The sequence below is a fragment of the Xanthomonas cissicola genome, assembly GCF_008801575.1.
Classification (GTDB): domain Bacteria; phylum Pseudomonadota; class Gammaproteobacteria; order Xanthomonadales; family Xanthomonadaceae; genus Xanthomonas; species Xanthomonas cissicola.
This window is the reverse complement of the sequence record NZ_VZPL01000009.1, coordinates 1-108061: the sequence shown is the minus strand read 5'-3', so window position 1 is coordinate 108061 and position 108061 is coordinate 1. Positions and strand designations below refer to the sequence as shown.

92 protein-coding genes, 6 tRNA genes and 5 pseudogenes are annotated in these 108061 nt (G+C 63.8%); 72 read left to right on the top strand and 31 right to left on the bottom strand.

What is annotated here, in order from left to right; translation table 11 throughout:
• Window positions 1–148 precede the first annotated feature (148 nt).
• The 4 genes from F7R02_RS06200 to F7R02_RS06185 are packed head-to-tail and all read left to right on the top strand — an operon-like array spanning window position 149 to window position 3851.
• Entirely contained in the window at window positions 149–1114 is a 966-nt protein-coding gene (locus tag F7R02_RS06200) for an AAA family ATPase (protein WP_235857486.1), read from the top strand.
• A 51-nt stretch (window positions 1115–1165) separates the two neighbouring features.
• The gene (locus tag F7R02_RS06195; RefSeq protein WP_078590942.1) at window positions 1166–1354 is read left to right on the top strand and encodes a plasmid-related protein; all 189 of its coding nucleotides are present in this window, start codon (window positions 1166–1168) and stop codon (window positions 1352–1354) included.
• Window positions 1351–2937 carry an Eco57I restriction-modification methylase domain-containing protein gene (locus F7R02_RS06190; protein ID WP_078590938.1) on the top strand — a complete coding sequence of 529 codons (1587 nt, stop codon included), beginning with the start codon at window positions 1351–1353 and terminating at the stop codon, window positions 2935–2937. Before F7R02_RS06195 ends, F7R02_RS06190 begins: the two co-directional genes overlap by 4 nt.
• Window positions 2934–3851, top strand: a complete 918-nt coding sequence (locus F7R02_RS06185; protein ID WP_078590937.1) for a XamI family restriction endonuclease — start codon at window positions 2934–2936, stop codon at window positions 3849–3851. Before F7R02_RS06190 ends, F7R02_RS06185 begins: the two co-directional genes overlap by 4 nt.
• 249 nt (window positions 3852–4100) lie before the next feature.
• Here F7R02_RS06185 and F7R02_RS06180 read toward each other — a convergent pair whose 3' ends face one another.
• Together F7R02_RS06180 and F7R02_RS06175 are read right to left on the bottom strand one after the other, a co-directional pair.
• Window positions 4101–6545 carry a YbcC family protein gene (locus F7R02_RS06180; protein ID WP_078590936.1) on the bottom strand — a complete coding sequence of 815 codons (2445 nt, stop codon included), beginning with the start codon at window positions 6543–6545 and terminating at the stop codon, window positions 4101–4103.
• A 21-nt stretch (window positions 6546–6566) separates the two neighbouring features.
• A complete protein-coding gene (locus F7R02_RS06175; RefSeq protein WP_078590935.1) occupies window positions 6567–8138 on the bottom strand; it encodes a proton-conducting transporter transmembrane domain-containing protein in 1572 nt (523 codons plus the stop codon).
• A 109-nt stretch (window positions 8139–8247) separates the two neighbouring features.
• On the opposite strand from F7R02_RS06175, the gene F7R02_RS06170 reads away from it, so the two are divergent.
• Together F7R02_RS06170 and F7R02_RS06165 are read left to right on the top strand one after the other, a co-directional pair.
• Complete coding sequence (locus F7R02_RS06170) at window positions 8248–9138, top strand: LysR family transcriptional regulator (protein WP_005915744.1); 891 nt, start codon at window positions 8248–8250, stop codon at window positions 9136–9138.
• A 37-nt stretch (window positions 9139–9175) separates the two neighbouring features.
• Window positions 9176–9284: pseudogene (locus F7R02_RS06165) on the top strand (LysR family transcriptional regulator); the annotation flags it as partial.
• Between the two features lie 207 nt (window positions 9285–9491).
• On the opposite strand, the gene F7R02_RS06160 reads toward F7R02_RS06165, so the two are convergent.
• The 4 genes from F7R02_RS06160 to F7R02_RS06145 all read right to left on the bottom strand — a co-directional run bounded on the left by F7R02_RS06160 (window position 9492) and on the right by F7R02_RS06145 (window position 15261).
• A complete protein-coding gene (locus F7R02_RS06160; RefSeq protein ID WP_078590934.1) occupies window positions 9492–10106 on the bottom strand; it encodes a DUF8082 domain-containing protein in 615 nt (204 codons plus the stop codon).
• A gap of 44 nt (window positions 10107–10150) precedes the next feature.
• On the bottom strand, window positions 10151–11278 hold the full coding sequence (locus tag F7R02_RS06155) for a Cache 3/Cache 2 fusion domain-containing protein (RefSeq protein ID WP_078590933.1): 1128 nt from the start codon (window positions 11276–11278) through the stop codon (window positions 10151–10153).
• 256 nt (window positions 11279–11534) lie between these two features.
• On the bottom strand, window positions 11535–12176 hold the full coding sequence (locus F7R02_RS06150) for a response regulator (RefSeq protein ID WP_078590932.1): 642 nt from the start codon (window positions 12174–12176) through the stop codon (window positions 11535–11537).
• Entirely contained in the window at window positions 12169–15261 is a 3093-nt protein-coding gene (locus F7R02_RS06145; RefSeq protein WP_078590941.1) for a sensor histidine kinase, read from the bottom strand. The genes F7R02_RS06150 and F7R02_RS06145 overlap by 8 nt, the downstream gene beginning before the upstream one ends.
• 84 nt (window positions 15262–15345) lie before the next feature.
• Between F7R02_RS06145 and F7R02_RS26315 the strand changes: the two genes are divergently transcribed.
• From F7R02_RS26315 to F7R02_RS06110, 8 genes and pseudogenes are all read left to right on the top strand, one after another.
• Window positions 15346–15504, top strand: a complete 159-nt coding sequence (locus F7R02_RS26315; protein ID WP_155400523.1) for a hypothetical protein — start codon at window positions 15346–15348, stop codon at window positions 15502–15504.
• A 221-nt stretch (window positions 15505–15725) separates the two neighbouring features.
• Window positions 15726–16200, top strand: a pseudogene (locus F7R02_RS06140) (helix-turn-helix transcriptional regulator).
• Complete coding sequence (locus F7R02_RS06135) at window positions 16197–16853, top strand: hydrolase (RefSeq protein ID WP_003490352.1); 657 nt, start codon at window positions 16197–16199, stop codon at window positions 16851–16853. Before F7R02_RS06140 ends, F7R02_RS06135 begins: the two are co-directional and overlap by 4 nt.
• Window positions 16850–17284 (top strand): DoxX family protein, encoded by a 435-nt coding sequence (locus tag F7R02_RS06130; RefSeq protein ID WP_078590930.1) that lies wholly within the window; start codon window positions 16850–16852, stop codon window positions 17282–17284. Before F7R02_RS06135 ends, F7R02_RS06130 begins: the two co-directional genes overlap by 4 nt.
• Window positions 17285–17397: 113 nt before the next feature.
• Window positions 17398–19245, top strand: a pseudogene (locus F7R02_RS06125) (amidohydrolase).
• Between the two features lie 94 nt (window positions 19246–19339).
• Window positions 19340–20968: an MFS transporter gene (locus tag F7R02_RS06120; RefSeq protein WP_078590929.1), complete on the top strand. Its 1629-nt coding sequence runs from the start codon at window positions 19340–19342 to the stop codon at window positions 20966–20968.
• Between the two features lie 5 nt (window positions 20969–20973).
• On the top strand, window positions 20974–21204 hold the full coding sequence (locus F7R02_RS06115; protein WP_078567458.1) for a DUF1427 family protein: 231 nt from the start codon (window positions 20974–20976) through the stop codon (window positions 21202–21204).
• Window positions 21201–21359 (top strand): XapX domain-containing protein, encoded by a 159-nt coding sequence (locus F7R02_RS06110; protein ID WP_005922651.1) that lies wholly within the window; start codon window positions 21201–21203, stop codon window positions 21357–21359. Before F7R02_RS06115 ends, F7R02_RS06110 begins: the two co-directional genes overlap by 4 nt.
• Before the next feature lie 307 nt (window positions 21360–21666).
• Here the strand turns inward: F7R02_RS06110 and F7R02_RS06105 are convergent, their stop codons facing one another.
• Window positions 21667–22491 (bottom strand): alpha/beta fold hydrolase, encoded by an 825-nt coding sequence (locus tag F7R02_RS06105; protein ID WP_005915729.1) that lies wholly within the window; start codon window positions 22489–22491, stop codon window positions 21667–21669.
• A 782-nt stretch (window positions 22492–23273) separates the two neighbouring features.
• Window positions 23274–24608 carry an Nramp family divalent metal transporter gene (locus F7R02_RS06100; protein WP_003482841.1) on the bottom strand — a complete coding sequence of 445 codons (1335 nt, stop codon included), beginning with the start codon at window positions 24606–24608 and terminating at the stop codon, window positions 23274–23276.
• Between the two features lie 142 nt (window positions 24609–24750).
• Between F7R02_RS06100 and mntR the strand changes: the two genes are divergently transcribed.
• The 3 genes from mntR to orn all read left to right on the top strand — a co-directional run bounded on the left by mntR (window position 24751) and on the right by orn (window position 26386).
• A complete protein-coding gene (gene mntR, locus F7R02_RS06095; protein ID WP_003482839.1) occupies window positions 24751–25218 on the top strand; it encodes a manganese-binding transcriptional regulator MntR in 468 nt (155 codons plus the stop codon).
• Complete coding sequence (tadA, locus tag F7R02_RS06090; protein ID WP_015463158.1) at window positions 25215–25730, top strand: tRNA adenosine(34) deaminase TadA; 516 nt, start codon at window positions 25215–25217, stop codon at window positions 25728–25730. The genes mntR and tadA overlap by 4 nt, the downstream gene beginning before the upstream one ends.
• 71 nt (window positions 25731–25801) lie before the next feature.
• Entirely contained in the window at window positions 25802–26386 is a 585-nt protein-coding gene (gene orn / locus F7R02_RS06085; RefSeq protein WP_003482835.1) for an oligoribonuclease, read from the top strand.
• Window positions 26387–26598: 212 nt separating this feature from the next.
• Here orn and F7R02_RS06080 read toward each other — a convergent pair whose 3' ends face one another.
• Both F7R02_RS06080 and ppsA read right to left on the bottom strand, forming a co-directional pair.
• Window positions 26599–27591 (bottom strand): mechanosensitive ion channel family protein, encoded by a 993-nt coding sequence (locus F7R02_RS06080; RefSeq protein ID WP_005915721.1) that lies wholly within the window; start codon window positions 27589–27591, stop codon window positions 26599–26601.
• Entirely contained in the window at window positions 27591–29969 is a 2379-nt protein-coding gene (gene ppsA, locus F7R02_RS06075) for a phosphoenolpyruvate synthase (RefSeq protein WP_078590928.1), read from the bottom strand. Before ppsA ends, F7R02_RS06080 begins: the two co-directional genes overlap by 1 nt.
• A 142-nt stretch (window positions 29970–30111) precedes the next feature.
• Between ppsA and ppsR the strand changes: the two genes are divergently transcribed.
• From ppsR to F7R02_RS06060, 3 genes are all read left to right on the top strand, one after another.
• Window positions 30112–30933, top strand: coding sequence for a posphoenolpyruvate synthetase regulatory kinase/phosphorylase PpsR (ppsR, locus tag F7R02_RS06070; protein WP_003482830.1), 822 nt, complete (start codon window positions 30112–30114; stop codon window positions 30931–30933).
• Window positions 30934–31119: 186 nt separating this feature from the next.
• Window positions 31120–31629, top strand: a complete 510-nt coding sequence (locus F7R02_RS06065) for a DUF1249 domain-containing protein (protein WP_033483531.1) — start codon at window positions 31120–31122, stop codon at window positions 31627–31629.
• A 75-nt stretch (window positions 31630–31704) separates the two neighbouring features.
• Complete coding sequence (locus F7R02_RS06060; RefSeq protein ID WP_078590927.1) at window positions 31705–32193, top strand: NUDIX hydrolase; 489 nt, start codon at window positions 31705–31707, stop codon at window positions 32191–32193.
• 362 nt (window positions 32194–32555) lie between these two features.
• Here the strand turns inward: F7R02_RS06060 and F7R02_RS06055 are convergent, their stop codons facing one another.
• Window positions 32556–33314 (bottom strand): 3-hydroxybutyrate dehydrogenase, encoded by a 759-nt coding sequence (locus tag F7R02_RS06055; RefSeq protein ID WP_078564045.1) that lies wholly within the window; start codon window positions 33312–33314, stop codon window positions 32556–32558.
• A gap of 84 nt (window positions 33315–33398) precedes the next feature.
• On the opposite strand from F7R02_RS06055, the gene F7R02_RS06050 reads away from it, so the two are divergent.
• The 5 genes from F7R02_RS06050 to F7R02_RS06030 all read left to right on the top strand — a co-directional run bounded on the left by F7R02_RS06050 (window position 33399) and on the right by F7R02_RS06030 (window position 37213).
• Complete coding sequence (locus tag F7R02_RS06050) at window positions 33399–34061, top strand: CDP-alcohol phosphatidyltransferase family protein (protein ID WP_016849130.1); 663 nt, start codon at window positions 33399–33401, stop codon at window positions 34059–34061.
• Between the two features lie 54 nt (window positions 34062–34115).
• The gene (gene phaE / locus F7R02_RS06045; protein ID WP_078590926.1) at window positions 34116–35342 is read left to right on the top strand and encodes a class III poly(R)-hydroxyalkanoic acid synthase subunit PhaE; all 1227 of its coding nucleotides are present in this window, start codon (window positions 34116–34118) and stop codon (window positions 35340–35342) included.
• Window positions 35339–36415: a class III poly(R)-hydroxyalkanoic acid synthase subunit PhaC gene (locus tag F7R02_RS06040; protein WP_078590925.1), complete on the top strand. Its 1077-nt coding sequence runs from the start codon at window positions 35339–35341 to the stop codon at window positions 36413–36415. The genes phaE and F7R02_RS06040 overlap by 4 nt, the downstream gene beginning before the upstream one ends.
• Before the next feature lie 115 nt (window positions 36416–36530).
• Window positions 36531–36728 carry a PspC domain-containing protein gene (locus F7R02_RS06035; RefSeq protein ID WP_005915706.1) on the top strand — a complete coding sequence of 66 codons (198 nt, stop codon included), beginning with the start codon at window positions 36531–36533 and terminating at the stop codon, window positions 36726–36728.
• 8 nt (window positions 36729–36736) lie between these two features.
• The gene (locus F7R02_RS06030; RefSeq protein ID WP_167520979.1) at window positions 36737–37213 is read left to right on the top strand and encodes a hypothetical protein; all 477 of its coding nucleotides are present in this window, start codon (window positions 36737–36739) and stop codon (window positions 37211–37213) included.
• Here F7R02_RS06030 and F7R02_RS06025 read toward each other — a convergent pair.
• Window positions 37171–38382, bottom strand: a complete 1212-nt coding sequence (locus tag F7R02_RS06025) for an NAD(P)/FAD-dependent oxidoreductase (RefSeq protein WP_078590923.1) — start codon at window positions 38380–38382, stop codon at window positions 37171–37173. The two genes, F7R02_RS06030 and F7R02_RS06025, sit on opposite strands and share 43 nt — an antisense overlap.
• A 192-nt stretch (window positions 38383–38574) precedes the next feature.
• Between F7R02_RS06025 and F7R02_RS06020 the strand changes: the two genes are divergently transcribed.
• Both F7R02_RS06020 and F7R02_RS06015 read left to right on the top strand, forming a co-directional pair.
• Window positions 38575–38802, top strand: a complete 228-nt coding sequence (locus F7R02_RS06020) for a hypothetical protein (protein ID WP_003482809.1) — start codon at window positions 38575–38577, stop codon at window positions 38800–38802.
• Between the two features lie 102 nt (window positions 38803–38904).
• Window positions 38905–41265: a Tex family protein gene (locus tag F7R02_RS06015; protein WP_078590922.1), complete on the top strand. Its 2361-nt coding sequence runs from the start codon at window positions 38905–38907 to the stop codon at window positions 41263–41265.
• 636 nt (window positions 41266–41901) lie between these two features.
• On the opposite strand, the gene F7R02_RS06010 is transcribed toward F7R02_RS06015, so the two are convergent.
• Both F7R02_RS06010 and F7R02_RS06005 read right to left on the bottom strand, forming a co-directional pair.
• On the bottom strand, window positions 41902–45285 hold the full coding sequence (locus F7R02_RS06010; RefSeq protein ID WP_078590921.1) for a PAS domain S-box protein: 3384 nt from the start codon (window positions 45283–45285) through the stop codon (window positions 41902–41904).
• A 197-nt stretch (window positions 45286–45482) separates the two neighbouring features.
• Window positions 45483–45863, bottom strand: a complete 381-nt coding sequence (locus F7R02_RS06005) for a response regulator (protein WP_139371072.1) — start codon at window positions 45861–45863, stop codon at window positions 45483–45485.
• A 138-nt stretch (window positions 45864–46001) separates the two neighbouring features.
• On the opposite strand from F7R02_RS06005, the gene F7R02_RS06000 reads away from it, so the two are divergent.
• From F7R02_RS06000 to F7R02_RS05955, 10 genes are all read left to right on the top strand, one after another.
• Window positions 46002–46088, top strand: a tRNA-Leu gene (locus F7R02_RS06000).
• Between the two features lie 184 nt (window positions 46089–46272).
• Window positions 46273–47499 (top strand): tyrosine-type recombinase/integrase, encoded by a 1227-nt coding sequence (locus F7R02_RS05995; protein WP_078590920.1) that lies wholly within the window; start codon window positions 46273–46275, stop codon window positions 47497–47499.
• 97 nt (window positions 47500–47596) lie between these two features.
• A complete protein-coding gene (locus F7R02_RS05990; RefSeq protein ID WP_078561607.1) occupies window positions 47597–48505 on the top strand; it encodes a hypothetical protein in 909 nt (302 codons plus the stop codon).
• Window positions 48506–48615: 110 nt separating this feature from the next.
• The gene (locus F7R02_RS05985) at window positions 48616–48864 is read left to right on the top strand and encodes a helix-turn-helix transcriptional regulator (protein WP_078561606.1); all 249 of its coding nucleotides are present in this window, start codon (window positions 48616–48618) and stop codon (window positions 48862–48864) included.
• Window positions 48861–49163, top strand: a complete 303-nt coding sequence (locus F7R02_RS05980; protein WP_053054264.1) for a helix-turn-helix domain-containing protein — start codon at window positions 48861–48863, stop codon at window positions 49161–49163. Before F7R02_RS05985 ends, F7R02_RS05980 begins: the two co-directional genes overlap by 4 nt.
• Window positions 49150–49392: a hypothetical protein gene (locus F7R02_RS05975; protein WP_139371071.1), complete on the top strand. Its 243-nt coding sequence runs from the start codon at window positions 49150–49152 to the stop codon at window positions 49390–49392. The genes F7R02_RS05980 and F7R02_RS05975 overlap by 14 nt, the downstream gene beginning before the upstream one ends.
• Window positions 49393–49459: 67 nt before the next feature.
• Entirely contained in the window at window positions 49460–49879 is a 420-nt protein-coding gene (locus F7R02_RS05970; RefSeq protein WP_053054265.1) for a hypothetical protein, read from the top strand.
• 235 nt (window positions 49880–50114) lie between these two features.
• Window positions 50115–50681 (top strand): HGGxSTG domain-containing protein, encoded by a 567-nt coding sequence (locus F7R02_RS05965; RefSeq protein WP_053054266.1) that lies wholly within the window; start codon window positions 50115–50117, stop codon window positions 50679–50681.
• Window positions 50682–50777: 96 nt separating this feature from the next.
• A complete protein-coding gene (locus tag F7R02_RS05960) occupies window positions 50778–51275 on the top strand; it encodes a surface-adhesin E family protein (RefSeq protein ID WP_139371070.1) in 498 nt (165 codons plus the stop codon).
• 582 nt (window positions 51276–51857) lie between these two features.
• The gene (locus tag F7R02_RS05955) at window positions 51858–52034 is read left to right on the top strand and encodes a hypothetical protein (RefSeq protein WP_003482805.1); all 177 of its coding nucleotides are present in this window, start codon (window positions 51858–51860) and stop codon (window positions 52032–52034) included.
• 298 nt (window positions 52035–52332) lie between these two features.
• On the opposite strand, the gene F7R02_RS05950 is transcribed toward F7R02_RS05955, so the two are convergent.
• The 6 genes from F7R02_RS05950 to F7R02_RS05920 form a co-directional block, all read right to left on the bottom strand.
• Window positions 52333–52408 (bottom strand) — tRNA-Glu (locus tag F7R02_RS05950).
• Between the two features lie 47 nt (window positions 52409–52455).
• A tRNA-Ala gene (locus F7R02_RS05945) sits at window positions 52456–52531 on the bottom strand.
• Window positions 52532–53287: 756 nt separating this feature from the next.
• Window positions 53288–53363: transfer RNA gene (locus F7R02_RS05935), tRNA-Glu, on the bottom strand.
• A 47-nt stretch (window positions 53364–53410) separates the two neighbouring features.
• Window positions 53411–53486: transfer RNA gene (locus F7R02_RS05930), tRNA-Ala, on the bottom strand.
• Between the two features lie 90 nt (window positions 53487–53576).
• The gene (locus F7R02_RS05925; RefSeq protein ID WP_005915693.1) at window positions 53577–54038 is read right to left on the bottom strand and encodes a c-type cytochrome; all 462 of its coding nucleotides are present in this window, start codon (window positions 54036–54038) and stop codon (window positions 53577–53579) included.
• A gap of 8 nt (window positions 54039–54046) precedes the next feature.
• Window positions 54047–54439, bottom strand: a complete 393-nt coding sequence (locus F7R02_RS05920; protein ID WP_033479859.1) for a c-type cytochrome — start codon at window positions 54437–54439, stop codon at window positions 54047–54049.
• A 204-nt stretch (window positions 54440–54643) separates the two neighbouring features.
• On the opposite strand from F7R02_RS05920, the gene F7R02_RS05915 reads away from it, so the two are divergent.
• The 3 genes from F7R02_RS05915 to F7R02_RS05905 are packed head-to-tail and all read left to right on the top strand — an operon-like array spanning window position 54644 to window position 62366.
• Window positions 54644–55777: an efflux RND transporter periplasmic adaptor subunit gene (locus F7R02_RS05915; RefSeq protein WP_167520978.1), complete on the top strand. Its 1134-nt coding sequence runs from the start codon at window positions 54644–54646 to the stop codon at window positions 55775–55777.
• Window positions 55774–59283 (top strand): efflux RND transporter permease subunit, encoded by a 3510-nt coding sequence (locus F7R02_RS05910; protein WP_078590919.1) that lies wholly within the window; start codon window positions 55774–55776, stop codon window positions 59281–59283. The genes F7R02_RS05915 and F7R02_RS05910 overlap by 4 nt, the downstream gene beginning before the upstream one ends.
• A complete protein-coding gene (locus tag F7R02_RS05905; protein WP_078590918.1) occupies window positions 59280–62366 on the top strand; it encodes an efflux RND transporter permease subunit in 3087 nt (1028 codons plus the stop codon). The genes F7R02_RS05910 and F7R02_RS05905 overlap by 4 nt, the downstream gene beginning before the upstream one ends.
• Before the next feature lie 479 nt (window positions 62367–62845).
• Here F7R02_RS05905 and F7R02_RS05895 read toward each other — a convergent pair whose 3' ends face one another.
• The 5 genes from F7R02_RS05895 to zwf form a co-directional block, all read right to left on the bottom strand.
• The gene (locus F7R02_RS05895) at window positions 62846–63505 is read right to left on the bottom strand and encodes a bifunctional 4-hydroxy-2-oxoglutarate aldolase/2-dehydro-3-deoxy-phosphogluconate aldolase (RefSeq protein ID WP_078590916.1); all 660 of its coding nucleotides are present in this window, start codon (window positions 63503–63505) and stop codon (window positions 62846–62848) included.
• Window positions 63506–63558: 53 nt separating this feature from the next.
• Window positions 63559–65475 carry a phosphogluconate dehydratase gene (gene edd, locus F7R02_RS05890; protein ID WP_003482797.1) on the bottom strand — a complete coding sequence of 639 codons (1917 nt, stop codon included), beginning with the start codon at window positions 65473–65475 and terminating at the stop codon, window positions 63559–63561.
• 88 nt (window positions 65476–65563) lie between these two features.
• The gene (gene pgl / locus F7R02_RS05885; RefSeq protein WP_005916768.1) at window positions 65564–66283 is read right to left on the bottom strand and encodes a 6-phosphogluconolactonase; all 720 of its coding nucleotides are present in this window, start codon (window positions 66281–66283) and stop codon (window positions 65564–65566) included.
• Window positions 66280–67287 carry a glucokinase gene (gene glk, locus F7R02_RS05880; protein WP_005929801.1) on the bottom strand — a complete coding sequence of 336 codons (1008 nt, stop codon included), beginning with the start codon at window positions 67285–67287 and terminating at the stop codon, window positions 66280–66282. Before glk ends, pgl begins: the two co-directional genes overlap by 4 nt.
• Window positions 67284–68714: a glucose-6-phosphate dehydrogenase gene (gene zwf, locus F7R02_RS05875; RefSeq protein ID WP_005923374.1), complete on the bottom strand. Its 1431-nt coding sequence runs from the start codon at window positions 68712–68714 to the stop codon at window positions 67284–67286. The genes glk and zwf overlap by 4 nt, the downstream gene beginning before the upstream one ends.
• A 420-nt stretch (window positions 68715–69134) precedes the next feature.
• On the opposite strand from zwf, the gene F7R02_RS05870 reads away from it, so the two are divergent.
• Window positions 69135–70223, top strand: coding sequence for an ABC transporter ATP-binding protein (locus F7R02_RS05870; protein ID WP_003482793.1), 1089 nt, complete (start codon window positions 69135–69137; stop codon window positions 70221–70223).
• Window positions 70224–70353: 130 nt separating this feature from the next.
• On the opposite strand, the gene ygfZ is transcribed toward F7R02_RS05870, so the two are convergent.
• Window positions 70354–71226, bottom strand: coding sequence for a CAF17-like 4Fe-4S cluster assembly/insertion protein YgfZ (gene ygfZ / locus F7R02_RS05865; RefSeq protein WP_033483547.1), 873 nt, complete (start codon window positions 71224–71226; stop codon window positions 70354–70356).
• Between ygfZ and F7R02_RS27315 the strand changes: the two genes are divergently transcribed.
• The 10 genes from F7R02_RS27315 to lolD all read left to right on the top strand — a co-directional run bounded on the left by F7R02_RS27315 (window position 71128) and on the right by lolD (window position 77861).
• The gene (locus tag F7R02_RS27315) at window positions 71128–71436 is read left to right on the top strand and encodes a DUF1674 domain-containing protein (protein WP_014090240.1); all 309 of its coding nucleotides are present in this window, start codon (window positions 71128–71130) and stop codon (window positions 71434–71436) included. The genes ygfZ and F7R02_RS27315 overlap by 99 nt on opposite strands.
• A gap of 56 nt (window positions 71437–71492) precedes the next feature.
• Window positions 71493–71888, top strand: a complete 396-nt coding sequence (gene sdhC / locus F7R02_RS05855) for a succinate dehydrogenase, cytochrome b556 subunit (protein WP_007963517.1) — start codon at window positions 71493–71495, stop codon at window positions 71886–71888.
• On the top strand, window positions 71885–72271 hold the full coding sequence (gene sdhD / locus F7R02_RS05850) for a succinate dehydrogenase, hydrophobic membrane anchor protein (RefSeq protein WP_003482790.1): 387 nt from the start codon (window positions 71885–71887) through the stop codon (window positions 72269–72271). The genes sdhC and sdhD overlap by 4 nt, the downstream gene beginning before the upstream one ends.
• Window positions 72272–72304: 33 nt before the next feature.
• On the top strand, window positions 72305–74095 hold the full coding sequence (sdhA, locus tag F7R02_RS05845; RefSeq protein ID WP_078590915.1) for a succinate dehydrogenase flavoprotein subunit: 1791 nt from the start codon (window positions 72305–72307) through the stop codon (window positions 74093–74095).
• 9 nt (window positions 74096–74104) lie between these two features.
• The gene (locus F7R02_RS05840) at window positions 74105–74308 is read left to right on the top strand and encodes a hypothetical protein (RefSeq protein WP_078517679.1); all 204 of its coding nucleotides are present in this window, start codon (window positions 74105–74107) and stop codon (window positions 74306–74308) included.
• A gap of 16 nt (window positions 74309–74324) precedes the next feature.
• Window positions 74325–75107: a succinate dehydrogenase iron-sulfur subunit gene (locus F7R02_RS05835; protein ID WP_003482787.1), complete on the top strand. Its 783-nt coding sequence runs from the start codon at window positions 74325–74327 to the stop codon at window positions 75105–75107.
• A gap of 110 nt (window positions 75108–75217) precedes the next feature.
• Complete coding sequence (locus F7R02_RS05830; RefSeq protein ID WP_078590914.1) at window positions 75218–75466, top strand: FAD assembly factor SdhE; 249 nt, start codon at window positions 75218–75220, stop codon at window positions 75464–75466.
• Window positions 75417–75869, top strand: coding sequence for a YgfX family protein (locus F7R02_RS05825; RefSeq protein WP_029829028.1), 453 nt, complete (start codon window positions 75417–75419; stop codon window positions 75867–75869). Before F7R02_RS05830 ends, F7R02_RS05825 begins: the two co-directional genes overlap by 50 nt.
• Window positions 75870–75892: 23 nt before the next feature.
• A complete protein-coding gene (locus F7R02_RS05820) occupies window positions 75893–77134 on the top strand; it encodes a lipoprotein-releasing ABC transporter permease subunit (protein WP_005929777.1) in 1242 nt (413 codons plus the stop codon).
• 16 nt (window positions 77135–77150) lie between these two features.
• Window positions 77151–77861, top strand: coding sequence for a lipoprotein-releasing ABC transporter ATP-binding protein LolD (gene lolD / locus F7R02_RS05815; protein WP_003482779.1), 711 nt, complete (start codon window positions 77151–77153; stop codon window positions 77859–77861).
• 210 nt (window positions 77862–78071) lie between these two features.
• On the opposite strand, the gene F7R02_RS05810 is transcribed toward lolD, so the two are convergent.
• Window positions 78072–79136, bottom strand: a complete 1065-nt coding sequence (locus F7R02_RS05810) for an SDR family oxidoreductase (protein ID WP_005929774.1) — start codon at window positions 79134–79136, stop codon at window positions 78072–78074.
• Between the two features lie 300 nt (window positions 79137–79436).
• Here F7R02_RS05810 and F7R02_RS05805 point away from each other — a divergent pair, with 300 nt between their 5' ends.
• The 13 genes from F7R02_RS05805 to F7R02_RS05745 all read left to right on the top strand — a co-directional run bounded on the left by F7R02_RS05805 (window position 79437) and on the right by F7R02_RS05745 (window position 93897).
• Window positions 79437–81983: a DNA internalization-related competence protein ComEC/Rec2 gene (locus tag F7R02_RS05805; RefSeq protein WP_078517681.1), complete on the top strand. Its 2547-nt coding sequence runs from the start codon at window positions 79437–79439 to the stop codon at window positions 81981–81983.
• On the top strand, window positions 81874–82536 hold the full coding sequence (locus F7R02_RS05800; protein ID WP_078590913.1) for a MotA/TolQ/ExbB proton channel family protein: 663 nt from the start codon (window positions 81874–81876) through the stop codon (window positions 82534–82536). The genes F7R02_RS05805 and F7R02_RS05800 overlap by 110 nt, the downstream gene beginning before the upstream one ends.
• A 3-nt stretch (window positions 82537–82539) precedes the next feature.
• Window positions 82540–83004, top strand: coding sequence for an ExbD/TolR family protein (locus tag F7R02_RS05795; RefSeq protein ID WP_003490558.1), 465 nt, complete (start codon window positions 82540–82542; stop codon window positions 83002–83004).
• Window positions 83001–84770 (top strand): lipid A export permease/ATP-binding protein MsbA, encoded by a 1770-nt coding sequence (gene msbA / locus F7R02_RS05790; protein WP_078590911.1) that lies wholly within the window; start codon window positions 83001–83003, stop codon window positions 84768–84770. The genes F7R02_RS05795 and msbA overlap by 4 nt, the downstream gene beginning before the upstream one ends.
• A complete protein-coding gene (gene lpxK / locus F7R02_RS05785; RefSeq protein WP_033483553.1) occupies window positions 84767–85804 on the top strand; it encodes a tetraacyldisaccharide 4'-kinase in 1038 nt (345 codons plus the stop codon). Before msbA ends, lpxK begins: the two co-directional genes overlap by 4 nt.
• A gap of 292 nt (window positions 85805–86096) precedes the next feature.
• Entirely contained in the window at window positions 86097–86876 is a 780-nt protein-coding gene (gene kdsB / locus F7R02_RS05780) for a 3-deoxy-manno-octulosonate cytidylyltransferase (RefSeq protein WP_003490553.1), read from the top strand.
• A complete protein-coding gene (locus F7R02_RS05775) occupies window positions 86873–87337 on the top strand; it encodes a low molecular weight protein-tyrosine-phosphatase (protein WP_078590909.1) in 465 nt (154 codons plus the stop codon). The genes kdsB and F7R02_RS05775 overlap by 4 nt, the downstream gene beginning before the upstream one ends.
• Window positions 87338–87360: 23 nt before the next feature.
• The gene (locus tag F7R02_RS05770; RefSeq protein ID WP_167520976.1) at window positions 87361–88779 is read left to right on the top strand and encodes a hypothetical protein; all 1419 of its coding nucleotides are present in this window, start codon (window positions 87361–87363) and stop codon (window positions 88777–88779) included.
• Window positions 88776–90635: an excinuclease ABC subunit UvrC gene (gene uvrC / locus F7R02_RS05765; protein ID WP_005923353.1), complete on the top strand. Its 1860-nt coding sequence runs from the start codon at window positions 88776–88778 to the stop codon at window positions 90633–90635. Before F7R02_RS05770 ends, uvrC begins: the two co-directional genes overlap by 4 nt.
• Window positions 90632–91264, top strand: a complete 633-nt coding sequence (pgsA, locus tag F7R02_RS05760) for a CDP-diacylglycerol--glycerol-3-phosphate 3-phosphatidyltransferase (RefSeq protein ID WP_005916703.1) — start codon at window positions 90632–90634, stop codon at window positions 91262–91264. Before uvrC ends, pgsA begins: the two co-directional genes overlap by 4 nt.
• Before the next feature lie 36 nt (window positions 91265–91300).
• Window positions 91301–91376, top strand: a tRNA-Gly gene (locus F7R02_RS05755).
• A gap of 225 nt (window positions 91377–91601) precedes the next feature.
• Window positions 91602–93521 (top strand): tyrosine-type recombinase/integrase, encoded by a 1920-nt coding sequence (locus tag F7R02_RS05750; RefSeq protein WP_078590905.1) that lies wholly within the window; start codon window positions 91602–91604, stop codon window positions 93519–93521.
• A gap of 100 nt (window positions 93522–93621) precedes the next feature.
• Entirely contained in the window at window positions 93622–93897 is a 276-nt protein-coding gene (locus F7R02_RS05745; protein WP_425478561.1) for a hypothetical protein, read from the top strand.
• 214 nt (window positions 93898–94111) lie between these two features.
• Here F7R02_RS05745 and F7R02_RS05735 read toward each other — a convergent pair.
• Window positions 94112–94270, bottom strand: a pseudogene (locus F7R02_RS05735) (transposase); the annotation flags it as partial.
• 348 nt (window positions 94271–94618) lie between these two features.
• Here F7R02_RS05735 and F7R02_RS05730 point away from each other — a divergent pair.
• From F7R02_RS05730 to F7R02_RS05705, 7 genes are all read left to right on the top strand, one after another.
• Window positions 94619–96862: a type VI secretion system Vgr family protein gene (locus F7R02_RS05730; protein WP_078590903.1), complete on the top strand. Its 2244-nt coding sequence runs from the start codon at window positions 94619–94621 to the stop codon at window positions 96860–96862.
• Window positions 96863–96884: 22 nt separating this feature from the next.
• On the top strand, window positions 96885–98513 hold the full coding sequence (locus F7R02_RS05725) for a hypothetical protein (RefSeq protein ID WP_078590901.1): 1629 nt from the start codon (window positions 96885–96887) through the stop codon (window positions 98511–98513).
• Window positions 98510–98638, top strand: a complete 129-nt coding sequence (locus tag F7R02_RS27210) for a hypothetical protein (RefSeq protein ID WP_268874991.1) — start codon at window positions 98510–98512, stop codon at window positions 98636–98638. Before F7R02_RS05725 ends, F7R02_RS27210 begins: the two co-directional genes overlap by 4 nt.
• Before the next feature lie 18 nt (window positions 98639–98656).
• Window positions 98657–103249: an RHS repeat-associated core domain-containing protein gene (locus F7R02_RS05720; protein ID WP_078590898.1), complete on the top strand. Its 4593-nt coding sequence runs from the start codon at window positions 98657–98659 to the stop codon at window positions 103247–103249.
• Complete coding sequence (locus F7R02_RS05715; RefSeq protein ID WP_078590896.1) at window positions 103246–103728, top strand: SMI1/KNR4 family protein; 483 nt, start codon at window positions 103246–103248, stop codon at window positions 103726–103728. The genes F7R02_RS05720 and F7R02_RS05715 overlap by 4 nt, the downstream gene beginning before the upstream one ends.
• 65 nt (window positions 103729–103793) lie before the next feature.
• On the top strand, window positions 103794–104081 hold the full coding sequence (locus F7R02_RS05710; protein WP_078590894.1) for an ECs_2282 family putative zinc-binding protein: 288 nt from the start codon (window positions 103794–103796) through the stop codon (window positions 104079–104081).
• The gene (locus tag F7R02_RS05705) at window positions 104081–104551 is read left to right on the top strand and encodes a hypothetical protein (protein ID WP_139371069.1); all 471 of its coding nucleotides are present in this window, start codon (window positions 104081–104083) and stop codon (window positions 104549–104551) included. Before F7R02_RS05710 ends, F7R02_RS05705 begins: the two co-directional genes overlap by 1 nt.
• Before the next feature lie 276 nt (window positions 104552–104827).
• Here F7R02_RS05705 and F7R02_RS05700 read toward each other — a convergent pair.
• A protein-coding gene (locus F7R02_RS05700) for an IS5 family transposase (RefSeq protein WP_139371068.1) occupies window positions 104828–105633 on the bottom strand; the annotation gives its coding sequence in 2 pieces (ribosomal slippage) (window positions 104828–105303 and window positions 105303–105633; 807 coding nt in all).
• 66 nt (window positions 105634–105699) lie between these two features.
• On the opposite strand from F7R02_RS05700, the gene F7R02_RS05695 reads away from it, so the two are divergent.
• A complete protein-coding gene (locus tag F7R02_RS05695) occupies window positions 105700–105963 on the top strand; it encodes a hypothetical protein (RefSeq protein WP_139371067.1) in 264 nt (87 codons plus the stop codon).
• 23 nt (window positions 105964–105986) lie between these two features.
• Here the strand turns inward: F7R02_RS05695 and F7R02_RS05690 are convergent.
• Window positions 105987–107131 (bottom strand): IS3 family transposase gene (locus F7R02_RS05690; RefSeq protein WP_151210069.1). Its coding sequence is split into 2 segments (ribosomal slippage): window positions 105987–106894 and window positions 106894–107131, totalling 1146 coding nucleotides; the frame shifts between segments, so codons are not numbered across the junction.
• A 69-nt stretch (window positions 107132–107200) separates the two neighbouring features.
• A pseudogene (locus tag F7R02_RS05685) lies at window positions 107201–107961 on the bottom strand (IS481 family transposase); the annotation flags it as partial.
• Window positions 107962–108061 lie beyond the last annotated feature (100 nt).

Genomic DNA, 108061 nt, shown 5'->3' with positions numbered 1-108061 from the left:
AACGCGAACGAAACAACTCATCGGCAGGCAACTGCTCGGCGGCAGGACGGCGTGTACGCATGGGCGAAAACTGCCAGAAACCAGTTCGTAGAGTAACGAAAACTGGCAATTCCAGCACACCTAAAACGCAGGTTAAGCCTTGCAATGGATGCAGCCTGGGGGTTTTTCAGGGGCGACCAAGTACAGCGTTGTTATCAAAGCTGAGGCTGATTCATACAAGATGAAGCTAGTGCACCAAGACCACGATGAACATATTGAGACCGCTGCGCAACACCTGAGCTATGGAGAAAGAAATGCCTTTGCTCTTATACTGTTCATGTATCAGGTTTTGAGGGAAAAGCCTGGGCTGGCAGTCTTGGATGATCCTGTCTCAAGCTTTGACAAGACGAAGAAATTCGCTATTTTGAATGAGTTGTTTAGAGGTAAGGCGAGCCTTCGCGATACAACCGTCCTCATGCTGACCCATGATATCGAGCCTGCCATAGATGTTATTCGCGGCGTTAAACGGCTATTCCAGCACCCCAAGCCAACGGCATACTTCCTAGCGTCGAAGGCAGGCGTCGTGTCCGAGGTGGAGATTAAAGAGGAAAACATTCAAACCTTCGCGCAGATATGCAATGACAATATTCGTGAGCTAGCGGATGAGGTTATTAAGTGTATATATTTGAGAAGGCACTTTGAGATAATCAACGATCTCGGTATGGAATATAACTATTTGGCGAATCTTTTGCATGCGCGGGATGTGCCTATTCTAAAAACTGCCGTGGGCGATGTTGGAATGGATGCGCAGCAAGTTGCGGATGCTGAAGCAGGCATCAAGAAATTTATCCCGACTTTCAATTACGCGTCGGTGCTTGCCATAATTAAAGATAAGGCAGAAATGAAGCGTCGCTTCACCGATGCTATGGTTGGGTACGATAAGATTCAACTTTTCCGCATTTATAAGGAAGTGCACAGTTCCGCCAATGGGGAACAGGATGGCATTCTCCAAAAATTCGTGAATGAGTCTTTCCATATCGAGAATGAGTATGTGATGCAGCTAAATCCCCACAAGTTTGATAATGTGCCGGAATATGTTGTCCAGGAGTGTGATCGGCTGGTTTTAGCCAGCTGATTCTGACACGATGGATACACAACGTGTATCCATCGTGTTATCATGCGCGGCATGTCAATCAAAGATTCCGGGATGCGCATCAGGGTGGAGAAGGAGCTGCGCGACGCGTTCGTGCAGGCTTGTCGCGCCCAAGATCGGCACGCTTCTGATGTGCTGCGCGACTTCATGCGTACCTTCACGGAGAAGCAACTGCTAGGTCAGGCTGACCTGTTCGCCGGCCTAAAAGGAAAGCAAAAATGACCGTGCAGACGGAACAAGAGCTAGTAGCCCTGAGCCTAGCCCTTATCGGAGGACAAGGCGGCCTGTCTGCGCCCGAGCGTAAGCTCGTGAAGACTGCGCCGGCATTGGTGCTTAAACCTCGGGAAATCGAGTCGGTCCGCAAAGCGATCGCACGTGGCGCCGATCCGCTAGGCGAGGCCTTCTCGTCGATCCGTTCGGCGACCGAGCGTCGCGCGGCTGGTGCTGTCTATACGCCTGCACCAATCGTCCGTTCAATGATGACCTGGCTGGCGAGCCAAGGAACGCCTCACCGAATTGTCGATCCGGGGGCCGGTTCGGGTCGCTTCATCCTGGCCGCAGGCGAAGCCTTCCCTCAGGCGCAGCTCGTGGCCGTGGAGATGGACCCGTTGGCCGCCCTCATGTTACGCGCGAACTTGAGCGCCCGCGGCTGGACCGATCGTGCGACGGTGTTGGTCAAGGACTATCGGGAGACCAAACTACCGCGTTGCGCCGGCATGACCGCTTTCATAGGCAATCCGCCTTATGTACGACATCACGATATTGCCGAGGACTGGAAAGCTTGGTACGCCTCGACCTTTGCTTCCTTCGGCATTAAGGCTAGCGCGCTGGCCGGCTTGCATTTGCACTTCTTCCTGCAAACGCGGTTGCTTGCCAAAGCGGGCGATGTGGGCGCATTCATCACCTCTGCCGAGTGGATGGATGTGAACTATGGCTCGGCGCTACGACGACTCTTGCTCGATGAGCTGGGCGGGATCGCCCTGCATGTGCTTGAGCCGACCGTTGAAGCCTTTCCTGGCACGGCGACAACGGCAGCAATTACCTGCTTTCGTGTTGGCGTCACGGCCGAGCCGGTTCGCGTGCGCGCCGTCGACGAGCTGAAACGCCTCAACGGTTTGGCCAAAGGCACCGACATCCCACGCGAACGGCTGCATGCCGCGCCTCGCTGGTCAATCATCGTCCGGCCGTCCGAATCGGTTGCCGTTGGCGAGATCGAGCTTGGCGAGCTATTCCGTGTACATCGCGGCCAGGTCACCGGCGCAAACGATATCTGGATTGCTGGAGAGCATGCGAAAGGCCTGCCTGATCGCGTCAAACTGCCGGCGGTGACTAAGGCCAAAGACTTGATCCAGGCCGGTGCGCATTTGCACTCGGCTGAGGTTCTGCGCCGCGTCATCGATTTGCCGGCTGAGCTGGACGACTTCACCAACGAAGAGCGCCGGAGCATCGCCGCCTTTCTGGCTTGGGCCAAACTTAACGGAGCAGATCAGAGCTACATCGCGCGACATCGCAAAGCTTGGTGGTCGGTGGGCCTCAAGGCCCCAGCCCCTATCCTATGCACTTACATGGCTCGCCGACCGCCCCAGTTCACGCTCAACGCGTGTGACGCGCGACATATCAACATCGCTCACGGCCTCTATCCACGTCAACCGCTGGCCGACGGAGTAACCGCTCGTCTAGTGACGTGGCTCAACAGAAACATCAACACGGGAAGTGGTAGGACATATGCCGGTGGCTTAACTAAGTTCGAGCCTAAGGAAATCGAACGCCTGCGCATCCCAAGCTTGGAAGCTCTTCTTGCATGATAAGCGCACCGCCTCGATGGACTATTGATGAACTTGCCGAAGACTCTACCACCTCTGCCGCGTTGTTCCGGGCCGAGCGTTTAGCAGTCTCTGATTCCTGGGAAACACACTACAACCAAGCGCGTGGCAAGTTCGAGCAACTGTTCAAAAAACTGAGCGATCTCAACCCTGGCGCGATCACCAACGACAACCTCGCCGAAGCCTACAGCCTCGGCCTTGGTGAGGCGCTGAGGTATTTGGCCGGCCCGCCGATTTCTGACGACGACCTGCGAGTTATCGCCAATGTCGATTCGATCGCTCCAGGTGTTTTGAAGAAAAATCCCGAGACACTGCGTAAGGTGTTCGAGGTTATCGAGCGTGTGATCGACCCGCATCGGTTCCCATGGATGGAGGTAGGCGGTGCGCCGACTGACCAACAACGCGAAGCAGCCTTGTTGGCTTCTTCTGTCCTCTTGGCCGCGCAACGCATCGCCACTGAGCGACGCAATGAAGGGAAAGAAAACCAAGAGGCGAAGGTGAAGGACTATCTTCGCAGTCTTGGTTTCGCCGAGGTTCCGGCGGTGGCGATCAATACAATCGTCAAGGGGCCGCAGGCTATGCAGTTCTGCTCTGAATGTCAGCTCGGCGAGCGCAAGGCCGATGTCGTCGTGCGCTTACACGACACCCGCCTCATGGCAATCGAATGTAAGGTTTCGAACAGCGCGACCAATAGCGTCAAGCGACTAAACAACGACGCAGCAGTCAAGGCCGAATACTGGATCAAGCAGTTCGGTAGCGCGCAAGTCGTGCCCGCCGCTGTACTGGCTGGTGTCTTTAAGGTGCTGAATCTTGAACAGGCACAGGCACGCGGCCTCTCCTTGTTCTGGTCGCATGATCTTGAGAAGCTCGGTGCATTCATCGATTCGACACAGTGAAACTAGATCATGGTATTTCTCATGGAATCGACCATGCATCAATACTTCAAGTGTATGAATTTAAATGATTTTTTCTCTCAAACTATCATCGAGTGGGAGTGACAGCCGTTCTGTCCGACCCACGCTTTCGTCGATCGAAATCGCCGCATCGGTGATCTGATCGCGCGGCGTTTCTTTGAGGTTGGAAGTAGACCCCAGGTGCGTCCTCGCCTTTCACGAGCGAGGGCGCCAGTCGAGCTAGAACCTGTCTTACGCGAGGATGGGTGTGCGATCGCTCTGCGAATGCGCATCCCCGAAAGACGTCTCCCAGCGCAGGTTGCCGAGATAGCGGTGCGCCATGCGGCCCTCGTCGTCCAGGGCGAACAGATGCAGCCAACGGTTGTCGAACAGCGCGCGGACCTGCGGGTGACGTTCGAGGATGTTGGTGATCGCTTCGGGCGGCGCTTCGATCAGCACGGAGAGGCGCAGCGGCTCGTGGGTCAGGCGTTGGCCGTCATGCACCGATTGCCACGGCAATCCGGTGCGCAGGATCCCGCCGTTGCCCTCGACTACACCGATGCCGCCGGTGACGTTGTGCAGCAGCTTGTTGCCGGCGCCAAAACTCTCGGGCGCGACGGTCGATCCGTAGTACTGCAGGCTGATCCAGCTGGCGACGACGACCGGTGCGGTCAGGATCAACTCCAGCACGCCGAAGCCGTCGTCGTAGCGCCAGTCGTAGTCGTGGAGGAAGGCGCGCCCGGCCAGGTCGCGCCCGGCAGTGCGCGAGCGCGGTGCGGCGATGAAGGCCTGGCAGCCGGCAAGTGCCCATTCGGGGCGAATCTCGGCCCAGTCGCGGGCGCGATGTGCGATGTCCTGGCTGCGGTGCGCGCGGGGCAGGCGCGCGGCACGTTCCCCCCGCGCCAGCGCTCCGGCCGCGGCCAGCCACTGCGCCGCTTGAGCGAGATCTTCGGCATGCCCGGGCGAAGGGTGATCGGCGGTGTAGAGGGTGACCGCATCGGTCGTGGTGTCGTGCAGTGCGGCCAGGAATAACGTGTCGGCGGGAATGACGATGCCGCGTGCGGCAAGACCGGCGCGCACCTGGCTATCGTTGAGCAGCGACGCAAGCAGCCGCGCGTTCACTTCGCCGGAATAGCCGCCGCATGCGCCGCAGTGCAATGCGCTCGCATGGGGGTTGTTGACCACTTTCGCACCATGGCCGGCGAGTACCACCAGCCGCGCGAAGCCGCCGGTGAACGACATCGCCTTGATGATGCGCGTGGCCATGGTCAGCCGGGTCTCCAGGTCCAGCCCGTCGGCAGGGCGTGGCGCAGGCTCGTTCGGTGCGTGCTGGCGGGCCAGCGCCAGCCCGTCGCGCAGCAGCTTGGCGACGTAGATCGGGCCGGTGGCCTCGACGAAGGCGAACGAGGAAATGGCCGCCAGCTTGAAGCGGCCCCAGGCGCGTTTGGCACGTGCCGCGATCCGTGCGCTGAGGTCGGAGGCGGCTGCCGACGCCGTCGCGTCACCTGCGCAGGTGATCACGCCTGGAGCGAGCAGCACCGGCAGGCGCGCTTCGACCACGTCCGAGGCGAACCGGCGATGGCCGATGCCCAAGCCGAAAAACCCTGCAAACCCGAGGGTCTGGATGCCCGAATCGAGGCTTTCCAGCGCCCGGCGGAAGACTTCCGAGCGCACATCGATGCAGAACGCCATTTGCAGCTTCATACGGCCAGCTGCGACCTGGGCCGGCGATGGCGCGGCCAGCACGGCGTTGAGCTTTCGCTGCGCTGCACGTTCGGCCGCTTCCTGCAGGATGCTGTCGATGACATCGTCCGAGGTTGCAGCGACCGGCTCGGCGTAGGCGGCAACGGCCGTCCGCCAGCCAGGCACCAGCGCGCAGCCGCCGTTGCCCAGCAGCGCGGCCTCCCAGAGCATGCGGATGGCGAGCAGGTCGGTGACGCATGCATCGGTTGCGCCGCTCAACTCCGCCTGCCAGAGCCGATACCGGCCGAGCTGTCCCCAGCCGCCCAACGTGGTCAGCAAGCGGTGGAAATAACCGTCCAGCGCGTCCTGCGAAAGTCCCAGGCGAGCGACGCAGTCGACGATTGCGTCTTCGGCATTGGCTGGCGCATCCGCCACATACTGTGCGAAACCTACCAGGCCGGCGATTTCCGGAGTCAGATCGTGGGTCGCGATGATCCGCCAGGTGCTGTAGGCACCACCGGACCGGCCGACCGCCCAGAGCGCCTGGCCCTGGTCGAAATAGCCCGCTGCCCAGTGACCGATGCGTTCGTTGACGATGCCGGGCCAGTCGACCGCGGCTGTGTCGCGGGCCAGCTCGGCGACCGTGGGGATCGCCTGCGGGGCAGGGCGCGTGGCTGCGATGGCGTGTCTGAGCGCGGACAAGCTCGGCGGGCGCAGCGCGGCCGGCGCGTTCTGCAAGGCCGCCCGCAGATCGTCTTCGGTGATTTCGCCGGACTGGAGCCGTTCTGCGTACCAATGCCGCGGCATGGTGACGGCGATACCGGACGCGCGTCGCAGTCGCGCCGCCGCCATTTCCAGGGGCTCGCTGGCCTGGCCGAGGAAGGGGTTGACCGCAACGCTGGAGGCGAGCGGCCACAGCGGCGGGATGGCGCGTGCCGCACGTTGGGTGGCGGCGATGATCACATCGTGGGACAGGGACACAGACATGGCGGTGGTCGTCATGGTCATCAGCATGGGGGCCTAGCGTGAAGGGGTTCAGGAGGTCTTGCGAACGGACCAGCCGCCAAGCAGGCGATCGATCGTGGCGTTGGCGTACAGCCCATTGGAGAGGTGGACGCGGAGCCCGGCGGCAGCGGGGTGCGATGCCCAGAGCGGAAACAGCGCTTGCGCGACCGCCACCAGCCCGAAGCTCAGCACCGCGAGCGTCATCAGGGTCCACTCCATGCGTCCCGGTGCGGGCGTTGCCGGCAGCACGCCGGCGGTCAGCCATTCGGCGGTGGTCTGCAGCGCGAAGTAGCCGATCGCCGCGGCGCTGGCGTAGATCGCCGTCCTGCGGGTGAGGGGGCGCGGCGCGGCGTCGGCAAGGCCCTGGGCCAGCAGATAGGCGACCCCGAAGATCAGGATCGCGCCCAGCGCCAGCGCCTGCGGCGACTTGTGCTCGAAGCCGAAGGCGGACCCGAAGGCAGTGCCGATGCCGATATAGATCGCCAGTGCGATCAAAAATGCGCGGCCGACCGCCGACCCATCCGGAACGGCGACCGGCCCGGGCCGACGAATGGCCGCCACCTGCTCGACCGCGCCGCCGGAGGCCAGGAACGCGTGCGCCTTGTAGAGCGAGTGCGCCACGATGTGCAGCAGGGCCAGCGGGAACAGCGCCAGACCGCACTGGAGCATCATGAATCCCATCTGCGCGACCGTGGACCAGGCGAGCGAGGTCTTGACCGCCGGCTGGGTCAGCATCACCAGCGCGCCGAACAAGGCGGTGAACCCGCCCAGCATGGCCAGCACGGCGAGCACGCCGGGGGCGGCAAGCATCAGGTCGGCAAAGCGGATCAGCAGGAAGCCGCCGCCATTGACCACGCCGGCGTGCAGCAAGGCCGATACCGGCGTGGGCGCTTCCATCATCTCGGTGAGCCAGCCGTGGGTCGGGAACTGCGCCGATTTCAAGACCGCAGCAAGTGCAAGCAGAGCGGCCGCCGCGACCAGCGACCAGGAGTGCTGCCCGCGCGCGGCCATCGCGTTGATCGTCGCGATATCGGTCGTGCCCATGCTTTTCCAGATCAGCAGCGCGCCGCAGGTAAGGGCGATACCGCCGGTGGTGGAGAACACGCGCTTCTTGCGTGCGGCGCGCTGCGCTTCCACGCGCTCGGGATAGAACAGCAGCAGGCGATGCATCGCGATGCTGGTGGCAATCCAGGCGATGACGACCTGGATCAGATTGCCTGCCTGCACCAGCAGCAGCACCGCCGCCAGTGCCATGCATAGCCAGCCGGTGAAGTAGCCCTGGCGAGCCTCGCCGTCGAGATAGGTGCGTGCGTACCGCACCACGATCCAACCAACGAAGGTCACCAGCAAAAGCATCGTCACGCTGACCGCGTCGAGCCGCGCGGACAGGCCGATGTCGCCCCATCCGATCAGTGGGCTGTCGCCAGTGCCTCGCAACAGCACCAGCGCCAGCGATGCGATCGCGATGCAGAGCGCGCCGAGCGCGGCGCCTTCTGCGAGGAGGGGGATCTTGAGTGGACGGCGATCGCCGCGAACCAGGGCGACGACAGCGGCGGTCAGCAGCAGGAGTGGTGCGAACAGTGGGAGTAGATAGAGCGACAAGGCGATCCCCTAAGAACGAACGTGGTGGCGGGCCGCGCCACGATAACGACCGGTGGGGTTGAATAAAAATTCATTGTCATTGCAGGTTCGTTCGTTATTATCGAATGATATGGCCGCCTTGAACTACAACCATCTGCGCTACTTCTGGGCGGTCGCGCACGAGGGGAACCTCACCCGTACTGCCGAGCGTCTCAACCTCACCCAGTCGGCGCTTTCGGTGCAAATCCGCAAACTGGAGGAGCGCCTGGGCCACGCGCTGTTCGAACGCCGCGGGCGGCAACTGCATCTGACCGAGGCCGGGCAGATCGTGCTCGACCATGCCGATGCGATTTTTGCCACCGGCGATGAGTTGCTTGGCACGCTGCGGCAGACGGGTGCGGCGCGGCAGGCACTGCGGGTCGGTTCGCTTGCCACGCTGTCGCGCAACTTCCAGATGGAGTTCCTGCGGCCGCTGCTGGGCCGCACCGACATCGACCTCATCCTGCGATCGGGCAGCGCGGGTGAACTGCTGCGCGCGCTGGAGGCGCTCAATCTCGACGTGGTGCTGCTGAATCGGGCACCTGCCGGCGATGCGCTGTCCCCCTTCGTCACCCACCGGCTCGCGGAGTACCCGGTCAGCCTGGTGGGCACGCCGGATCGGCTGGGCCATGCGGCCAGCTTCGCCGACCGCCTTCGCAGCCACCCCATCATCCTGCCCACGGTGGATAGCAGCGTGCGCATCGGCTTCGACGCGTTGGCCGACCGCCTGGGCGTGCGGCCGCAGATCGTGGCGGAAGTGGAAGACATGGCGATGATGCGACTGCTTGCCCGCGAGGACATCGGCCTGGCGGTTCTGCCGCCGATCGTGGTCAAGGACGAGATCGCCGCTGGCGCACTGATGGAAGGCGATCAATTGCCGGACATCGTGGAGACCTTCCATGCGGTGACCATGTCGCGACGTTTCCCGAATCCTCTGCTCAAGCTTCTGCTTCAGCCCCCGACCAGGCCAGACAGTCCGTAATGCCACCCGGTTGTCCAAGCCGTGGCGCGCTGTAGACCCGCACGCGACGCGGCGCTTCTACCGGATCCAGCACCGGCAAACCTCTGTCGGGCAATCTGCAGCGCTTCGTCGCGCATTGCGATCTGCAAGAGCTGCGCGTTTGCTGATGGCCGACGTGCTGAGCCTGCGTCGGATCCCATGATCTATCGCCACGCTGGCCACTGGGCATGCTTCGCAGACCAGCAACGCATAGCCGATGTCCGGCCTGCGTCGACATGGTCTGAAGTTGCAAGGCATGGCCAGCGCCACTGACGCGCCGACAAAAAAGCCGCGCAGTGCGCGGCCTGATGCATGAGCCGAACTGAAGATGCTCCTCAGCGGACCTTGGCCAATGCCACGCGGGCGTCGGCCATGAACTTCTGTGCTTCCTGCGGCGTGGCCAGGTTGGCGGCGAGCTGGCTGAGCACCTGCTCAATGTCGCTGAAGGCATCCCAGGCTTCATCGCACAGCATGCCGGCGATTGGGCCGAGATAGTTCAGTGCGACCGCTTCCAGTGCATCGCGGACGCTGTCGTCGGGCCCGGCGCCAGTGGCAACCGGCGCCGCACTCGCGCTTGCGACAGCTGCGGCAGGTGCGGGTGTCGGCGCGACCGGCGCCCGCACCGGCGACGGTGCGCCGCCGAGATCCTGTTCAAAACCGCCCATCAACCACTGCCGCGAGTCGTCGCTCAACAGCGAGGGTTTGCCCAGGCCGGCACCGGGGTCGACCTGGAAGCGCGCCTTCGCCGCGTTGACCATGGTGAGGCGTTGTACCGCCTCATCATTACGCAGCATGCGGAACACCACTTCTTCGATCTGCCCGCTGTTGATGCGGACGATGCAGGAGTGGTTTTCCTCGGTGACGATGAACAGAAAGCCGGACGCCTTCTTCAATGCCAGCGCTTTGAGCTCGCGCAGGATCTCGATCAGCGGACGGAATTCAGTGGACATGGCGTCTTCCTTGCAGCATCAGGTACGGAATGGGTGACAGCGACTCAGCGTTTGCTGAGGCGCTCCATGGCCAACCGGACGCTGTTGGACAAGCGGGAAATGGCGCGCGCCAGGGTACCGATTTCATCTTTGAGGTTGACCTCTGCGATGGTGTGGTTCCACTTGCCCAGGCTCAGTTCTTCGGCCACGGTGGTCAAGTGCTGGATCGGGCGCAACACGCGGCTCCAGATCAGGGCCCACTGCAGGCCGAGCAACAAGGCGCAGACCAGCAGACCGATGCCGGCGATCCACAGCGACTGACGCACGATCACGCCATTGACGTCGCTTCTGGGATAGGCCGAGACCAGGGTGAAGCCCCAATCGGGTACCTGTTCCTTGGTGACGACCCAATCATCCGGGGTGTCCTTGACGATCCGCTCGATGGTGGCGGTATCGGTGGTGGCGCCGGTGGTGGACTGGAAGCGCAGCTTGTTCTTGCTGTCGAACACGGCAATGAAACCGGAGTCGAGCACGCGGCGGCTGCTGACCACGTTTTCCAGCGCCTGGGTGTCTGCCTTGTAACCGACGTACCACGCACCGATCACGCGCTTGTCGTTGCCGGCAAAGATCGGCTCGTAGCCGGTGACGTACGGGTTGCCGAGAATGTCGACCACGCCGTAGAAGCTTTCGCCGTTACGCAGCTTGGCGGCGGCCTGGCCGTTCGGATCGAGCACGGTGTCGATGGCGCGGCTGCCGTCGTCCTTCTTGGCGTTGGTGGAGATACGCACGAAGTCGTCGCCGGTACGCGAGAACAGCGTTGCGGTACCTTCGTGGATGGCGGTGACCTCGTCGACCAAGGTGAAGGCATTGGCCTGCGAGCGCTGGCCCAGCAGCAGGTCGTTGGCGCTACGATCGGCAACGCGGACGTCGCCGCCAATGCTGGGCGCGCCCTCCTTGTTGGCTTCCCTGCGCAGCTGGCGCATGGAGGAATTGACGCGGTCGAGCATCATCGCGCGGGTGACCGCGAACAAGGTCTGCAAGGACACCGACTGGCGCTCGATCGCGTCGCCGGTTTCGAACTTGACCCGGTTCGCTTCGGTAATGGCCAAAATGACCGTCAGTGCCACCACCACTACCAGCACCAAGGCCAGCACCGGCAACAGCAGGCGCACCCGCAAAGAGTGACGAAGCATCGCAATTCCCCTGAACGCGTTTAAATGATTGAGTCGAGTGCCGCCGCAGCGCAGTGCGACGGTTGGACGTAGCCGTTATCGGCTGCCGAACCAGATGCTAAAGCGGCCCCCATGCCGCTTGGCGGTGCATACGATAGCGTAAGCCGATCGGTTTGAGCGCGCGCGGCTATCGCGCGTGTCGCCTCGCGTTCAAGAATGGTCGACCGTATAGCAAAAGCCACCCCCTTGGTGGCGCGCAGGAGTGGCAAGGCGCCGCTCAGGTCTCCAGCGACAGGATCCCGCGCCGCAGCGCGACGGTGACCGCATGGGTGCGATCGCGCACGCCGAGCTTGCCCAGGATGTTCTTCATATGTGCCTTGACGGTTTCTTCGGAGATGCTCAAGGCACTGCCGATCTGCTTGTTGGAGCAGCCGGTAGCGACCAGGTTCAGCACTTCGGTCTCGCGGGCGGACAGGGCATCATCGAGCACATGGGCGGCGATATTTTCGGCCACCGAGGCCGGCACATGCCGGCGCTGGCCGCGGCGCACGTCGCGGATGGTGTCGACCAGCTCACGGCGCAACGCGCTCTTGAGCAGGTAACCGCAGGCGCCTGCCTGGACGGCGCGTACCGCGCGCACGTCGCCGGTGTAGGTGGTCAGCACGATGACCTTGGCGGCGGAGTCGACCTGGCGGATGCGCTGGATGGCTTCGACCCCGTCCACGCGCGGCATCTGCAGATCCATCAGCACCACGTCCGGGCGCAGGCGCGTGTAGCAGGCCACCGCCTGTTCGCCGTCTTCCGCTTCGCCGACCACGCGCATGTCGTGCTCGGCGGCGAGCATGGCACTGAGCCCATCGCGCAGCAGCGGATGGTCGTCTACCACCAGCACGTCGGTTGGTCGGACCATGTCAGCCATTGGAAGTCTCCGTGGATCGTGCGGTGTGAAATGGCCACCACCATCGCTTGGCGCGCAGGTAGGCGGCACGCGCGGGCAGGGTGATCTGGATTTCGGTGCCGCTGCCGGGACGCGACCACAGCTGCATCTTGGCGCCGATGCGCTGCGCGCGTTCTTGCATGCCGGTCAGGCCCCAATGCCCGGTGTGGGCGTGGCCGTGCAGCACATCCGGATCCAGGCCGCGGCCATCGTCGCGGATGCGCAGCGTGAAGTCACGAGAACCGTAACGCAGTTCCAGCGCGATGCCGGTGGCATTGGCGTGCCGGTCGGCATTGGCAAGCGCTTCGCGTCCGAGCTGGAACAGTTCGTCGGCCACCAGGTGACGCAAGCGCATGGGCCGGCCTTCGACAGCGACCTGCAGTGCGGCCGTTGGCGGCGGCATGGTGGCGTTACGCGCCCGCTGCAGGGCGGCGGCCAGGTCTTCGTGCAGGGACTGGCTGTCGCGCAAGCCGCTGACGCGATCGCGGCCTTCGGCCAGCGCGTTTTCGGCCAGATCCACCGCCTGTTCCAGCTCCAGCCGGCGCGGATCGTTCCAGGGGAGCGAGCGGCTGGCGGCATGCAGCCGCAGGATCAGCCCCTGGGTGCCCTGCAGCAAGGTGTCGTGCAATTCGCGGGCGATGCGTTCGCGTTCGCGGTAACGCTCTTCCAGACGCGCGCGCAGGCGTGCGGCCACCTGCTGGGTCCGCATGCGCCAGGCGATGCCGAGCGCCAGCAGCAACGCCAGCGCGCAGCAGGCCTTGAATTGCCAGGTTTGGATGAAGGCCGGCTCGATGACGAAGTCCAGGGTGTCGCCGCGCGCATTCCACAGGCCGTCGTTGTTGGCGGCCGCAATACGGAAGCGGTAACGCCCGGGCGCAAGGTTGGTATAGAAGGCCTCGTTGCGGTTGCCGGCGTCCTGCCAACGTGCATCCACCCCTTCCAGCCGGTAGCGGAACCGCACGCGCTCCGGGCGGGTAAGGCTGATCGCGTCGTAGCCGATGCGCAGACGATCGGTCCATTCGGGCAGGTGCAGGCCGTCCTGACGCGGGTAAGGCCGGTCGTTGGCGACCACGTCGGTGATGAAGACCTTCGGCGCGGTGGGGTTGCGGTAGGTCTGCTCGGGATCGAGCCAGGCCAGGCCCTGGTTGGTGGTGAACCAGAGCAGGCCATCGGCCGCGGCGATCGCGGTAGGCACCGGGCTGGCCTGCTGGGCGACGCCGGGCAGGCCATCCATGATGTCGTACAGGCGCAGCGTGGGGCTGACCACGCCGGTGCGCAGGCTGCGCAGCAGTGCCTGCCTGCCGATTTGCACGACGCCGCGATTGCCGTTCAACCAGAAGGTGTCGTGACGGTCGCGCACGATGCCGGTGATGCCCTGCAACACCGGATTCGCCTGATCGGCCACCTGCTGGAAGCGGCCATCGCTGCGGAGCACTGCCAGCCCGCTTTCGCCAGCCACCAGGGTGAGGGCCGCGCTGTGCCAAATGGCGGTGATCGGGCCGACCGACAAGCCGTTGTTGGCGGTGTAGTGCCGCACCTGCCCGCCGCGCAGCACGCTGAGCTCACCTGTGACGCTGCCTACCCACAGCGCGCCGTCCGGCGCGGCGAGCAGGACAGAACAGGGTTGGTCCAGCAAGCTGGCAATCGCCTGCCAGCGATGACCATCCCAGCGCTGCGGTCCGCTGGCATCGGGACACGCCCAGGGCGAGTCCTGGGCATCGACGGCAAACGCGCGGATCGATCCGGTGCGCACGTCCTGCGGTAGGGGCAAGGCGTGCGTGCGGCCTGCGTGCAGGCGCAGCAGGCGGTTGTCGCCGAGCAACCAGCCGTTGGCGCTGGCGGGCACCTGCAGGGCGCTGGCGGGCGCGCCGCGTTGCAGGGCCTGGATGCCGGTACGCGTCAAGGCCAGCTGACGCTCGTCGCGCAGGACCGCCAGCAACACCGGTGCGCCTGGCGTGGCGACGGTCGCGAAGATCGCCACGGCCGTGGGATGGCCCGGCAGCAATGCCGCCAGTGGCAGCAGGGCGCGATGCCGGAAGCGGTTGAGCCCCAGGTTGGTGCCGGCCCAGAGATTGCCTTCGTGGTCCTCCAGCAGCGGGCCGGCAGTGGAGGAGGTCAGACCCTGCAGCGGGCCATAGCGTTCGAGTACCGGCGTCGGCGATGTGGGCTGGGCGACACGGAACACCCCGCCTGCGACGTAGTCGCTGCCCCACAGCGCGCCGTCGCGCATGAAACGGATGCGATGGGCGAACAAGCCGGGAAACCACAGCCGGTGGCGAACCAGAGCAGGTAACACCGTGCCATGCGTATCGGTGAGCGCGAACACGCCGCGGTGCGGATCGGCGACCCAGACCGTGCCGTCCGGGTGCTCGGCCATGGTGGTGAAGTGCCCGACCTGCTGGCCGCTGGATTCGAAGCGTCGCGCACCCGGTTGCAGCGACAGGATGCGGCTGCCATCGCTCACCCACAGGATGCCGCGGCGATCGCGCAACAGCCATTGCGCGCTGGATTCCGGGTAGCCCCAGTCGGCACCGGCGCGGTGCCAGCGCCGTCCGTCGAACCAGCACAGCCCGCCATCGATGGCGGCCCACAGGCGGCCGCTGCCATCGCGCTCGATGCGGAACACCATCCCATCCGGCACATCCTTGCCAGGCACGAAATGAGTGAGATGGCCGTCGGCCAGGCGATCGATGCCGGCATTGAAATAGCCGATCCACGCGCCGTCGTCCGTGGTCAGCGACAGCGCGGTCATATTGTGCGATGCATAGGCTTCGCCCTCCGGCGCCGCCTGCCTGGTGAAGTGTTCGCCGTCGAACTTGAACAGCCCGAAGCCAGTCGCCAGCCACAGCGCGCCGCCATCGGCTTGCTGGATGTCCCAGATGTCGGCCGGCGCGCCGCGCTCGATGCTCCAGGCGGTGTGGTGGAACTGCAGCAGCCCGTCGCGGGTCGCGGCAATGCCGGCTGCGCAGGCGGGACGACAGAGCATCAGTAGCCACCACAGCGCCACGACCGCTGCCGCGCGCAAGCGCGACAAGCAAAGCGAACGGATGACGGGCTCATGCGGCATCGCATCATTGTCGGGCGTGATCGGGGGAAGCACCACCACCTCTTTCGAGGGACGCACGCGCAGGCCGAATTGGTTTAGCGACTGATGCACGCCGCGCGCGTGATGCGGGAACTGTCGGGCAGCGCGCAACGCCTCGACATGCTGCAGCTCGACTGCACCCCATTGCGGTTGCGTTTGCTTCCCGCTCGCCTCGATGCGCCGTTTCGTGGTGATCGCGACATTGAACAGCTGCGCGCTGTCTGATCAGCGCGATGTTCGGCGATGCGTTTGCGTTCTCTCGATTCCACTGGCACTGCATCGGCATGACGCAGCGCTCTATCAAACGCGCATCACATCCAAACTGCTGCCCATGGCGAACAGGTGCAAGCACTCCCCCGAAAGAGGGAACGATTCGCCTCACCATCAGGGGTAGGGCAGCAAAGCCGTCCCCGGCACCATACGGTCATTCCCCCCGGAGACGCCCCATGGCACCTCTGATTGCCGTTGCTTGCCCCGATACGCGTGCTGCAGGGCGCATGCACATACAGGCATCGCGTGTGCGCGCTGTTGCGCGCGCAATGCAGTACATCGACACGCATCTGTACGAACCTGTCAGCGTGGCGCATCTTGCGCAAGCGGCCTGCATGAGCCGCTTCCATTTCGCACGCGTTTTCCGCGATGCGGTCGGCGCCAGTCCAATGGAGTACCTGCGTCTTCGTCGGCTCGAACGTGCCCAGGCGATGTTGCGCGAGGGCGGCCACACCATCAGCCAGATCGCGACCGATCTGTGCTTCTTCGATCAAAGCCACTTCGTTCGCAGCTTTCGCAACGCCACCGGTTGCACGCCGGCACGTTTCGCCGCGCAGATGGCGATGGAGCCGTGCGGCGCATGCCCTCATGCCCTCGTCGCAGCGACGCGGCGGTGAATCGGTTTCGCTTTCCATGGAGCAACCTGCATGACCACTGCAACTGCCGTACCCGGCACATCCTTGCTATCGCCCGGCGATCACACCCTGATTCTGATCGACCATCAATCGCAGATGGCGTTCGCCACGCACACCATCGACATTTCGGCGCTGCGCAACAACGTGTCTTTGATTGCAAAGGGCGCCAAAGGGTTCAAGGTGCCGGTGATCCTGACGACCGTCGCAGAAAAGTCGTTCTCCGGCCCGTTGTTCCCCGAGTTGCCGGACATCTTTCCCGGCGAGCCGGTATTCGATCGCACCAGCATGAACGCCTGGGAAGACCAGGGGGTAATCGATCGCATCAACGCAATCGGCAAGCAGCGTCTGGTGATCGCCGGTCTATGGACCAGTGTGTGCATCGTCGGCCCGACACTGTCGGCGATCGAACAAGGGTTCGAGGTGTACGTCATCACCGATGCTTGCGGCGACGTGAGCGATGAAGCGCACGAACGTGCAGTCACGCGCATGGTGCAGGCCGGCGCTGCGCCCATGACCAGTGTGCAGTACCTGCTGGAATTGCAGCGCGACTGGGCACGTGGCGATACCTATGCGCTGACCACCGGCATCGCACGCGCGCATGCCGGTGGCTATGGCATCGGCATCCAGTACGCCAAGAGCATGTTCGCTGCGCAGGAAGGCGGGCATTGAACGTATCGGCACCACGTGGCACCGCCGGACTTTCATCAGCGTTGCTGATGCTGCGCATCGCTGGCGGCGGCTTCCTGCTGCCGCATGGATTGGGCAAGTTGCTGGGCTGGTTCGGTGGACCGGGCTTGACCGGATTTGCCGCTGAGTTGCATCAGTTCGGCTTTCCATCCGCTGCACCGTTGCCGCTGCTGCTGGCCCTGGTGCAGACCCTCTCCGGGCTGGCGGTCTTGCTGGCGGTGTGGACGCGTGCCAGCGCCGCACTGGCAGTGCTGTTCATCGCAACCACCGTGCTGGTTGCCGTGCCCAAGGGCTGGTTCTGGATGCACGGCGGAATGGAATACCCGCTGATGTGGATGTTGGTGTTGCTGGCACTCGCTGCAGCCGGTGGTGGCGACTGGTCGCTGGATCGCCTGCGTAGGCGTGTGGCATGAGCCGCATGCCAGGCAAGCACGATGCCGGACGGCGCTTGTGGATGCAGGGCGCCGCAGCCGGTCTTGCGTTGGGTGCATTGCCGGCTGCTTCGTCTGCATCAGGGAAGTCTTCAATGGTCGATCTCGTCGTTCGCAATGCGCGCATCACCACGCTCGATCCGCGCCAGCCCAACGCTACTGCCATCGCCGTTGCCGATGGGCGCATCGTGGCAGTCGGCGACGATGCGCAGATCATGGCCTTGGCAAAGGGCGCGCGCACCATCGATGCGCAGGGGCGACGTCTGCTGCCCGGCCTCAACGACAGCCACACGCACCTGATCCGTGGTGGTCTGAATTACAACCTGGAGCTGCGCTGGGATGGCGTGCGCTCGCTGGCCGATGCAATGGCGATGCTGAAGGCGCAGGTCGATCGCACGCCAGCGCCGCAGTGGGTGCGCGTGGTCGGCGGTTTCACTGCGTATCAATTCGCTGAAAAACGCCTGCCCACGCTTGAGGAGATCAACGCCATCGCGCCGGAAACGCCGGTGTTTCTGTTGCATCTGTACGATCGTGCCTTACTCAATCGCGCAGCGCTGCGAGCCTGCGGCTACGACAAGGCCACCCCGGATCCGCCGGGAGGGCGCATCGAGCGCGACAAGCTGGGCAACCCAACGGGTCTGCTGCTGGCCAAGCCCAACGCGTTGATTCTCTACGCAAGCCTCGCCTAAGGCCCGCGCCTGCCGCTGGAATACCAGGCCAACTCCACTCGCCATTTCATGCGCGAGCTCAACCGGCTCGGGGTCACCTCGGTGATCGATGCCGGCGGTGGTTTCCAGAACTATCCGGAGGATTACCAGGTCATCGAACAGCTGCATGCGGCCGATCAACTGAGCGTGCGTATTGCCTATAACCTGTTCACCCAGAACAAGGGCAGGGAGGTCGAAGACTTCCGCTGCTGGACCGAAGTACTGCCGTTACGCAAGGGCGATGACCTGCTGCGTCACAACGGCGCCGGCGAGATGCTGGTATTTTCCGCTGCAGACTTCGAACAATTCAGCGAGCCGCGCCCGGAGCTGCCGGCGGAGCTGGAACCCGAGCTGGAGCAAGTGGTGCGGCTGCTGGTGGAAAAGCGCTGGCCATTCCGTATCCATGCAACATACGACGAAAGCATCGCGCGCATTCTCGATGTCTACGAAAAGGTCAACGCCGACATCCCGTTCGATGGCCTGCACTGGTTCATCGACCATGCCGAAACGATTACCCCGCGCAATATCGAGCGCATTCGCGCCTTGAACGGCGGCATCGCCGTGCAACATCGCATGGCCTACCAGGGTGAGGCGTTCGTGCGGCGCTATGGCGTGCAGGCTGCAAGGCAGACGCCGCCAGTGCGACGCATGCTCGCAGCGGGAATTCCGGTCGGCGCAGGCACCGATGCCACCCGCGTGGCCAGCTACAACCCGTGGGTGGCGCTGTCGTGGCTGGTCACCGGCCGCACGGTGGGCGGTCTGGCCCTGTATGGCGACGAGAATCTGCTCGATCGCGAACAGACACTGCGGTTGTGGACGCAGGGCAGCGCCTGGTTTTCCGGTGACGAGACCAACAAGGGCACCCTGGCGGCGGGGCAGTTGGCCGACTTCATCGTGTTGTCCGACGATTACTTCCGCATCGACGACGCGGCCATCTCCGACATCACCAGCGTGCTGACCGTCCTGGGCGGGCGTGTCGTGCATGGCGAGGGCGACTTTGCCGCGCTCGCCCCCACGCTGCCGCCTGCCATGCCGGATTGGTCGCCGGTGAATCGGTTCGGCGGCTACCAGGTTGGAGGCGGGATGAGCGGGCTAGCCGCTGCGCCGCACGCGCATGCGCGCGGCCACGCGTGTCGAGCCCACGGCGCGCACGCGCATGCGGGGCTGCATGCTGTCCCCACCGATGATCTACGTCGCTTCTGGGGTGCCTTGGGATGCGCGTGCTTCGCGTTCTGATGGCGGTATCGCCGGTACATCTTCGTGCCTGCATGTTGCACGCGGCACACTTCTGCGTCGTTTGTTTCATCCCATTGTCTGGAGTCTTGCCGCGATGAGTGTTTCTGCCGCACCTGCCGAAGGTGGTGCGTGGGCGCCGCTGCGTGAGCCGGTTTTCCGCGCCTTGTGGCTGGCGATCCTGGGCAGCAACATCGGTACCTGGATCAATGATGTCGCCGCGTCCTGGGTGATGGCCGAACAGACCGGCTCGCCATTGATGGTGGCGGCGGTACAGTCGGCCACCACGTTGCCGGTGGTCTTATTGGCACTGGTCGCCGGCACGCTGGCCGACATCGTCGACCGTCGTCGCTACCTGCTGTTGACCCAGCTCTGGATGCTGCTGGTGGCCGGTACGCTCGCGTTATTGGCGCATCTGCAGTTGCTGGCGCCTTGGGTCTTGGTGGCGCTCACCTTTGCAATGGGCGTGGGCGCAGCAATGGCGATGCCGGCGCAGGCGGCGATCGTGTCGGAACTGGTGCCGCGCCCGATGCTGGCTTCGGCGGTGGCGCTCAATTCGATCGGCATGAACATCGCGCGATCGATCGGCCCGGCCGTGGGTGGGCTGATCGTGGCGCAATTCGGCCCGCCGTGGGCCTTTCTGCTCAACGGGTTGACCTTTGGCATGATGCTGTACGTGCTGTGGCGGTGGCGCCGCGATGTGCACACCTCGGCGCTGCCGCCGGAGAGCTTTGGCGCAGGCCTGCGCGCAGGGTTGCGCTACGCCGCGCGCGCCGGTCGCCTGCAGGCGGTGCTGATCAAGGCCGCCGGCTTTTTTGTGTTCGCCAGCGCGTTGACCGCGCTGCTGCCGTTGGTGGTCCGCCGCGACATGCAGCTGGGCGCCGGCAGCTACGGCGTTTTGCTGGGCTGCATCGGCGTCGGAGCGATCAGCGGCGCCTTGCTGTTGCCGCGCCTGCGTGCGCACTACGACCGCGATCTGTTGGTGTTCGTTGCCACCCTGGTGTGCGCCGCATCGCTGCTGGGGTTGGCGTTGTCGCGGCTGCTTGGCGTGTTGTGCGTGGTGATGGTGGTGAACGGCCTGGCCTGGATCACGGTGCTGTCGTCGTTGCAGATCGCCGCACAGACCGCCGTCCCTGCGTGGGTGCGTGCCCGTGCATTGTCGCTATATATCGTGGTGTTTTCCGCAGGCATGGCCAGTGGCTCGCTGTTATGGGGTGCGTTGGCCCAACGCACGTCGATTGCCACAGCACTGCAGATCGCCGCCGCCGGTGCAGTGATCGCCGCGCTAGTGGTCAAACGCGCGCGGATTGCCGGAACCGAACAGCTGGACCTCGCCCCCGGTGGGCATTGGCCTGCACCTGCGCAAGTCGATCGCGTCGAGCACGACCGCGGCCCGGTGCTGGTGACAGTGGAATACCGTATCGCTGCCGAGGCACGCGTCGCGTTCTTGCAGTTGATGACGCAACTGGGCAATGCGCGCCGCCGCGATGGCGCCGTGGTCTGGGGCATCGCCGAAGACGCTGCAACGCCGGGTGTGCAACTGGAATACTTCATCCTCGCTTCCTGGCTGGAGCATTTGCGGCAGCACGAACGCGTCACCGGCGACGACCGCCAATTACAGGAACAGATCCGCGCCCTGCATCACGGCGAGCGCGCGCCGGTGGTGCGCCACTTCGTCGGTGGCGGCGGTGCTGCGCTGCCGCCGCACGCGCACTCGGATATCTGATGCCCATGAACTGGAAGTTCATCAGCGGTGTCGCGTTGGGTGTGGCAATCGGCTTGGGCTGCCGCATGGCCGGCATTCCATCGCCTGCTCCGACGGCTTTCGTCGGCGCGCTGCTGGTGCTGGCAATGACGTGCGGCTATGCACTGGCCGACCGCTTTCTGGCCCAGCGTGCCGCCAAGAATCTGGGGCATTGCGGCGGGCCCGGCGGCCGCGTGGGCCGGCAGGGCGACGCATGAGCCTGGCAGTGCTCGGGGTACTGCTCGCATGGGCGATCGGCATCGGCTGCCGGTTGCTCGACTTGCCGCTGCCCGCTCCGCCACGTCTGACCGGTGCATTGCTCGTCGTGGCGATGAGCGGCGGGTTCCTGCTGGCTGACTGGGTGCTGCGCTGAAGCGGCACGGTGTCGGGGGCTCGCGGCGTGTCCTGCAAGCGGCAAGCGCGTGATGCCCTCAGCCAACCAAGATCTCGACCAAGTCTGCGAAGCGCAGCGAACAGCAACGACTGTCACCATCAGGCAGACATGGCCGGTGTGCGATCGGGATCTATCACTGGCAAGGTGCAGATATGAGCGCACCGTCGATGCGGCCCGACAACAAGCTGTCTGAGTGCGTGAGCTGTTCTTGTACGATCCCTAACGCCAGATCAAAAAAAAGGCCGGCTCTCTCGAGCCGGCCTCTCGCTGATCCATTCAACCTCGATCAGGCTTTTGCGAACGCCAACAGATCCTTGTTGAACTGGTCCGCATGGGTGACGGTCAGGCCGTGCGGCGCGCCGGCATAGATCTTCAACTCTGCATTCTTGATGATCTTGGCCGACATCTTGCCGGACGCATCGATCGGCACGATCTGATCGTCGTCGCCGTGTACCACCAGCGCCGGCACATCGATCTTCTTCAGGTCGGGCGTGTAATCGACTTCGGAAAATTCCCTGATGCAGTCGTACTGGCCCTTGTGCCCACCCAACATGCCTTGCAGCCAGAACGCATCGCGCATGCCCTGGGTGACCTTGTTGCCATCGCGGTTGGCGCCGAAGAACGGCGTGGTCAGGTCCTGGTAAAACTGCGACCGATCCTTGGCCACACCGTCGCGAATGCCGTCGAACACGCTCATCGGCAGGCCGCCCGGGTTGGTCGGGCTCTTGACCATCTGCGGCGGCACGGCGCCCACAAGCACCACCTTGGCCACGCGCTTGCTGCCATGCCGGCCGACGTAATGCGCCACTTCGCCACCGCCGGTGGAATGGCCCACCAGGATTGCGTCTTTCAGGTCCAGCGCCTCGATCACCGCAGCCAGATCGTCGGCGTAGGTATCCATATCGTTGCCGTCCCAGGTCTGCGATGAACGGCCGTGGCTGCGGCGGTCATGCGCAATCACGCGATAGCCGTGCTGGCCCATGAACAACATCTGCGCATCCCAGGCATCGGCGCTGAGCGGCCAGCCGTGCGAAAACACGACCGGTTGGCCCTTGCCCCAGTCCTTGTAGAAAATATTGGCCCCGTCGGGACGTTTGACGAAATTGGACATCTGCTTGACTCCGTGAGTGGACGAGTGGGGCGGCGAGGTGGATGGCATGCGCGTGGCCGCGGCAGCGCTGGCGAGATGTGGCAGCGATAACGCTGCCACGGCTGCCGTGCCGGAAATGAGAAAGTGGCGGCGCCCGGCATCGGCCGGATGCGCCTCGAACGGATCCATAAGAACTCCTGCGGGCGAGGGCATGCAGCCCGGCGGTCGCATGCGCGCGTTGGCGCGTCATGTCAGGCATGCCCAAGCAGCGCAAGGCCACTGCAGGCAACGGACAGACCGGTGCATGCGCCAAGTAGAGCGCGTGAGGCACAAGGCAGATTGCACGCGCGTGCGCAGTGCACCCACTAGCGCAGAATGTGATCGATTCGCGCGATGCGCAGCCGTAATGGAAGAAGCGTAAACATGCGCACAGCGCTTGCAGCTGCCTCAAGCAAGTCCGGCGCGGTACTTCGCTCTTCAATAAGGTCACCGACACTTGTCTGGTTCGGCGTGCGCGCTGCTTGCAGGACCGTTGGCGGCATGGACGCCGCCATCGAGCCTACACGGACGTACCTGCGGCGTGTCCCGCGAGCGGCGATGGCACCGCGCCCTGAACTCAGTCGAGTTCGCTGAAGAGACCTTGCTCACCCATCCTTGCAGGACACGTTTTGTAATCTCTCAAGCATCACCAACAGCGATGGTGCGGGTTGAAGGGAAGAAAGCGCGACATCGTCTTCCAGTTGTCCGGGCGATACGAAACAATTGATCGAACGCTGGCGCAATACCCGCGCCGATGCCGCATCTCAATGCAGCGCGGTATCCCACAGCAGCTTCAGATTGAGGCATACGATCACCGCAGCGATCACCCACGCGATGCGTACCAGCCATGCTGGCGCTACCAGCGCGCCCATCAACTGCCGATCGGACACGAAGCGCACCAGCGGAATCACCGCAAACGGCAGCTGCATCGACAACACCACCTGGCTGAGTACCAACAACCGCGCGGTACCGGCTTCGCCATACAGCCAGGTCACGATGACCACCGGCACGATCGCGATGCCGCGGGTGAGCAAGCGCCGTATCCATGGCGGCAGGCGTAATTGCAGGAAGCCTTCCATCACGATCTGCCCGGCCAGCGTTGCGGTCACGGTGGAGTTGATGCCCGAGGCGAGCAGCGCCACCGCAAACAGCGTCGAGGCCAGGCCGACGCCCAGCATCGGCGCCAGCAACGCATGCGCCTGTTCGATCTCCTGCACGTCGGTGCGGCCCTGCGCATGAAACACCGCCGCGGCCAGGATCAGGATCGAGGCATTGATGAACAGCGCGAACATCAACGCCACCGTGCTGTCGGTGACCGCCCAACGCAGCGCGGATTTCCGGCCGACATCGGTCCGTGGATACGCGCGCGTCTGCACGATCGACGAGTGCAGATACAGGTTATGCGGCATCACCGTCGCACCGATGATGCCGATCGCCAGATACAGCGCCTGCGGGTCGGTGACCACCTGCGCACGCGGAATGAAACCGCCCAGTACCGCCGCGATCGGTGGCGCGGCCAACGCGATCTGGATCCCGAAACACGCGAAGATGATCAGCAGCAGCGCGATCACGAAGGCTTCCAGCGCGCGGAAACCGCGGTTCATCAGCAACAACACCAGCACCACATCCACCGCGGTGATGATCGCGCCCATGGTGAGCGGAATCCCGAACAACAGCTTTAACGCAATCGCGGTACCGATGACCTCTGCCAGGTCGCAGGCGATGATGGCCAGCTCGCAGATGCCCCACAGCGCCAGATTGACGCCACGCGGGTAACGCGCGCGACAGGCCTGCGCCAGGTCCAGCCCGGTGGCGATACCCAGCCGCGCGGACAGGCCTTGCAGCACGATCGCCATCAGGTTCGACAACAGGATCACCGACAGCAGCAGGTAGCCGAACTGCGAGCCGCCGGCCAGATCGGTGGCCCAGTTGCCCGGGTCCATATAGCCCACCGACACCATGTAGCCCGGTCCCAGGAAGGCCAGTAGGCGGAACCACCAATGGCCGCTGTTGGGCACAGAGACGCTGGCTTGGTGGTCGCCCAGACCGCCGATGGCGGTGGCTGACGATGGCGCTGAGGCGGCGGTGTCGGCGGACATGCACTCGGGTCGAAACGGGTTAAGCGCATGATATAGCAGTTGCTATGCTGTTGAGCATTGGCAATTTCAATCGTATGGATCTGCTGTGTGCTTCAAACTATGCGTCCCGGCATCGACGCCGGCGACGATGACGAGGAACAGGGTGGGCAAGAGCGAAAAGGTGGAAGCGGCCGCGCCGGTCCTGATCGATGCGCAGGTGCACATGGAGAGCTTCCGTCAGGTGCGCGAAGCGCGCCGCGCCGAGCTGGTCGAAGACTACGTGGAGCTGATCTCGGATCTGCTGGTGGATGGCGGCGAGGCACGTCAGGTCGATATCGCTGCGCGCCTGGGCGTAGCGCAGCCCACCGTGGCCAAGATGCTCAAGCGGCTGGTGCGCGATGGTTGGGTCGTGCAGCGGCCCTACCGCGGGGTGTTCCTGACCCCGGCCGGTGAGGCGCTGGCCGCATCCAGCCGGCAGCGCCACCAGATCGTGGAGCGCTTCCTGCTTGCGCTGGGCATCGATGAAGCCACCGCGCGCCGCGACGCGGAGGGCATCGAACACCATGTCAGCGAAGCCACGGTTGCCGCGTTCGCCGCGTTCCTCGACCGCCAGGGCGGTTCGGCCACGTGAGCATGCCCACCGATGCGCCGACCGATACGCCGCACGCGGCGATCGACGTGCACTGGATGCAGCACGCCTTGCAATTGGCCGAGCGTGCCGAGCGCGACTATGACGAAATCCCGGTCGGCGCAGTGCTGGTCGATGCGCAAGGCAACGTGCTCGGCGAAGGCTGGAACTTCAATATCGCCAGCCACGATCCCAGCGCGCATGCCGAAATCGTGGCGATGCGCGAAGCCGGGCGCCGGCTGGCCAATCACCGCCTGATCGGCTGCACGCTCTACGTCACCCTGGAGCCGTGCGCGATGTGCGCGATGGCGATGATTCATGCGCGGATCGCGCGCGTGGTGTTCGCCGCCAGCGATCCCAAGACCGGCGCCTGTGGCAGCGTCTTCGACCTGCTGGCCGACCCGCGCCACAATCATCGCGTGCAGGTGTGCGGTGGCGTGCTGGCGGCCCAGGCGAGCTTGCGGCTGACCAATTACTTCAGGGCCAAGCGCGGCAAGCCGCCACTTGCGCCCTGAGCGACGTGGCCGCGGTATGATGCGCGCCCTCTTCAGCATCCGGCCGGCGACGGCCTCCACAGGACGGCGATATGGCAGAGAACCTTGCAGGCAACGACCGACTGATCTGGATCGATCTGGAAATGACCGGCCTGGATACCGATCGCGATTCCATCATCGAGATCGCCACCATCGTGACCGATGCGCAGTTGAACGTGCTTGCCGAGGGACCGGAACTGGCCATTGCGCATCCGCTGGAAACCCTGGAAGCGATGGACGAATGGAACCGCAATCAACATCGCCGTTCGGGTCTGTGGCAGCGCGTGATCGACAGTCAGGTGACCCACGCGCAGGCCGAAGCGCAGACGGTTGCATTCCTGAGCGAGTGGATCCGTGCCGGCGCCTCGCCGATGTGCGGCAACTCGATCTGCCAGGATCGCCGCTTCCTGCACCGCCAGATGTCGCGCCTGGAGCGCTATTTCCATTACCGCAACCTGGATGTGTCCACCATCAAGGAACTCGCGCGACGGTGGGCGCCGACGGTGGCCAACGGGTTCGCCAAGAGTTCGGCCCATACCGCCCTGAGCGATGTGCGCGATTCGATCGACGAGTTGCGCCACTATCGTCAGTTCATGGGTGCGCTTGGTGGCGATACCGCAGCGGGTGTGGAGAACTGAGAATCCGCAGGCATGTGTTGCGCACTGAAGTTCGAGCAGCAGGGTGGATCGTGTCGTCGGATGAAGTGTGCAGTGGGTGCACTTGAAGCACTCTCAGCATCGCTCTGCGCATCCCCGCACATACGAGCCTGAGCTATCCACACTCACAAAAAGGCCGCATCAATCGATGCGGCCTCTGGTTTTTTTACTGCGGTAATGCTGGGGACGCCGCATCAACGCGCCAGCGACGGCCCCTTGCTCAGGTCGCCATCGTCGGCGATGCCTTTCAGCAACAGGCCGGAGATCGGCTTGCCATCGGCATCGTGGTGATACACGTGCAGGTCGCGCTGCGGGTAGGGGATGTTGAGTCCGTTTTCCAGCAACTGGTTGCGGATCTGCTCCAGCGTGGTGCTCTTGGCGGCGCCGAAGTTGCCGTTGGTCGCATACGCGAACAACATCAGGTCGACCGTACTCTCGCCCAGGTTGGTCACCTGCACGAATGGTGCAGGCGACTCCAGGATGTTCGGGTTGTCCTTGGCGATCTGCAGCAACAACTGCTGCGCTTTCTTCAGATCGTCTTCATAGCCCACGCCGACCGTCACTTCCAGGCGGCGGTTGGGCAAGGTGCTGTAGTTGACGATGGGGGCAGTGGTAATCGTGCTGTTTGGCAGGGTGATCATGCGTTCATCGAACGAACGGATCCTGGTCTGGAAGATCCGGATCTCGTCGACGATGCCTTCCTGGCCGGCAATCAATACGTGGTCGCCATCGCGCATAGGCCGCAGCACGATGAGCATCACGCCAGCAGCGATGTTGGACAGCGAATCCTTCAGCGCAAGGCCGACCGCCAGGCCTGCTGCGCCGAGCACTGCGATCAGTGAGGTCGGTGGCACACCGATCTGACTCAACGCGCTGACGAAGACCAACACCAGCAACAACGCGTACATCACGTTGCGCAGGAAGTTGGTGAGCGTGATCTCGACGCGTGCGCGGGTAAGCGCGCGGTGCAACCATTGACTGAGTTGCCGGGCCAGCCACATGCCGACCACGACGATCAGCAGTGCCACCCCCCAATTGACCGCGTACTGCGCCCACGGGATGGCGGCCCAATTGAAGGCCGGCTCGCTGGTCGCGGCCGGCTTGGCGGCTGCCGCTCCTGCTGCCGCAACCGGTTTTGCAGCAGCTGCTCCTGCAGCTGCCGCCCACATTGCACCCATAGGTCCCATCAGCCCTCGCTCTTGAGCTTGGCCAGACGCAGCCAGGTGTCGACCACGGTATCGGGATTCAACGACACCGATTCGATTCCTTCCTGCATCAGCCACTCGGCCAGCTCCGGGTGGTCGGACGGCCCCTGGCCGCAGATACCCACGTACTTGCCCTTGGCGCGCGCCGACTTGATCGCCATCGACAGCAGCTTCTTCACCGCCGGGTTCCGCTCGTCGAACAGGTGCGCGACGATCGACGAATCGCGATCCAGGCCCAGGGTGAGCTGGGTCAGGTCGTTGGAGCCGATCGAGAAGCCGTCGAAGATCTCCAAGAACTCGTCGGCCAGCAGCGCGTTGGACGGCAGCTCGCACATCATGATGATCTTCAGCCCGTTCTCTCCTTGCTTGAGCCCGTTCTGCTCCAGCACTTCGATCACCTTGCGACCTTCTTCCAGCGTGCGCACGAACGGGATCATCACCCAGAGGTTGTCCAGGCCCATCTCGTTACGCACCTTCAGCACCGCCTTGCACTCCAGCGCGAACGCCTTGGTGAAGGAGGGATCGACATAACGGCTGGCGCCGCGGAAGCCGATCATCGGGTTTTCTTCATGCGGCTCGTAACGCGAACCGCCGATCAGGTTGGCGTATTCGTTGGACTTGAAGTCCGACAGACGGACGATCACCGTATTCGGCGCAACCGACGCGGTCAGCGTGGCGATACCTTCGGCCAGGCGATTGACGTAGAAGCTCACCGGATCGCCGTAACCGGCAATCTTGGCGTCGATCTTCTTGCAGACGTCGGCGTCCTGCTTGTCGTATTCCAGCAGCGCGTTCGGGTGGATGCCGATGTGCGCGGCGATGATCATCTCAAGACGCGCAAGACCAATGCCGGCATTGGGCAACTGGCCGAAGTCGAAGGCCCGCTCCGGGTTTGCCACGTTCATCATGATCTTGAGCGGGGCAGGTGGCATGTTGCCCAGATCGGTGGTGGTGCGCTCGAACGGCAGCAGGCCCTCGTAGATGAAGCCGGTGTCGCCTTCGGCGCAACTGACCGTCACTTCCTGGCCGTCGCTGAGCACGTCGGTGGCATTGCCCGAGCCCACCACCGCCGGCACGCCGAGCTCACGCGCGATGATCGCTGCATGGCAGGTGCGGCCGCCGCGGTTGGTGACGATGGCAGAGGCGCGCTTCATCACCGGCTCCCAATCGGGGTCGGTCATGTCGGCGATCAACACATCGCCAGGCTGGACGCGATTCATGTCGTCCAGCGAGCGCACCACGCGTGCCACGCCGCTACCGATCTTGGCACCGACGGCGCGGCCTTCGGCCAGGATCTTGGCGCCCTTGGCTTCCAGCGCAAACCGTTCGATCTGGGTCGCATGGCTGCGCGACTTCACCGTCTCCGGACGCGCCTGCACGATGAACAGCTTGCCGCTGACCCCGTCCTTGGCCCACTCGATGTCCATCGGGCGGCCGTAATGCTTTTCGATCACCAGTGCCTGCTTGGACAGTTCCTGCACGTCTTCGTCGCTGATCGAGAAGGTGCTGCGCATTTCCACCGGCGTGTCTTCGGTGCGCACCCGTTCGCCGGGCACATCCGAATAGACCATGCGAATGGCCTTGCTGCCGAGCGAGCGGCGTAGGATCGCCGGCTTGCCTGCAGTGAGCGTGGGCTTGTAGACATAGAACTCGTCGGGGTTGACCGCGCCCTGCACGACCATTTCGCCCAGGCCGAAGCTCGATGTGACGAACACCACGTCGCGGAAACCGGATTCGGTGTCCAGCGTGAACAACACGCCTGCCGCGCCTACGCCCGAGCGCACCATCAACTGCACGCCGGCCGACAGGAACACGTCTTCATGCTTGAAGCCGTGATGCACGCGATAGGCAATCGCACGATCGTTGTAGAGGCTGGCGAACACTTCCTTGACCTTGTGCACCACATCGTCGGCGCCGGTCACATTGAGGAAGGTCTCCTGCTGGCCTGCGAACGAGGCGTCCGGAAGGTCCTCGGCGGTTGCCGAGGAGCGCACGGCCACGGCAACGTCGCCGCCGCCGTTCTCGGCGCACAACTGGGCGTAGGCGCTGCGGATGTCGCGGTCCAGGTCCGGCTGCAGTGGGGCATCGATCACCCAGCCGCGGATTTCCTTGCCGGCCAGCGTGAGTGCATTGACGTCTTCGACATCCAGCGTTGCCAGCCTGTCGAAGATGCGCTTGGACAGATCGTTGTGCGCGATGAAGTCCTTGAAAGCTTCCGCGGTGGTCGCATATCCACCAGGAACCGAGACGCCCAACCCAGCCAGGTTGCCGATCATCTCGCCAAGCGAGGAATTTTTACCGCCCACGCGGGCCAGGTCGGCCAGGCGTAGCTCATGCAACCACAGGATATTCTCGTTCAAGCGCGATGCTCCGTAAGGCCATCGCCCGAGCGGGCTGAATGGCCGCGACCGTAGGAAGAAGCCGCTATGATGCAGTGCACAGCGGAACCTGCACAAGCATGAATCCGTAAGTTTTGGACACCAGTTCAAAGAGGTGGTCTTGATGTCAACAATTCGGCCGGTGTTTTACGTCTCCGATGGAACCGGTATCACCGCTGAAACGATTGGGCATAGCCTGCTCACGCAGTTCAGCGGTTTCAACTTCGTCACCGACCGTATGTCGTTCATCGATGATGCAGATAAGGCGCGCGATGCGGCCATGCGCGTGCGCGCCGCAGGCGAGCGGTACCAGGTGCGCCCGGTCGTGGTCAATTCATGCGTCGATCCACAATTGAGCATGATCCTGGCCGAAAGTGGCGCGCTGATGCTGGATGTGTTCGCACCCTTCATCGAGCCGCTGGAGCGCGAGCTCAATGCGCCGCGTCATTCGCGTGTGGGCCGCGCGCACGGCATGGTCGACTTCGAAACCTATCACCGCCGCATCAACGCAATGAACTTCGCGCTGAGTCATGACGATGGCATTGCGCTCAATTACGACGAGGCCGATGTGATCCTGGTGGCGGTGTCGCGCGCGGGAAAGACACCGACCTGCATCTATCTGGCCTTGCATTACGGCATTCGCGCCGCCAACTATCCGCTCACCGACGAAGATCTGGAAAACGAGCAGTTGCCCCCGCGGTTGCGTAATTACCGCAGCAAGTTGTTCGGCTTGACCATTGATCCTGAGCGGTTGCAGCAAATTCGTCAGGAGCGGCGCGCCAATTCGCGCTACAGCGCGGCAGAGACCTGCCGGCGCGAAGTGGCGATCGCCGAGCGCATGTTCCAGATGGAGCGCATTCCCTCGCTCAGCACCACCAATACCTCGATCGAAGAAATCTCCAGCAAGGTGTTGTCCACTCTGGGCTTGCAGCGCGAGATGTTTTGATCGGGGATCAGGCTTGGCAGCCGCCTCGCGGGTCTTGCGAGCGTGCGCATCGAATGAGAGCTAACGATGCCATTGCGCGGCGGCTGGGAGAGCAAAGCGGGCGGGGCAGTGCTCCACCAAGGTAGGCCTGTCGTTGGGCCCCCGTCAATGCTGCCCGTGCGGCGGCGCAGCGTGTAGGATCGGTCCATGGCGCAAGCACTGAGCAAACTCGAACGCATTCCCAAACTGAGCCGCTTCGGCTGGCTGATGGGCTTGTATGCAGAAAACTTCCAACATCTGACCCGGTTATTTGCCCCGGCCGATCTGGCGCCGGGCTCGTACGTGTCCTCGATCGGCGATGGCCTGAACCTGCGGCTGGACGTGATCGAATGCCACCGCTACACGGTGGAACTGCGCCTGACTTACGACCTGTGCGACCCGGTCACCGGCGAGCCGGACCCGTCGGCGTATGTACGGCTGTACCGCGATGCGCGCCAGGCCGAGACCACGCATTGCTATGTCGGTCGGCGCTGGCAGGACGTGATGGGCATGTTCCCGCCGCCGGCCGAGCTGATCAGCCACCGCATGCGCATGAATACGTTCCTGGGCAAGTGGCTGGAGTACCTGGCCGAACGCGGACACGGCGTTGCGACCCTGCACCTGGATACCGACCGCGTGGCACGGCCGCGCCCGAACCCGCAGGCCGCCGTCGGCTGAGCCGGCGTTGCCGCCGCGTGCGGCGCCGCGTGCCGCTTCAGTCATACTGATGCGCTTCGTGTCAGATCGCATGCCATGCCCTATACCCCGATTGTCGCCACGCTCGGCTACCTGTTGTCGCCGGACGGCACCCAGGTGCTAATGATCCATCGCAATGCCCGCCCCGGCGACCAGCATCTGGGCAAATACAACGGCCTGGGCGGCAAGATGGAGCCGGACGAAGACGTGCTGGCTTGCATGCGCCGCGAGATACGCGAGGAAGCCGGCGTCGACTGCGGCCGGATGCAGTTGCGCGGCACCATCAGCTGGCCGGGCTTCGGCAAGCAGGGCGAAGACTGGCTGGGCTTCGTGTTCCTGATCCACAGCTTCGAGGGCACACCGCACACCTCCAATCTGGAGGGGACGCTGGAGTGGATCGCGATCGAGCGGATGGATCAGGTGCCGATGTGGGAAGGCGACCGCAATTTCCTGCCGCTGGTATTTGATGGCGACCCGCGCCCGTTCCACGGCGTCATGCCGTATCGCGACGGGCGCATGCAGTCGTGGACATATTCGCGGATCTGATCGCTGCACGTGCACGGCACGTGGAGTGCGTGCCGCCGGCACTGCGCCGGCAGATATCTAGCCGGGCCCGACTGCTGTAGATCGACGTCCTCGGTGCGGGAGATAGATCGGCGCACCAGCGCTTGACGTCCGATCGGCGAGCCGTGCTGGCTAGCAGCGCAGCACCCAATGTCAGCCAGGCTCAACCGTGCGGCATTGAACATTGAGCGTCGGGGAGCCTCTCGGTTTTCCGCGGAACGGCAGGCCTCGCCCACTTCTCCACACCCCCTGTGGATGGACGCTGCGCAAGTCTGTGGACAAGTGCGCGGCCCCCTTATGCCATCTGGTACGCGTGGCGGCTGGTCAAAATTTCGCCAGCGTGATCATTGTGCCGTCCAGCCCCCATCGATGGCGAGGGCTTGCCCGGTGATATTGCGCGCGGCATGCGACATCAGAAACGCCACGGTGCCGGCCAGCTCGTCGTAGTCGATGAAGGCGCCCTTGGGCATCGGCTTGAGCATCACATCGCGCACCACGGCGTCCTCGGTGATGCCGCGGATGCGCGCCTGATCGGCAATCTGCCGTTCCACCAGCGGCGTACGCACATAGCTGGGGCACAGCGTGTTGATGGTGATGTCGCAATCGGCGGTTTCCAGCGCGATGACTTTGGCCAGGCCGACCAGGCCATGCTTGGCGGCCACATACGCACTTTTGTATGGGCTGGCCACCAGCGAGTGGATGCTGCCGATATTGACGATGCGGCCATAGCCGGCCGCGCGCATGCCGGGCAGCACGGCGCGACTGAGGCGTGCGGCGCCGGTGAGCATCACATCCACCAGCAGCGCCCACTGCTGCATCGGGAACTCCTCAAGTGCGGCCACATGCTGCAGGCCGGCGTTGTTCACCAGTACCTGCGGGGCGCGTGATGCATTGGCCAGTGCCTGCGCGATGCTGTCTGCATCGGTCACGTCCAACGCCAGCGCCTCCGCCGAGCCGCCTGCCTGGCGCAACGCATCCGCCGTGCGCTCGGCGGCCGCCAGCTGCACATCGCTGACGAGCAGATGATGGCCGTCGGCCGCTAGTTGGGTGGCGATACCGGCGCCAATGCCGCTGCCCGCGCCGGTGATCAGGATGCTGTGCATCGGATGTCCTCGTGAAGTCGTGCGCGGCCGGGAGCGGTCACGCGGATCGCCAGCCTAGCCGAGTGCAGCGAAACGGTCGCCTGCATGGCGCGCGCGCGTTACCCTTTGTGTCTTGCTCACCTTAGGTTCCGCATGAAACGCCATTTTTCGATGCTGCGCGATTTCCAACTCGCGGACTGGTTCACGCTTGCCAACGCGTTCTGCGGCACCGGCGCGGTGTTTGCGGCCATGCGGTTTCTGCAAGAGGGGCATCGCGGCGATCTGCTGCTTGGCATGGCATTGATCCCGCTGGCGTTCGTGTTCGATGCGCTGGATGGGCACGTGGCGCGCTGGCGCAAAGCGTCTTCCACGCTGGGCCGCGAACTGGATTCGTTGGCGGACGTGATCTCCTTCGGCGTGGCGCCGGCGGCGCTGGGCTATGCCTGCGGCATGCGCGGCGGTTGGGACTGGCTGGTGCTGAGCTATTTCGTCTGCTGCGGGGTCAGCCGGCTGGCGCGCTACAACGTCACTGCCGAAGAGATCGCTGGCGAGGCCGACAAGGTGCCGTACTTCGAAGGCACGCCCATTCCGACCAGCCTGGTACTGGTGATCCTGCTCGCGGTTGCCGCCAGCAGCGGGCATATCGGCGACACCTTGTGGTGGGGCCAATGGCAGCTGGGGCCTTGGCAGTTGCATCCGCTGGTGCTGCTGTTTGCGGTGTCCGGCTCGCTGATGATCAGCAAGACGCTGCGTATCCCCAAACCCTGAGCGGCACACCGCTACGCACGCGGTAGGATGGCTGGGTAGAGGTCACTGGATGGGATGATGGCAAGCAGCGGTTCGGACAACGGCAACTTCGACGACAAGGCGCGCCAATACTGGGCTGCCTGGGGAGATGCCATGCGCCACGGCCAGGCCGGCGCCGCTGCGCAACAACCACCGCCCACGTCCGGTAGCGACGCCCCGCAGGATTGGCGCAAGGCCGTGGATTGGTGGTCGCAATTGCTGCCCACCCAGGCCGCCCCACAGGCGCAGGAGGCCATCGACCGCTTTCGCACCCAGGCCGGCGACTGGTTTGGCACCATGCAGCAGGTGGCCGCGCAGTTTGCCGGGCGCGACACCTCGGCCAATGAAGTCGCCGATGCCTGGCGCCAGGCCGTACAAGGGCAGGGCGAGCAGCTGATGCAGTGGACGCTGGGTTCGCTGCGCGGCGGCAGCCCGGGCGGGTTCGACCCGTGGCTGCAGGACGCGGCGCAAGCGCTGCAAAAGTGGCGCGAGGAAAATGCGCCTTGGCTGGACATGCCGGCGTTCGGGTTGAACCGCAACCACCAGTCGCGCCTGCAGAAACTGGCACGCGCGCAGCAGGAGTTCCAGGCCCAGTCGGAGGCCTATGGCGAGCAACTCAAGGCGGCGATCGAGCAGGCGTTTGCGCGCTTCGCGTCCAGGCTGAGCGAGCACGAGAGCAGCGGCAGCCAGTTGACCAGCGCCCGCGCCCTGTTCGATCTATGGATCGAAGCGGCCGAAGAGTCCTATGCCGATGTTGCCTTGTCGGAGCAGTTCCGCAAGGTGTACGGCGGCTTTGCCAACGCGCACATGCGCCTGCGCGCTGCGCTGCAGGAAGAGGTCGAGCAACTCAGCGAACGCTTCGGCATGCCCACACGTTCGGAGATGGACGCCGCGCATCGCCGCATTGCCGAACTGGAACGCCTGGTCAGGCGGATGCTGCGTAACGCAGCCTCGCCGGCGAGCAAGCCCGCTGCAGCGGCGCAGCCTGCACCGGTGACACCGGCAGCGGGCAAGCGCGCGTCGTCCGCCGGGGCCAGCGCTGTCGCGCGGCCGGCCGGGGCAGAACGGGCAGTCAAGCAGGGTGCATCGAAGAAGGCGCCCGTCGACAAGACCGCGACGAAAAAGGCGGCTCCGAAAAAGGCGCCAGCCGTTTCTAAGCCGACGAAAACGACCTCGCCCAAGAAGCATGGTGGCGCGACATCCTCGCCCGAGCCTGCGGCCCGCAAACCTGCCGCAGCTAAAAAACGTGGAGCGCAGGCATGAAAGGTCCGTTGGGATTCAGCGCCGAAGACCTGATGCAGGAAACCCTGTCGATGCAACGCAAGTTGCGCGAAGGGCTCAAGCTGCTGCCGGGCGTGGACGATGTGGATTACGGCGTCACCGAGCGCGAAGAAATCTGGCGCGACGGCAAGGTGGTGCTATATCGCTTCATCGGCGAGCAGGCGCCGGTGGCCAAGACGCCGCTGCTGATCGTCTATGCATTGGTCAATCGCCCCTACATGGTCGATCTGCAGGCGGATCGCTCGCTGGTGAAAGGGCTATTGAGTCACGGCCAGGACGTCTACGTGCTGGATTGGGGCTACCCGGACCGCTCCGAGCGCTACCTCACCCTGGAAGATTATTTGCTGCGCTACATCGACGGCGCGGTGGATCATCTGCGCGCGCAGTCCGGGCTGGAAGCGGTGGATGTGCTCGGCATCTGTCAGGGCGGAACGTTCTCGTTGTGCTACGCCGCGCTGCAGCGCGACAAAGTGCGCAACCTGATCACCATGGTGACGCCGGTGGATTTCCATACTCCCGACAACATGCTGTCCAACTGGGCACGCATGGTCGATGTGGATCTGTTCGTGGACACCATGGGCAACGTGCCCGCGGATCTGATGAACGCCAGTTACCTGATGCTCAAGCCGTTCCGGCTCAACCTGCAGAAGTACGTGGGCCTGCTCGACATCCTCGACGACAAGCAGGCGCTGGAAGATTTTCTGCGCATGGAAAAGTGGATCTTCGATTCGCCCGACCTGGCGGGCGAGGCTTTCCGCGAATTCGTCACGGTGTTCTATCAGCGCAACGGGCTGGTCACCGGGCAGGTGAGCATCGGGGGGCAGGCAGTCGATCTGCAGGCGCTCGACATGCCGGTGCTGAATATCTACGCCGAACACGACCACCTGGTGCCGCCGGACGCTTCACGGGCGCTAGGAGGGCTGGTCGGCAGCGACGACTACAGCGAACTGAGTTTCCGTGGCGGGCATATCGGAATCTACGTCTCCGGGCGTGCGCAGCGCGAGGTTCCGGTGGCAATCCATCGCTGGCTGCAGGCACGTGGCGGCAATGCCTGAGATCGCTGCCTGCACGCCGTGCAGATGACGCTGCGCTGAGCAGGCCAGACGGCCGTCACGATCCGCAGCGGCCGCGTTTTCTAGACTGTTGGCTACGTTCTGCAGGAGTTTTGCCATGTCTACCACCACGCTGTCCCGCTCCCTCAACGACCGCATGATCGCCGGCGTCGTTGGCGGCATTGCGCGCCGTTTTGGCTGGAGCTCCACGCTGCTGCGCATTTTGTTTGTGATCGTGTCGATCGCCTCGGCCGCGTTTCCCGGCATCCTGGTCTATCTGATCCTGTGGCTGCTGATCCCCAACCAGGCCGATTGAAGCCGGTAATGCGCGGGCTGCCTGCATTGCAGGCGCTTGGCGCGGTATGGACGCTGCCCAATACCTTGATCGGGCTCGCGATCGGCGCGGCCGGGTGGAGTTTTGGTGCGCGTCCCGTCTGGTCGCCGCAGGAACGCGCCGTGGTCTTTCACGCCTGGCCATGGGGCCCGGGTGGCGCGATGACATTGGGCAACGTGATCCTGCTGAAAGGTGCATCGCTCGACCTGCAGTGCAGGACCTACGCGCACGCTGCAGGCCGTTGCCAGCATCCACCGGTGCGCTTGGGCGACCACGAACGCGCGCATGTCTATCAGTACATGCTGCTGGGGCCACTGTTTTTGCCCGTGTATTTTCTGTGCGGCGGCATCCACGTGCGCAACCCGCTGGAGCGGGCTGCCGATACGTATGCGATGCATGGCCATGGTTGGTGGCCGTGGGGGCCTCAGCCCAGGCGCGAGAAGCCGAACAATCCGGACAGCGCATGAGGCGTGCCCTCCAGTTGTGCGCGCAATAAGCCCGCACCAATGGCGCTATAGGTAATTCCGTTGCCGCCATAGGCCATCGCGAACGACACGCGCGGCCCGAGTTCGGCATGCGGCCCGAAGAACGGCAATCCATCGGCAGTCTCAGCGAAAGTGCCGGCCCATGCGAACGCTGGGCGCAGTCGCATATCGGGCATGGTCTTGCCAATTTTCTTCAGCAGCGTCTTGAGCTTGCTCTGCACGCGTGCGTCGCGGCGCGCGGGAAGGTCGATGTTGTCGTCTTCTCCGCCAGCGACCACGCGCCCGTCCGGTGTGCTGCGCACGTACAGATACGGGCGCGCGGTTTCCCACATCATGGTGTGCTTGAGCGCGCCCATATCGCTGTCGTGCAGGGGGTCGGTCACGAAGGCGTAGCTGCTGCGATTGCGCGCCACCGGCTGTGAGAGCCAGCGCTGGTTGCCATAGCCGGCCGCCAGGATCACGTGACGGGCACGCACGCTCACACCGTCTTCGGTGCGCAGGTCGACGTGCGGGTCGTGCGGTTCGATCGAGGCGATGGCGGTGCGGTCGTGGATGCGTGCGCCGTACTGCTCGCACTCGGAAAACAGGCGGTAGCAGAGGCGGTACGGGTCCACGCTGGCGGCCAGGCGGCTCAGGATCGCGCCATCCGAATGCACGCCGTAGTTGTGCCAGAGCGGCTCGCGTTCGATCCATTCCACCGGCAGTTTGTGCGCCTTGCGGGTCTCCAGCTCGTTGCGCAGGTCTTTTATGTCGCGCGAGCGGCTGGCGTAGTACAGGCTGTCCTGGCGCGTGAAGTCGGTGCCGCCGAGGGTATTGCACAAGCCCTGGAGGTCGAGGATGGCTTGCGCGCAGGCGCCATACGCCAGCGCCGCGGCGGACATGCCGTACTGCTTGGCCAGTTCGATCATCGGCGTATCGATTTCGTACTGCAGCAAGGCGGTGCTGGCCGAGGTGCTCCCCCAGCCGATGTAGCGCTGTTCGATCACTACGACTTCATGGCCGTGGCGCAGCAATTCGTGCGCGATCAGCGCGGCGGTGACGCCACCACCGACGATGGCGACCTCGCATTGGGTGTCTTGCTCCAGGCGCGGGTAGGCGCGCATCAACCCGTTGCGGATCGACCAGAACGGGTAGCCACTTTTGAGGTCCATGCGGTGTCGATCAGCGAGCAGGCGGATGGCGATTGACGGCCAAGCGGGGTGAAGCGGCCGTGAGGCGAGTCCGGCCTTGCCACCGTCACCAAACGGCAAACAGCCGGCGTTAACGTGCGTGGAAAGCTCCTCACGGCGCGCTGGGTATCCTCCCGCCACAACGCAGCAACAGCAGCAGAAGAGGGTGTGGGTATGTCGATTGTCCTGTACGTCGGTGGCAGTAAAGATGGCGACAAGGGCGTGGTGCCTTACGGTTTCAGCAAGTCGCGTGCGATGACCGATGCTGGCCCGGAGGTGTATGTCGAACGCATGGTGCCGCTGAAGGATATGGGCAAGGTGCGCGTGATGGCGCTGGAATCGCTGCAGGAAAGCATTCTGGTCGAACGTGCCGCCACCCATTACGCACGTCAGGTCAGCTGAGCGCGGCTGCATAGGTTTACGGCGACGTTGTCAACGGGTTTCCGTGGCGGGCCGGCACTGCGAAAATGCATTTTTCAGTGAAGCGGTTCACGCCGCGCCGTCATGCACGATAGCCAGCTTGCCCAGCAGATTGCTCGCACCATCGCCGATGAGATCGGTGCCCAACCCGCCCAGGCGCACGCCGCCATCGTCCTGCTCGACGAGGGCGCCAGCGTCCCCTTCATCGCCCGCTACCGCAAGGAAGTGACCGGCGGCCTGGACGATACGCAACTACGCAATCTGGAAACGCGCCTGACCTATCTGCGCGAGCTGGAAGAGCGCCGCGCGGCGATCCTGTCCAGCATTGGCGAGCAGGGCAAGCTCAGCGACGAATTGCGCAACGAGATCGTGGCGGCCGACACCAAGTCGCGGCTGGAAGACCTGTACCTGCCCTACAAGCCCAAGCGCCGCACCCGCGCACAGATCGCGCGCGAAGCCGGGCTGGAGCCATTGGCCGATGGCCTGTTGGCGGACCCGACGCAGTCCCCGGACGTGGCCGCGGCAGCCTTCATCGATGCCGAAAAGGGCGTTGCAGACAGCAAGGCGGCGCTGGAAGGCGCGCGCGCCATCCTGATGGAGCGCTGGGGTGAAGATGCCGCACTGGTCGGTGAGCTGCGCAGCTGGCTAGGTGACAACGGCGTGATCCGCGCACGGGTCGCCGAGGGCAAGGAAGAGGCCGGTGCCAAGTATCGCGATTACTTCGATCACGCCGAAACGCTGGCGAAGATTCCCTCGCACCGCCTGCTGGCGCTGTTTCGCGCACGCCGCGAGGAAATCCTGTACCTGGATCTGGATCCGGGCAGCGACGCCGAGGCCGGGCACCAGTACGCCGAAGGCCGCGTGGCGCGCAATGCCGGTATCTCCAACGAAGGCCGTCCGGCCGATCGCTGGTTGCTGGATGCGTGCCGGCTGACCTGGCGCGCCAAGCTGCATATGCACTTGCTGTTGGACCTGTTCAATCAGGCGCGCGAAAAGGCCGAGGCCGAGGCGATCGCGGTGTTTGGCGACAATCTCAAGGACCTGATGCTGGCGGCGCCGGCAGGCCCGCGCGTGGTGCTTGGGCTGGATCCGGGCATCCGTACCGGTTGCAAGATCGCCGTGGTCGATGCCACCGGCAAGCTGGTGGCCACCGAAACGATTTATCCGCACGAGCCGAAGCGGCAGTGGGATCAGTCGCTGCAGACCATCAAAAAATTGTGCATGCAGCACAACGTGGAGCTGATCGCGATCGGCAACGGCACCGCCAGCCGCGAGACCGACAAGCTGGCCGGTGAGGCGATTGCGCTGTGCGGCGCGGCCAAATTACAGAAGGTGGTGGTGAGCGAGGCGGGCGCATCGGTGTATTCGGCCTCGGAGTTCGCGGCCAAGGAATTTCCGAATCTGGATGTATCGCTGCGTGGTGCCGTGTCGATCGCGCGCCGTCTGCAGGATCCATTGGCCGAACTGGTGAAGATCGAGCCCAAGGCGATCGGCGTGGGCCAGTACCAGCACGATGTGGATCAATACCGGCTGGCCAAGGCATTGGAAGCGCGGGTGGAGGATTGCGTCAACGCGGTCGGTGTGTACGTCAATACCGCCTCGGCGGCGTTGTTGTCGCGCGTGTCCGGGTTGTCGGGCACGGTAGCGGAAAATATCGTGCGTCACCGCGACGACAATGGCCCGTTCAAGCGTCGCAAGGACTTGCTCAAGGTGCCGCGGCTGGGCGACAAGACCTTCGAGCAATGCGCCGGTTTCCTGCGCATTGCCGATGGCGACGAGCCGCTGGACGTGTCGGCGGTGCATCCGGAAGCGTATCCGGTGGTCGAGCGCATCGTGAGCAGCACCGGCAAGCCGATCAAGGCATTGCTGGGCGACGGCAGTTTTCTGCGTGGCCTGAAGCCGGAGATGTTCACAGACGACCAATTCGGTGTGCCGACGGTGCGCGACATCCTCAAGGAGCTGGAAAAACCCGGCCGCGATCCGCGGCCTGAGTTCAAGGCGGCGCAGTTCGCCGAGGGCATCGAGGACATCAAGCACCTCAAACCGGGCATGGTGCTCGAAGGTGTGGTCAGCAATGTGGCCGGGTTCGGTGCGTTCGTCGATATCGGCGTGCATCAGGATGGACTGGTGCACATCTCGGCGTTGTCGGAAACCTTCGTCAAGGATCCGCGCGATGTGGTCAAGGCCGGCGACATCGTCAAGGTCAAGGTGCTGGAAGTGGATGTGGCGCGAAAGCGCATCGCGCTGACCTGCCGTTTGTCCGATACGCCGCCAGCGGCGGATGGCTCTGCGCAACCGCGCGACGCTCGCGGCAGCGGTCCGGGGCAGGGCAGGCGCGATGGTGGTGGACGCGGTCAGGCGCAGGCCAACAGCAAACCGCGGATCACCGCACCGCCGGCAGACAATGCGCTGGCAGCGGCATTCGCGCGTGCCAAACGTAGCTAAGTCGCGCTTTTGATGGTTTGGTTGATCGGCGTGGTTCGGTGGCGTGGCATGGATCTAACGTCGTAATAGGCTGATCTGCGGTTTGGCTTAGATGTCTTAGCCGCAGATCATGATGAGATAGGTGTCGAGCCCCCCTAGTTGGTTTCTTTGGTAGCGGGTATGCCGCCCAAGGTCCTTGGGGGGATCTGCGGCTTGGCTGCAGGGCCCTTGCCCGCTCACCATCGCAGGACACGCTGCAAGTACGTCCTTGTAAGCTCCTTGGCGCATCCATGCCGCCAAGGGTCCCGCGACGGTGAGCGGGCAAGGACCAGTAGAGTTGGTCGGTATGCAGAGTTTTCAAAGCAGCTAACAACCAACGACGCGGTGTTCCTCGCTTTTCAACAGGCCCGGCAAACTGTCTGGTGCGGTGTCCTTGCCGCTTGCAGGACCGTTGGCGGCACGGATGCCGCCATCGAGCCCCCAAGGACGGGTTCACGGCGTGTCCTGCGAGCGGCGAGGGCACCGCGCATTCGGCCAAGCAAGCTTTTCACTCTCTCAGCGCTGTAGAAAGTGAACGTACCCGATGCCGCGAGGTTTCGTTGATTTGGTCGATCAACGACAAGGTGCTGGCCAGCCATGCTCTGGCGCTATCAGGCCTCATCTCGTACTGCGCGTCGGCAAGATCACGCGTTCGATCAGATCGACCAGGACGGGTGGTTCCACCGGCTTGCCCATGTGCGCATCGAAGCCGGCCACTACCGCGCGGTCGCGGTCTTCTTCGCGGACATAGGCGGTGAGGGCGACGGCCGGAATATGCCGTGGCAGATCGGCGCGGCCCGAACGCACCGTGCGGATCAGATCGTAGCCATCGCGCAACGGCATCGCGATATCGCTGACCAACACATCGAAGTGCGCGTTCGCCAGGCAGTGCTCGGCCGCGTCCACCGACCCGGCAGCCTGCACCTGCGCGCCGGCCAGCATCAGGAACTGCATCACCGCTTCGCGCGAATCCTGATCGTCGTCGACCAGCAGGACGCGCACACCAGCCAGGCGGTCGCGGCACTCGTCCGGCAGCGCGCCCACGTGGGTGGTATCTGCCGAGGCAGGGCGCAGGTCGCTGACCCCGTGCTGGAACGGCAACACGATGGTAAATAGCGCGCCCTGGCCTTCGCCCGCGCTGGAGGCGCCCAGGCTGCCGCCATGCAGGTCCACCAACTGACGCGAGATCGACAGGCCCAACCCCAGGCCGCCCACGCGCCGGGTAGTGCCTGCATCGGCCTGACGAAAGCGGTCGAACACATGCGGCAAAAAATCCGCCGCAATGCCGATCCCGGTGTCCTGTACGCACAGGCGCAGGCGCTCGTCTTCGACGTCCATCGTCACTCGCACCGTGCCGCCGGCAGGGGTGAACTTCAGCGCATTGCTGAGCAGGTTGGTCAGCACCTGCTGCAGTCGCCCGGCATCGCCGAAGAACCACAATTCGCCATCGCAAGGCGCATCTAGTTCCAGTGCGATCTTGCGCGTCAACGCCGTCGGCTGCATGAGTTCCAGCGCGCTGCGCACCAACCCTGCGATATCGAAATGCTCGGCCTGCAGGCGGATCTTGCCGGACAGGATCGCGCTCATATCCAGCAGGTCGTCGATGATCTGCGTCTGCGCGCGCGCACTGCGTTCGATGATCACCAGGCCCCGGCGCAGATTGGCCGGATCGGCGATGTCCGATTGCATCAACCGGGACCAGCCCAGGATCGCGTTGAGTGGCGTGCGCAACTCATGGCTGAGCGTTGCCAGGAATTCGTCCTTGACCCGGTTGGCATGCTCGGCCTGCGCGCGCGCGGCGGTTTCCGCCTGCAACGACAGCTTGAGCTTGGCATCCACCCGGGTGCGTTCGATCACGATGCCGGCCAGGTGCGAAGCCGAGCGCGCCATTGCCTGCTCGCGCAAGGACGGTAGGTGAGGGCGGTCGTAATAGATATTGAGCGTGCCCAATACCTGTCCGTTGCTGGCCAGGATCGGCGTGACGCAACACGCGGCGACGTCCATCGCCGCCGAGATCGCATGGTGGGCGCTGAAGCTTGCATCGGCCTGGATATCGCTGCAGATCACCTGACGACCCAGATGTGCAGACAGGGCGCAGGGCGGACCCTCCGGCCCGATTGGCGAGGGCTCGAAGTGCCCGCGGTACTCGATCGGAAAATGCGGTGCCGAGCCGAAACTCAATGTATGGCGGACCTCATCGCGCACCATGACCGAGCAGTACAGCGGGATTTCACCGCGCGCCTCCACGCTCAATGCGATCGCATCCAGCACCACCGGCAACGGCGCACCGGTGGTGATCAAACTCAGGATCGCACGGTCCGAAGCGGTGGCATCTTCGATGTGCTTGCGTTCGGAGATGTCGGTGAGCGAGCCGATGTGCCCCAGAAAACGTCCGTCGCTGGCGAAGTGCGGCGATGCGGTGTCGATGCACCATCGGTATTGCCCGTCGTGGCGGCGCACGCGGTATTCGGCGAGGAATTCGCCGCGTTGCTCGAGTGCCTGTTCGAAGGCATGCCGCACGCGTGCTGCATCGTCGGGATGCATCACATCCCACCAGCCCTGGTCTAGTGCCTGGTCTTCCCCCTGTCCGGTAAAGTTGTACCAGCGCGGATTCCAGTACACGCAATCGCCTTGCGCGTCGGCCATCCAGATCATCGCTGGCACCGTCTCGCAGAGCGCACGGAAGCGCACTTCGCTTTCGCGTAGTTGCTGCTCGAATGCGCGCCGGTCATGAATGTCGGTGTAGGTACCGATCCACTCGCTGATGCTGCCATCGTCGCCGCGCACCGGTAGCGCGCGCACCAGGTGCCAGCGCGATTGCCGATCGTGACGCAGCAGTTCGCACTCCACCTCGAGAGCGCGCTGGCCCTTCAGTGCCAGGCTCCAGGCCTGCTCGGACAGGCGCAGACCATCGGCAGTGTGCGCGAGATGCCAGGCGGCATCTTCGTTGTTGGAAGGATCCAGGCCGGTGTACTCGTACCAGCGCTGATTGAAGTAGTGCGGCCGTCCGTCCGGATCGGCGATGAAGATGATCTGCGGGAGCGTATTGGCGAGGCGGCGCAGGCGCGCTTCGTTGGCCGCGAGTTGCTGCTGCGCCTTGGCCCGTTGCATCGATTCCCAGCAGTGTGCCACAACCAATCGCACCAGTTCGATCTCCGCCGACAGCCAGCGCCGCGGTGCGCGTTGATGGACGCCGATCGCTGCCACCAATCGGTCGTGCTTGTGCAACGGAATGGCCAGCGAGGCGCGCAAGCCGGAGCGGCGGTACTGCTCGGCCACATAGTCCGGCGCACCCGGCGCCAGCGCATCGGTCGTGAACCAGGGGCGGTTTTCCAGCAGCGCATCGCGCAGGCCCCGTGCCGCCTCCAGTGGGAAATCGCCTTGCAGGCTCGGCATGTCCTGCACATGGTCGCTGATGACATGCATGGTGCTGCCATCGGCAGCGACCAGGCCGAATGCGCAACGGTTCGCCTGCAGATGCTCGCCGAGCAAGCGCACGCTGGTGTCGATGATCTGCCGCGGATCGGACACGTGCTGCAGTGCGTCTTCGAGCATCAATAAAAAACTGTCGCGGCCATCGCTGCGGCGTTGTTCGTCGACATCAGCCGTTGAAACAGCAACGCCGATGTAGAGCGCGCCCAACTGCTCGCCCGTTTGCAGCACTGGGCTGCATGACCAGCTCGCCAGATCCAGGGCGATTGTCGCTGCTGGCTCGCCATCGCCATCGGATGCACAGGTCAGCGCCGCAAGCGGCTGCCCGAAGGCCGCCGGATGGCGTGGCCCCAGTCGTGCAATGCAGGCATCGTTGTAGATGCAGCGGTCGTCGCGGCCCCATACGAGCAGCATCGGAACTTGCGCATGCAGGCAGATCGATAGTGCTGTGCGTAGCGCAGGGCTATCGCCCAGCAGCGCGTCCGCAGGATGCACTAACGCGGCTAGCAATGCTGCGGTTTCGCTCGTCTCCGGCAGCAAGCCGGCCAACGGCGACACGGCGATATCCATCCAGCGACCCGCCCGTCATTCTTCGATGGCAAATTCTAGTAGCAACCGGCCCGGCGCCGCTGATACCGCGCAAACGGCGATTCAGCTAATCGCTGCCCGTACACCCAAAACAGCGCGTCGGTGGCAGGATGAGGGGGTGTTAGAGACGGCATGCGTGCCGCACCGGGGCGGGCTGGCAGGTGCGCCCGTGCTGCTGCTCAGCCCTCAGCGCCGCGCGACTCGCGCGCTTTGGACAATGCGCCAACCAGTTCTTCGGACAGATACGGCTTGATCAGGATGACGCCACGTTCGAAACCGCTCGGGATGCTGCCGATGGCAACGCCGGTCGCCAGTACGAACGGGATACCGCGCTCCGACAACAGGCGTGCGACCGGTTCGCTGGTTTCGCCATTGCCCAAGCGATAGTCCAGCACTGCGATATCCGGTGCGTCGTCGTCGATCAGTTGCAAAGCATCGCGCACCTCGCCGACCGGGCCCATGACGACGGCACCCGCCTGAACAAGCTGCAGATCGAGCAGCATGGCATTCATGTCATCGTTTTCGACCACGAGTACCCGAACTCCACGCAACACCGACATTGCTTACTCCTTCACTAAGTCGGCCAGTATATCGGGACTGCCTGGACACAGCGCTGCAGACCCCGCTTGCACCTGAATTCGTCAGGCGCAAATTGACACTGTTCGTTTCAACAACAAATCGCTATACTGCGCGGCCACGCCGAAGTGGCGGAATCGGTAGACGCAGCGGACTCAAAATCCGCCGCCCTTAAAAGCGTGTGGGTTCGAGTCCCACCTTCGGCACCAGTGCATTGTTTCAGGATGTCCAGTAGCGTCCAGAAACTTCAATAAAACCCGCAACTTGGCGGGTTTTTTTGTGCCTGTTGGTCCAACTGCGTCCAGCGACATGCGTTGAAATCCGGCGGTAGGTGGCGGTAGCTTTGGCGGTAACAGCGGTGGTTGCCGCTCGCCAAGGCCGAAAGTTACCGCCATGCCGCTGACAGATACCGCCATCCGCAAGACCAAGCCCGGAGCTGTCCCGCTCAAACTGCGTGATGGCGGCGGCCTCTACCTGCTGATGCGGCCGGATGGCGCCCGCTGGTGGCGGTGGGACTACCGGCGCCCGGTGACGGGCAAGCGCAACACCCTGAGCCTGGGCACTTACCCGGATACCGGCCTTGCCGATGCGCGGGAGAAGCGCGACGCCGCGCGCAAGCTGCTGGCTGCTGGGGTGGACCCCGGCGAGCAACGGAAGCAGGCCAAGCAGGAGCGGGCGGCAGTGGTGATGGCTGCTGGCGAGACGTTCGAGGTCATGGCCCGCGAGTGGATGGCCCGCCAGACCGTCGCGCGCGTCACGGCGGAGAAGAATCGCTGGCTGCTGGAAACCTTCCTGTTTCCCGAGATCGGCAGCCGTAGCATTGGCGAGATCACGCCCCGCGAGCTGCTGGACGCCCTGCGCAAGATCGAAGCCACCGGCAAGCTGGAAACCGCCGCCCGCGCCAAGATCAAGGCCGGGCAGGTGTTCCGTTACGCCATGCTGGAAGGCAAGGCGGAGATCGATCCCACCGCCAGCCTGCGCGGCGCGCTCAAAGCCGCCAAGGCCCGCCATCATGCCGCTGTCACCGAGCCGGCCAAGATCGGCCAGCTACTGCGCGCCATCGAAGGTTTCAGCGGACAACCAGTGACCCATGCCGCGTTGAAGTTGGCCCCGCTGGTGTTCGTGCGCCCCGGCGAACTGCGCGCGGCCGAGTGGGCGGAAATCGACCTGGATGCCGCCATGTGGCGCATTCGGCCCGAGCGCATGAAGATGAAGGCGGCGCACCTGGTGCCCCTGTCAAGCCAAGCCGTGGCGATCCTGCGCGATCTGCATGCCCTGACCGGTGGCGGCCACCACGTGTTCCCTGGGCTGCGCCCCAATAGGCCCATGTCGGAAAACACTGTCAATGCAGCCCTGCGCGCGCTGGGCTATTCCGGCGACGAGATGACCGGCCACGGTTTCCGCAGCATGGCAGCAACAAGGCTCAACGAAATGGGCTGGAACGCCGATGCCATTGAACGGCAACTGGCGCACGCCGAAACCAACAAGGTGCGCGAGGCGTACACGCATGCAGCGCAGTACCTGCACGAGCGTGTCCGCATGATGCAGGCTTGGGCCGACTATCTGGACGGCCTGCGCTCGGTTGGCAACGTCGTACCGCTGTGGGCCAAAGCGGGCTGAGCTTTCACCGAACACCCGCACCTAGCCCGACGGGGCGAAAAGCCGGACACCCTGCCGGCCTGGTGTGGGGACTATTTCAGGGGCGCAAGGGTGCGCCATGCCGGAAATTCACGACCGAAAGAAACTGATCGACTACCTGTTGCGCCGCCAGTTCGGATCGCTCGCCCCGCCCCCGGTGCCCACGTTATCTGGCATGCGCGTGGATGCCATGCTTGATAAAGCAAGCTGGAAGCGCGATCTAGCGATGGCAGGCCGATCCAACGAAGCTACGCCGATGGAAAAGCAGCGCGCACGCTATGAGGCGATGAGTTTGGCAGAGCTTAATGTGCAGGTTGAAGCTGCGAAATCGAACGACTTGGAAAAGGCCAAGCAGCTTGTCGAGGAAGCCAAGCTATCACGCGAAAAGCGCTGGCCTCACTGGGCAAAAAAGGACCTGTGGAGCGAGGCAGAGTTGGCGGCACTGTGCTGCGGCTTCGTGCCCGATGAACGCGGTATGCCGAACGATCCCGGACGGGTCAATGGAAGCGACCAGCAAGCGATAGCGATATTGCGTGCAGGGGACGATATCCGCAGAGGCACTCTTTCTCAGAGGCTCGCATTCGTGCCAAGAGATGACGCCGACTCAGCGGCGCGGATGTATGGCACTGCTAGGCATTTCGTTCCCAGCGTTGCCGCAGAATGGGCAGCCCAGCAGTTCGACACCTTTCCTGCTTCGCTGCTCGCGGCTGTGCGGGAGCGTGCTCGCTCCAACGATGCCGATCTCGCTGCTATTGTGCCTGTGCCGGAGATCGCCCCCAAGGCAAACAAACCGCTTGATGAGCGCGAGCGCACGACGTTGCTATGCGTCATCGGTGCGCTTGCAAGGCATGCGAACTTGGATTTGTCGCAGCACATGAAGGCTGGCGACACGATAGCCGCCATTGTGCCGGAGTTGCAGCTGACCGGCCGAACCATTGGCGAGCATCTGAAAAAGGTCGGAGAAGCCATGGAAAAGCGAACGAAATAAAAGCAACTGCAATTGCACTGCTGAAGACTGCAATTGCAACTAGCAGGTAGGTTCAAAGCATAGTTTTCGAGTCCAACGTCGCCCATCCCGGAGCGGTGAAGGATATAGATATGCAGCTTGCACCACTGCCCGCAACGGGCTTCCTGCGACTTCCCCAAATCGTCGGCCGTGCTGCCGACACCAAGACCAACACCACGGCCATCCCGGCCCTGATCCCGGTCTCCCGGTCCACTTGGTGGGCCGGCGTGAGGTCCGGCCGCTATCCGCAGCCGGTCAAACTGGGCGAGCGCTGCACCGCCTGGCGGGTCGAGGACATTCGCGCGTTGATCGAGGCCACCGGCAAGGAGGTGGCTCCATGAGCCAGAACAACACGCATGCTCCGGCGGCTGAAAACGGGCCTGAGGCGAACATCGTTGATACTTCCGCATCTGCCCAGCGCGCGCGCCTGTTGGCCGCGTTGCGAAAGGGGCCAGTGACGACGCTGGACGCCCGGCGAGACTTGAACGTGTTCGTGCCCGGCGTCCGCGTATTCGAGTTGCGGCAGGAGGGGCACCCCATCGTGACTCGCCTGATTCGGTTGCTGGACGACCAAGGGCGGCCACATAGCCGCGTAGCGCAGTACGCGATGCAGGGGGAGGTGGCTGATGCGCTTCCCTGATAAACAACGCAGCCCGCACGAGGTGGGCCACGGCGCACACGCTGGCAGGCTGGGTGCGAGTCGAGACTACACGATGGAGGCGGCCTTGTATCTGGCGGCGGTGGCCATGGAAGCGGCGCAGGCCCAGCTTGAAGCATGGGCGCGCTTGACCGACGAGCCACACTGGGCCGTCGTGGATGCGGCCGATCTGTTGGATGCAGCACGCGCTGCGCTGGAGGGTTCCCGGTGAGCCGGCCTTGTTTCGACGGTGTTGGGAGCGTCCACCGCGCGCTTGGCGCCATACGGGGAGGCACGCGATGAGCGCCAGGAAACGGGAACGCTTCAAAGGCCGCAAGTCCGGCGGTGCATTTTTCCGGGTTAGTGTCGAAGTGCTGGAAAGTCCAGCGTTCTGCGGCCTCTCCATGAAGGCGCGTGCGCTTCTGCTGGATCTGGGCGCTCAATTCAATGGCTACAACAACGGAGATCAGAGCGCGGCGTGGTCTGTCATGCACAAGCGTGGCTGGAAGTCCAAGGACACGCTGCGCAAGGCGTTGTTGGAGCTGCTGGCCGCTGGATTGATTGAGCAGACCCGGCAAGGTGGCCTGCACTGGTGTTCACTTTTTGCTTTCACCTGGATGGGCATTGAGGAATGCGGCGGCAAGCTGGATGTAAAGCCCAACGTGGTCCCGTCAAACATGTGGCGAAAGTGCGTGCGACTGCTGCGCGTGGTGGCATGAAAACGCGATGCTCGCCCCGGTCATTGGGGCAGTGCGCCCCGGCTATCGGGTCAAGGAGCGCGCCAGTAGGTACGACTATCGGGGCAGTGTGGCCCGGTGGTCGGTCCTACAGGGCAGCTTTCACTCGCTTCGGTGCCCCGGCTATCGGGCACCTTCTAGATATCTACCAAGCGGTAGCTAGATCTATGGGCCACCACGGACCAATTACAGCGCGCCCCTTGCATGGAGGTGGGTGATGCACGACCGATACCTGAGCGGCGACAAGCTTCATCTGGCCAAACTGCAAAGGGAGCGGCGGGCCACAATGCGCCGCATCGACTACATGCCCGGCCGGAGGGCGCTGGCGGTGTTCGAGGCGCGGCAGGCGCAGGAGCGGCCCCGCAGCATTGAGGCAACCAATAGCGCGGTACTGGACGCCATCTTGATCGAGTGGGCCGAGCTGACCGGAGTAAAGTACAGCCAAGTAGGCCAGCCCAAAGCTACGGCCCCAACGCCGGAATTAACTGACCATTTCGCGCGGGCGCGTTTGACTTCGGCGCCACTGCCGGAATTAATGCTCCCATCGCGGGCGTGCGCGCATGCGTATGACTCCGGGCGAGCGGGAAACCAGAAGATCACCGCAAGGCCGTACCAGCGGGCCAACAAGTGCGGGGCAACTCGCCACCGCGACGGCCAGCCATGCCAGGCGAAGCCAGAGCCAGGCAAGCTCCGCTGCCGCTTCCATGGTGGGCGATCCACTGGCCCGAGAACCGATGAGGGCAAGGCGAAAGCACTTTCGAACTTGAAGCAGTACAAGGGCTAGCCGGGGAGGCGAAAGTCGCTAATATGGATTCGCGGAGCCTGTTGGCCTGCTCGGAATGGCGGATCATCGCGGATCATCGCGGATATGGGGGCGGCAATGTGGAAGGCGGTTTTTCTCATCATTGCTGGTTGGCTGCTGGCATCCGGCGTTGCCGAGGCTCAAACGGCAGTATTCAATTGCAAGAAGGAAGGCGAGCCAGTCACCTACAGTACAAAGCCCCTCCCACCCGGCTGGAGTTGCCGGGCGATCATTGTGAATGATCCAAGATGGATCAAAATTGCGGAAACCGCAGATGGAGATCCCGTCCAAGTCGACTCGAAGACGATATCCAGATCACCAGGCATCACGACTGCCTGGATTCAGCAGTGGGGTGTTCACCTCATCGCAAGAACTGGGCAAGGGACTCTGCAGCGAGTTGTGTCACGCATTGAGTTTGACTGCGCAAAGCGCACGGCAAAGCTGCTTATGAGCGTTGAGTACGCACTGGGCAACTCGAATGGCACGTCTTCTGCCCCATTACGCCCTGCTGCATTGCCTGTCGTCCCCGGAACCGTGCAAGAAATCGAACTGGACACGCTTTGCAGCAAGCGCTGAATAGCCCATCGCCCAGCAACGTCTGGTCGGCTAAAGAGGGTCAATCCCAACTTTCTTCCGGGAAGCGGGGGGCCATCTGCAGGCGGGAACGGCTGCCTGCAGATGGCCCAAGCGGCCACCTCGTGGCGGTAACTTTGGCGGTATCTTTCGGGCATCCTGCGCAGAATGGTTGATATCAATGGGTTTTCGTTGCCCACCTTCGCACCAAGTTGTTGCAGCACCAGCGAAAGCCCTTCTGGAGAAGTCCGGTGGGGCTTTTTGCTATGTGGCGTTTCGGCAGGGTATGGGGCTTGGTTGATCGCGGCGCGCGGACAGCGAGGCTGGCGACCGTCAGTGCGGTCCAGCTGAGCGCCAAGGCGGGGCGTGATCGGCGCGCGGTGCAGGATTGGCTGGCGCCGGGGGGGGGGGCGATTCGCTTGCAAGTGCGCCTGCGTGGCCCAGATGCCTGATTGCCCGCACGCCCACGCATCAGGCACACAACTGCCGTGCGCCATGCGGTGCGCAGGTCACGGATGACGTTGCAGGCACGCGACCATCACGCCGCTTGCGTACCTTGGGAGTTTCTTTTGAACAGGTGGCCCCATGGACTTCGATGCTTCGCAACAGCTACGCATCCTGCGCGACATCCACGACACCAAGCCGGTAGCCGACGAAGAGGGAAACTGGGCGGTACGCGCCGGCTATGCCACGCAAGCCGAAGATGGCGACATCGACCTGACGCACGAGGGCCGCAAGGCGCTGGATAGCGGGCAGACCTGAGGTGTTCGGCGGAGTGCACTGCATGGCTGGCTTCGAAATCGAACAGAGACTCTACTCATCTCATCGCAATAGCGTGCGATGGGGCCCTGTGCACTCTGAACGGATTGCGAGGTGGCGATGATTGGCTAGCGATGTAGCGGCTTGCGAGTGCGTAGATGAAGTGTTGCATGCGGGCTGCATCAGCGAGAAGCACTCGCACGACCACTGATCCCACTTCGCAATGGCCGCGACATACGTCGTAGACGCAGGTTAGGGACAGGCAAGAAAAAACCCCGGCAGTGCCGGGGCTTTAGATGATTGGCGTCCCCACGGGGATTCGAACCCCGGTGTCCACCGTGAAAGGGTGGTGTCCTAGGCCTCTAGACGATGGGGACGCGTATCAAAACCTCGTTATCCACTTGAGACGGCCTAATGTCTGAAATGGTGGAGCCAGGCGGGATCGAACCGCCGACCTCCTGCATGCCATGCAGGCGCTCTCCCAGCTGAGCTATGGCCCCGCGTTGCTGCGAGCCGGCAATCATAGCGACATCGCCACGCGATGGGAAGTGGCTGGGCAAAAATTTGCAGCAAGAGCGCATCTGCCAGGGCAACTGCAAGGCCGCCCGCGTCGGGTGCGGCGATTGAACGGCAGTGGCGCGCACCCGGAACGCTTCAAGCCGTCAGTCTTTGGTGTTCGCGGCGCAATGAATCGCTGTGACAGCGATATCGGCGCACTGGATGCGTCGATGCCAGTGTGCGCGTGATTCGACAGCTGTCGATTTGCGAGCAACGGCTCTGTCGGGCCGGGCGTCAGGTTCGCTGCATCTGGTTTACAAGCAACACCCGATCTTGCGTCCCTCGCTCGTCGTCATCGACGGCATGCGTGAGCGCGATCATCACGCACACTACGCTTTCGGCGTGGCGATCCTTAACGATGCCGCTGGCAACGTCGCGACGTGGCAACCGCGATGGCGGGCAGAGACATCTCCGGTAGCAAAAAAATCCGCGTGCGAACGCTCATCGGTTTGAGTAACACTGCAACTCGTCAAGCGCTGGGATCGAGCAGGCGTTGGCAGGGCGGTAATGGTCCGCCGAATGGCCGTGCGCGCGTACCGATGCGTGCACCAGGCGCTACGCTCGCCGCGGCATGGATTCAGCTCTTCTATCCGCTGCATGATGCCAATGAGCCAGGGCATGCCCAACGTTGCGCACAACTGGATTCGGCCCGCTGACAGGCAAAAAAAGCCCCGGCAGTGCCGGGGCTTTCAGATGATTGGCGTCCCCACGGGGATTCGAACCCCGGTGTCCACCGTGAAAGGGTGGTGTCCTAGGCCTCTAGACGATGGGGACGCATATCAAAACCTGAGTTGTCATTTCAGACGGCCTAATGTCTGAAGTGGTGGAGCCAGGCGGGATCGAACCGCCGACCTCCTGCATGCCATGCAGGCGCTCTCCCAGCTGAGCTATGGCCCCACGAAACTGAGAACGAAATGATAGCGGCCTGTTAATGTTCGCGCAAGCGCTTTTTCATTCCGAATGAGACGGTGTGGCGTCGCCTCTGACTCAGTTGACGCCGTGCAGATCGCGCAACTGGGTTTGCCGCGCGCCGAAGTACGCTGCCAGGTCGGCGATGTCCTGATCGCTCAGCGCGGTGGCCTGGGCGGTCATCAACGGATGCTGACGGTCGCCGCTACGGTAGGCCTGCAGCGCATGCGCAAGGTAGTCGCCGTATTGGCCGCCCAGTTTGGGATAGCTGGGATCGATCGGCGCATTGCCATCGGCACCGTGGCAGTCCACGCAGCTCTGGCCGGTCGCCTTGCCCTTGGCATGGGCGAGTTTGTCGCCGGCGTCGGCGCGGCCGGTAGGCAGACCTGCCGACGAGCCGGAGCCGTGTTCGCCGCTGGCGTGACCGGGATCGCCAGCGGAGTGATCGGTGGACTCAACCTGGGATTGGGAGCAGGCCGCCATCATCAGGGCAGCGACCAGGGCGATGGCTAGACGCGGAGCGTGCAGGGCGTTCGGCATGTGGGCGCTTACTTGAGGGTGGACAGAAAGGCGGAGATGTCGGCGATGTCCTGCTCGGAGAAGCTCTGCGCCTGTGCCTGCATGGTTGGATGTTTGCGCTTGCCCTGGCGATATTCGGTCAACGCCTGGGTCAGATACTGGCTGGTCTGGCCGCCAATCTTGGGCACGCGATAACTGGGGTAGGCGTTCTTATAGCCGGTGACGCCGTGGCAGCCCTGGCAGGTATAGGCGAGCAAGCGCCCATTTGACGGATTGCCGGTCGGCGCGGCAGGGGTTGCCGCCGCGGCGGCAGGCACCGGGGTGGCCGGAGCTGCGGGTGTGGCTTGCGGTGTTGCTGATGCGCCCCCAAACGGCAGGAAGACGACCAGAGCGAGACAAGCGGCGAGCGGCTGCGGGCGCATGGTTTCGTATCCGGAAGACTGATTGAGCGTCCGCACGTGGGGGCGTGGCGGAACCGGACCGAGTATGCCTGCGATTTGGCGCGGCGCAAACCGGGTGAATAGGCCAACTTGAATAGACCATGACCTTTGGCGCATTGGCGGCATGTGCATTTGGGTGGTCTACTTGCATACAACACCTGTTCACGCATCCACTAGGACACGACGATGTCGCCATTCTCCTTCTTGCCGGGTCGCAGCGGAACCTGCGCCGCTGCGTTGTTGATCACCACGAGCCTGCTGCTGGGCGGTTGCAAGGCAGGAGAGGGGAAGGCCAAGGCGGCCGAGGAAAAGAAGGCGGTGGATGCCGTGCCGGTGGAAATCGCCAAGGCCGCGCGCCGTGCGGTAGCCGCCAGTTACACCGGCACCGCTGCGCTGGAGCCGCGCGCCGAGGCGCAAGTGGTGGCCAAGACCTCGGGCGTTGCGCTGTCGGTGATGGTGGAAGAGGGGCAGAAGGTGTCGGCGGGCCAGGCGCTGGTGCGCCTGGATCCGGATCGCGCGCATCTGGCGGTGGCACAGAGCGAAGCGCAGCTGCGCAAGCTGGAAAACAGCTATCGCCGCGCCACGCAGTTGGTGGGGCAGCAGTTGGTCAGCGCCGCAGATGTGGACCAGCTCAAATTCGATGTCGAAAACAGCCGTGCGCAGCACCGGCTTGCAGCGTTGGAGCTCTCTTACACCACGGTGCAGGCGCCAATCTCCGGCGTGATCGCATCGCGCTCGATCAAGACCGGCAACTTCGTGCAGATCAACACGCCGATCTTCCGCATCGTCGACGATTCGCAGCTCGAGGCCACGCTCAACGTGCCCGAACGCGAACTGGCCACGCTCAAGTCGGGCCAGCCGGTGACCTTGCTGGCCGATGCGCTGCCTGGCCAGCAATTCGTCGGCAAGGTGGACCGCATCGCGCCGGTGGTGGATTCAGGCAGTGGCACGTTTCGTGTGGTCTGCGCGTTCGGCCAGGGGGCCGAAGCGTTGCAGCCGGGCATGTTCGGGCGCATCCGCATCGATTACGACCAACGCAAGGACGCGTTGGTGATTCCGCGCCTGGCGTTGTTGGACGATGGCGAACCGGCAGTCTTCGTGGTGCGCAACGGCAAGGTCAGCCGCGTGCCGGTGAAGCTGGGCTATGCCGAAGGGCCGTGGCTGGAAGTGCGGCAGGGCCTGAAGGAAGGCGATCAGGTGGTGACTGCCGGCAAGGTGGCGCTGCGCGACGGCACTGCGGTGCAAGTGATCGGCCAACCCGATCGCAAGCCGGTCGCGGCCAAGGCCGCTGCGCCCGCACATGCTGAGACGCACGCATGAGCCAGAACGGCAATCCGCATGGACCCGTGCATGATCCGCACGCGCCGCTGCCTGGCGGCGGTGGTCTGGTGGCCTTCGCCACGCGGCGGCGTGTGACCATCGCCATGATCACCGTGACCATGCTGCTGTTCGGGCTGATCGCGTTACGCAGCCTCAAGGTCAATCTGCTGCCCGATTTGAGCTATCCCACGCTCACGGTACGCACCGAATACACCGGCGCGGCGCCGGCGGAAATCGAAACGCTGGTGACCGAGCCGGTGGAAGAAGCCGTCGGCGTGGTCAAGAACCTGCGCAAGCTCAAGTCGATCTCGCGCACAGGGCAGAGCGATGTGGTGCTGGAGTTCGCCTGGGGCACCAATATGGACCAGGCCAGCCTGGAGGTGCGCGACAAGATGGAAGCCTTGTCGCTGCCGCTGGAAACCAAGCCGCCGGTGTTGCTGCGTTTCAATCCCTCTACCGAGCCGATCATGCGGCTGGCGTTGTCCCCCAAGCAGGCGCCGGCCTCCGATACCGATGCGATCCGCCAGCTCACCGGCTTGCGCCGCTATGCCGACGAAGACCTGAAAAAGAAGCTCGAACCGGTGGCCGGCGTGGCGGCGGTGAAGGTCGGCGGCGGGCTGGAAGACGAGATTCAGGTCGACATCGATCAACAGAAGCTGGCCCAGCTCAACCTGCCGATCGACAACGTGATCACCCGGCTCAAGGAGGAGAACGTCAACATCTCCGGCGGCCGGCTGGAAGAAGGTTCGCAGCGCTACCTGGTGCGCACGGTGAACCAGTTCGTGGATCTGGACGAGATCCGCAACATGCTGGTGACCACGCAGAGCAGCAGCGGCAGCGCGGCCGAAGCGGCGATGCAGCAGATGTATGCCATTGCGGCGTCCACTGGTTCGCAGGCGGCCCTGGCGGCAGCGGCTGAAGTACAGAGCACCTCCTCGTCGTCCAGCAGCAGCATCGCCGGCGGCATGCCGGTGCGGCTGAAGGATGTGGCGCAGGTGCGCCAGGGCTACAAGGAGCGCGAGGCGATCATCCGCCTGGGCGGCAAGGAAGCGGTGGAGCTGGCGATCTACAAGGAAGGCGATGCCAACACCGTGTCCACGGCGGCGGCGCTGCGCAAGCGCCTGGAGCAGCTCAAGGCGACCGTGCCGGGCGATGTGGAAATCACCACCATCGAGGACCAATCGCACTTCATCGAGCATGCGATCAGCGATGTCAAAAAAGATGCGGTAATCGGCGGTGTGCTGGCGATCCTGATCATCTTCCTGTTCCTGCGCGATGGCTGGAGCACGTTCGTCATCAGCCTGTCGTTGCCGGTGTCGATCATCACCACGTTCTTCTTCATGGGCCAGCTCGGACTGAGCCTCAACGTGATGTCGCTGGGCGGTCTGGCGTTGGCCACCGGCCTGGTGGTGGACGATTCGATCGTGGTACTGGAAAGCATTGCCAAGGCGCGCGAACGCGGCTTGAGCGTGCTGGACGCGGCCATTGCCGGCACCCGCGAAGTGAGCATGGCGGTGATGGCGTCCACGTTGACCACCATTGCGGTGTTCCTGCCGCTGGTGTTCGTCGAGGGCATCGCCGGGCAGTTGTTCCGCGATCAGGCATTGACAGTGGCGATCGCGATCGCCATCTCGCTGGTGGTGTCGATGACGCTGATTCCGATGCTGAGCTCGCTCAAGGGCGCACCGCCGATGGCGTTCCCGGACGAGCCGAGCCATCCGCAGTGGCAGCCCGAGCAGCGCTGGCTCAAGCCGGTGGCGGCCGGCCGGCGTGGTGCAGGTGCGAGCATGCGCTATGGCTTTTTCGGAGCGGCATGGGCCGTAGTGAAGGTGTGGCGCGGGTTGAGCCGCGTGGTGGGGCCGGTGATGCGCAAGGCCAGCGACTTGGCGATGGCGCCGTATGCTCGTGCCGAGCGTGGCTATCTGGGGATCTTGCCGGCGGCGCTGCGGCGTCCCTGGTTGGTGCTGGGACTGGCCGCGGCGGCGTTCATCGGGACGGCGTTGCTGGTGCCGATGCTGGGCGCGGATCTGATTCCGCAGCTGGCGCAGGATCGCTTCGAAATGACCGTCAAACTGCCTTCCGGCACGCCGCTGGCGCAGACCGATGCAGTGGTGCGCGAGTTGCAGCTGGCGCACGACAAGGACCCGGGCATCGCGTCGCTGTACGGCGTCAGCGGCAGCGGCACGCGGTTGGACGCCAACCCCACCGAGAGCGGCGAGAACATTGGCAAGCTCACCGTGGTGATGGCCGGCGGCGGTAGCCCGGCGGTGGAAGCGGCAGCGACCGAGCGGCTGCGCAGCAGCATGGTCGGGCACCCAGGCGCGCAGGTGGATTTCGCGCGACCGGCGTTGTTCAGTTTTTCGACGCCGCTGGAAGTGGAACTGCGCGGCCAGGACCTGGGCGAGCTGGAACGCGCCGGGCAGAAATTGGCGGCGATGTTGCGCGCCAACGGCCACTACGCCGACGTCAAATCGACGGTGGAAGAGGGCTTCCCGGAGATCCAGATCCGTTTCGATCAGGAGCGCGCTGGCGCTTTGGGGCTGACCACGCGCCAGATCGCCGATGTCATCGTCAAGAAGGTGCGCGGCGATGTGGCCACACGCTACAGCTTCCGCGATCGCAAGATCGATGTGCTGGTGCGTGCGCAGCACAGCGACCGCGCCAGTGTGGACGCGATCCGTCAGCTGATCGTCAACCCGGGGAGCAGCCGGCCGGTGCGCCTGGCGGCGGTTGCCGAGGTACTGGCGACGACGGGGCCGAGCGAGATCCATCGCGCCGACCAGACCCGCGTGGCAATCGTGTCGGCCAGCCTGAAGGACATCGACCTGGGCGGTGCGGTGCGCGAAGTGGAGACGATGGTGCGCAAGGACCCGCTTGCAGCCGGCGTAGGCATGCACATCGGTGGGCAGGGCGAGGAACTGGCGCAATCGGTGAAGTCGCTGTTGTTCGCGTTCGGGCTGGCGATCTTCCTGGTCTATCTGGTGATGGCTTCGCAGTTCGAGTCGCTGCTGCATCCGTTCGTCATTCTGTTCACCATTCCGCTGGCAATGGTCGGTGCGGTGCTGGCCCTGCTGATGACCGGCAAGCCGATCTCGGTGGTGGTGTTCATCGGCCTGATTTTGCTGGTGGGCCTGGTGACCAAGAACGCGATCATCCTGATCGACAAGGTCAATCAGCTGCGCGAAGACGGCGTGCCCAAGCGCGAGGCGCTGATCGAAGGTGCGCGCTCGCGCCTGCGGCCGATCATCATGACCACCTTGTGCACTTTGTTCGGCTTCCTGCCGCTGGCGGTGGCGATGGGCGAGGGCGCTGAAGTGCGCGCGCCGATGGCCATTACCGTGATCGGTGGATTGCTGGTCTCGACCTTGCTGACCCTGCTGGTGATACCGGTGGTGTACGACCTGCTGGATCGCCGCGCCGATGCGTATTACCTAGAGCGTGGCCGGCGCATGGCCGGGCAACGCGCGCAGGCGGCAGGCAACGCCGACGGGCTGGAGGCGCTATGAGCGTTGCCGCCTTCAGCATCCGTCGCCCGGTCACCACCATCATGTGCTTCGTGTCGCTGGTGGTGGTGGGCTTGATCGCGGCGTTCCGGCTGCCTTTGGAGGCGCTGCCGGATATTTCCGCGCCATTCCTGTTCGTGCAATTGCCCTACACCGGCTCCACGCCGGACGAGGTGGAACGCAACCTGGTGCGGCCGGCCGAGGAAGCGCTGGCGACGATGACCGGCATCAAGCGCATGCGCTCGACCGCCACCGCCGACGGCGCGAACATCTTCATCGAATTCTCCGACTGGGACCGCGATATCGCCATCGCCGCATCCGATGCGCGCGAGCGATTGGACGCGGTACGCGACGATTTCCCGGAGGATCTGCAGCGCTTCCAGGTCTTCAAATGGTCCAGCAGCGACGAGCCGGTGCTCAAGGTGCGCCTGGCCAGCCAGACCGATCTGACCGGCGCCTACGACATGCTCGATCGCGAGTTCAAGCGGCGCATCGAGCGCATCCCGGGCGTGGCCAAGGTGGAAATTTCCGGTGCGCCGCCGAACGAGGTCGAAATCGCGATCGCGCCGGATCGGCTCACCGCGCACGACCTCAGCCTCAACGACCTGAGCGAGCGCTTGGGCAAGCTCAATTTCTCGGTGTCTGCAGGCCAGATCGACGACAACGGCCAGCGCATCCGGGTGCAGCCAATCGGTGAACTGCGCGACCTGCAGGAATTGCGCGAGCTGGTGCTCAACGCCAAAGGCGTGCGGCTGGGCGACATTGCCGAGGTGCGGCTCAAGCCGACGCGCATGAATTACGGGCGGCGCCTGGATGGGCGCCCGGCCATCGGCCTGGATGTCTACAAGGAGCGAAGCGCCAATCTGGTGGAGGTGTCGAAGGCGGCGTTGAAAGAGGTTGAAGACATCCGCGCCCAACCGGCGCTGCGCGACGTGCAGGTCAAGGTGATCGACAACCAGGGCAAGGCGGTGACCTCGTCGCTGGCCGAACTGGCCGAAGCCGGCGCGGTGGGTCTGCTGTTATCGATCACGGTGTTGTTCTTCTTCCTGCGGCATTGGCCATCGACGTTGATGGTGACCTTGGCGATCCCGATCTGCTTCGCCATCACCTTGGGTTTCATGTATTTCGTCGGGGTCACGCTCAACATCCTGACGATGATGGGGTTGCTGCTGGCAGTGGGTATGTTGGTGGACAACGCCGTGGTGGTGGTAGAAAGCATCTACCAGGAACGCGAGCGCATGCCCGACCAACCGCAGCGTGCCGCGCTGCTGGGAACGCGCAGCGTGGCCATTGCGCTCAGCGCCGGCACCTTGTGCCACTGCATCGTGTTCGTGCCGAACCTGTTCGGCGAGACCAACAACATCAGCATTTTCATGGCGCAGATCGCCATCACCATCTCGGTGTCGTTGCTGGCGTCGTGGCTGGTGGCAATCAGCTTGATTCCGATGTTGTCGGCACGCATGAAAACGCCGCCGATGGTGACCTCCGAGCACGGCGTGATCGCGCGGCTGCAGCGTCGTTACGCCAAGTTGCTGGCATGGACGTTGGCGCATCGCGGCTGGAGCGTGGCCGGCATCATTCTGGTCAGTGCGATCAGCCTGGTACCGATGAAGCTGACCAAGATCGACATGTTCGGTGGCGACGGCGGCAACGAGGCCTTCATCCAATACCAGTGGAAAGGCTCGTACACGCGCGAGCAGCTGGGCGAAGAGATCGGCCGTGTCGAAAACTATCTGGAAGCCAATCGCGCCAAGTACCACATCACGCAGATCTACTCATGGTTCAGCGAGGTGGAAGGCAGCAATACGGTGGTGACCTTCGATGCGAGCAAGGTCAAGGACCTGCCGCCGCTGCTGGAAAAAATCCGCAAGGAGCTGCCGCGCTCTGCGCGTACCGATTACAGCATCGGCAACCAGGGCGATGGCGGCAATGGCAACCAAGGCGTGCAAGTGCAGTTGGTCGGCGATTCGACCGATGCACTGAAAGCGCTGGCCGACGATGTGATTCCGCTGCTGGCGCGGCGCAAGGAGTTGCGGGATGTGCATGTCGATACGGGCGACCGCACCAGCGAGCTGGCGATTCGCGTCGACCGCGAGCGCGCAGCTGCATTCGGGTTCAGTGCCGAGCAAGTGGCCAGCTTCGTCGGGTTGGCATTGCGCGGTACGCCGCTGCGCGAGTTCCGCCGCGGCGACAACGAGGTGCCGGTGTGGGTGCGGTTTGCCGGCGCCGAGCAGAGCAAGCCTGAAGATCTGGCCAGCTTCACCGTGCGCACCAAGGATGGCCGCAGCGTACCGTTGCTGAGTCTGGTGGAGGTGCAGATCCGTCCGGCCGCCACGCAGATCGGGCGCACCAATCGGCAGACCACGTTGACCATCAAGGCCAATCTCGCCGAGAAGGTCACCGTGCCGGAGGCGCGTGCGGCGATGGAGGCACCACTCAATGCGATGCGTTTCCCGGCCGGCTACAGCTACACCTTCGACGGCGGCGATTATCAGAACGACGGCGAGGCGATGGGCCAGATGGTGTTCAATCTGGTGATCGCGTTGGTGATGATCTACGTGGTGATGGCGGCGGTGTTCGAGTCGCTGCTGTTCCCGGCGGCGATCATGAGCGGGGTGCTGTTCTCGATCTTCGGGGTGTTCTGGCTGTTCTGGATCACCGGGACCTCGTTCGGCATCATGTCCTTCATCGGCATCCTGGTGCTGATGGGCGTGGTGGTGAACAACGGCATCGTGATGATCGAGCACATCAACAATCTGCGCCGCCGCGGGATGGGGCGCACGCAGGCCCTGGTCGAAGGCTCACGCGAGCGTTTGCGGCCCATCATGATGACGATGGGCACCGCGATCCTGGCGATGGTGCCGATTTCGCTGACCAGCACCACGATGTTCAGCGATGGCCCGCCGTACTTCCCGATGGCGCGCGCCATCGCCGGTGGCCTGGCGTTTTCGACGGTGGTGAGCCTGCTATTCCTGCCGACGATCTACGCGATCCTCGACGACATGAGCAGTGGTGCAGCTGCCCTGGTGCGGCGCGCGCGCGGTGTGCCGAAGACGAGGCCGTCGAGCGCTGCGTTGGAATCGTGAACGAGGTAAGGCGTTAAGCCCCTCTCCCCCTGGGAGAGCGGTTGGGGTGAGGGTACGGTTCCTTCCTTCGGCTCGTACGACGACCAAAGCACCTAACCGCCAATCAGCGGCCCCGGTAAGGGGCGACAGCGCGGCCGGGGATCGGCTCTTCGGCTCGACAGACATCCTGTCTGACTCGCCGTCGCGGCACATCCGTGTGCCGCTTTCCGCCGATCCCCGGCCACGCTGCCGCTTCGGTATGTCATCGCCGTGGCTTCGAGTAGATCGGTATGCCATCGCCTTGGCCTCGAGCAGAAAAGCTGCGTGGCCAAGATGCCTGGAAAGATTTTTTCTCGGGCCTACGAGCGAACACTGCAGTGATCGCCGTCGTGCAGGATTACTCGATCTTCATGCCGTCATCGGCGAATCAGCATATCTGTATCGACATGCAGATTCGAAGCCATCCAACGATCGACCTGCCGGATATGGCGCCCAGCCAATCAGCCCGCCCGCACCTGCCGCACGATCGCCGCCGCCTTGGCCGAACTTTCCTTGACCTTGTCCCATTGGCCCTGCGCCAGCCAGTCCTTGGGGACCATCCACGAACCGCCGATGCACAGCACATTCGGCTGCGACAGGAACTCGGCGGCGTTGGACTCGCTGATGCCGCCGGTGGGGCACAGTTTGAGCTCGGACAACGGGCCAGCCAGGCCCTTGAGCATCTGCAGACCGCCCACGGCGGTGGCCGGGAACAGCTTGCAGACGCGGAATCCCAGGCCCATCAACGTCAGTAGCTCGGTCGGGGTGGCTGCGCCAGGAACCGCCGGGATCGGCGCATCCGCCAGCAAGCGCGCCAGCGGCGAGGGCGTGCCCGGGGTCACAAGGAAGTCTGCACCGGCATCCACCGACTGACGCAGCTGCAATTCGCTCAGCACGGTGCCCGCGCCGATCACGATGTTGGGCAACTCGCGCTTGAGCATCGCCAGCGCGTCGATCGCAACCGGCGTGCGCAGGGTCAGCTCGATCGCGGGCAGGCCGCCTTCGAGCAGCGCATCGGCGACGCGGCGCGCCTGGTCCAATGTGTCCACGGTGACCACCGGCAGGATGCCGGCATCGCGCAGCAACTGTTCGGCGGTGTTCTGGGTCTGGGCAATCGTCATTGCAACTCCGGGTGACGGCGACCAACGGAGCGGTCGCAGAGAGGGAAGGGGGGTCAGGCGTCCTTGGACTCGTGCGGTGCCGCGGCGGCTGCGGCATCGGCACCGAGTTCGTACTCGGCGTCGTAGCTCCACAGCGCACCGTCCGGATGCGTCGGGCCGCATGAAATCGAGATCGCGCCCTGGTCGGCGGGGCCGACGACCTGGCGGTTGATGGCGAACAGATTGCGGCCCAGGTCGTTGCCGGCAACGGACGTATTGGGTGCAACCTCGCGCGATGCCCATTCTTCGGCCGAGACCAGCACTTCCAGGGTGCCGGCTTCGCCGTCCAGGCGCACGATGTCGCCTTCGCGTACGCGGCCGATCGGGCCGCCGCGCGCCGCTTCGGGCGTCAGGTGGATTGCGGCCGGGAACTTGCCCGAGGCACCGGACAGGCGACCGTCGGTGACCAATGCCACGCGCCGGCCCTGGTTCTGCAGCAGGCCCAGCAGCGGCGCCATCGAATGCAGCTCCGGCATGCCGTTTGCGCGCGGGCCCTGGTAGCGCAGCACCACCACGAAATCGTGCGGCAACACGCCGGCGGCGTGCAGTTTGTTGAGCACCTGCGGCGTATCGATCACCACCGCAGGTGCCTGGATGCTGCGGTGCTGCGGCTTGACTGCCGACAGCTTGATCAACGAGCGGCCGAGGTTGCCGCGCAGCAGGCGCAGCCCGCCTTGCGATTCGAAGGCATCGCCGACCGGACGCGCCACGCTGTCGTCGGCGGTGGTGGCGGTGCCCGGCACGTAGGTCACCTTGCCGTCCTGCAGGCGCGGCTCATTGATGTAGGCGCGCATGCCGCCTTCCACCACGGTCGGCAGGTCGTCGTGCATGTAGCCGGCGTCCATCAGTTCGCGGAACACGAATGCCGTGCCGCCCGCGGCCTGGAAGCGATTCACGTCGGCTTCGCCGTTCGGGTAGATGCGGGTCAGCAGGGGCACCGTCTGCGAGATCAGGTCCATGTCGTCCCAGGTCAGTACGATGCCGGCCGCACGCGCCACTGCGATCCAGTGGATGGTGTGGTTGGTCGAGCCACCGGTCGCCATCAACGCGACCACGGCATTAACGATGGCGCGCTCGTCGATCAGGCGGCCGAACGGACGGAAGTCCTCGCCCAGCGCGGAGATCGCCAACGCGCGCGCGGTGCCTTCCCGGGTCAATGCATCACGCAACGGCAGCTCCGGATTGACGAACGAGGCACCGGGCAGCTGCACGCCCATCGCTTCGAGCAATACCTGGTTGGAGTTGGCCGTGCCGTAGAAGGTGCAGGTGCCGGGCGAGTGGTAGGACGAGGCTTCGGCTTCGAGCAGCTCGGCGCGGGTGGCTTCGCCAGCGGCGTAGCGTTCGCGCACTTCGGCCTTCTGCTTGTTCGGGATGCCCGGCGTCATCGGGCCGGCCGGCATGAAGATCGCCGGCAAATGGCCGAACGCCAGCGCACCGATCAGCAGGCCCGGCACGATCTTGTCGCATACGCCCAGGTACACCACGCTGTCGAACATGTCGTGGCTCAGGCCGATGGCTGTCGCCTGGGCGATGTTGTCGCGCGAAAACAGCGACAGCTCCATGCCGGCGCGGCCCTGGGTCACGCCGTCGCACATCGCCGGCACGCCACCCGCCACCTGTGCGGTAGCACCGAGCGTGCGGGCAGTCTCGCGAATCAGCTGCGGGTAGTGCTCGAACGGCTGATGCGCCGACAACATGTCGTTATAGGCAGTGATGATGCCCAGGTTGGGCGTGGCCGCACCGCGCAGGCGCGATTTGTCGCCCGGCTCGGACGCAGCGAAGCCGTGCGCAAGATTGCCGCAGCTCAACCGGCTACGGAACGGGCCCTCACGCAGGGCGGCATCGAGACCGGCCAGATACGCCGCGCGCGAGGGAGCGCTGCGCTTGCGGATACGGTCGGTGACGGCTTGGATATTCGGATGCAGGCTCATTGGCTACCGGCTATGAGAAACGGGGGAAGAAAGCGTTTTTCTTAAATCCCCGCACAAGGATGTGCGGGCTCTTGCGAGGGACTCGCACTCAAGCGCACCAATGCACCCGCAACCGCGGACCGGGCTGCTGCAGCGCCACGCGGATCGGATACTCATTGATGTCGTCGCCGGCCAACGCGGCCTGCAGCACGTCCAGCTTCTGCTTGCCACGCAACAGCAGCAGGCGCGTTGGAATGCTGGCAAGCCCTGCGGGCGTCAGGGTGATGCGCAACGGCCATTGGTTCGAGCCCGGGCAGCCGGTGGCATCCAGCGATGCATACGGCTGCGGGCTGGCGAGCGCCTTGGGCAGGTCGGTGGCACCCGGGAACAACGACGCGGTGTGTCCGTCGCCGCCCATGCCCAGCACTGCCAGGCAGGCGGGTTCGGCATGCCTGGCCTGCAGGTTGGCGGTGTGCACGCATTCGGGCAGTTGCTTGCCCGGACGGACCAGCGGAATGAAGGTCGCGGCCGATGCGTGGGTCAGGAAGCTGTGATTGACCAGCCAGGCATTGCTGTCCTGATCCTGCGGCGACAACCAGCGTTCATCGACCAGGCCCACTTCTACCCGCGACCAGTCCAGCGGCCGGTGGGCGAGGGACTCGTATACCGGCGCCGGCGTAGTACCGCCGGACAACAGCATGCGTGCTTGGCCACGCCGGGAGATCTCCTGTTCCAGCAGGTCGGCCATTTCGCTGGCCACCGCCTCGGTCCATTCGGCCGGGTCGTCGTAGCGCACCAGGGTGATGCGCGGGTTGTCCTGCAGATTCATCGCTGCTCCCCGGGGTGCTGACGTTGTGCATCCACCGCGTAGGCGGCGGCGCCCAGCAGGCCGGCATGCGGGTGCATGACCGCCAGCGATGGCACCTTCGACATGATCGCGGAGAAACGGCCCTTGTGTTCGAAGCGCTGGCGAAAGCCGGAATGCTGCAGCGAATCCAGCACCTTGGGCACCAGCCCGCCGGTGAGGAACACGCCGTCCCAGGCGCCCTGCATCAGCACCATGTCGCCGGCGATCGCACCGAAGATGGCGCAGAACAGATCGATGGTGCGCGAGGACCGCGGGTCGCCCGCAGCCGCGCGTGCGGTGATGTCCTTGGGTTGCAGCGGGCCCGGATCGACCCCCGCGATCTCGCTCAACGCGCGATGGATATTGACCAGGCCCGGACCGCAGATCAGCCGCTCGTTGGAGACCCGGCCGAACTGCTCGGACAGGATTTCCAGGATGCGGATTTCTTCCGGCGTGCCGGGCGGGAAGCTGACATGGCCGCCTTCGGTTTCCAGCGGAAAGCAGCGCCCGTTGCGGATGATCAGGCCGCCCACGCCCAGGCCGGTGCCCGGGCCGATCACGCCATAGTTGCGCGCTTGATCGATCGGTGCCGGACGCCAGCTGGCGCCGCCTACCTGCACCACGTCCTGTGGACGCAGCAGGCTGATCGCCATCGCCTGCGCGGCAAAGTCGTTGATCAGATGCAAGGTACTGAAACCCAGCATGGTGGCGGTGCGCGAGCGCGAGATCACCCAGGGATGGTTGGTGATGCGTGCCTCGTCGCCGTCCACGCGGCCCGCCACGGCGAACACGCCCTGGGTGGCCTGCACGCCGATCTGGTCCAGGTAGTAGCGCGCCGCTTCGCCCAGCGAACCGAAGTCCACCACCGCAAATTCGCGCGAGGTGTCATCCAGCAACGGCACCGAGGCGTCGACATCGGCCAGCGCGAAACGCGCATTGGTACCGCCGATATCGGCAACCAGCACCGGCTTGGAAGGAGCGGTCATGCGTTGTTTCCCTGTGCGTCGGTGGCCGGGGGCAGGAAGTGGGCGGCCGATTCGGGACCCCAGCTGCCGGCCGGGTAGGGCTGCAGCGGCAGCGCGGCGTCTTTCCAGGCGTCGCTCACGCTGTCGATCCAGGACCACGCCGCCTTGACCTCGTCGTCGCGCACGAACAGCGCGGGGTTACCGTTGAAGGCGTCGACGAACAGACGTTCGTAGGCGATACGACGGTGCAGGCCAGTCGGCACCGACAGTTCCAGTTCCAGCGGCTGCAGTTCGATCGCGCCCCATTCCGGGCCAGCCAGGCTGCTCATCAGGCCGAGCTCGATGTTTTCCTGCGGCTGCAACTGGAAGGTCAGGCGGTTCGGCACCGCGTTCTGGCGGTCGGGGCGTTCGAACAGCCAGTGCGTCACCGGCTTGAGCGTCACCACGATGCGGGTGGAGCGCTCGGCCAGACGCTTGCCGGTGCACAGGTGGAACGGCACGCCGGCCCAGCGCCAGTTATCGATATGCGCGGTGACGGCGACAAAGGTTTCCACGTCGCTGCCTTCCGGCGGGTGGTAGGCCTGCGCCGGTTGGCCGTTGATGCTGCCGGCGGTGTAGCGACCGCGCACGCAGTCGTGCGCGGCGTGCTCGGCGGTCATCGGGCGCAGAGCGCGCAGCACCTTGACCTTCTCATCGCGGATGCGGTCGGCTTCCAGCGAGGCCGGCGGCTCCATTGCCACCAGGCACAACAGCTGCAGGATATGGCTCTGCACCATGTCGCGCAGGGCGCCGGAGCGGGCGTAGTAGGCATCGCGCCCGTCGACGCCTTCGCTTTCGGCGACCAGGATCTGCACCGACTCGATGTAGGTCCGGTTCCAGACCGCCTCCAGCAGCGTGTTGCCGAAGCGCAGCGCGATCAGGTTCTGCACCGCCGCCTTGCCCAAGTAATGGTCCAGGCGGAACACGCGGTCTTCGTCGATCAGCGCGCCGATCGACTGCAGGATGTCGCGGGCGCTGTCCGAGTCGTGGCCGATCGGTTTTTCCAGCATCAAGCGATGCGGTGCCGCCAGCGCGCCACCCAACGCCAGGCCCTGGCAGGTGCTGATGTACAGGCCCGGCGGGATCGCCAGATAGCTCACACACCGACGGCTGGCCAGTTCGCGGACCGCGTCGGCCACCGAATCGGCATTGCGCAGATCCACCGAGCGATAGTCGACCCGTTGTAGCAGCGTGTCGATCTGTTCGGCGGTCGCGATCGGCAGCGCTTCGGTCAGGCGCGGCCGCAGCACGTCGCGAAATGCATCGGTGTCGTGCGGCGACAGCGCCAGCGCACGGATGCGGAAGTCCTCCGGCAACAGACCGTCGATGAACAGACGCAGCAGGGAGGGAAAGAGATAGCGCTGGGCAAGATCGCCGGTGGCGCCGAACAGGATCAGGGTGTTGTGCATGGACCGCGTTTCAGATTCTGGAGACATCGTTATCAGCAGCTTGGCGGAAAGGCGCCGGTCGGCCGGCGGTCGGTATATCTGTTCCTGAGCGACACTTGCGTGCGCGCAGCGGGGGATGGACGCTGACACCCAATCCCGGATTGTTGCAGCAACTGGCGATCAGCGGTTAGCGCCATGGCGGCATAGCTGCACCTGCGTGATGGCATGCCATGCTGCGTGCGGCGAGCTGCACTGCAGGCAATGGCGTCATGACTGAGTGGTGGCATGCTCCTCCGGCGATCGATGTTGCCATGTGAAAACGATTACATGTCAGAATAAACCAATGCATTCGTTTGCAGGAAGTTCCTTGCAAGCGCATGCGGCGTCACCGCCATCGGGAGGGCCGAGGGCAGGGCGCACAACTTACGTTGAGGCCGAACGATGGCGAAAGTGCAGTTGGAAGGTGTCCGCAAGGTCTACGACAATGGCCAGGTGGCGGTGCAGGGCGCGAGTTTCGAAGTGGCCGATGGCGAGCTGATGGTGCTGGTGGGGCCGTCCGGCTGCGGCAAATCGACCCTGTTGCGCATGATCGCCGGGCTTGAAGACATCAGCGCCGGCACGCTGAAGATCGGCGAGCGCGTGGTCAACGACGTGGCGCCAAAGGATCGCGACATCGCCATGGTGTTCCAGAGCTACGCGCTGTATCCGCACATGACCGTGGCCGAGAACCTGGCGTTCGGGCTCAAGCTGCGTGGGCATCCGAAGCAGGTCATCGCCGAGCGCGTCAACAACGCCGCAGAGTTGTTGGGCCTGACCCCGATGCTGGACAAGCTGCCCAAGGCGATGTCCGGCGGTCAGCGTCAGCGCGTGGCGCTGGGCCGGGCGATGGTGCGTGAATCCTCGGTGTTCCTGCTCGACGAGCCGCTGTCCAACCTGGACGCCAAGTTGCGCCACAGCGTGCGCACCGAGATTGCGCAGCTGCACCGCAAGCTTGGCACCACCATGATCTACGTCACCCACGATCAGGTCGAAGCGATGACGCTTGGCCAGCGCATCGTGGTGCTCAAGGATGGCGTGATCCAGCAGATCGACAGCCCGATGGCACTGTACGACCGTCCGGCCAATCTGTTCGTCGCCGGTTTCCTCGGCAGCCCGGCGATGAACGTGCTGCTGGGGCGTTTGGACCCGCACGACGGCCTGCACCTGGTCATGGCCGATGGTTGGCGCGTCCCGCTGGGCGCGGCGCGGGTCGATGTGGGTTGGTTCGGCCAAGACGTGATCGTCGGCGTACGCCCGGAGCACTTGCAGCCGTCCGACGATGCGGTGCTGGGCTTCGATGCGCGTGTCGATGTGATCGAGCCGGTCGGCAACGAGATCTTCCTCAATCTCGACCGTGGCGGTCAGCCGCTGGTGATCCGTGTCCCGCCGCAGAGCTTGCCGGCGGTGGGCCAGCCGTTGCGCCTGGCATTGCGCAGCCAGGCCTTGCACTTTTTCGATCCAGCCACCGGGCAGCGGCTGGAGGCCGCGTAGGCCGACTGGTCAAACAGCGACGCCGCCAGACGGGCACGGCGGGCGTTCGGAATCGGTGGGTGTCGCTTTGTCACTGAGGTGCTGCATGACGTCGACGCCCGCCTGGCACGGCTCGCGACGGTTTTCGCTGCTAACGCTCCAGCCCCGTCGTAAGTGCGCGCGGCCGGGCGCCATGCCTGCCCGCCTGCAACGCGGTACCGGCGTCCAGCGTCAGCTCCAACGGCAATACCGCCAGCGCAAGGTTCCCGGCCACGCTCACCACTGTGCCGATCGCGCTACCGTCCAACGCGACGGCATCGCCTGCATCCACGGCAGCATCGGTTTCCAGCAACTGCAACGCGCGCTTGGCCTTGCCCAGGAAGTGCGTCCGCGCCACGATTTCCTGGCCCGGGTAGCAGCCTTTCTTGACGCTGTACGCCTGCAGGCGGTCCAGTGCCAACTGCTGCGGCGTCCATTGTTCGCGCTGGCCCTCGACCAGCCGGGCGAGCCCCAGTTGCAGATCGGTCGTCCGCCACTGCGCATCTGCACTCGGCAGTTCGATAGGCGTCGCCAATGCATCCGCGCTGTAGAGCAATAACGTGCGCGGCAGCGCGACGCTGCCCAGATCCAACTCGATACGCTGCGTTCCGATATCGGCTTGCGCAGCATGCGCATGCTCAGGCGCTGCGAAGCCGCCGTAAGCAAACAGCGTTGCAATACCGATTTTCAGCTTGCGGCGGAACACGAAACGGCTGAGTTGCGTGGCGATCTCGGCCGCGTTGCCGTCCGGCAACAGCATCAGTAAGTGTGCGTCGTCCTCACGCAGGAGTGCGAAGATGGCAATCACGCGCCCCTTCGCCGTCAGCCACGCGTTCCACTGCCACTGCCCAACCGCCAGCGCCTGTACGTCGTTGGCAAATTGGGCATGCGCAAACGCCACTGCATCCGTACCGGCCAGTCGGACGTATTGCATGTCGTGCAGGGAGCCAAAACCCTGCGGAATAAGATTCAGGTTGTCAGCCACGGAAGGGGAGGACTAAAATCGCCAAGTTGTGAGAGCACTATGATAGGCCATCCAACCCCCACCCCAGCGCAGGATTCCGAGACGCAGCCTTCTTCTCAGGAGCATATTCCCGAGAAAAAGCCACTGCCGAAGGAGATTGGTGGGCGCGACGGCCCCGAGCCAACGCGCTACGGCGACTGGGAAAAAAATGGACGCTGCATCGATTTTTGAGCAGCTTTTAGCCACAGCGGCCTAGCGCCGCCCAGCCGAGAAAACGAGCCCAGCGAATGGCGATCCGCGAACGTCCTCTCTCCCCGCATCTCCAGGTATACCGTTGGCAGATACAGATGGTGACCTCGATTCTCAATCGAGCCACCGGCATCGTACTGTCTGTCGGCGCACTGGGAATTGCCGCTGCCTTGCTCACATTGATGCTTGGCCCCGACCATTGGAATTGTTTCCGCGATCAGGCGGCAACCTGGTATGGGCAGGTCTTCCTGTTCGGCTGGACCTGGTCGTTCGCCTTCCACCTGTTCGGTGGCCTGCGCCACATGCTGCAGGACTTCGGGCAAGGCTACGCCGTGCGCTCGTTCATCAGCATGGGTTGGTTGTCGGTGGTTCTGAGCCTTGTGCTCACCGCTGCCATCTGGGCTTACGTACTGCTGTCCGGAGGTGCCGTATGAGCCGCTACCGTACCCCGCTGAAGAATGTGCGCGGCCTGGGTGCCGCCAAGACCGGTACCGAACATTTCGTGATCCAGCGCTTGACCGCGGCCGCATTGGTGCCGCTGTCGATCTGGTTCCTGATCTTCGTGCTGAGCCTGATCGGTGCCGATCACGCTGCCGCCAGCGCGGCAGTGGCCAAGCCGTGGAATGCGATTCTGCTTGTCGCCTTCCTCATCGCCTCGTTCTGGCATGCGCAGCTGGGCATGCAGGTGGTACTGGAAGACTACGTGCACGACTCGTTGCTCGCGCTGATTGCGCAGACCCTCGTGCGTTTTGTTGCCGTGCTGGGCGCCATCGTCAGCGTGTTTGCCGTGGCGCGTATCGCGCTGGGCATGAGCTGAGTCGTCAGCGACCAAACAGGAACCCATAATTCGATGTCCGCTTACAAGATCACAGAACACAAGTACGACATGGTCGTGGTGGGCGCCGGTGGCGCCGGCCTGCGCGCCACGTTCGGCCTGGCCCAGAAGTGCCTGCAGACGGTCTGCCTGACCAAGGTCTTCCCGACCCGTTCGCACACCGTGGCAGCGCAGGGCGGTATTTCCGCAGCGCTGGGCAACATGGGCGAAGACGATTGGCGTTATCACTTTTACGACACCATCAAGGGCTCCGATTGGCTGGGCGACCAGGACGCGATCGAGTACATGTGTCGCGAGGCGATTCCGGCCATCATCGAACTCGAACACTACGGCGTGCCGTTCTCGCGGACCGAAGAGGGCAAGATCTACCAGCGCCCGTTCGGCGGCATGACCACCAAGTATGGTGAAGGCCCGTCCGCGCAGCGTACCTGCGCCGCAGCCGATCGTACCGGCCATGCCATGCTGCATACCTTGTATCAGCAGTCGTTGGCGCACAACGCACGCTTCATGATCGAGTACTTCGCGCTCGATCTGATCTTCGACGAAGAAGGTGTTTGCCGTGGTGTGCTCGCACTGGACATGGCCGAAGGTTCGCTGCATCTGTTCCGCGCCCACGGCGTGGTGCTGGCGACCGGCGGTTACGGACGTGCCTACTTCAGCGCCACCTCCGCACACACCTGTACCGGTGATGGCGGCGGCCTGGTGATGCGTGCGGGCCTGCCTGTGCAGGACATGGAATTCGTGCAGTTCCATCCCACTGGCATCTACGGTGCGGGCTGCCTGATCACCGAAGGCGTGCGCGGCGAAGGCGGCATCCTGCGTAACAGCAATGGCGAGCGCTTCATGGAGCGCTACGCACCGCATTACAAGGACTTGGCTTCGCGCGACGTGGTGTCGCGTTCGATGACGGTGGAAATTCGCGAAGGCCGCGGTGTAGGCGAGCACAAGGATCACATCCTGCTCGACCTGACCCACCTTGGGCCGGAAGTGATCAACGAAAAGTTGCCCGGCATCGCCGAAAGCGCACACATCTTCGCCGGTGTGGACGTGACCAAGCAGCCGATCCCGGTGCTGCCGACGGTGCACTACAACATGGGCGGTATTCCGACCAACTTCTACGGAGAGGTCGTGCGCAAGCAGGGCGACGATGCGGATGCCGTGGTGCCGGGCCTGTATGCCATCGGCGAGGCGGCGTGCGTCTCGGTCCATGGTGCAAACCGTCTGGGCTCGAACTCATTGCTGGACCTGGTGGTGTTCGGCCGCGCGGTCGCCAACCGCTGTGCCGAAACGGTCAAGCCCAATCAGCCGCACAAGACCTTGCCGTCCGATGCCTGCGACAAGGCCTTGGGCCTGCTGGACAAGCTGCGTCACGCCAACGGCTCCACGCCGACGGCCGTGATCCGCGACAACATGCAGCGCACCATGCAGTCGGACGCCGCCGTGTTCCGCACCAGCAAGACGCTGAAAGAAGGCGTGGACAAGATGGCCGAGATCTTCGCCACCTTCGAGGACGTCAAGGTGTCGGACCGCTCGCTGGTGTGGAATTCGGACCTGATCGAGACCTATGAATTGAACAACCTGCTGCTCAACGCGGTGGCGACGATCAATTCGGCCGAACAGCGCAAGGAAAGCCGCGGCGCGCATTCGCACGAAGACTTCCCGGACCGCGACGACGTCAAATGGCAGAAGCACACGTTGGTGACCGTCGACGACAAGGGCAAGTGCGAGTTCGACTACCGCCCTGTGCACATGTACACGCTGAGCAAGGATGTGGACGTGGTCCCGCCGAAGCCGCGCGTTTACTGATCGATGCGCATGCAGCGACCCACCGTTGCCTTGTCATGGCTCGCCATCGCCTCTGCGCGTGGCAGCGAGCCGGTACAGCAGTTTGGTCGTCGCATGACCCTGGAGCAGCGCCGGCAGATGGCCGGCCGCTGCGCGACTGTTTCGGCAGTGGCATCCGTCATCTTTACCTTCATGCGCACGGTGCGGTTGTCGTCCGCACCGCGCATCGCCTGAGCCAACGAGAGCAGCTATGGCAGAGTTCACCCTCCCCAAGAATTCAAAGATCGGCAAGGGCAAGCATTACCCTGCAAAGGGCGCCAAGAACACGCGCACCTTCAAGGTCTACCGCTGGGATCCGGACGTCGACGCCAACCCGCGCACCGACAGTTACGAGATCGATCTGGATAAATGCGGCCCGATGGTCCTGGACGCGCTGATCAAGATCAAGAACGAGATCGACCCGACGCTGGCGTTCCGTCGCTCCTGCCGCGAGGGCATTTGCGGCTCGTGCGCGATGAACATCGACGGCACCAATACGCTGGCCTGCACCAAGGCGATTGCCGCGTGCGGCAAGTCCGAGGTGCCGATCTATCCGCTGCCGCACATGAGCGTGATCAAGGACCTGGTGCCGGACCTGACGCACTTCTATGCGCAGTACGCGTCGATCAAGCCGTGGATCCGCACCCAGACGCCGCCGCCGCCGGATCGCGAGCGCCTGCAGTCGCCGGAAGACCGCCGCAAGCTGGATGGCTTGTACGAGTGCATCCTGTGCGCCTGCTGCTCGACCAGCTGCCCGAGCTACTGGTGGAATGGCGAGCGGTATCTTGGCCCGGCCATCCTGCTGCAGGCCTACCGCTGGATTATCGATTCGCGCGACGAAGACACCGGTGCGCGTCTGGACGATCTGGAAGACCCGTTCAAGCTGTATCGCTGCCACACCATCATGAACTGTGCACGGACCTGCCCGAAGGGCTTGAATCCAGCGCTGGCGATCGCCGAAATCAAGAAGTTGATGATGGCGCGTCGCGCCTGATCGCACGGCATTGATTCCCCACCACGGGGATGTGGTTCGCAGCGGCACCGGCCCTTGGGTCAGGTGCCGCTGTCGTTTTCGGACCGCCATGCGGTGGGGTGGAGAGTGAGATGGACGAACAAACCCTGCTGAAAAAGTTGCGCTGGCGTTGCCGGCGCGGAATGCGCGAACTCGATCAATTGTTCGGGCGCTACCTGGATCAACGCTGGGCGCAGGCCCCCGACGCCGAGCGCGCGGTTTTCCTACAGCTACTGGATTGCGAAGACGATAAGTTGTGGCGCTGGTTCATGGGATACGAGGCCTGCCCCAATGCCGCCAACGCCGCACTCATCGCCGATATTCGCGCCCTGCCGGCTTGAGTGGCGACCCTCGCGCTGGCTGATCTGCGCATTGGGCGTGTTGGTGGCGCTCGCCGTGTGGGCGGTGTGGCGCAGCGGCGTACCGCTGTGGTTGGCCCTGTTGTTGTCTGCCTACGCGGTGCTTGCAGGCGGGCGAGCAGTGCGTCAGCTGTTGCGTTCGCCAGTGAGGCAATTGCTGGTGCCATGGACGCAAACGCCCGCCAGCATTGACGGTGTGGAGGTGGAAGAGCTGCAGGTACGCTGGCGCGGGCCGCTTGCGGTGGTGTCTTGGAAGCGGGCGGATGGCCGGCGCGAGCGCCTGCATTTCTGGCCGGACACCTTGCCGGCGCCGCAACGACGTGAACTGCGTCTGGCCGCTCAGGCCCACGCCATTTCGTCCGGGCGGCCGCTAGTGGCACCATAGCGTCCCTTTCCCGGTTGAACCGCATGTTCAAACCTATTCCGGTTGCCATCGGCTTGCGCTATCTGCGTGCCAAGCGGCGCAATGGCTTCATCTCGTTTATTTCGATGGCGTCGATCCTGGGCATCGCCCTGGGCGTAACCGTGCTGATCACCACGCTTGCAGTGATGAGCGGTTTCCAGAAGGAGATCCGCGACCGCCTGCTGCAGATGGCTGCCCACGCGACCGTCAGTGCAGAAGGCGCGCCGATGCGCGATTGGCAGCATGCAGTCGAGGTCGCCATGTCCGATCCGCGCGTGGCCGGTGCTGCGCCCTACATCGAAACCGAATCCTTATTGCAGGGCCCGCGCAAGCAGCCGGCCATCGTGCGCGGCGTGATTCCTGCCGAAGAAGGCAAGGTGTCGGTGCTGGCCAAGAAGATGCAGCAGGGTTCGGTCGACAGCCTGACGCCTGGGTCGTACAACATCGTCATCGGCAAGGAGCTGGCGTTGTGGCTTGGCGTGGATGTTGGCGACAGCATCGTCGTGTTGCTCAGCGACACCCAGGCGACGCCGCTGGGCGCGATGCCGCGGCTCAAGCGCTTTACCGTGAGCGGTATTTTCGAGGCCGGATACAACGAAATCGACCGCGGCCTCGCCGTGGTGAACATGCAGGACCTGGCGCGCGTGCTGCGCATGGATGGCGTCACCGGCGTGCGCCTGCGCCTGCATGACATGGATCAGGCCTGGCCGGTGGCGCGCGATCTGGCGGTGAGGTTGCACGGCCCGTATCGGGTCAGCGACTGGACCCAGGAAAACGCCAACCTGTACCACTCGTTGAAGATGGAAAAGACGGTGATGGGCATCCTGCTGTCGCTGATCGTGGCGATGGGCGCGTTCAACCTGGTGTCGTCGCAGGTGATGCTGGTGACCGATAAACAGGCCGATATCGCCATCTTGCGCACCCTCGGGCTGTCGCCGGCCGGGGTGATGCAGGTATTCATGGTGCAGGGCTCGTTGATCGGCTTCATGGGTACCTTCATGGGCGTGATCGGCGGCATCGTGCTAACGCTCAATCTTGAACGCATCCTCGGCGTGATCGAAACGATTTTCAGCGTCAAGTTGCTACCCGAAGACGTGTACTACATCACCGGCCTGCCGACCGATATGCAAACCCAGGACGTGGTGGTGATCACCGTGGTGGCATTGGTGATGAGTTTCCTTGCGACTTTGTACCCGGCGTGGCGCGCTTCGCGCACCCAGCCGGCGGAGGCGCTGCGTTATGAATGAGATCCGGGAAACGTTCGTGCAAACACCAAAACAGGCAACTGCGGTGATCCGCGCCGAAGCGCTGGCCAAGACCTACGCCGAAGGCAAGATGCGCACGCCGGTATTCGATGGCCTGGATCTCTCGGTGGCCACCGGCGAAACCGTGGCGATCGTCGGCGCCTCCGGTGCCGGCAAGAGCACCTTGCTGCATCTGCTCGGCGGGCTGGATATTCCCACCTCCGGCGAAGTGTATGTGGCCGGCGAGCGCATGTCGGCGCTGTCCGACGCGCAGCGCGGCAAGCTGCGTAACCAGGCGCTCGGCTTCGTCTACCAGTTCCACCACTTGTTGCCGGAATTCACAGCGTTGGAGAACGTGATGATGCCGGTGCTGTTGTCCGGCAAGGATGTGGCCGTTGCCAAAAGCCAGGCGCTGCAATTGCTGGAATCGGTCGGGCTTGGGCATCGCGTCGAACACAAGCCCAGCGAACTCTCCGGCGGCGAGCGTCAGCGCTGTGCGGTGGCGCGTGCACTGGTCAACAAGCCGGGCTGCGTGTTGGGCGACGAGCCCACCGGCAATCTTGACGACAAGACCGCGGGTACCGTGTTCGAGCTGATGCTGGAACTCAACCGCGCCCAGCGCACCAGCCTGGTACTGGTGACGCACGACCGTGGCTTGGCACGGCGCCTGGACCGCGTGCTGGAGCTGCACCAGGGCAAGCTGCGCGAATTGGCGCCGTCTGCGGTGTAAGCACATGGCGACGCGCTCGATCGGCAGACCGATCGCGTTGCGGATGAGCGTGGCATTTGCAGTGGACACTGGTGCCGTGCCCGGTAGCCGAAATGGTGGCGCATTTTGAAGTGCAGTGGCAGCGAACGATCGCATGCAGCGCGACTGCCAGGGCACATGCCGCACGATCTCCGCAGGCCAGTGCGGCCTGCGGGGATGCCACAGCATCGGTCAAGGAATGATGCGCAGTGCCCGCAGGCGGGTAAACAGTTCGAAGAACGAGGCGCGGCTGTCGTAGAAGTCGAGGAAGCCCAATTCACGGCTCTTGGTCATGTCGTTGACGCACTCGATCTCGCGGCCCAGGTCGGCATCGGTATGCCACCACGATGCAAGCCGGTTGACGTCGGACTCTACCAACGTGTGTTGCGCGGCCACCTCTGCCCACAGGGCAGGTGCGGTCTGGCTCATGCGTGCTTCCAGCGGTTCCGGCACAGCGGGGCAGGGCGCAGCGTCGAGCTCGAAGAACTTCGCAATCTCACCCCACATCCAGCGCCAGCGGAATACATCGCCATTGACGGTGTTGAAGGCCTGATTGCGCGCCGCGGGGCTAAGCCCGGCCCAGGCCAGTTGGCGGCCAAGCAGCCCGGCATCGGTAAGGTCGGTGAGGCTGTTCCATTGCGCTTGCGACCCTGGAAACACGAACGGTTGCCCGGTGTGCTTGCATAGCGATGCATATACCGCCAGCGTCACGCCCATGTTCATGGCATTACTGCCGTTGGCCATGCCGATCATGGTGTGCGAGCGATGTACGCTCCAGCCGAAACCATGCTGCTCGGCATGCGCGAACAGCAGGTCTTCCAACGTGTAGTAGAAATTTTCGCCCGGCTGGCGCGGCTCGCTTTCGCGAAACGGCGTCTCGGCCTTGCCGCTGCCGTAATTTTCGAACGCGCCCAGGTAGTGCTTGGTGCCGGTGACCAGCGCCATGTGCTGCAGCGGCGCATCGCTGAGCGCATCGCACAGGTGCCGCATCATCGCGCCGTTGGCCTGGACGTTTTCGCGCTCGGTATCGCGACGCGTCCAGGTGCAGAAGAACACGTGGGTAATCGGTAGACCACGCAACGCATTGTTCGTGCTGTCGGCGTCCAGCAGATCGGCCGCCACCGGAATGACACCGTCGTGGGGCAGTGGCCGACGTGCAAGGCCGTACACGGTCCAGCCGTCGGCGAGCAGCACGTTGGCAAGGTTGTAACCGGAGATGCCGGTCACACCGACGATCAATGCAATGCCTTTACGCATGGGGGAGGCTCCTGAAAAAACGAATCTCACCATAGCGGTGACACCATGAAATCGGGGCGAACGCTGGGCCAGAGGGCGTGCTTGCGCCGTTGAGCGCTCGATCTGCTGCGGCATGCATCTTCACGTGTGCACTGTGCTACGCACCGCATCAAGTGATTGCGACGTGCCGCAGGACGTCGTTCGTATTCATAATCAGCGACCGCCGCAGCAGTGTTCTTCCTACCCAGGCTTGGGTAGATCTCCGCTGTGCGTGGAAGGTTTCGCGATCTAAGGTGAAGACGTTGATCGATAGGGTCCATGATGGCGACCGACAGCATGGAGGTGTCAGCGCACACGGCACCGCCGCAGATGGGATCGGCGGTGGTCATCGCGGCCGCGTTATTGCTGGGCGTGGTGGCGTGCGCCTGGTCGCCCATACTGCTGCCGCGCATGGTTTACGTCGGCTGCATGTGCGTTGCGTTGCTGGGCAGCGGCGCGACGGTGTGGCTGCGCCCGTGCTGGAGTGCGCTATTGCTGGCCGGCGCTGCGGCACTTCTTGGATTCGGAGCGATGGGATGGCAGGTGACTGGTGCGCTGCAGGCGCAGTTGCTTCCGCAGGATGAAACACGCGATGCCACCGTGCGCGGGCAGATTGTCGGGCTACCGATCGCCGAGCAACGCCGTACCCGATTTCAGCTGCGCGTGGACGAGGCTCCGGCCCAGCCGGCGGCACTGCGTGGCAAGCTCCTGCAGGTGGCCTGGTACGACGACTTTGATGCCGAGCGCATCGGCCCGCGCGCGGCGCTACATGCAGGTGCGCGCTGGCAGCTGCGGCTCAAGCTGCGTGCGCCACGCGGCTTGCGCAATCCCGGAGGCTTCGATGCCGAGCGCCAGGCACTGGCGCAGCGCATCGCTGCGACGGGCTATGTGCGCATCCCTGCAACCGCACACCAGACCGTACCGCCGCAAGGCGTGGATGCCTGGCGCGAACGGATGTCGCAACGCATCGCCGAGCGTGTCGGCGGCCCCTCTGCGCCGTACCTGCGGGCGCTCGCGCTCGGAGATACCCGGGGGCTGGACGATACGGCATGGGCAACGTTGCGCGCGACCGGGCTCAGCCATCTGATCGCCATCTCTGGATTTCATGTCGGGCTGGTCGGGGCATTCTTCGCGCTGCTGATCGCTGGCATATGGCGCTGGCAGCCGCGACTGGGCACATTCATGCCGCGTCTGCATGCGGCATCGATTGCCGCGCTACTCGGCGCTGCGGCCTACGCGCTACTGGCTGGCCTGGCGCTGCCGACGGTACGCACCGTATTGATGATTGCGGTGGTGGCCCTCGCCAGGGTGCTGCGGCGACGCGCCTCGACCGCGCATGTGCTTTCGCTCGCCTTGTTGGCGGTGTTGCTGTGGGATCCGCTCAGCGTGCTGGTTGCTGGCTTCTGGCTCAGCTTCGCCGGCGTGGCATGGCTGGTCTGGTGCCTGCCGTCTGACGATCGCGCCATCGTGCGCGGCTTCCTGTCTGCGCAGACCGTGGCCACCGTTGGCCTGCTGCCGTTGACGGTCAGCTTGTTCGGGCAGGCGTCGCTGGTCGGGCCGTTCGCCAATTTGATCGCCATTCCGTGGTGGACTTTCGTGGTGGTACCGCTGTGCCTGTTGGGGACCGCACTTGAGGCGATCTACCCGGGGACCGGCGTGTGGGCATGGCAGCTTGCGGGCTGGTGCTTTGAGCTGACCTGGCCGGGGTTCGTCTGGCTTGGGCAGACCGCGGTGGCGTTGTGGTGGGTGCCCGAGTCCGATGGGGTTGCCCTGATCGCCGCCTTGCTCGGTGCGTTCTGGCTGTTGCTGCCGCGCGCGACGCCGGGTAAATCGTTGGCGGCGCTGCTGTGGTTGCCGCTGCTCTGGCCGGATCGCGAGCTACCGGCCGCAGGCGAGGCGGAAGTGCAGGTGCTGGATGTGGGTCAGGGCTTGGCGGTGCTGGTGCGCACGCAACGCCATGCGCTGTTGTTCGATACCGGTCCGGCGGTGCGCGATGGCTTCGATGCCGGCGAGCGCGTCGTGCTGCCGGCGTTGCGCGCGCTTGGTGTGCGCCGGCTGGACGCCATCGTGCTCAGCCATGCCGATGCCGATCATGCTGGTGGCTATGCCGCAGTGCGCACGGGGCTGCCGGTGGCACGCACGGCTGCGCCACCGGGTGCGCCGTTGGACGTCACCGCACGCTGCCGCGCCGGGCAGCAGTGGGAGTGGGACGGGGTGCGCTTTCGCTTCTTGCATCCCGGCGCGGGTTTTCCTTACCTGCGCAACCAATCCAGCTGCGTGCTGCGGGTCGAAACCGCGTATGCGAGCGCACTGTTGCCGGGCGATATTGGCGACATCGTCGAGCGCCGCCTGCTGCGCGGGCACGCCGCGGACCTGCGTGCCGAGCTGGTGATCGTCCCGCACCACGGCAGCGCCGATGGCTCGCAAGCCGGTTTCATCGCCGCCACCGGAGCACGCCTGGCGTTGGTGTCGTCCGGTCATGGCAACAGATTCGGGCATCCGCGCGCCGAGGTCGTGCAACGCTGGAAGTCAGGCGGGGCAGAGGTGTTGGACACCGCCCAGGCGGGAGCGATCCGGGTTTGGCTCGGTGCCGCGGGCCTGCAACTGCGCGAGCGACGGCGCTGGCAGCCGCGGCTATGGGATGCTGCGGAACGGCGGCGGTCGGCTGCTATCCTATCGGTCAGCGAACAGGCGGCCGCGTTGCCGGAGGAATCGAATCGTGTTGGAGCTGGTCAAGGCAGGCGGTTGGCCGATGGTGCCGTTGCTGTTGCTGGGCGTGATCGCCCTGGCGATCGTGCTGGAGCGTCTGTGGAGCCTGCGCCGCAATGAGGTGACGCCGCCGGGCCTGGGTGAAGAGGTGCGCAATTGGGCCGCGCGCGGCAATCTGGATCCCACCCACATCGAGTCGCTGCGCCGCAATTCGCCGTTGGGCGCCTTGCTGGCCGCGGCGCTGGACGTGCGTGGCCGCCCGCGTGACGTGATCCGCGAACGTATCGAAGACACCGGCCGGCATGTGGTGCATCGCATGGAGCGCTATCTGAACGCGTTGGGCACGATCGCATCGGCTGGGCCATTGTTGGGTTTGCTCGGTACCGTGGTCGGCATGATCCAGATGTTCTTGGGCATCCTCGATCACGGCGTAGGCGATGTGAATCAGCTCGCCGGCGGCATTGGCAAGGCGCTGGTGTGCACTGCCACCGGCATGATCATCGCGGTTCCGGCATTGATGGCGCATCGCTTCTTCAAGGGGCGGATCGCCGGTTACATCGTCGAGATGGAGCAGGAAGCCATCTTGTTGCTGGACACCATGGATGGCCGAGTCGTGCCGGCAGCCTTCGCGCCGGCTGCAGCGGGCGGCAAGTCTGTCACGGCAAAGGGTTGACGGATGCGCATCGGCAGCGACCGAAGCCAGGACGAGCCGCATATCGACCTGGTGCCATTGATTGACGTCATCCTCGTCCTCATCATCTTTTTCGTGGTGACCACGACCTTCGACGCACGCTCCACGCTGCAATTGCAGCTGCCGACCGCCAGCGACCAACACAGCAGCACACCGCCACGTTCGCTGAGCGTGCTGGTCAATGCCGATGGGCGTTATTTCATCAACGATCAGGAAGTGCTGCGTTCGGACGTGGACTCGCTCAAGCAGACCATCGCCCAGATCGCCGGCGATGACCGCGAACAGACCGTGCTGATGCGCGCCGATGCGCGGACCCCGTATCAGGCCGTGGTGACCGCGCAGGATGCGCTGGGCCAGCTCGGCTTCCGGCGTATCGCCATCGCCACCGCGCCTCCGGCCAGCGCCACCGGTACGACTGGCAAGACAAGCACCAACGGAACCCGCCAGTGACCATCTCCATCGACCGCCCGGCGCCAGTGTCTTCCTGGCGCACGTACCGTCGCCTGCTGGCGTTTGCCAAGCCGTATCGTTTGTTGCTGGTGGCCGCGCTGATCGCTGCGTTGATCGAAGCGGCCGGCACCACCGGTTTTCTGGCGTTGATGAAGCCAATCACCGACGAGACCTTCATCTACAAGAACGCCGAGGTCAGTCGCTGGCTGCCGGTGCAGATCATCCTGCTGTTCGTGGTGCGCGGCGTGGCCGGCTACATCACCGACATGGCGATGGGCAAATCCGCACGCAGCATCGCGCGCGATCTGCGCATCAAGGTGATGGCCAAGTATCTGCGCCTGCCAGGGTCACGCTTTGATTCGGAGCCGGTGCCGTCGATGTTGATACGCCTGGGCTCGGATTCGGACCAGGTTGCGCAGGCCGCAGTGGATGCGGTCAAGGTCATGATCCAGCAATCGCTGCAGGTGATCGGTGCGCTGGCGCTGATGCTGTGGCATAGCTGGCAGGTGACATTGACCATCCTGGTGCTGGCCCCGGTGCTGGCCTGGGTGATGGACAAGGTGGCGCGGCGCTACCGGCGTATCAGCCACAGCATCCAGGAAAGCGGTGCGCAGCTGCTGCAGGCCGCCGACCAGACCTTGTCCAGCCATCAGGAGGTCAAGATCTACGGGGCTCAGCAGACCGAAATGGAGCGCTATGGCGCGCTGGCCAATCGCAACCTGCGCCTGGCGATGAAGGTCGAATCCACCCGCGGCATTTCCACTGCCACCGTGCAGATGATCGGCGCGATCGGCTTGTCGGCATTGCTGTTCGTGGCCGGTGCGCAGGCCTTGGCCGGGCGACTGACGGCCGGCAATTTCGTCGTGCTGATGACCTCGATGCTGACGATCATTCCTGGCCTCAAGCAGCTGACCAATGTGCAGAACATGGTGCAGCGCGGCCTGGCATCGGCCGAGCGTCTGTTTTCGGTGCTCGACAGCCCGGACGAGCCGGATCAAGGTACCGTGCCGCTGACGCGTGCCAAGGGCTTGATCGAATTTCGCGATGTCACGGCTCGCTACCCCGGCCAGGTCAATCCGGCGCTGGCAGATGTCAGCTTCGTTGCGCAACCGGGCACCGTCACCGCCATCGTCGGGCGTTCCGGGAGCGGCAAATCCAGTCTGATCAAGTTGATTCCGCGTTTTTACGAAGCCGAGGCCGGGCAGATCCTGCTCGACGGGCATCCGGTGCAGGCGTATGCGTTGGCGGATCTGCGTCGGCAAATTGCGCTGGTCGGCCAGCAGGTGATGCTGTTCGACGGCAGCATCGCCGATAACGTGGCGTTCGGCGAAATGCGCAACGCCGATGTCGGCCAGTTGGAGCGCGCGATTCTGGGCGCCAATGCAATGGAGTTTGTCGCGCAGCTACCCGAAGGTCTGCAGTCGCATGTCGGCACCAAGGGTGGGCGCCTGTCCGGCGGCCAGCGCCAGCGTCTGGCGATCGCACGCGCCATGCTCAAGGACGCGCCGGTCCTGATTCTGGACGAGGCCACCGCAGCGCTGGACAACGAGTCCGAACGACTTGTGCAAGATGCGTTGCACAAGCTGATGCCGGACCGCACCACGCTGGTCATCGCGCATCGTCTATCCACCATCGAGCATGCCGATCAGGTGCTGGTGATGGACCAGGGCCGGATCGTCGAGCGTGGTACGCATCACCAATTGCTGGCGCAGGGCGGCTTGTATTCGCACCTGCACGGCATGCAATTCCGCGAACGTCAGGCATGAGCAAGCGCGGCACCCGCACCCCGGGTTACTGGTACGACAACACGCCGATCCCATTGCCGGCGCGCATCCTTTCGCCGGTCTACGGCGCTGCGATCGCGTTGCGACGGGCGCTGTATCGCCGCGGCTGGCGCAGGCGCCACGGTGTGCCGGTGCCGGTGATCGTGGTCGGCAATGTCACCGCCGGCGGCACCGGCAAGACGCCGCTGACGATTGCCTTGGTCGCGAAGCTGCAGGAAGCCGGCTGGACCCCTGGCGTCGCCAGCCGTGGCTACGGCCGCGATGACGCCGGTACCGCCCGCTGGGTCGAAGCGGACACGCCGGTGGCGCTCGGCGGCGACGAGCCGGTGTTGATCGCCTGGAAGACCGGTGCGCGCGTGCGCGTCGACAGCGACCGGCTCGCTGCTGCGCGGGCGCTGGTCGAGGCGGGCTGCGACATCGTGATCTGCGACGATGGCCTGCAGCATTACCGTCTGGCCCGCGATGTCGAAATCGAAGTGGTCGATGGCCAGCGGCGCTACGGCAACGGACGCCTGTTGCCTGCTGGGCCGCTACGCGAACCGGCCGCGCGGGCGCAGGATTGCGATTTTCGCGTGGTCAATCTCGGCCAGGCCAGTGCAACTGCCGCACCGCAGGCGCCGGATGATGCCGGTTTCGGCGAATGGCAGATGCGTTTGAGCATCGACAGCGTGCAGCCAATGGACGGCAAGCGTGCGCAGCCCTTGAGCATGCTTGCCGGACAGCGCGTGCATGCCGTGGCGGGCATCGCGCATCCGGAACGTTTCTTCGCCATGCTGCGCGCGCGCGGCATTGGCGTGGTGCCGCATGCGTTTGCGGATCATCACGTCTATCGCGCCGCGGATTTCAGCTTCGGAAGCCGCCTGCCGGTGCTGATGACAGAAAAGGACGCGGTGAAATGCCGTCCGTTCGCCGACGAGTGGCTGTACAGCGTGCCACTGAAGGCGGAACTGCCGGCCGCGTTCTGGGTGAGCCTGCTGGACCGATTGAACAAATTGGCGAGCCGGCAGGGCGTGTGAGCGAGTCAGCTTGCAGTTGGACGGTTGCTGGCCAAGCATCCCGAGCCAGGCGTTGAGTGCACTCTTGCGGCTGCGATGTGTCATCCATGCTGGATGAAATCTCGCACCACTCGGGTAAAGGTCTACCCGAAAATATTGGTGCGCATCGCTGCGACCAGGGCGCGCGGCGCGGTTTGATGTCGTGCAGCGCAGCGCCAACTGAATACCGCCACTTCGCTCAATCACACATCGGCATCAAGCGATTCGGTTCTCTCGTTTCCCCCACTTCCTACTGCATCCAGAGCGCGCACGTATGACACCCACCACGCCTGCCGATTTCGTTGTCGCCATTCCCGCCCGTTACGCTTCCACGCGGCTGCCGGGTAAACCGCTGCAACTGATCGGCGATCGACCGATGATCCAGCACGTGGCCGAGCGTGCATTGCTGGCGGGTGCGCGCGAGGTGTGGGTGGCCACCGACGACGCGCGTATCGTAGCGGCGATCGAGCATCTGCCCGGAGTGCATGTGGCGATGACCGGCACCGCGCATCTTTCCGGCACCGACCGCCTTGCCGAATGCGCGCGCATTGCCGGATGGGACGACCAGGCCTGCGTGGTCAATCTGCAAGGGGACGAGCCGTTTGCGCCGGCTGCGGGCATCCGCGCTGTTGCAGATCTGCTGCAGCGCTCCGGTGCCCAGATGGCCACGCTGGCCGCGCCGGTGGACAACGCGCACGACCTGTTCGATCCCAACGTGGTGAAGCTGGTGCGCACGGCCGGCGGCGACGCGCTGTATTTCAGCCGTGCGCCGATTCCCTGGCACCGCGATAGCTTCGCCAGCCAGCACGATAGCGTGCCTGCAGAAGGTCAGTGGCTGCGTCACATCGGCATCTACGCCTATCGCGCAGGCTTCCTGCAACGCTTCGCAGCCATGCCGCCCGGCATGCTGGAGCGCACCGAATCGCTGGAACAATTGCGCGTGATGGAAGCCGGCTATCGCATCGCCGTGGCGGTGACGCCTGAGCCGTTTCCGCCAGGCATCGATACCGCGGACGATCTCGTTCGCGCGCAGATGCGGGTGGCTTCTGCATGAAGGTGCTGATCGTCTGCCTGGGCAATATCTGCCGGTCACCGATGGGCGAGGGTGCCTTGCGTGCGCAACTGGACAAGGCACGGCTGTCGCGGCGCATCGAGGTCGATTCGGCCGGGACCGGCGATTGGCATGCCGGCGATCCGCCGGACCCGCGCGCGATCCGCTGCGCGGGCGGTCACGGCGTGGATATTTCGGGTCTTCGCGCGCGCCAGATGAAGCACTCGGATGTCGAGCATTTCGATTGGCTGCTATGCGCAGACGGCAGCAATCTGCGCGATCTGCAGCGGCTGGCCCCGGCAGCGCAGCGCGACAAGCTCGCCTTGTGGCTGCCCTGGGCCGGCATCGACGCGCGCGATGAAATCCCCGACCCGTATACCGGCAGCATGGATGACTTCGAGCAGGTATGGCAGCTGGTCGACACTGCCGCGCGCCTCACCGTTGCCAGACTCACCCGCGGCTAATCGCGCTTGGGCATAATCACCGCATGAACGCCCAGCTCACCCAGGAACTGCCGGAATTTCCCACCTGGCTCAATGCCAGGCCCTCCACCTTGCAGGAGCATCGCGGGCGCGCGCTGGTGCTGGCGTTCGTCAACGCCAGCTCGGTGTGGTGCGCAGAACGCCTGGCCGAGCTTGCCCACTGGCAGGCGCGCAGCCCTGGCCGGCTCCAGGTGATCGTGGTGCAGGTGCCGCGTTTCGACAGTGAACGCCTGCCGCAACGCTCGCTTAAACAACTGCGCGGACACGGCGTGAGTGCGCCGATCCTGCTCGACAAGGACTGGGAAACCTGGCGTCGCTTCGGTATCGAATCCTGGCCCACGCTGGTGCTGCTGGATGCCTACGGCCGCGAGCGGCAGCGCCTGGTGGGCGTCACCGGCGATCTGGACAAGGCCCTGACTGCCCTGTGCGAAGGCCAGCCGCCGCCGTCTGACGCCGACCTGCACGGCGTGGCCGAGCGCGAGCCCGAGCCGCATCTGGCGTTGCGCTTTCCTACTGGTTTGGCGGCGACCGAAGACCGGTTGTATGTCGCCGATACCGGCCACCACCGCGTGCTCGAGTGCACGCACAGCGGGCGCGTGCTGCGCCAGTTCGGGCATGGCAATGCTGATCTCATCGACGGCGGTGTCGGCGAGGCGGCATTTCGGCGTCCGCAAGGTTTGGCGTTGGAACGTGATCAACTGTATGTCGCCGATACCGGCAACCATGCGCTGCGTCGTATCAACCTGCGCAGCGGGCAGGTTGATACCTTGTGCGGCACCGGTCGTTCCGGCGAGCCGGTCGAAGGCCCGCTGGCGTCGCCCGGTGGCTCTGCGCTGAACTACCCGCAAGGTCTGGCCATCGCCGACAACCAGGTGTTGATCGCCATGGCCGGCGATAACCGGATCTGGAGTTATCACCTGGGCCGCGCCGCGCTGACCGCGCGCGCAGGCACCGGTGCCCTTGAAATTCGCGACGGCAGCGGCCATCTCGCTGCTTTCGCACAGCCGGCCGGCTTGGCGTCGGTGCAGCAAGTGGCCTATGTCTGCGACGGACTGGGCTCGTCGATCCGCACCATGCAACTGCGCGGCGATCTGGTGCAGACCTTGGTGGGCGGGCAGGGCACCTGGCAATTTGGAGATCAGGACGGCTCACGCAGCACGGCGCGTCTGCAGTTCCCACAGGCCATTGCATTGGCGGCCGATTCGCCGCTGCTGTGGATCGCCGACACCGGTAATGGCCGCCTGCGCTGCCTACGCCTGGGCGGCGGCGAATTGACCACGGTCGCGCTGCCGCGTCGTCTGCATGGCCCTGCCGGTCTGGCGGTCGCCGCCGGTGCGGTCTGGATCGCTGAAACCGATGCACATGCCATCTTGCGGTACGACCTTGCAAGCGGCGCATTGAGTGATGTTTCGATAGACGAATGAGCGTCAGACCCCAAAACGATTTCGATGGAAAAGCGTTTGCTGCGCAACTGAGCACCGCGCCTGGCGTCTATCGCATGTATGCGGGCGACGACACCTTGTTGTACGTCGGCAAGGCGGGCGCGCTGCGCAAGCGCGTGGGAAGCTATTTCAACGGGACGCCGAAGAACGCCCGGTTGACCTCGATGCTGTCGCAGGTCGCGCGCATGGACGTCACCGTCACCCGCAGCGAAGCCGAAGCGCTACTGCTGGAAAACCAGCTGATCAAATCGTTGTCGCCGCGCTACAACGTGTCGTTGCGCGACGACAAAAGCTACCCATACGTGTTGCTGACGCGCGAACAATGGCCCCGTATTGCCTTGCATCGGGGCCCGCGTGCGGTGCAAGGGCGTTATTTCGGCCCTTACACGGGCGTCACGGGCGTACGCGAAACGCTGAGCCTGATGCATAAGCTCTTCAAGCTGCGCAGTTGCGAGGACAGCGTGTTCCGCAACCGTTCGCGGCCATGCCTGCAATATCAGATCGGGCGTTGCAGTGGTCCGTGCGTGGATTTGGTGGCGGCTCCGGATTACGCCGAATCGGTACGCCGCGCCACCATGTTTCTCGAAGGCAAGAGCGATCAGCTCGGCGAAGAGATCATGCACTCGATGCAGCAGGCCAGCGAGGCGCTGGAATTCGAGCGCGCCGCGCGTTTGCGCGATTTGCTCTCGTCGCTGCGCAGCATGCAGAACCGTCAATACGTCGACGGCCGTGCAGCGGATCTGGACGTGCTGGCCTGCGCCACGCAATCCAGCCAGGCGTGCGTCCTGTTGCTGAGTTTTCGCGATGGCCGCAATCTCGGCACGCGCTCGTTCTTTCCCAAGACCAACGGGGAAGATAGTGCCGACGAAATTCTTGGCGCGTTCGTATCGCAGTACTACGCCGAGCACTCTCCCCCGCGCGAAATCCTGCTCGACCGCGAGATTCCGGAAGCCGAGCTGATCGAAGCCGCGCTCAGTACGGCCGCCGAGCACAAGGTGGCGCTGAAGTGGAACGTGCGCGGCGAGCGTGCCGGCTATCTGTTGCTGGCCACGCGTAATGCGCAGCTGACCCTTGTCACCGAGCTCACCAGCCAGAGCGCGCAGCATGCACGCAGCGAAGCCTTGCGCGAGCTGCTTGGACTTGCCGAGCCGGTCAAGCGCGTGGAGTGTTTCGACATCAGTCACACCATGGGCGAAGCGACCGTCGCCTCGTGCGTGGTATTCGACGCCAGCGGCCCGGTGCGTGGCCAGTACCGGCGCTTCAATATTTCCGGCATCACGCCGGGCGACGACTACGCAGCCATGCGGCAGGCGATCGAGCGCCGCTTCCGTCGCGCCGTGGAAGAGAACGGCGTGATCCCCGACGTGCTGCTGATCGACGGTGGCGCCGGCCAGCTGGCGCAGGCCCAGGCCGCGTTGGCCGATCTCGGGGTCGAGAACGTGTTGCTGGTCGGCGTGGCCAAGGGCGAAGAGCGCCGGGCAGGGCACGAAGCGTTGATCATGGCCGACGGGCGCGAGCTACGGCCGGGCGCGGCGTCGCCTGCGCTGCAATTCATCCAGCAAGTGCGTGACGAAGCGCACCGCTTTGCGATCACCGGCCACCGCGGGCGCCGCCAGAAGGCGCGCATGACCAGCAAGCTCGAGGATATCCCCGGCATCGGCCCTCGGCGCCGCGCGAGCCTGCTCAAGCATTTCGGAGGACTGGTCGGGCTCAAGGCCGCTGGCGAGGCCGAGATTGCACGGGTGGAGGGGGTCAATGCCGCACTTGCCGCGCGAATCTACGCTAACCTGCACGGGCTGGCGCTTCCCGATGCGGCAGGCGAGGCAAGTCCGCAATGAAGTTGACCATCCCCACGTGGCTGACACTGCTGAGGATCGTGATGATCCCGGTGTTGGTCGTGGTGTTCTACCTGCCCTACACGTGGACGAACTTCGCGTCCGCCGGCGTGTTTGCGCTGGCCGCCATCACCGACTGGCTGGATGGCTGGGTCGCGCGGCGTTATCACCAATATTCCGCATTCGGCGCATTTCTGGACCCGGTCGCCGACAAGTTGATGGTCGCGGTGGCGCTGTTCCTGATTGTGCAGGGCCATCCCACGCCGTGGATGGCGTTCTGGGCGGCAGTCATCGTCGGACGCGAGATTGCCGTCTCTGCACTCCGCGAATGGATGGCCGAGATCGGCCAGCGCGCCAAGGTGCGCGTGGCGGCCATCGGCAAGATCAAAACCACCGCACAAATGGTGGCGTTGCTGTGCCTGTTGTATTCGGTCACCCCAGGGCAGATGCCTACGCATGAAATCTGGCTGGGCAACCTGATTTTTCGTGCGGGCTACTGGACGCTGGCCATTGCGGCCTTGCTGACGCTGTGGTCAGGGTTTCAGTATCTGCAGGCCGCGTGGCCAAGCCTGCGCGCCGACGAGAAAGCAGCGATCAGCAACAAGCCGAAAAAAATCGAAAGCAACAGTTGACAGCTATCCCGTTCACTGTAGAATTTCGCCTCCCAAGCGGGAATAGCTCAGTTGGTAGAGTGCAACCTTGCCAAGGTTGAGGTCGCGAGTTCGAGTCTCGTTTCCCGCTCCAAATATTGATCTACAGACTTCCACTTGCATCTGTAGGTCGTTGAAAAGAGGAGCTTCGGCTCCTTTTTTCATTCCGGCAAACGCCACGGACATCCACCAACAGCCAGCGTTTTTGAGGCCAAAATTGAGGCCAAAGAATGTGGGTGGTGCCGGTTCCGGGTTGTTGCTGGGGTTGGATCGGGATGACCAGCAGCATTGAGCCTAAGTCTCATGACTTAGGAGTTTAATGATGGCACTCTCTGATCTGACCGTGCGGCAAGCCAAGGCCGCCGAGAAAACCTACAGCATCCCTGACACTGACGGCCTCGGCCTTGTAGTCGCCCCCACCGGCGGCAAATCGTGGCATCTGCGCTACTACTGGCTCGGCAAGCAAAAGCGCATCTCTTTGGGCAACTACCCCGAGGTCGGACTGCGCGAAGCACGCACCTTGCGTGATGAAGCCCGAGCGCTCGTGGCGAAGGGCATCAATCCCCATACTGACCGCAAACAGAAGCGACGCGCTATCAAGCTAGCCTCGGACTACACGTTCAAGGCCGTCTTCGATGCCTGGGTCGAGCATCGCGCGAAGGAACTCAAGGAAGGCAGAAACAGCACGCTCTCGCAGATCCAGAGAATCTTCGGAAAGGATGTGCTGCCCAGCCTTGAGAGGATGTCGATCTACGACATTCGCCGACCTCAACTCCTGGGCGTCCTGGCGCGGATCGAGCGGCGCAAGGCTTTCACCACTGCCGAGAAGGTCCGCACTTGGCTGAGCCAGTTGTTCCGCTACGCCCTGGTCATTGTCGAGGGCATGGAGGCGAATCCGGCCACAGACCTCGACGTGGTGGCCGAGCCCAAGCCGCCGGTGAGCCACAACCCCTACCTGCGTCTGCCCGAACTGCCCGACTTCCTCCAGAAGCTCAGGCTCTACAACCCGCGTGGCTGGCAAACGCAGCTCGGCATTCGACTGCTGTTCCTGACCGGGGTGCGCACCGGCGAACTGCGACTGGCTACGCCGGAACAGTTCGACCTCGACCGCGGTCTGTGGATTATTCCGCCGCAGATCGTCAAACAGCTTCAGGACGAGATGCGCAAGGCCGGCAGGCGCCCGCATGACATACCGCCTTACATCGTGCCTCTGTCTGTCCAGGCGGTCGAGATAGTGCGCTACCTCCTGGGCGTAATGCGGCCTGCCCAGAAGCATCTGCTGGCGCACCGCAGCGAACTCAAGAAGCGCATCAGTGAGAACACCCTCAACGCTGCCTTGAAACGAATGGGCTACGACGCCCAACTGACCGGCCATGGCATTCGGGGAACGATTTCTACGGCGCTCAACGAGATCGGCTATCCCAAGATTTGGGTGGACGCGCAGCTTTCGCACTCCGATCCGAACAAGGTGAGTTCGGCCTACAACCACGCCAAGTATGTCGAGCCGCGCCGCCGGATGATGCAGGATTGGGCCGACCGTCTTGACCTGCTCGAACAGGGCCAAGTGGAAGCTGCCGGTGCACATCTAACCATCCATATCGAAGGGGTGCCAGCGATGGCGGAAGGGCCGGCGGCCATCGCCGATGTTTCTGCTAAAGCCGCCGTGTCGCCCACGCCGATCGTTGTGGTGCCAAGTACTGAGGGAACTACCTTCCAGCGGCTGTCGCAGGTGCCTCCGCCCCCCACTCGAACGCCGGAACCGGAAGCGTCCGCAATCCAGCGCGAGCGCGAGGAAACGCTGGCCATGTACGAGTCGCCTAGCTGCCTGCCGGTGGCGCTGTTCGGCAAGCTGGCCGGTAAGTCCAAGGACCAGATCAACCGCGAACTGAAGGCAGGCAAGCTGCTGTCCATTAGCCTGGGTAATCGAGGGCAGCGTGTTCCCGATTGGCAACTGGTGCCACTCAAGCACAAGCTGACCCAGGTCCTCATGAATCAGTGCCAAGGAGCGGACTCGTGGGACCTGTGCCGAATGCTGACCCGACCGCACACGGATCTTGGTGATCGCGCAGCGATTGATGTAGTCACGCCGACCAACGTGGTCGCGATCGTTCGGACCATCATGGGCGACCAGCATCATCCAGATGCCTCCGAGACCGTCTCACCGCAGGCTATCCCCGAGAGCGTGCGGCAGAGCGTTCGCCGGATGGTGGATGGAGGGGCGGTGTTTGAAGGCATTTGATTGCCAACGCTGCGGCCTGTTGACCGGAGCGGGGCCGCCCCGGTCGTATAGGATCAGGGTGCTCTAGCTCTGGCGACCTGCAGCGCTCTCTGCAGTACAAATGTCTGAATACGCTCTACCGAAGCTCTCTGAAGTCCAGCGAGAGCGATTGGAGGTACTGGACATTTTTGAAGGGCCAGACAACCTGGTCGTTGCCGACTATGCCAAGCTCGCGGGCAAATCGCGGCGGTGGATTGCTTACGAGATTCAGGCCCGCAACCTGTTTTCAATTCGGTTGGGCAACAAGGGGCAGCGGGTAAAAGGTGTGTTATCGACACGCCCAGTTGGCCCACTTAAAGTGGTATCGCGCCATTCTGGTCGCATCGCCGAAGTGTGACGCGTTAAGCGCTTATCAGGAGAGCCAATGAAACCTTGGTTGAAAGTTTTTCACTGTCATTGGCTTGCTAATCTCACTGGGACGATGCAACGCATTCTTAGCCACCGGGAAAGTCCCAACAGCTTCCGATCACTTGATAATTCCTCGCGACCTGCCGAACCAACCTCTGTTTGACTGCGCCGAACTCAGCATCAGCAAACTCTCCGCAACCAATCCGCCACTGGCAACCACTCTTGAGCAGATACAGAACTGCACAAAAAACCTCATACAAATCGACTTTGCGTGGCGCGGTCTTCTTGCGGGCACCTTCAAGCAAGACGCGGATCTGCTCGAACTGCTCACGGCTGATGTCACTGGAATAGCGTGCTCTCATCTCCATATGATCGGATAATTCGAGCAGACTTTGAACAAGCTCTTAGCGCATCCGCTGCACGGATGCGTAGACACGTCGTTAAAGAGCTTGCACAAATCTTAATGCTTTCATTTTTGAGGCTCGGCGGGCGTTCTTCCGGCAAAAATGCTGGCGCCTGCATGCGCGATCAGGCAAAGTCCGGGTGTTGGTCGCGCCGCCCGCCGTCGCACGCATTTCGCAGCGAGGGGCTCGTTGCCTGCATGTTGCGGCGATCGACGAGCCTGCAAGTCAGTGAAGCGAGAGTTATGGAGATTGGCGAGCGGTGCCGTATCGGCTACGTTCGCGATGGAACGGATCAGGAGAGGTGCCGTGCACGCCGAAGTGATATCCAGTGGAGTTGCCGCGCTACGTCTGAACCAGGATCGGCGCCTGATCCGGGTCACCACCGCGCTGGATCCGGGCACCTTCATCGTCAAACGCTTCGAAGGCACGGAGACGGTATCGGCGCCCTATGCGTTCGCCGTCGACCTGCTGTCCGCGCAGCGGCGCCTGGAACTGAAGCAACTGGTCGGCCAGCCGATCCAGCTCAGCCTGGGCGACGAGTTCGACGACCGTGTCGTGCACGGTTACGTCAAGGAGTTCGCGCTGATCGGTGCCGAAGGCGAATTGGCCGCGTACCGCGCCGAGGTCGCCCCGTGGTTCGCGTTTTTGCAGTACACCAGCAATTGCCGCATCTTCCAGGATCTGAGCGTGCTGGAGATTGTCGAGCAGGTATTCGGCGAATACCCCCAGCTGGCCGACTACAAGTACGAGTTGAATGCCGGCAACTTCCCCAAGCTGTCGTATTGCGTGCAGTACAACGAATCGGATTTCACCTTCGTCTCCCGCCTGTTGGAGGACGCCGGCATCTACTACACGTTCGTGCACGCCGATGGCGCGCACACGATGCTGCTGGCCGACGATTCCACCGCCTCCACGGCACTGGGCGAGCCGGCGCCTGTGGCGTTCGTGTCCGACCAGGGCGTGCTGCGGACGCCCGGCTTGCACAGCTGGTCGGCGCGGCGCCGGGTCGGTCCCACCGCGCATGCGGTGAGTAGCTTCGATTTCAAGCAGCCGCGTACTGCGCTGTCGGCCAGCAAGGCGCGGTCGATCCCGGTCGGCGCGCTCCCGGAACTGGAGCGCTACCACTACGACGGCGCGGCGCGTTTCGCCGACAGCCGCGTCGGCGATGCGTTGGCGGCGATCCGTAGCGAGGAAGCGGTGTGGCCCACCAAGTTGTTCGAAGGCGCCGGCAATAGTACCGAGCTGCAGGCCGGAGGGTGTTTCACCCTTGAACGGCATCCAGATTTCATTGGCCGCAGCGAGGACGACCGACAGTTCTTCGTCGTGCAGCTGCATCGCGAAGGCCGCAACAACTTCTCCAGCGACTACAGCCAGGCCGAGGCGCCGACTTATCTCTGCAGCGCCACCGCGCTGCGGCGCAAGATCCCGTACCGGCCGCTGCGCGACACGCCGCAGCAGCGCATGCCCGGCCCGCAGACCGCCACCGTGGTCGGCCCGCCGGGTGAGGAGTTGTACGCCGACCGCTACGGGCGAGTGAAGGTGCAGTTCCACTGGGACCGCAAGGGCCAGTTTCGCGAGAACAGCTCGTGCTGGATCCGTAGCGCCAGTCCGTGGGCCGGCGCCGATATGGGCGGCGTGTCGCCGCCGCGTGTGGGCCAGGAGGTGGTGGTGGATTTCCTCGATGGCGATCCGGACCGGCCGATCATCACCGGCCGCGTGTTCAACGAAGACAACATGCCGCCGTTCGGCATGGAGGTCAGCGGCCTGAAGTCCAAGACGGTCAAAGGCGGCGGCTACAACGAAATGACCATGCACGATACCGCCGGCGGCGAGCTGCTGAACATGCGCGCGCAGCGCGACATGGTCACCACCGTGCTCAACGACCAGAACGCGACGGTGAAGAACAACAAGAGCACCAGCGTGGCAGTCGACCACCGCATCGACGTGGGGTCCAACCAGAGCATCAGCGTCGGCGCCAACCGCGGCATCACCGTGACCGGCAACGACACGCTGGGCGTCACTGGCACGCGCAGCACCAGCGTCACCGGCGCGGTCACCGAGACCTACCAGGCCGGCGAGACCAAGACCATCGCCGCGGCCGGCTACACCGAAACCATCACTGGCAATTTCGTCACCACCCTGACCGGCAACTACACCAGCCAGCGCACCGGCGCGTGGAAGGAGACCGTCACCCAGACCTCGCTGCGCCAGGTGATCGGCAAGGTCACCGAGCAGCTGAGCGCCGGGCGCGAGGTCAGCATCACCGGCCTGGACAAACGCAGTGTGCAGGGCGCAGTGGAGGACACCAACGTCGGCGCGCGCACGGTCAGCGTCCAAGGCGACATGGAGCAGGGCATCACCGGCACCCACACGTTGATGGCCAACGGCAACATGACCCTGGCCTCGGGCAGCAACCTCACCGCGACGGTGGGCGGCGCGGCGATCGAGATCCTCGGCGAGAAGATCACCATCTCCGCCGGCGGTTCGGTGATCGTCATCGACGGCTCCGGGGTGTCGGTCAACGGCTCGGAAATCAAGCTGAACTGCTGAAACCTGGGAGGGCACCCGAAGCGTGAGCAAGAATCCGGTCGAACAACGTATCGAGCTGCTTGGCGATGCGTGGATGCATGCCAGCGAGGACCCGGCGCTGCGCCTGTTGGTGTGGCGTGTGCCGGCCAACGCCGCGCGCCTGTTGGCCGCCTTCTTCGAGGCGCAGAAACATCCCGGCGACTGGAACGCGCCGGATTACTTCCTGCGCCTGGATGCGCCGTTCGACACCGGCTTCGGCTACAGCCGCGCGCTGAAGCAGGCACTGCACGCCAGCTACCTCGGCAGCCAGAGCGCGCTGCGCGAGCAGGGCGTGGAACTGGGCTGGCCCGGCCCGGGACCCTCGCACCCGGACAGCGCGCTGGGCGTGGTCGAGGTCCTGGATTCCTTTGCTGCCTACCACCAAGTGCATCTGCGCTATCTGGCGGTGGTGCTGGAACCGGAGCGGACCACCTCCGGCGATGCATTCGCGCGCTGGATGGACGCGGCGCTGGCGGCGGCGCCGTCGCCTGCGCTGCGCCTGGTGCTGGTCGACACCCACGAGGATCCGCGCTGGCAGCCGCTGCTGGAGCGGCACGCGGCGATCGCGCGGCGCATCGAGCCGCCGCTGGACATGTTCGACATCGCGCGCGAAACCGCGGCGCAGTCGGGCGGCGCGGGGCCTGCGGTGGCCTACCGGCAGATGCTCAGCGACCTGATGACGGTGCTCGAGCGCGGCAGTGCGACGCAGCTGGCGCAGCGTGTCGAGCGGCCATTGGCGCTGGCCCAGCGGCATGGTTGGCCCGACCAGCAGGTGGTGCTGAACATGATGCTGGCCGGCGGCTGGCTGAAGGAAAAGCAGTATCCGCAGGCCATCGCCAGCTACCGGCAGGCGCGCGAGTGCGGCCTGCAAGCCCTGGCCGTGCAGCACCCGGCCGCGCGCGACCTGGTGATGCAGAGCTGGTACGGCGAGGCCAGCACCTGGTTCGTCGCCGGCCAGCCCGGCCGTGCCGCCGAGACCTACGTCGCCGCGGCCAAGGCCGCCGCCGAGATCCCCAACCCGATGTTCGTGATCGAAGGCTATCGCATGGCCGCGTTCTGCCTGGCCCAGGACGGCCAACGCGAGGCCGCGCGCGCGCATGGGCTGGAGGCGATCCGTGCGGCCAAGCCGTTGCCGCCCGCGGACCGCCGCACCACCACCTTGCCGCAAACGCTGCAGGATCTGCTGCTGCTGCAGGACAAGCCACGCGCGCAGAAGCTTGAGCAGTGCGCCGCGTCGTATCTGCAGGCCGTGGCCGCGCTGCACGCGCAGGCCGAGGCGCAGGCCGCGCAGCTCGGGCCGCGCCCGGACAGCGCGCAACTGGATCGCATCGAGGCCGCGCTGCATGCCGGTTTCGAACAGGCCTTCCATCGCGTCGCGCAGGCGCGCGAACGCCTGATCCAGGGCGGCGACGCGTTCTTCCGCAAGGTGGTGGCGGTGGGGCGCGACTTCCTGCATCCGACCTGGAACGGGCTGCCGGACATCCGCCATCCGCTGGACAACGAGATCCCCGCCTGGACCGAGCCGCCGGCGACGCAGCCGCTGCCCGATCCGTCCGCCCTGACCGGTTCCGCCACCACCACGCGCGATACGCAGGCGCCGGGACGTTCCGGACTGACCGAGGCCACCGCATGAGTTCGCGTAAACTGGCCGTGCTGGCCGTGTTCGTGGTGATCGGCATGGTCGCGGCGGCGTGGCTGGGCGTGGAGCATCGCGACGATGTGCGCGCGTTCCTGCGCACGCTGGCCCGTGCGCTGTAGCGACGAAGGAGCGTAGCGATGAGCACCGCCGCCAAGCATTTCGATCCGCAGTTGGGCATCGACATCCACATGTATCAGGTGCCGCCGTTTCCGCTGCCTACGCCGCATATCGGCATCGTGCTGGACCCGTTCGACTACCTGCCGTTCCTCGGCGCCACGGTCACCGTCAACGGGGTCAAACGCGCCACCGCCGGCACCGGCGGGCTGGACATCCATATTCCGCTGGGCGCGTGGGCGCCGCAGCTGAGCCTGCCGATGGGGCCGCAGTTCGATGGCGAAGAGATCTTCATGGGCAGCAAGACGGTCACCGCCGATGGCGCCCCGTTCTCGCGGCTGGCGGTGCCGGTGCTGGATTGCAATCTCGCCGGGCTGATCCCGCCGTTCCGGTTCAAGAAGCCCAAGAAGCCGCTGCGTTCGCTGTGGCTGCCGACCGGCATCAATGTCGCCATCCCGACCAACGTGCAAGTCGGCGGGCCACTGACCGTGTCGTGGATGACGCTGGGGTTGCATGCCGGCTTCGCCGCGCTGGGCGCGCTGCGCCGCTCCAAGCTGGGCGCGCGCGCGGCCGATGCGTTCCGTGGGCTGCGCAGGAAGGTGTTCGGCAACATGCAACCCGGCTTCCTCAAGTGCAAGGTGCTGCGCGCCGAGCCGGTGGACATCCGCGACGGCAGCGTGTCGGTGCAGCACGAGGACTTCGCGATCCCCGGGCGGCTGCCGCTGGCATGGTCGCGCGGCTACGGTTCCGGGCGCGGCGAGGAGGCCGGCGCCTGCGGCCACGGCTGGCAGACGCCGGCCGACATCCGCCTGGAGATCGACGCCGACGGCGTGGTGCTGTTCCACGACGGCCACAGCGTGGCCGTGTTCCCGCAGCTGCCGGACGCCGACGGCGTCCCGGTCGTCGAGTTCGTCGACGGCGCGCGGCTGCTGCGCGAGGGCACCGACCTGCTGGTGCGGACCAAGTCCGACCTGCGCTACCGCTTCGCCTATGCGCCGGCGGCCGGCGTCGGGGTGCTGCCACGCGCGCAAACCTTGCCGATCGCGCAGGTCGAGGACGCCTGCGGCAACCATTGGCGCTTCGAGCGCGGCGGTGGCCACCTGGTGCGCATCGTCGAACGGGGCGTGGACGGCTTGCAGGGCCGCTTCATCGAGGTGCAGTCGCGGCACGGCCGCATCGACCGCCTGCAACTGCACGATCCGGCCACCGGCCTGACCCATCCGCTGGTGGCCTATCGCTATGTGGAAAGCGATCTGGTCGCCGCCGAGGACGCGCTGGGCGTGCCGCGCACGTTCGAGTACCGCCAGCACCGCATGGTCCGGCATACCGACCGCGTGGGCCTGTCGTTCCACTACGCCTACGACGCGCAGTGGCGGGTGGTGCACGCCTGGGGCGACGGTGGCCTGTACGACTATCGCTTCGCCTACGACGACCTGCTGCGCGAGACCCAGGTGACCGATTCGCTCGGCCACGTGTCGCTGGTCAAGTTCGACGAGAACCGCCTGCCGCTGTGCGAGATCGACGCGCTGGACGGGGTCACCGTGTTCGAGTACGACGCGGTTGGCCGCACCGTGGCGGTCACCGACGCCGAGGGCCTGCGCACCGCGTTCGACTACGACGCGCGCGGCAACCTGTTGCGCCTGCGCCGCCCCGACGGCAGCACGCTGCACCAGGTCTACGACGAGGACGACCGGCTGCTGTCGGTCACCGACCCGGGCGGCCACGCCTGGCATCAGGCGCACGACGCGCGCGGGCTGCTGCAGACGCAGACCGATCCGCTGGGCGCCGCCACGCATTACGACTACGACGCGCATGGCCTGCTGGTCGCGCAACGCAACCCGCGCGGCGCGCAGACCCAGCTGGGCTACGACCGCTACGGCCTGTTGGCCTGGCTGCGCGACGCATTGGGCCACGAGAGCCGCTACGAGCACGACGCGCTCGGGCGGCTGCACAGGCAGGTCGATCCGCTGGGCCAGGCCACGCACTACGACTACGACGCCAAGGGCCGGCTGCTGCGCGTGCGCTCGGCCGACGGCGGGCAGGTGCAGTGCGATTACGACGCCGAGGACCAGCTGGTGCGCTACGTGGACGAAGCCGGCGCGCAGACGCGGCTGTACTACGTGGGCATCGGCCAGATCGGCAAGCGCGTGCAGCCGGACGGGCACACGGTGGAATACCGCTACGACAGCGAAGAGCAGCTGGTGGCGGTGATCAACCAGCGCGGCGAGGTGTACCGGCTGCGCCGCGATCCGCTGGGCCGCATCGTCGAGGAGACCGACTACTGGGGTCAGTCGCGGCACTACCAGTACGACGCCTGCGGGCGGCTGACCGCGACGATCGACCCGCTGGGCCAGCGCATTGCCTTCGCCACCGACCCGCTCGGGCGCATCGTCAAGAAGACCTTGCCGGACATACGCACGCCGGGCCAGCAGGTGCAGGAGCAGTTCGCCTACGACGCGCGCGGGCAGCTGGTGGAGCTGCGCAACCGGCATCGCACCGCCACGCGCAGGTTCGACGCGCTGGGACAGTTGCTGGAGGAAGTGCAGGACGGCTTCCGCGTCGGCTACGGCTATGACGAAGTGGGCAACCGCGTGCTGCGCGAGACCTCCGCCGGCAACCGGATCGCGTTCGGCTACGACCTGCGCGACCAGGTGGTCGAAGTGGCGATCAACGACGACGCGCCCATCGCCATCGAGCGCGACGCGCTGGGCCGCACCACCCGCGAACAGCTCAGCGCGCAGGTCCAGCGCCAGTTCCAGTACGACGGCCGCAGCCTGCTGACCGCGCAGACCGTGTTGCGCGATGCCGCGCCGTTGTTCGAGACCACCTACGACTACGACCGTGCCGGCAACCTGACCCACCGCCGCGACAGCGCACAGGGCGTGGACGAATACCGCTACGACGTGCTGGGCCGGCTGCTGCAGCACACCGACCCGAAGGGCCGCATCGAGCGCTTCTTCAACGACCCGGCCGGCGACCGGCTGGCCACGCGCGTGCAGCAGGTGCAACTGCGCAAGGTGGCCGGCGGCGACGACGACCAACAGGTGCAGTGGACCCGCGAGGGCAGCTACGACGGCGTGCACTACGTGTTCGACCGCGCCGGCGACCTGATCCGCAAGGGCAGCCCGACCGGCCCGGAACCGGACGACCTGGAACTGATCTGGGACGCCAACCACCGCCTGGCCGAAAGCCGCAAGGCGGGCCAAACCACCCACTACGGCTACGACCCGCTGGGCCGGCGCGTGTTCAAGCGCAACCCGACCCACACCACCTGGTTCTACTGGGACGGCGACGCGCTGCTGGGCGAAGTGAAGCAGGCCCACGACGAACCGGAGGCGGCGCCGGTGTGGGTGGGGAATGTGGCTGACTTGATCGAGGCCAAACGTCGCAAGGAGAAGCTCGCGAAGCTGCACGAGCGCACGCGGGAATACGTGTATTACCCGGGTACGTTTGTACCGTTAGCTTTGGTCGACGCGGAAGCTCCCGTCTCACGTGGGTATCTTCGCGAAATGCCGATTGATGTTTCGCGGGCGCTATCGGATGGCTCGGGAAGTCTAAAGAATCTAGAGGGGACTATTGGTGCCACTCGGTCGCCTTTTCTAAACCTAAGGCCATCTGAAACGAGCGAGGCCCTTGACGGGCCACGCGAGGGCTCAGGCGGCAATGTATTAGGCTCGCTGGGCGGAACGATTCTCGGTGGTGCGGGCGGGGTGCCTTCAGAAAAGGGTGAAAGTTCTGGCGGAGCAGGTGGACGGAGAAGTGAAAATCCGGAAGCGAGTTTGCTGAAGGACAATGTTGAGACGGACCTTGGAAATGATGCGGCGGAAGCTGTTTCGCCTCAGGATGCCTCAGTATATGGGGTGGAAAAGCATGACGCCTCCATGGCGGTAGACAAACAAAGACTTGCAGGGATTGTAGTTAACGAACGATTGAGGACTGTCTTTCATTATCAGGTCGATCCTAATGGGTACCCGCAGCGCTTAATTTCGAGCGCCGGAGAATTAGTGTGGCGTCGTGACTGGAAGTCATCATGTTGGGCTGGATTTAAAAGTACTGGTGGATTTGAAAGCTCTATAAGCTTTCAGGGGCAGTACCATGATGTCGAAACTGGATTAATTTACAATAGATATAGGTATTATGATGGTGTGCTTGGGTCGTACGTTTGTCTCGATCCTATCCGTTTGGATGGCGGAACATCTTTGTATGCGTATGGTGTTAACCCTATATCGTACATTGACCCTTTTGGGTTAAGCCCGGTTGCTGCGTATGACATAGTTGGATACGGAGTAAAGCAGCCTGGATTGGAGATGCATCATGGGATATTGGATGTCTGGGCAGCGAACAATGTTCCTGGTTATATATCAAGGGCATCTCATAACCCAACTATAGCTCTTACAAAAGCCGATCACGACGCAACAAAGAAAGCGTATCGTGACTGGTTGGAAGGTAGAACTGGCAGGCGTGTCGGGGGTAAGGTCGACTGGAGCACTATTTCTAAGCCTGAGATCTATAGGATAAGTGAAAAGATGTTCAACGAAGCCGGTGTTCCGAAAGCCGCTCGAAAAAATTACTATCGAGAATTTAACAAGTATTTGAAGAGGGGCTGCAGGAAATGAGCGAAATTTCCGATCTAATCGAGTTAATCAGCTCCAGGCGCGACTGCATCGTGCGTCCTGTCGCGCGCGAGGCTGAGATCTCAAGTCATCTTCCAGCCGACCTTAAATCTTTTTATGAAGTATGCGGTGGTGTGGAACTTTTCACTCATGCTGAATACCCACTGGCTGTGTCTGCACCTAATGAACTGCATCTATCCAATGAGGTTATAGTTGGAGAAATTAATTTGGGGGATATAACTGACTCTTGGGTTATAATCGCTACAGGGCGTTCCGATGAATATGTGTCGTTGGACACCGGAGCTGAAAGGCTGGGGTGGTGTTACGACAGCTTCTGGGATCGCCATGGCGTTGCCGGTTCCTGTCCCGTGATAGCTCGAAGTTTCTCGGAGTTTCTCCGTAAATCTGTTGAGTGTGCCGGGCAGCGCTATTATTGGTTGGCGGACGGATTCCAGTCTTATGGCGACGCTTATGATGATTGATAATGCGGGGGATTTTAAAGGAAGCTTAAGTGTTGTCCTGAAACCAACATCATCTGAGGTGGGCTATGCCAATTGAAGCCGGAAAATACGACCGCTCGATCACTCTCTTCTGTCCAACTTGCGGAGGGACGCAGTTTTCTAGTGACGACTCCGATGCCTCCGCAACTGCTCTCTTCACATGTGCCAGCTGTGGCCTTGAGATTCCAAAAGACGAGCTCAACCGAGCCAACTCTGAAAATATCGACGAGCACGTCAAAGAGATTAAACAGGAGGTCGCCAAAGATATCCAGAAGCAGCTGAACGATTCGCTCCGAAAAGCGTTCGGCGGAAGCAAGTACTTCAGGATTAAATGATGGCCTCTTTTAGCACGGGCGATGTCATCGCAGTGGCTGCTTTCCTTCTGTCCGCCTACGCCACTTGGAAGACCTACCAATTTAACGAGAAACAGAAAGGCCTGATAGAGAGTCAGGAGCGATTGAATAAACTTCTTCTCGAAAAAGAGGCCGGCGAGGCAAGTAATACCAAAAGAGCCGACTTGGGCGCAAACTTCATCAAGCTTGGTAGCAATCAATATCGGCTAAAAATATTCAACAAAGGCAAGTCTGTTGCTCGCAATGTGTCCATTGAGTTCCCGGAAGGAAACGATTGCCTCATCGATTGTGATATCGAAGCCAAGTTCCCCTTAGAGCGAATGGACCCACACCAGTTCGTTGAACTCATTGCCGCGGTGCATATGGAGACCAATAGCAAACAAGTCATCAAACTTCACTGGTCCGACGATCACGCGGAGAACAACGAGAAACTGGTGTATCCAACAATCTGACGTAGCTGTTTACGCGCCCGAAAGAAGCGAGAGGCAAGTAAAAATTCGCCCCTGCAAAACACCGCCGACTCGCATGAACACTGGGTTGCGGCGGTACAGCACGGCATCCAATCCTCACAATCGTCATATCAGAATCTGATTCCTGGGAGTTTTGCCGATGATTCGCACCCTGTGCTGGCCGTCTTCATTATTTTGGCGCATGATGTCACACCATCTCAGGCATTTGAAAGGCTCAAAGAATGGTTTAATAAGGCTAGAAATGGAGGCTAAGAGCGACTAACAAAACCCAGGAAGAAGCCGTAAGCAGACGATGGAGCATGCAAGCGAGAGCAGCGCCAAGTGGAGATCGATGCGGCGTTCAAAGCGGATGCGCAGTTTGCCCATGCCTGCGAACCAGGCATGCGTGCGCTCGACGACCCAGCGATGACGGCCCAACCGGTCGTTGCGCTCGATTCCCTTGCGTGCGATCCGCGCAATGATGCCGCGCTGCTTGAGGAAGGCGCGACAGCGCTCGATGTCGTAAGCCTTGTCGGCGTGCAATTTGTCTGGCCAACGTCGCGGGCGCCCTGGTTTGCCGCCAATTGGCGGCAAGGCATCGATTAACTCCTCGAACACGACCGAGTCGTGCCGATTGGCGCCGGTGACGCACACTGCCAAGGGCACGCCGTTGCGGTCCACGATCAGATGCCGTTTGCTGCCGAGTTTGCCGCGATCGGTCGGGTTTGGCCCGGTGTAGGCGCCCCCCGGGGGGAGGCCACACTGGCGGCATCCAGACTGGCTCGGCTCAGATCCAGCGTCTGGGCGCGACGCAGCTCGGTCAGCAACACCTGATGCAGACGATGCCACACACCGGCGGCTTGCCAATCACGCAACCGGCGCCAGCAGGTCATGCCGCTGCCATAGCCCAGTTCCACAGGCAGGTCTTCCCATGGCATGCCCGTGCGCAAGACATAGACGATGCCGTTGAGGGCTTGCTGATCACTGATACGCGGCCGTCCACCTTTGGGCGAACGCTTCACTTGGGGAATCAGCGGCTCAATGCGCTTCCACAGCGCAATGGGGATCTCTTTGCGACGTGTCATGTCCATAATTTTGCCGACAGCGAGACAATATTCAAGGGGTTTTGTTAGCCGCTCTAAGTGTGCTCAATGAATTGTTTTAAATTATCTGTTGATTTTAATGGGTTGGTCCTTTTTGATCTAAGCCGTTTGTCTGATCATTATGGGGGGCTTGAGGTAGGGCGTAATCTCTGGGCCGACTTCACCAATACAGAAAAAGGTGATGAGGTGGTGCGCCAGGGAATAATAGTCCCGCTTCTTGGAATAAACGATGGGCTGTACGATGTTTGTGTCCGGGCGGTCAACGAATCCACCAAGTGGGATGTAGAACAGTTAAAGGAAAATGGCGTATGATACGCCCAGGGTTCCGTAGACACTCAGGACCCTCGTTGCGCGTAGCGCCGTTCAAACTCTACAGGGGACAGGTCGCCAGTTGAACCGTGGCGGCGGTTGGGGTTGTAGAACATCTCGATGTAGTCGAATACCTCGGCGCGTGCGGCGTCCTTGGTGGGATAGATCCGCCGCCTGATCCGCTCGCGTTTGAGCAGGCCGAAGAAGCTCTCCACGGGTGCGTTGTCGTGGCAGTTGCCACGCCGACTCATGCGGCACACCAAGCCATGGGACGCCAGGAAACTGCGCCAGTCATCGCTGGTGTAGACAGACCCTTGGTCCGAGTGAACCAAGCAACCAGCGTTGGGTTTGCGCCGCCACACCGCAGACAACAAGGCCTGCACGACCAACTCGGTGTCGGCCCGATCGCGCATCGCCCAGCCGACGACCTGCCTGGAAAACAGATCGATCACAACAGCCAAATACATCCAGCCTTCATGCGTGCGGATGAAGGTGAAATCGCTCGCCCAGGCCGTGTCCGGCTCCGTCACGTCGAACTGTCGGTCAAGCAGGTTGGCAGCCGCCTTGCACTGCATTCCTCCATGGAAGCGCGGTTTGCGACCATAGCCCACCTGGGCACGCAGTCCCTCGGTGCGCATCAGCCGATGCACCCGATGGCGACTACAACGCTCACCCAGATCGCGCAGATCCGTGGTGATCTTGCGATGCCCATAGACACTGCCGCTGGCCAGCCAGTGGTGCTTGATTAGTCCAAGCAAGCGCTCATCTTCCTTGGCGCGCTCACTGTCGGGCGAGCGTAACCAGGCGTAATAACCCGCCCGGTTGACCCGCAACACCCGGCACATCGCACACACCCTGAATTCCCCGCGGTGGGCTTGCATGAAGGCGTACTTTGCCTTTACCCCTTGGCAAAGTACGCGGCGGCCTTTTTTAGGATGTCGCGCTCCTCGGTCACTCGACGCAACTCTGCCTTCAGCCGCCGAACCTCGGCGCTCTGGTCCACCTCGGCGCGCTGCACCACGCCAGACTTGCCGAACGTGCGCAGCCAGGCGTACAGGCTGTGCGTCGTGACACCCAGCCGCTCGGCGACTTCTGCCACCTTGAACCCACGATCAGTCACTTGCCGGACCGCCTCGATCTTGAACTCATCCGTATACCGCTTGCTGCTCATAGACACCTCCGAATCGACCATTTTCCATGGCCTTGAGATGTCTAGGAAACCCTGGGCGTATCATATCAAGGCGTCGATGAAGTTGGTCAGATGCTGTTGCAGTTGTGCGTGATCGTCGTAATGGAAGCGTTTGACAGTGGCTTCCTTGATCGTCCGATTCATCCGCTCGACCTGCCCGTTGGTCCAGGGATGCTTGACCTTGGTCAAGCGGTGTTCGATGCCGTGCTCCTCGCAGACTGGACTGAAAATATGGGGGAAGGCATATTGGTCGGTGCTGCGGTGGGTGAACTGGATGCCGTCATCCGTCAGAACCGTATGCAGGGTGTAGGGCACTGCCTGGATCACATTGCGCAGGAACTGCGCTGCAACCATCTTGTTGGCCGAGGCATGGAGTTCGGTGAACGCAAACTTGGACGTCCTGTCGATGGCCACGAACAGAGAGCGCTTGCCCTCGGCCGTCTGCACCTGTGCGATGTCGATATGAAGTAGCCAATCGGATAACTCTTGAAACGCTTCTTGGCGGCTTTTTCGCCTTTAATCTCGGGGAGCCGCGAGATGCCATGGCGTTGCAGGCAGCGGTGCAGCGATGAGCGCGTCAGACGCGGCATGCTCGGCTGTAGTGCGTAGAGACAGTCGTCCAGCGGCAGCAACGTGTGCTTGCGGAAAGCGACGATCGCCGCCTCATCCGTAACGGACAACACGGTGGAACACGGCTGCGTCGGCCCGGTTGGCAAATCGGCAACCGAGCTACGCTTCTTCCACTTCGCCACCGTCTTCTGATTGATCCCGTAGCGCTTGGACAGCTTAGACTCAACTTCCAAGCGCAACACCCTCTCAGCAAGTAGGGTGTATGCATGTCAAAGAGCTACGTTCACCTCAGCGCAGAAGAACGCGCAGTTCTCCAGATTGAAACGCGACGAGGCCAGAGCT

Bases quoted from the DNA above. Each gene is read 5' to 3' on its own strand.
- zwf (WP_005923374.1), bottom strand. From the start codon at position 68,714: ATGCACAACACCCTGATCCTGTTCGGCGCCACCGGCGATCTTGCCCAG.
- F7R02_RS06155 (WP_078590933.1), bottom strand. From the start codon at position 11,278: ATGCTTCGTCACTCTTTGCGGGTGCGCCTGCTGTTGCCGGTGCTGGCC.
- F7R02_RS05895 (WP_078590916.1), bottom strand. From the start codon at position 63,505: ATGACGATTGCCCAGACCCAGAACACCGCCGAACAGTTGCTGCGCGAT.
- F7R02_RS06200 (WP_235857486.1), top strand. From the start codon at position 149: ATGCAGCCTGGGGGTTTTTCAGGGGCGACCAAGTACAGCGTTGTTATC.
- lpxK (WP_033483553.1), top strand. From the start codon at position 84,767: ATGAGCAAGCGCGGCACCCGCACCCCGGGTTACTGGTACGACAACACG.
- F7R02_RS05960 (WP_139371070.1), top strand. From the start codon at position 50,778: ATGTGGAAGGCGGTTTTTCTCATCATTGCTGGTTGGCTGCTGGCATCC.
- F7R02_RS05990 (WP_078561607.1), top strand. From the start codon at position 47,597: ATGCCGGAAATTCACGACCGAAAGAAACTGATCGACTACCTGTTGCGC.
- orn (WP_003482835.1), top strand. From the start codon at position 25,802: ATGGCAGAGAACCTTGCAGGCAACGACCGACTGATCTGGATCGATCTG.
- F7R02_RS06060 (WP_078590927.1), top strand. From the start codon at position 31,705: ATGCCCTATACCCCGATTGTCGCCACGCTCGGCTACCTGTTGTCGCCG.
- F7R02_RS06145 (WP_078590941.1), bottom strand. From the start codon at position 15,261: ATGCCGCATGAGCCCGTCATCCGTTCGCTTTGCTTGTCGCGCTTGCGC.
- F7R02_RS05770 (WP_167520976.1), top strand. From the start codon at position 87,361: ATGAACGCCCAGCTCACCCAGGAACTGCCGGAATTTCCCACCTGGCTC.
- F7R02_RS06100 (WP_003482841.1), bottom strand. From the start codon at position 24,608: ATGTCCGCCGACACCGCCGCCTCAGCGCCATCGTCAGCCACCGCCATC.
- uvrC (WP_005923353.1), top strand. From the start codon at position 88,776: ATGAGCGTCAGACCCCAAAACGATTTCGATGGAAAAGCGTTTGCTGCG.
- F7R02_RS06190 (WP_078590938.1), top strand. From the start codon at position 1,351: ATGACCGTGCAGACGGAACAAGAGCTAGTAGCCCTGAGCCTAGCCCTT.
- F7R02_RS05970 (WP_053054265.1), top strand. From the start codon at position 49,460: ATGAGCGCCAGGAAACGGGAACGCTTCAAAGGCCGCAAGTCCGGCGGT.
- F7R02_RS06195 (WP_078590942.1), top strand. From the start codon at position 1,166: ATGTCAATCAAAGATTCCGGGATGCGCATCAGGGTGGAGAAGGAGCTG.
- F7R02_RS06160 (WP_078590934.1), bottom strand. From the start codon at position 10,106: ATGTCCACTGAATTCCGTCCGCTGATCGAGATCCTGCGCGAGCTCAAA.
- F7R02_RS06150 (WP_078590932.1), bottom strand. From the start codon at position 12,176: ATGGCTGACATGGTCCGACCAACCGACGTGCTGGTGGTAGACGACCAT.
- F7R02_RS05915 (WP_167520978.1), top strand. From the start codon at position 54,644: ATGTCGCCATTCTCCTTCTTGCCGGGTCGCAGCGGAACCTGCGCCGCT.
- sdhA (WP_078590915.1), top strand. From the start codon at position 72,305: ATGTCCGCTTACAAGATCACAGAACACAAGTACGACATGGTCGTGGTG.
- F7R02_RS06015 (WP_078590922.1), top strand. From the start codon at position 38,905: ATGCACGATAGCCAGCTTGCCCAGCAGATTGCTCGCACCATCGCCGAT.
- F7R02_RS27210 (WP_268874991.1), top strand. From the start codon at position 98,510: ATGAGTTCGCGTAAACTGGCCGTGCTGGCCGTGTTCGTGGTGATCGGC.
- F7R02_RS06110 (WP_005922651.1), top strand. From the start codon at position 21,201: ATGAGCCTGGCAGTGCTCGGGGTACTGCTCGCATGGGCGATCGGCATC.
- F7R02_RS06030 (WP_167520979.1), top strand. From the start codon at position 36,737: ATGCGCGGGCTGCCTGCATTGCAGGCGCTTGGCGCGGTATGGACGCTG.
- F7R02_RS05955 (WP_003482805.1), top strand. From the start codon at position 51,858: ATGGACTTCGATGCTTCGCAACAGCTACGCATCCTGCGCGACATCCAC.
- F7R02_RS05715 (WP_078590896.1), top strand. From the start codon at position 103,246: ATGAGCGAAATTTCCGATCTAATCGAGTTAATCAGCTCCAGGCGCGAC.
- ppsR (WP_003482830.1), top strand. From the start codon at position 30,112: ATGTCAACAATTCGGCCGGTGTTTTACGTCTCCGATGGAACCGGTATC.
- F7R02_RS05745 (WP_425478561.1), top strand. From the start codon at position 93,622: ATGTCTGAATACGCTCTACCGAAGCTCTCTGAAGTCCAGCGAGAGCGA.
- F7R02_RS05830 (WP_078590914.1), top strand. From the start codon at position 75,218: ATGGACGAACAAACCCTGCTGAAAAAGTTGCGCTGGCGTTGCCGGCGC.
- F7R02_RS05920 (WP_033479859.1), bottom strand. From the start codon at position 54,439: ATGCGCCCGCAGCCGCTCGCCGCTTGTCTCGCTCTGGTCGTCTTCCTG.
- F7R02_RS05775 (WP_078590909.1), top strand. From the start codon at position 86,873: ATGAAGGTGCTGATCGTCTGCCTGGGCAATATCTGCCGGTCACCGATG.
- F7R02_RS05695 (WP_139371067.1), top strand. From the start codon at position 105,700: ATGAATTGTTTTAAATTATCTGTTGATTTTAATGGGTTGGTCCTTTTT.
- F7R02_RS06055 (WP_078564045.1), bottom strand. From the start codon at position 33,314: ATGCACAGCATCCTGATCACCGGCGCGGGCAGCGGCATTGGCGCCGGT.
- F7R02_RS05980 (WP_053054264.1), top strand. From the start codon at position 48,861: ATGAGCCAGAACAACACGCATGCTCCGGCGGCTGAAAACGGGCCTGAG.
- sdhC (WP_007963517.1), top strand. From the start codon at position 71,493: ATGGCGATCCGCGAACGTCCTCTCTCCCCGCATCTCCAGGTATACCGT.
- F7R02_RS06105 (WP_005915729.1), bottom strand. From the start codon at position 22,491: ATGTCCAATTTCGTCAAACGTCCCGACGGGGCCAATATTTTCTACAAG.
- F7R02_RS06050 (WP_016849130.1), top strand. From the start codon at position 33,399: ATGGCGCGCGCGCGTTACCCTTTGTGTCTTGCTCACCTTAGGTTCCGC.
- F7R02_RS06065 (WP_033483531.1), top strand. From the start codon at position 31,120: ATGGCGCAAGCACTGAGCAAACTCGAACGCATTCCCAAACTGAGCCGC.
- edd (WP_003482797.1), bottom strand. From the start codon at position 65,475: ATGAGCCTGCATCCGAATATCCAAGCCGTCACCGACCGTATCCGCAAG.
- F7R02_RS06005 (WP_139371072.1), bottom strand. From the start codon at position 45,863: ATGTCGGTGTTGCGTGGAGTTCGGGTACTCGTGGTCGAAAACGATGAC.
- F7R02_RS06035 (WP_005915706.1), top strand. From the start codon at position 36,531: ATGTCTACCACCACGCTGTCCCGCTCCCTCAACGACCGCATGATCGCC.
- F7R02_RS27315 (WP_014090240.1), top strand. From the start codon at position 71,128: ATGCGCAAACGCCACTGCATCCGTACCGGCCAGTCGGACGTATTGCAT.
- F7R02_RS05750 (WP_078590905.1), top strand. From the start codon at position 91,602: ATGATGGCACTCTCTGATCTGACCGTGCGGCAAGCCAAGGCCGCCGAG.
- F7R02_RS05810 (WP_005929774.1), bottom strand. From the start codon at position 79,136: ATGCGTAAAGGCATTGCATTGATCGTCGGTGTGACCGGCATCTCCGGT.
- F7R02_RS05840 (WP_078517679.1), top strand. From the start codon at position 74,105: ATGCAGCGACCCACCGTTGCCTTGTCATGGCTCGCCATCGCCTCTGCG.
- F7R02_RS05985 (WP_078561606.1), top strand. From the start codon at position 48,616: ATGCAGCTTGCACCACTGCCCGCAACGGGCTTCCTGCGACTTCCCCAA.
- F7R02_RS06135 (WP_003490352.1), top strand. From the start codon at position 16,197: ATGACCACTGCAACTGCCGTACCCGGCACATCCTTGCTATCGCCCGGC.
- F7R02_RS05820 (WP_005929777.1), top strand. From the start codon at position 75,893: ATGTTCAAACCTATTCCGGTTGCCATCGGCTTGCGCTATCTGCGTGCC.
- F7R02_RS05910 (WP_078590919.1), top strand. From the start codon at position 55,774: ATGAGCCAGAACGGCAATCCGCATGGACCCGTGCATGATCCGCACGCG.
- F7R02_RS05905 (WP_078590918.1), top strand. From the start codon at position 59,280: ATGAGCGTTGCCGCCTTCAGCATCCGTCGCCCGGTCACCACCATCATG.
- F7R02_RS05705 (WP_139371069.1), top strand. From the start codon at position 104,081: ATGGCCTCTTTTAGCACGGGCGATGTCATCGCAGTGGCTGCTTTCCTT.
- F7R02_RS06120 (WP_078590929.1), top strand. From the start codon at position 19,340: ATGAGTGTTTCTGCCGCACCTGCCGAAGGTGGTGCGTGGGCGCCGCTG.
- F7R02_RS06180 (WP_078590936.1), bottom strand. From the start codon at position 6,545: ATGCTGATGACCATGACGACCACCGCCATGTCTGTGTCCCTGTCCCAC.
- F7R02_RS06080 (WP_005915721.1), bottom strand. From the start codon at position 27,591: ATGGGACCTATGGGTGCAATGTGGGCGGCAGCTGCAGGAGCAGCTGCT.
- F7R02_RS06010 (WP_078590921.1), bottom strand. From the start codon at position 45,285: ATGGATATCGCCGTGTCGCCGTTGGCCGGCTTGCTGCCGGAGACGAGC.
- F7R02_RS05825 (WP_029829028.1), top strand. From the start codon at position 75,417: ATGCCGCCAACGCCGCACTCATCGCCGATATTCGCGCCCTGCCGGCTT.
- sdhD (WP_003482790.1), top strand. From the start codon at position 71,885: ATGAGCCGCTACCGTACCCCGCTGAAGAATGTGCGCGGCCTGGGTGCC.
- F7R02_RS05720 (WP_078590898.1), top strand. From the start codon at position 98,657: ATGAGCACCGCCGCCAAGCATTTCGATCCGCAGTTGGGCATCGACATC.
- F7R02_RS05995 (WP_078590920.1), top strand. From the start codon at position 46,273: ATGCCGCTGACAGATACCGCCATCCGCAAGACCAAGCCCGGAGCTGTC.
- F7R02_RS05835 (WP_003482787.1), top strand. From the start codon at position 74,325: ATGGCAGAGTTCACCCTCCCCAAGAATTCAAAGATCGGCAAGGGCAAG.
- F7R02_RS26315 (WP_155400523.1), top strand. From the start codon at position 15,346: ATGCACGCCGCGCGCGTGATGCGGGAACTGTCGGGCAGCGCGCAACGC.
- pgsA (WP_005916703.1), top strand. From the start codon at position 90,632: ATGAAGTTGACCATCCCCACGTGGCTGACACTGCTGAGGATCGTGATG.
- F7R02_RS05795 (WP_003490558.1), top strand. From the start codon at position 82,540: ATGCGCATCGGCAGCGACCGAAGCCAGGACGAGCCGCATATCGACCTG.
- F7R02_RS06185 (WP_078590937.1), top strand. From the start codon at position 2,934: ATGATAAGCGCACCGCCTCGATGGACTATTGATGAACTTGCCGAAGAC.
- F7R02_RS06025 (WP_078590923.1), bottom strand. From the start codon at position 38,382: ATGGACCTCAAAAGTGGCTACCCGTTCTGGTCGATCCGCAACGGGTTG.
- F7R02_RS05870 (WP_003482793.1), top strand. From the start codon at position 69,135: ATGGCGAAAGTGCAGTTGGAAGGTGTCCGCAAGGTCTACGACAATGGC.
- F7R02_RS05925 (WP_005915693.1), bottom strand. From the start codon at position 54,038: ATGCCGAACGCCCTGCACGCTCCGCGTCTAGCCATCGCCCTGGTCGCT.
- F7R02_RS06170 (WP_005915744.1), top strand. From the start codon at position 8,248: ATGGCCGCCTTGAACTACAACCATCTGCGCTACTTCTGGGCGGTCGCG.
- F7R02_RS05805 (WP_078517681.1), top strand. From the start codon at position 79,437: ATGGCGACCGACAGCATGGAGGTGTCAGCGCACACGGCACCGCCGCAG.
- F7R02_RS06040 (WP_078590925.1), top strand. From the start codon at position 35,339: ATGAAAGGTCCGTTGGGATTCAGCGCCGAAGACCTGATGCAGGAAACC.
- F7R02_RS05975 (WP_139371071.1), top strand. From the start codon at position 49,150: ATGCGCTTCCCTGATAAACAACGCAGCCCGCACGAGGTGGGCCACGGC.
- F7R02_RS05710 (WP_078590894.1), top strand. From the start codon at position 103,794: ATGCCAATTGAAGCCGGAAAATACGACCGCTCGATCACTCTCTTCTGT.
- pgl (WP_005916768.1), bottom strand. From the start codon at position 66,283: ATGAATCTGCAGGACAACCCGCGCATCACCCTGGTGCGCTACGACGAC.
- F7R02_RS06020 (WP_003482809.1), top strand. From the start codon at position 38,575: ATGTCGATTGTCCTGTACGTCGGTGGCAGTAAAGATGGCGACAAGGGC.
- phaE (WP_078590926.1), top strand. From the start codon at position 34,116: ATGATGGCAAGCAGCGGTTCGGACAACGGCAACTTCGACGACAAGGCG.
- F7R02_RS05965 (WP_053054266.1), top strand. From the start codon at position 50,115: ATGCACGACCGATACCTGAGCGGCGACAAGCTTCATCTGGCCAAACTG.
- F7R02_RS06115 (WP_078567458.1), top strand. From the start codon at position 20,974: ATGAACTGGAAGTTCATCAGCGGTGTCGCGTTGGGTGTGGCAATCGGC.
- kdsB (WP_003490553.1), top strand. From the start codon at position 86,097: ATGACACCCACCACGCCTGCCGATTTCGTTGTCGCCATTCCCGCCCGT.
- glk (WP_005929801.1), bottom strand. From the start codon at position 67,287: ATGACCGCTCCTTCCAAGCCGGTGCTGGTTGCCGATATCGGCGGTACC.